Origin of the sequence: Comamonas sp. E6, assembly GCF_001010305.1 — a bacterium.
GTDB classification, from domain to species: Bacteria; Pseudomonadota; Gammaproteobacteria; order Burkholderiales; family Burkholderiaceae_C; genus Comamonas; species Comamonas thiooxydans.
Window position 1 is genome coordinate 57019 of sequence record NZ_BBXH01000005.1, and the last position, 115343, is coordinate 172361.

General features: G+C 64.2%; 94 protein-coding genes and 1 riboswitch (2 of these 95 only partly in view). Of the genes, 64 read left to right on the top strand and 30 right to left on the bottom strand.

The genetic code is table 11. The annotated features are described in order from the left end of the window. The 3 genes from CSE6_RS01330 to CSE6_RS01345 all read right to left on the bottom strand — a co-directional run. On the bottom strand, positions 1–9 hold the start of the coding sequence (locus CSE6_RS01330; RefSeq protein WP_034364127.1) for a TRAP transporter substrate-binding protein. 978 nt of this gene lie to the left of the window's left edge; 9 of the gene's 987 nt are visible here — the first part of the coding sequence; it begins with the start codon at positions 7–9; its stop codon lies beyond the left edge, outside the window. Positions 10–260: 251 nt separating this feature from the next. Further along, the gene (locus tag CSE6_RS01335) at positions 261–1061 is read right to left on the bottom strand and encodes an HAD-IIB family hydrolase (protein ID WP_059439729.1); all 801 of its coding nucleotides are present in this window, start codon (positions 1059–1061) and stop codon (positions 261–263) included. Positions 1062–1214: 153 nt separating this feature from the next. Beyond that, positions 1215–2843, bottom strand: a complete 1629-nt coding sequence (locus tag CSE6_RS01345; protein ID WP_034357174.1) for a peptide chain release factor 3 — start codon at positions 2841–2843, stop codon at positions 1215–1217. A gap of 266 nt (positions 2844–3109) precedes the next feature. Between CSE6_RS01345 and CSE6_RS01350 the strand changes: the two genes are divergently transcribed. The 12 genes from CSE6_RS01350 to CSE6_RS01405 all read left to right on the top strand — a co-directional run bounded on the left by CSE6_RS01350 (position 3110) and on the right by CSE6_RS01405 (position 18542). Beyond that, entirely contained in the window at positions 3110–4384 is a 1275-nt protein-coding gene (locus CSE6_RS01350) for an MFS transporter (RefSeq protein WP_059439730.1), read from the top strand. Positions 4385–4492: 108 nt separating this feature from the next. Continuing rightward, positions 4493–4588, top strand: coding sequence for a K(+)-transporting ATPase subunit F (gene kdpF / locus CSE6_RS01355; protein ID WP_003061706.1), 96 nt, complete (start codon positions 4493–4495; stop codon positions 4586–4588). A 115-nt stretch (positions 4589–4703) separates the two neighbouring features. After that, positions 4704–6410 (top strand): potassium-transporting ATPase subunit KdpA, encoded by a 1707-nt coding sequence (gene kdpA, locus CSE6_RS01360; protein WP_059439731.1) that lies wholly within the window; start codon positions 4704–4706, stop codon positions 6408–6410. A 65-nt stretch (positions 6411–6475) separates the two neighbouring features. Beyond that, on the top strand, positions 6476–7189 hold the full coding sequence (gene kdpC, locus CSE6_RS01365; RefSeq protein ID WP_034405932.1) for a K(+)-transporting ATPase subunit C: 714 nt from the start codon (positions 6476–6478) through the stop codon (positions 7187–7189). Between the two features lie 3 nt (positions 7190–7192). Beyond that, positions 7193–9283 carry a potassium-transporting ATPase subunit KdpB gene (kdpB, locus tag CSE6_RS01370; RefSeq protein WP_059439732.1) on the top strand — a complete coding sequence of 697 codons (2091 nt, stop codon included), beginning with the start codon at positions 7193–7195 and terminating at the stop codon, positions 9281–9283. A gap of 87 nt (positions 9284–9370) precedes the next feature. Then, complete coding sequence (locus tag CSE6_RS01375) at positions 9371–10258, top strand: TorF family putative porin (protein ID WP_083994664.1); 888 nt, start codon at positions 9371–9373, stop codon at positions 10256–10258. A 29-nt stretch (positions 10259–10287) separates the two neighbouring features. Continuing rightward, positions 10288–12981: a sensor histidine kinase KdpD gene (locus tag CSE6_RS01380; RefSeq protein WP_059439734.1), complete on the top strand. Its 2694-nt coding sequence runs from the start codon at positions 10288–10290 to the stop codon at positions 12979–12981. Between the two features lie 35 nt (positions 12982–13016). Next, entirely contained in the window at positions 13017–13724 is a 708-nt protein-coding gene (locus CSE6_RS01385) for a response regulator (protein WP_059439735.1), read from the top strand. A gap of 18 nt (positions 13725–13742) precedes the next feature. Further along, a riboswitch (S-adenosyl-L-homocysteine riboswitch) is annotated at positions 13743–13839 on the top strand. Positions 13840–13914: 75 nt separating this feature from the next. Further along, the gene (ahcY, locus tag CSE6_RS01390) at positions 13915–15345 is read left to right on the top strand and encodes an adenosylhomocysteinase (protein WP_054074378.1); all 1431 of its coding nucleotides are present in this window, start codon (positions 13915–13917) and stop codon (positions 15343–15345) included. Positions 15346–15622: 277 nt separating this feature from the next. After that, positions 15623–16819 (top strand): TlyA family RNA methyltransferase, encoded by a 1197-nt coding sequence (locus CSE6_RS01395; protein WP_059439736.1) that lies wholly within the window; start codon positions 15623–15625, stop codon positions 16817–16819. Between the two features lie 78 nt (positions 16820–16897). Continuing rightward, positions 16898–17725, top strand: a complete 828-nt coding sequence (gene metF / locus CSE6_RS01400; protein WP_059439737.1) for a methylenetetrahydrofolate reductase [NAD(P)H] — start codon at positions 16898–16900, stop codon at positions 17723–17725. A gap of 139 nt (positions 17726–17864) precedes the next feature. Then, positions 17865–18542, top strand: coding sequence for a septal ring lytic transglycosylase RlpA family protein (locus CSE6_RS01405; protein ID WP_045838520.1), 678 nt, complete (start codon positions 17865–17867; stop codon positions 18540–18542). Positions 18543–18631: 89 nt separating this feature from the next. On the opposite strand, the gene CSE6_RS01410 is transcribed toward CSE6_RS01405, so the two are convergent. Further along, on the bottom strand, positions 18632–19498 hold the full coding sequence (locus tag CSE6_RS01410; protein ID WP_012836927.1) for a 23S rRNA (adenine(2030)-N(6))-methyltransferase RlmJ: 867 nt from the start codon (positions 19496–19498) through the stop codon (positions 18632–18634). A 332-nt stretch (positions 19499–19830) separates the two neighbouring features. On the opposite strand from CSE6_RS01410, the gene rplM reads away from it, so the two are divergent. The 11 genes from rplM (at position 19831) to CSE6_RS01465 (ending at position 33033) form a co-directional block, all read left to right on the top strand. Continuing rightward, positions 19831–20259: a 50S ribosomal protein L13 gene (rplM, locus tag CSE6_RS01415; protein ID WP_003059004.1), complete on the top strand. Its 429-nt coding sequence runs from the start codon at positions 19831–19833 to the stop codon at positions 20257–20259. 10 nt (positions 20260–20269) lie between these two features. Further along, entirely contained in the window at positions 20270–20662 is a 393-nt protein-coding gene (gene rpsI / locus CSE6_RS01420) for a 30S ribosomal protein S9 (protein ID WP_003059002.1), read from the top strand. A gap of 212 nt (positions 20663–20874) precedes the next feature. After that, positions 20875–21240, top strand: a complete 366-nt coding sequence (erpA, locus tag CSE6_RS01425; protein WP_003059000.1) for an iron-sulfur cluster insertion protein ErpA — start codon at positions 20875–20877, stop codon at positions 21238–21240. Positions 21241–21319: 79 nt separating this feature from the next. After that, a complete protein-coding gene (gene mdtD, locus CSE6_RS01430) occupies positions 21320–22777 on the top strand; it encodes a multidrug transporter subunit MdtD (RefSeq protein WP_152668535.1) in 1458 nt (485 codons plus the stop codon). 318 nt (positions 22778–23095) lie between these two features. Next, a complete protein-coding gene (xdhA, locus tag CSE6_RS01435) occupies positions 23096–24700 on the top strand; it encodes a xanthine dehydrogenase small subunit (protein ID WP_059439739.1) in 1605 nt (534 codons plus the stop codon). 1 nt (position 24701) lies between these two features. Then, positions 24702–27128 carry a xanthine dehydrogenase molybdopterin binding subunit gene (gene xdhB, locus CSE6_RS01440; protein ID WP_059439740.1) on the top strand — a complete coding sequence of 809 codons (2427 nt, stop codon included), beginning with the start codon at positions 24702–24704 and terminating at the stop codon, positions 27126–27128. A gap of 163 nt (positions 27129–27291) precedes the next feature. After that, the gene (locus CSE6_RS01445; RefSeq protein ID WP_003061737.1) at positions 27292–28593 is read left to right on the top strand and encodes an NCS2 family permease; all 1302 of its coding nucleotides are present in this window, start codon (positions 27292–27294) and stop codon (positions 28591–28593) included. A 492-nt stretch (positions 28594–29085) separates the two neighbouring features. Next, complete coding sequence (locus CSE6_RS01450; protein WP_034379263.1) at positions 29086–30075, top strand: ABC transporter substrate-binding protein; 990 nt, start codon at positions 29086–29088, stop codon at positions 30073–30075. A gap of 12 nt (positions 30076–30087) precedes the next feature. Next, entirely contained in the window at positions 30088–30945 is an 858-nt protein-coding gene (locus CSE6_RS01455) for an ABC transporter permease (protein WP_034405953.1), read from the top strand. Further along, complete coding sequence (locus tag CSE6_RS01460) at positions 30942–31667, top strand: ABC transporter ATP-binding protein (RefSeq protein ID WP_059439741.1); 726 nt, start codon at positions 30942–30944, stop codon at positions 31665–31667. Before CSE6_RS01455 ends, CSE6_RS01460 begins: the two co-directional genes overlap by 4 nt. Before the next feature lie 13 nt (positions 31668–31680). Continuing rightward, positions 31681–33033, top strand: coding sequence for an LLM class flavin-dependent oxidoreductase (locus tag CSE6_RS01465; RefSeq protein ID WP_059439742.1), 1353 nt, complete (start codon positions 31681–31683; stop codon positions 33031–33033). Positions 33034–33060: 27 nt separating this feature from the next. Here the strand turns inward: CSE6_RS01465 and CSE6_RS01470 are convergent, their stop codons facing one another. Both CSE6_RS01470 and CSE6_RS01475 read right to left on the bottom strand, forming a co-directional pair. Further along, positions 33061–34200 carry an anhydro-N-acetylmuramic acid kinase gene (locus CSE6_RS01470; protein ID WP_059439743.1) on the bottom strand — a complete coding sequence of 380 codons (1140 nt, stop codon included), beginning with the start codon at positions 34198–34200 and terminating at the stop codon, positions 33061–33063. Between the two features lie 141 nt (positions 34201–34341). Continuing rightward, entirely contained in the window at positions 34342–35700 is a 1359-nt protein-coding gene (locus CSE6_RS01475; RefSeq protein ID WP_034357214.1) for a M23 family metallopeptidase, read from the bottom strand. Positions 35701–35891: 191 nt separating this feature from the next. Between CSE6_RS01475 and tyrS the strand changes: the two genes are divergently transcribed. Continuing rightward, positions 35892–37124: a tyrosine--tRNA ligase gene (tyrS, locus tag CSE6_RS01480; RefSeq protein WP_003061750.1), complete on the top strand. Its 1233-nt coding sequence runs from the start codon at positions 35892–35894 to the stop codon at positions 37122–37124. 199 nt (positions 37125–37323) lie between these two features. On the opposite strand, the gene CSE6_RS01485 is transcribed toward tyrS, so the two are convergent. Then, on the bottom strand, positions 37324–38304 hold the full coding sequence (locus CSE6_RS01485) for a LysR substrate-binding domain-containing protein (RefSeq protein ID WP_034405962.1): 981 nt from the start codon (positions 38302–38304) through the stop codon (positions 37324–37326). A gap of 104 nt (positions 38305–38408) precedes the next feature. Between CSE6_RS01485 and glmU the strand changes: the two genes are divergently transcribed. Then, positions 38409–39857 (top strand): bifunctional UDP-N-acetylglucosamine diphosphorylase/glucosamine-1-phosphate N-acetyltransferase GlmU, encoded by a 1449-nt coding sequence (glmU, locus tag CSE6_RS01490; protein WP_059439744.1) that lies wholly within the window; start codon positions 38409–38411, stop codon positions 39855–39857. Further along, positions 39857–40654, top strand: coding sequence for a HAMP domain-containing sensor histidine kinase (locus CSE6_RS01495; RefSeq protein ID WP_059439745.1), 798 nt, complete (start codon positions 39857–39859; stop codon positions 40652–40654). Before glmU ends, CSE6_RS01495 begins: the two co-directional genes overlap by 1 nt. Before the next feature lie 4 nt (positions 40655–40658). Here CSE6_RS01495 and CSE6_RS01500 read toward each other — a convergent pair whose 3' ends face one another. Further along, positions 40659–41792 carry a diguanylate cyclase AdrA gene (locus CSE6_RS01500; RefSeq protein ID WP_034357223.1) on the bottom strand — a complete coding sequence of 378 codons (1134 nt, stop codon included), beginning with the start codon at positions 41790–41792 and terminating at the stop codon, positions 40659–40661. 127 nt (positions 41793–41919) lie between these two features. After that, positions 41920–42420, bottom strand: a complete 501-nt coding sequence (locus CSE6_RS01505; protein ID WP_059439746.1) for an Lrp/AsnC family transcriptional regulator — start codon at positions 42418–42420, stop codon at positions 41920–41922. A gap of 136 nt (positions 42421–42556) precedes the next feature. Between CSE6_RS01505 and glmS the strand changes: the two genes are divergently transcribed. Next, positions 42557–44473: a glutamine--fructose-6-phosphate transaminase (isomerizing) gene (glmS, locus tag CSE6_RS01510; RefSeq protein ID WP_034357228.1), complete on the top strand. Its 1917-nt coding sequence runs from the start codon at positions 42557–42559 to the stop codon at positions 44471–44473. An 88-nt stretch (positions 44474–44561) separates the two neighbouring features. Here the strand turns inward: glmS and CSE6_RS26670 are convergent, their stop codons facing one another. The 5 genes from CSE6_RS26670 to CSE6_RS01530 form a co-directional block, all read right to left on the bottom strand. Then, positions 44562–44684, bottom strand: coding sequence for a hypothetical protein (locus CSE6_RS26670; RefSeq protein WP_003058957.1), 123 nt, complete (start codon positions 44682–44684; stop codon positions 44562–44564). 188 nt (positions 44685–44872) lie between these two features. Next, entirely contained in the window at positions 44873–46168 is a 1296-nt protein-coding gene (locus tag CSE6_RS01515; protein WP_012836941.1) for a TRAP transporter large permease, read from the bottom strand. Continuing rightward, entirely contained in the window at positions 46161–46667 is a 507-nt protein-coding gene (locus tag CSE6_RS01520; RefSeq protein WP_034357232.1) for a TRAP transporter small permease, read from the bottom strand. Before CSE6_RS01520 ends, CSE6_RS01515 begins: the two co-directional genes overlap by 8 nt. A gap of 79 nt (positions 46668–46746) precedes the next feature. Beyond that, positions 46747–47730, bottom strand: coding sequence for a TRAP transporter substrate-binding protein (locus tag CSE6_RS01525; RefSeq protein WP_012836943.1), 984 nt, complete (start codon positions 47728–47730; stop codon positions 46747–46749). A 171-nt stretch (positions 47731–47901) separates the two neighbouring features. After that, positions 47902–48579: a GntR family transcriptional regulator gene (locus CSE6_RS01530; protein ID WP_003074324.1), complete on the bottom strand. Its 678-nt coding sequence runs from the start codon at positions 48577–48579 to the stop codon at positions 47902–47904. Between the two features lie 293 nt (positions 48580–48872). Here CSE6_RS01530 and CSE6_RS01535 point away from each other — a divergent pair, with 293 nt between their 5' ends. Genes CSE6_RS01535 through CSE6_RS01560 form a run of 6 tightly spaced genes read left to right on the top strand, consistent with a single transcriptional unit; the run spans position 48873 to position 55372 of the window. Beyond that, the gene (locus tag CSE6_RS01535; protein WP_003061775.1) at positions 48873–49592 is read left to right on the top strand and encodes a DUF969 domain-containing protein; all 720 of its coding nucleotides are present in this window, start codon (positions 48873–48875) and stop codon (positions 49590–49592) included. After that, positions 49589–50542: a DUF979 domain-containing protein gene (locus CSE6_RS01540; protein ID WP_012836946.1), complete on the top strand. Its 954-nt coding sequence runs from the start codon at positions 49589–49591 to the stop codon at positions 50540–50542. The genes CSE6_RS01535 and CSE6_RS01540 overlap by 4 nt, the downstream gene beginning before the upstream one ends. A 12-nt stretch (positions 50543–50554) precedes the next feature. After that, positions 50555–51217, top strand: coding sequence for a pyroglutamyl-peptidase I (gene pcp / locus CSE6_RS01545; protein WP_034381375.1), 663 nt, complete (start codon positions 50555–50557; stop codon positions 51215–51217). A gap of 20 nt (positions 51218–51237) precedes the next feature. Continuing rightward, a complete protein-coding gene (locus CSE6_RS01550) occupies positions 51238–52005 on the top strand; it encodes a LamB/YcsF family protein (protein ID WP_034357668.1) in 768 nt (255 codons plus the stop codon). Between the two features lie 5 nt (positions 52006–52010). Then, positions 52011–53636, top strand: a complete 1626-nt coding sequence (locus tag CSE6_RS01555) for an urea amidolyase family protein (protein WP_059439871.1) — start codon at positions 52011–52013, stop codon at positions 53634–53636. Between the two features lie 11 nt (positions 53637–53647). After that, positions 53648–55372, top strand: a complete 1725-nt coding sequence (locus CSE6_RS01560; protein ID WP_059439747.1) for a biotin carboxylase N-terminal domain-containing protein — start codon at positions 53648–53650, stop codon at positions 55370–55372. A gap of 50 nt (positions 55373–55422) precedes the next feature. On the opposite strand, the gene CSE6_RS01565 is transcribed toward CSE6_RS01560, so the two are convergent. Beyond that, entirely contained in the window at positions 55423–56076 is a 654-nt protein-coding gene (locus tag CSE6_RS01565) for a TetR/AcrR family transcriptional regulator (RefSeq protein WP_059439748.1), read from the bottom strand. Between the two features lie 245 nt (positions 56077–56321). On the opposite strand from CSE6_RS01565, the gene CSE6_RS01570 reads away from it, so the two are divergent. The 4 genes from CSE6_RS01570 (at position 56322) to CSE6_RS01585 (ending at position 61562) form a co-directional block, all read left to right on the top strand. After that, a complete protein-coding gene (locus CSE6_RS01570) occupies positions 56322–57203 on the top strand; it encodes a TauD/TfdA family dioxygenase (protein WP_059439749.1) in 882 nt (293 codons plus the stop codon). After that, positions 57185–57955: a class II aldolase/adducin family protein gene (locus CSE6_RS01575; RefSeq protein WP_059439750.1), complete on the top strand. Its 771-nt coding sequence runs from the start codon at positions 57185–57187 to the stop codon at positions 57953–57955. The genes CSE6_RS01570 and CSE6_RS01575 overlap by 19 nt, the downstream gene beginning before the upstream one ends. A gap of 69 nt (positions 57956–58024) precedes the next feature. Continuing rightward, a complete protein-coding gene (locus tag CSE6_RS01580; RefSeq protein ID WP_059439751.1) occupies positions 58025–58975 on the top strand; it encodes a 2-hydroxyacid dehydrogenase in 951 nt (316 codons plus the stop codon). A gap of 103 nt (positions 58976–59078) precedes the next feature. Further along, positions 59079–61562 (top strand): heavy metal translocating P-type ATPase, encoded by a 2484-nt coding sequence (locus tag CSE6_RS01585; protein WP_059439752.1) that lies wholly within the window; start codon positions 59079–59081, stop codon positions 61560–61562. Positions 61563–61619: 57 nt separating this feature from the next. Here CSE6_RS01585 and CSE6_RS01590 read toward each other — a convergent pair whose 3' ends face one another. From CSE6_RS01590 to CSE6_RS01610, 5 genes are all read right to left on the bottom strand, one after another. After that, a complete protein-coding gene (locus tag CSE6_RS01590; RefSeq protein WP_059439753.1) occupies positions 61620–62327 on the bottom strand; it encodes a riboflavin synthase in 708 nt (235 codons plus the stop codon). 93 nt (positions 62328–62420) lie between these two features. Next, entirely contained in the window at positions 62421–63290 is an 870-nt protein-coding gene (locus CSE6_RS01595; RefSeq protein ID WP_238585626.1) for a FapA family protein, read from the bottom strand. Between the two features lie 143 nt (positions 63291–63433). Next, on the bottom strand, positions 63434–63613 hold the full coding sequence (locus CSE6_RS01600) for a hypothetical protein (RefSeq protein WP_012836954.1): 180 nt from the start codon (positions 63611–63613) through the stop codon (positions 63434–63436). Positions 63614–63792: 179 nt separating this feature from the next. Then, entirely contained in the window at positions 63793–65031 is a 1239-nt protein-coding gene (locus tag CSE6_RS01605; RefSeq protein ID WP_059439755.1) for a PLP-dependent aminotransferase family protein, read from the bottom strand. Then, positions 65028–66446 carry a VOC family protein gene (locus tag CSE6_RS01610; protein ID WP_059439872.1) on the bottom strand — a complete coding sequence of 473 codons (1419 nt, stop codon included), beginning with the start codon at positions 66444–66446 and terminating at the stop codon, positions 65028–65030. Before CSE6_RS01610 ends, CSE6_RS01605 begins: the two co-directional genes overlap by 4 nt. A gap of 170 nt (positions 66447–66616) precedes the next feature. Between CSE6_RS01610 and CSE6_RS01615 the strand changes: the two genes are divergently transcribed. Further along, the gene (locus tag CSE6_RS01615; RefSeq protein ID WP_045838557.1) at positions 66617–67534 is read left to right on the top strand and encodes a LysR family transcriptional regulator; all 918 of its coding nucleotides are present in this window, start codon (positions 66617–66619) and stop codon (positions 67532–67534) included. A 126-nt stretch (positions 67535–67660) separates the two neighbouring features. Here the strand turns inward: CSE6_RS01615 and CSE6_RS01620 are convergent, their stop codons facing one another. Further along, positions 67661–68572: a transporter substrate-binding domain-containing protein gene (locus CSE6_RS01620; protein ID WP_059439756.1), complete on the bottom strand. Its 912-nt coding sequence runs from the start codon at positions 68570–68572 to the stop codon at positions 67661–67663. Positions 68573–69037: 465 nt separating this feature from the next. Between CSE6_RS01620 and CSE6_RS01625 the strand changes: the two genes are divergently transcribed. Together CSE6_RS01625 and CSE6_RS01630 are read left to right on the top strand one after the other, a co-directional pair. Next, entirely contained in the window at positions 69038–69667 is a 630-nt protein-coding gene (locus tag CSE6_RS01625) for a DUF2760 domain-containing protein (protein WP_059439757.1), read from the top strand. Positions 69668–69670: 3 nt separating this feature from the next. Then, positions 69671–71647: an Hsp70 family protein gene (locus CSE6_RS01630; RefSeq protein ID WP_059439758.1), complete on the top strand. Its 1977-nt coding sequence runs from the start codon at positions 69671–69673 to the stop codon at positions 71645–71647. 252 nt (positions 71648–71899) lie between these two features. Here the strand turns inward: CSE6_RS01630 and CSE6_RS01635 are convergent, their stop codons facing one another. Next, positions 71900–72931, bottom strand: a complete 1032-nt coding sequence (locus CSE6_RS01635; protein ID WP_034357265.1) for a porin — start codon at positions 72929–72931, stop codon at positions 71900–71902. Between the two features lie 196 nt (positions 72932–73127). Between CSE6_RS01635 and CSE6_RS01640 the strand changes: the two genes are divergently transcribed. The 20 genes from CSE6_RS01640 (at position 73128) to CSE6_RS01735 (ending at position 97989) form a co-directional block, all read left to right on the top strand. After that, a complete protein-coding gene (locus CSE6_RS01640; protein WP_059439759.1) occupies positions 73128–76001 on the top strand; it encodes an Hsp70 family protein in 2874 nt (957 codons plus the stop codon). A gap of 195 nt (positions 76002–76196) precedes the next feature. Further along, entirely contained in the window at positions 76197–77228 is a 1032-nt protein-coding gene (locus tag CSE6_RS01645; protein WP_059439760.1) for a tripartite tricarboxylate transporter substrate binding protein, read from the top strand. A gap of 64 nt (positions 77229–77292) precedes the next feature. Further along, entirely contained in the window at positions 77293–77667 is a 375-nt protein-coding gene (locus CSE6_RS01650) for a DUF2809 domain-containing protein (protein WP_238585627.1), read from the top strand. Between the two features lie 6 nt (positions 77668–77673). Beyond that, positions 77674–78999: a nitrate- and nitrite sensing domain-containing protein gene (locus tag CSE6_RS01655; protein WP_370545692.1), complete on the top strand. Its 1326-nt coding sequence runs from the start codon at positions 77674–77676 to the stop codon at positions 78997–78999. A gap of 259 nt (positions 79000–79258) precedes the next feature. Further along, entirely contained in the window at positions 79259–80530 is a 1272-nt protein-coding gene (locus CSE6_RS01660) for a CmpA/NrtA family ABC transporter substrate-binding protein (RefSeq protein ID WP_083994665.1), read from the top strand. 26 nt (positions 80531–80556) lie between these two features. Further along, positions 80557–81549: a nitrate ABC transporter permease gene (ntrB, locus tag CSE6_RS01665; protein WP_059439763.1), complete on the top strand. Its 993-nt coding sequence runs from the start codon at positions 80557–80559 to the stop codon at positions 81547–81549. A gap of 110 nt (positions 81550–81659) precedes the next feature. Then, positions 81660–82472, top strand: a complete 813-nt coding sequence (locus tag CSE6_RS01670; protein WP_059439764.1) for an ABC transporter ATP-binding protein — start codon at positions 81660–81662, stop codon at positions 82470–82472. 45 nt (positions 82473–82517) lie between these two features. Further along, on the top strand, positions 82518–82871 hold the full coding sequence (locus CSE6_RS01675) for a hypothetical protein (RefSeq protein ID WP_152668536.1): 354 nt from the start codon (positions 82518–82520) through the stop codon (positions 82869–82871). Further along, a complete protein-coding gene (nirB, locus tag CSE6_RS01680; RefSeq protein ID WP_059439873.1) occupies positions 82840–85302 on the top strand; it encodes a nitrite reductase large subunit NirB in 2463 nt (820 codons plus the stop codon). Before CSE6_RS01675 ends, nirB begins: the two co-directional genes overlap by 32 nt. Positions 85303–85465: 163 nt before the next feature. Further along, complete coding sequence (gene nirD / locus CSE6_RS01685) at positions 85466–85864, top strand: nitrite reductase small subunit NirD (RefSeq protein ID WP_012836971.1); 399 nt, start codon at positions 85466–85468, stop codon at positions 85862–85864. Positions 85865–85942: 78 nt separating this feature from the next. Beyond that, a complete protein-coding gene (locus tag CSE6_RS26775) occupies positions 85943–86056 on the top strand; it encodes a hypothetical protein (RefSeq protein ID WP_083994667.1) in 114 nt (37 codons plus the stop codon). Next, the gene (locus tag CSE6_RS01695; RefSeq protein ID WP_059439765.1) at positions 86053–88914 is read left to right on the top strand and encodes a nitrate reductase; all 2862 of its coding nucleotides are present in this window, start codon (positions 86053–86055) and stop codon (positions 88912–88914) included. The genes CSE6_RS26775 and CSE6_RS01695 overlap by 4 nt, the downstream gene beginning before the upstream one ends. A 36-nt stretch (positions 88915–88950) precedes the next feature. Further along, positions 88951–89775: a uroporphyrinogen-III C-methyltransferase gene (gene cobA / locus CSE6_RS01700; protein ID WP_034357289.1), complete on the top strand. Its 825-nt coding sequence runs from the start codon at positions 88951–88953 to the stop codon at positions 89773–89775. Positions 89776–89920: 145 nt separating this feature from the next. After that, positions 89921–91363 (top strand): NAD-dependent succinate-semialdehyde dehydrogenase, encoded by a 1443-nt coding sequence (locus tag CSE6_RS01705; protein WP_059439766.1) that lies wholly within the window; start codon positions 89921–89923, stop codon positions 91361–91363. A 256-nt stretch (positions 91364–91619) separates the two neighbouring features. After that, positions 91620–93584, top strand: coding sequence for a TonB-dependent siderophore receptor (locus CSE6_RS01710; protein WP_059439874.1), 1965 nt, complete (start codon positions 91620–91622; stop codon positions 93582–93584). A gap of 5 nt (positions 93585–93589) precedes the next feature. Further along, positions 93590–94489 (top strand): substrate-binding domain-containing protein, encoded by a 900-nt coding sequence (locus CSE6_RS01715; protein ID WP_152668537.1) that lies wholly within the window; start codon positions 93590–93592, stop codon positions 94487–94489. A gap of 25 nt (positions 94490–94514) precedes the next feature. After that, complete coding sequence (locus tag CSE6_RS01720) at positions 94515–95051, top strand: DUF2478 domain-containing protein (protein WP_083994669.1); 537 nt, start codon at positions 94515–94517, stop codon at positions 95049–95051. Beyond that, positions 95045–96097: an iron ABC transporter substrate-binding protein gene (locus tag CSE6_RS01725; RefSeq protein ID WP_059439768.1), complete on the top strand. Its 1053-nt coding sequence runs from the start codon at positions 95045–95047 to the stop codon at positions 96095–96097. Before CSE6_RS01720 ends, CSE6_RS01725 begins: the two co-directional genes overlap by 7 nt. Before the next feature lie 135 nt (positions 96098–96232). Beyond that, positions 96233–97234, top strand: coding sequence for an iron ABC transporter permease (locus CSE6_RS01730; protein WP_083994673.1), 1002 nt, complete (start codon positions 96233–96235; stop codon positions 97232–97234). Next, a complete protein-coding gene (locus CSE6_RS01735; protein ID WP_059439769.1) occupies positions 97234–97989 on the top strand; it encodes an ABC transporter ATP-binding protein in 756 nt (251 codons plus the stop codon). Before CSE6_RS01730 ends, CSE6_RS01735 begins: the two co-directional genes overlap by 1 nt. Before the next feature lie 5 nt (positions 97990–97994). On the opposite strand, the gene CSE6_RS01740 is transcribed toward CSE6_RS01735, so the two are convergent. The 3 genes from CSE6_RS01740 to CSE6_RS01750 all read right to left on the bottom strand — a co-directional run bounded on the left by CSE6_RS01740 (position 97995) and on the right by CSE6_RS01750 (position 101741). Continuing rightward, on the bottom strand, positions 97995–99989 hold the full coding sequence (locus CSE6_RS01740; protein ID WP_034381438.1) for an FUSC family protein: 1995 nt from the start codon (positions 99987–99989) through the stop codon (positions 97995–97997). Continuing rightward, the gene (locus CSE6_RS01745; protein ID WP_059439877.1) at positions 99986–100477 is read right to left on the bottom strand and encodes a MarR family winged helix-turn-helix transcriptional regulator; all 492 of its coding nucleotides are present in this window, start codon (positions 100475–100477) and stop codon (positions 99986–99988) included. The genes CSE6_RS01740 and CSE6_RS01745 overlap by 4 nt, the downstream gene beginning before the upstream one ends. A 175-nt stretch (positions 100478–100652) precedes the next feature. Further along, complete coding sequence (locus tag CSE6_RS01750) at positions 100653–101741, bottom strand: YeiH family protein (RefSeq protein WP_034357308.1); 1089 nt, start codon at positions 101739–101741, stop codon at positions 100653–100655. A 265-nt stretch (positions 101742–102006) separates the two neighbouring features. On the opposite strand from CSE6_RS01750, the gene CSE6_RS01755 reads away from it, so the two are divergent. Both CSE6_RS01755 and CSE6_RS01760 read left to right on the top strand, forming a co-directional pair. After that, positions 102007–102951: a LysR family transcriptional regulator gene (locus tag CSE6_RS01755; protein ID WP_034390913.1), complete on the top strand. Its 945-nt coding sequence runs from the start codon at positions 102007–102009 to the stop codon at positions 102949–102951. A 138-nt stretch (positions 102952–103089) separates the two neighbouring features. Beyond that, a complete protein-coding gene (locus CSE6_RS01760; protein ID WP_034357313.1) occupies positions 103090–103311 on the top strand; it encodes a hypothetical protein in 222 nt (73 codons plus the stop codon). 73 nt (positions 103312–103384) lie between these two features. Here the strand turns inward: CSE6_RS01760 and CSE6_RS01765 are convergent, their stop codons facing one another. Then, entirely contained in the window at positions 103385–103885 is a 501-nt protein-coding gene (locus tag CSE6_RS01765; protein WP_034357315.1) for a CreA family protein, read from the bottom strand. A gap of 274 nt (positions 103886–104159) precedes the next feature. On the opposite strand from CSE6_RS01765, the gene CSE6_RS01770 reads away from it, so the two are divergent. Continuing rightward, entirely contained in the window at positions 104160–105359 is a 1200-nt protein-coding gene (locus CSE6_RS01770) for an MFS transporter (protein WP_059439770.1), read from the top strand. 12 nt (positions 105360–105371) lie between these two features. On the opposite strand, the gene CSE6_RS01775 is transcribed toward CSE6_RS01770, so the two are convergent. From CSE6_RS01775 to cphA (CSE6_RS01790), 4 genes are all read right to left on the bottom strand, one after another. Beyond that, on the bottom strand, positions 105372–107678 hold the full coding sequence (locus CSE6_RS01775) for a TonB-dependent receptor (RefSeq protein WP_059439771.1): 2307 nt from the start codon (positions 107676–107678) through the stop codon (positions 105372–105374). Between the two features lie 84 nt (positions 107679–107762). Continuing rightward, a complete protein-coding gene (locus CSE6_RS01780; RefSeq protein WP_059439878.1) occupies positions 107763–108137 on the bottom strand; it encodes a DUF2946 family protein in 375 nt (124 codons plus the stop codon). Between the two features lie 269 nt (positions 108138–108406). After that, complete coding sequence (cphA, locus tag CSE6_RS01785) at positions 108407–110977, bottom strand: cyanophycin synthetase (RefSeq protein ID WP_012836988.1); 2571 nt, start codon at positions 110975–110977, stop codon at positions 108407–108409. Between the two features lie 96 nt (positions 110978–111073). Then, complete coding sequence (gene cphA / locus CSE6_RS01790; RefSeq protein ID WP_059439879.1) at positions 111074–113254, bottom strand: cyanophycin synthetase; 2181 nt, start codon at positions 113252–113254, stop codon at positions 111074–111076. Between the two features lie 225 nt (positions 113255–113479). Here cphA (CSE6_RS01790) and CSE6_RS01795 point away from each other — a divergent pair, with 225 nt between their 5' ends. Then, on the top strand, positions 113480–115343 hold the 5' portion of the coding sequence (locus CSE6_RS01795; RefSeq protein ID WP_034381451.1) for an ABC transporter ATP-binding protein. Its footprint extends 434 nt past the window's final position; the window shows 1864 of its 2298 coding nt (coding positions 1–1864); the start codon lies at positions 113480–113482; the stop codon falls past the right edge of the window.

Below are 115343 nucleotides of genomic sequence, written 5' to 3' on the forward strand. Positions count from 1 at the left end.
CATGCGCATGGTGTTGGTCTCTCAGAAATGTTTTGAAATGAATCAAAAATTGTAGTGAGTGCCAACCGTGGGTTTTTACGCATCCGGGGGTCGTCTTGTACGGGTGGATGCATCGTGTTTGGCGATGGATGGGCGTCGAAAAAGGCCTCCGTGCCGGCAAGCACGGAGGCCTTTGAAAATGAGAGCTGCTTGCGCTTGTTGTCAAACGATTTCAGATTGTTTTGATATTGAAATCATTAAGCAAAGAGCGGTTGAAGCTACTATTTTTGCTGAGCCAGCAGCAGCTCTGCGAGCTGAACAAAGCCGTCGCCGCGCTCGGCCGTGGTCACATGGCGCGGCAGATGCCTGAGCTGGGGCACGAAGCGCGCGATATTGGCCACGCCCACGCTGTGGGGCATGTGCTCGAACATCTGCTGGTCGTTGGTCGAGTCGCCGATATACACCCAGCGCGCCAGCGTGGCGTCCAGATCGATGTCGAACAGCTCGCGTGTGATCCAGCGCGCGCCTTCGAGCTTGTTGTGCTCGCCGAACCAGCCGTTGATGTGGATGGAGCTGACGGTGGCATTCATGCCGGCCGCCTTCATGATGGCCACGCATTCATCGATCTGTGCCTGGGGCATGTTCGTGAATTCGCTGTGGTCCACGGCGATATCGCATTCGCGGCCGGCCGAGTCCGTGGCGCGTCTGGCGCCGGGCACGGTGGCCTCGATCTGCTCGAGCACCTGCTGCATGCGGGCAAAGTTGCGGGCGCGCTCGTCGGCAGATTGCTGGTAGAGCTTGTCCAGGCTGCCCTCGGCATTGCGGCGCAGGGCCACGGCTCCGTTCTCGGCCACGATGGCGTCCACGGGCCAGGCCGATGCAAAGGGCACGCTCCAGCCCACGGGGCGGCCGGTGATGGGTACGACCTTCAGGCCCGCATCCTTGAGGCGCGCAATCGCGGCCACCACATGCTCGGGCACCACGCCGTCGGTGGTCAGCGTGTCGTCGATATCGGTCAGCACGCCCAGCAGCTTGACAGGTGTCCGCAGTTCAGACAAAGGGCGCAGAAATTCTTGGCTCACAGAAAACTCTCAATGCATTGCAAAGGACGCTTGAACCTGGCGCGGCCCATCGGCGTGACGCCGAGCAAGGGCCGCCCCGCAGCGAGGGCGTCGTCCCCCTCCGGCGAAGCCAGAGAGGGGGAAGGCGCGAAGCGCCTCAGGGGGTGACCACGCTCAATTCGCCGAGCCCAGTGCCAGGCCCGCATGCTCGCGCAGCGGGTGGAAGTGGATCTTGGGGAAGCGCTCCTGCGCCAGGCGCACGTCATAGGGGCTGGTGCACAGATAGGCCAGGGTGTCGGCCGCATCATGCGCCAGACGCATGGGGTAGGCGTTCTCGAACTCGCGCAGCTCGGCGGGCGAGTCGGCCGTGATCCAGCGTGCCCCGGTGTACTGGCAGCCTTCCAGGCGCACGTCGCAGTCGTACTCGGTCTTGAGGCGGTGCTGCACCACTTCGAACTGCAGCTGACCCACGGCGCCCAGCAGCATATTGCCGCCGACATCGGGCTTGAAGACCTGGATCGCGCCTTCCTCGCCCAGCTGCATCAGGCCTTGCTGCAGCTGCTTGGTGCGCAGCGGGTTCTTGAGCACCACGGTCATGAACATTTCGGGTGCGAAGAAGGGCAGGCCGGTGAACTGCAGGCTGGGGCCGTCGGTGATGGAGTCGCCCAGCTGCACGCCGCCGTGAATCGTGAAGCCGATGATGTCGCCCGCATAGGCCTCGTCGACGGCCTCGCGGCGCTGGCTCATGAAGGTCACCACGGACGTGGGGCGCAGCTCCTTGCCGGTGCGCTGCACCTTCATCTTCATGCCAGGCGTGTACTTGCCGCTGGCCACGCGCACAAAGGCGATGCGGTCGCGGTGGTTGGCATCCATGTTCGCCTGCACCTTGAACACCACGCCTGCGAAGGTCTTGTCTTCAGGGTTGATGGTGACTTCTTCGCGCTGGCGGTTCACTTCGGTGAAGGCGACGCGCGGGCCGGGTGGGGGCGACATGTCGACCACGGCGTTCAGCACTTCCATCACACCGAAGTTGTTCACGCCGGAGCCGAAGAACACGGGGGTCAGCTTGCCTTCCAGAAACGCCTGGTGATCCCATTCGGCCGATGCGCCCTGGGCCAGTTCCATGCTCTCGATGGCATCGTCGTAGGCTTGGCCGAAGCGGGCACGCAGCCTGTCGACTTCCGTCAGCGGGATGACTTCGAAGTCTTCGGGGCGCTTCTCGCTGCCGGCGGCAAACACCGTCATGCTCTGTGTCTGCAGATTGATGATGCCGCCGAAGCTCTTGCCCTGGCCCACGGGCCAGGTGATGGGGCAGCAGGGCATGCCCAGCTCGCGCTCGACTTCGTCCATGATGTCCAGCGGGTCGCGCACTTCACGGTCGAACTTGTTGACGAAGGAGATGATGGGCGTGTTGCGTTGGCGGCAGACCTCGATCAGGCGGCGAGTCTGCGATTCCACGCCGTTGGCCGCGTCGATCACCATCAGCGCCGAGTCCACGGCCGTCAGCACGCGGTAGGTATCTTCCGAGAAGTCCTTGTGGCCGGGAGTGTCGAGCAGGTTGATCACATGGTCGCGGTAGCTCATCTGCATCACCGACGAGGCCACCGAGATGCCGCGCTGCTTTTCGATTTCCATCCAGTCGGAGGTGGCGTGGCGCGAAGCCTTGCGGCCCTTGACCGCGCCGGCAATCTGGATCGCGCCCGAGAACAGCAGCAGCTTTTCGGTCAGCGTGGTCTTACCCGCGTCCGGGTGGGAGATGATGGCGAACGTACGACGGCGCCGGGTTTCTGGGGCGTATGACACAGTATTGAGAGCTGTAAATACAGCCGGAGAACGCCGGCTGTGACAACAAAAGGTGCGGCGGTCCGTTTGCCGCACCAGGCCCGCACCCATGCAGGGCAGACCTGTGAATAAGTCTTGAGGGCGCTTATTTTAACGGCAGGGCCAATTCATGGAGATGCTCCGGCAAATGCGGGACGGGCGATGCTATTGCCCAAGGCCGCTGGCTCCGGCAACTGGCAGATGCGGAGCACAATAGCGGCCTAGTCTCCGGTCCTTATTTGCCCCTCATGAACAGCGCCCCGCAGGATGTGAACACCTCCTTACCCATCCAGCCTCCAGCCTCTGCCGCCCCGGTATGGATCAAGCGCGGCACGCCCGAGTACCGGCGGGTCAGCGTGGCGCTGTTCCTGGCGGGGTTTGCCACCTTCTCCCTGCTGTACTGCGTGCAGCCGCTGCTGCCCGAGCTGGCCCACAGCTTTGCCGTCAGTCCGGCCCAGAGCGCGCTGGCGCTGTCGGTATCCACGGCCTGCCTGGCCGGCTCCATCGTGCTGGCAGGGGCCTTGTCCGAGGGGCTGGGGCGGCGCAAGCTGATGTTCATCTCCATGGCCCTGGCGGCGCTGTGCAATCTGCTGGCTTCGTTCATGCCGCAGTGGCATGCGCTGCTGGCCGCACGCGCGCTGGAAGGCTTGCTGCTGGGCGGCGTGCCTGCCGTGGCCATGGCCTATCTGTCCGAGGAGATCGACCCGCCCGGCCTGGGCTTTGCCATGGGCCTGTATGTGGGCGGCACGGCGCTGGGCGGCATGCTGGGCCGGGTCGGCATGAGTGCGATGACCGAGTTCTGGGGCTGGCGCCACGCCATGGCTGCACTTTCGGTGCTTGACCTGCTGGCCGCCCTTGGCTTTGTCTGGCTGCTACCCAACTCGCGCAACTTCATCAAGAAGACCGGGCTGGGTGCCCGGTATCACCTGCAGGCCTGGGGCCGGCATCTGCGCCACCCGGGCCTGCCGCTGCTGTTCCTGATCGCCTTCGGCCTGATGGGCGTGTTTGTCAGCATCTACAACTATGCCGGCTTTCTGCTCAGCGCATCGCCCTATGGTCTGAGCCAGTTGCAGATCAGCCATATCTTCTACGCCTATCTGCTGGGCACGGCGGCGTCGCCGATTGCCGGGGGGCTGGCCGACAGGCTGGGCCGCGGCCCGGTGCTGGTCGCTGGCACTTTGCTGATGGCCGCAGGCGTGGTGCTGACCCTGTTGCAGCCGCTGGCCGTCATCGTGGCCGGCATCGTCCTGCTGACGGCAGGGTTCTTCATCGCGCATTCGGTGGCCAGCGGCTGGGTGGGGCGGCTGGCCACGCAGTCCAAGGGGCACGCATCATCGCTATACCTCTGGGGCTATTACATGGGCTCCAGCGTGCTGGGGGCCGGGGCGGGCTGGTTCTGGTCGCGCTGGGGCTGGACGGGCGTCGGCTCCGTGGCCTTGGCTGTGCTGGCGCTGGTTATCGTGCTGGCCTTGCGCGTTCAGTGGCAGGCCGGGGTTGCGGCCGCGAATCGAGCCGCTTCTTGATGCCGTCTTGATATCGGCAAGGCCAATCTCTACCCGTTCTTGACGGGTGAATTCCTACAGTTCCTCCATCGCAATCAAGCCGCGTGAACGGCTTGTGGGAGGAATGAAATGACCATCACCTGGATTGAAGCCCTGGCCGCCCTGACGGCGCTGGGGCTGTTTGCCTATTTGGGCTATGCGCTGCTGCGCCCCGAGAAATTCTGAAGGGGCCGCCATGCAAGTGCTGCAAGACCTGATTTTTGTGAGCCTGACTGTGGTCTGCTTTGTCGGACTGCTGGGCTTTGTGCGCGCCCTGGCGCGTCTCTGAAAGGGGTGGATCATGTGGTTACCCTGGATGGAATTTGCCGCCGTGCTGATTGCGGCAACCTTGCTGACGATTCCCATGGGCCAATGGCTGGCGCGCTGCTTTACCAGCGAGCGTCATGGCTGGCTGGAGCGCCTGAGCTACCGGGCCATGGGCGTGAACCCGCAGGAGCGCATGGGCTGGCAGCGCTATGGCGCCGCTGTGGTGCTGAGCAATGCGCTGATGATGCTGCTGGGTTATCTGCTGCTGCGCCTGCAGGGCGCACTGCCGCTGAATCCGCTGGAGATCGCGGCGCAGGCGCCCGACCTGGCCTTCAACACCGCAGCCTCCTTCATCACCAATACCAACTGGCAGGCCTACGCGGGCGAGAACAGCCTGAGCAATGCGACGCAGATGGTGGTCATCACCTTCCTGATGTTTGCCGGTGCCACCACGGGGGTCGCGGCCGGTGCCGGCTTTGTGCGCGGTCTGGCGCGGTCAAGCGCACAGGATATCGGCAACTTCTGGGTCGACTTCGTGCGCGTGTTCTGGCGCGTGCTGCTGCCGCTTTCCTTCATCATGGCCCTGGTCTATGTCTGGCAGGGCATTCCGCAGACTATGCACACCGACGCGGTGGCGACGACGCTCGAAGGCGCCCGGCAGCAACTGCTGATGGGGCCGGTGGCCAGCCTGGAAAGCATCAAGCATCTGGGCACGAATGGCGGTGGCTTCTTCGGCATGAATGCAGCCCACCCCTTTGAGAACCCGACGCCGCTGACCAACCTGCTGCACATCCTCTCGATGCTGCTGATCCCGGCCGGCATGACCTACGCCTTCGGCTCCATGCTGCTGCGCCGCAAGCAGGGCTGGGTGCTGTTTGCTGCCTGCATGGTGATGTTCGTCGGCTTTCTGAGCCTGGTGTTTGTGGCCGAGCAAAACGGCAGCCAGTTGCTGGCGCGCGCCGGAGCCGATCAGCAATACAGCCTGACCCAGAGCGGCGGCAATATGGAGGGCAAGGAGCTGCGCTTCGGCATTGCCGATACAGCCTTGTTCGTGGCTACCACCACCGCGGCCACCACGGGTTCGGTCAATGCCATGCATGATTCGCTGACCCCGCTGGGCTCCATCACGCCGCTGGCGCAGATGATGCTCAACTGCGTCTTCGGCGGCGACGGCGTGGGACTGATCAACCTGATTCAGTACGCCATCCTCACGGTGTTTCTGGCCGGCATGATGATTGGTCGTACCCCTGAATTCCTGGGCAAGAAGATCGAGGTGCGCGAGATCAAGCTGGTCATGCTTGCGGTACTGGTGCCGCCGGCCTGCATTCTGGGCTTCACGGCGCTGGCCGCGCTCTGGCCGGATGCCGCAGCCAGTCTCAACAACCGCGGCCCGCATGGCTTCTCGGAGATTCTCTACGCCTATGCCTCGGCCACGGCCAACAACGGCTCGGCTTTTGCAGGGCTGAATGCCAACACGCCGTTCTTCAACACCACCACGGGCCTGGCCATGCTGGCGGGGCGCTTTCTGACGCTTGTGCCCATGCTGGCCGTGGCTGGCAGCCTGGCGGCCAAGGCCACCGTGCCTCCGGGTCCGGGCACTTTCCCCACGGCCACGCCGTTGTTCATGGGCCTGCTGGTGTTTGTGGTGCTGGTGGTGGGTGGGTTGACCTTTTTGCCGGCGCTGGCTCTGGGGCCCGTGATCGAGCACCTGCAAATGCTTGTGGCTCAGCTGTACGCCTGACGCCTTCTTCCAATTGATGCCAATGGTCTGCAGTCCATGCACGGCTGCAGACCAGGGAGCAAATCATGAAAACATCGACTCAAACTCTTTGCGCTTCAGTGCTACCAAGCCATGCACAAGCGCAGCCCGAGGCGCAATCCGCCTCCTGGCCACATCTGCTGGGCTCCAGCGTGCGCGCCGCCCTGCTGGTGATGGCGGTCTCCGGCATTGCCTATCCCTTGCTGACCACGGGTGTGGCGCAGGCACTGTTCCCGCATGCAGCCAATGGCAGCCTGATCGAACGCCAGGGCCGGATCGTGGGCTCGGCCCTGATCGGTCAGCAATTCACCGGGCCGCAGTACTTCCATGGCCGTCCCAGCGCCACAGTCGCTCCCGATCCGAGTCAGGAGGGGGCAAATATTGCGGCTCCCTACAACGCCGGCCTGTCCGGTGCCAGCAACCAGGGGGCCACGCACAAGGACTTGTCCGAAGCCGTGGCGCAGCGTGTCGCACAGTACCGCGCCGATAACGGTCTGGCCGCAGACCTGGCGGTGCCGGTGGATGCGGTCACTGCGTCGGCATCGGGCCTGGACCCGCATATCTCTATGGCCAATGCACTGCTGCAACTGCCGCGTGTGGCGAGGGCGCGAGGGCTCTCGCCAGACCAGGTGCAGCCATTGCTGGCGCAGAAAACAGAGCAGCGCACGCTGGGCTTGCTGGGCGAGCCGCGCGTGAATGTGCTGCAGCTCAATCTGGCGCTGGACGCCTTGCAGCCCGCCACCAGCGCAGTGAAGGAGTAAGCCATGAGCACCAAGAAAATGACGGCAGGTCGCAGCCTGCTCGATGCCAAGCTGGCGAAATCGGCTCTGTGGGACGCGGTGCGCAAACTCTCGCCGCGTACGCAGTGGGCCAACCCAGTGATGTTTGTGGTGTATCTGGGTGCGATCCTGAGCAGTCTGTTGTGGTGGCAGAGCCTGATGGAGCCGGGCAGCGAGAACAGCGGCTTTGTCCTGGCGATTGCGCTGTGGCTGTGGTTCACCGTGCTGTTTGCCAACTTTGCCGAAGCATTGGCCGAGGGCCGCAGCCGCGCCCAGGCCGCCAGCCTGCGCGGCATGAAGCGCGATACGGTGGCCAAGCTGCTGCAGCAACCGCATTTCGGCAGCTCATGGATTCCCATGCGCGCCAGCGAACTGCGCAAGGGCGTGGTCATCTTCGTGGAAGCCGGCGACACGATTGCGCTTGACGGCACGGTGATAGAAGGCGTTGCTTCGGTGGACGAAAGCGCGATCACCGGCGAATCAGCACCCGTGATCCGCGAGGCCGGAGGCGACTTCTCGTCGGTGACCGGCGGCACGCGCGTGCTGTCGGACTGGCTGGTGGTGGAAGTCACGGTCAATCCTGGCGAGTCATTTCTGGATCGCATGATCTCCATGGTCGAGTCGGCCAAGCGCCAGAAGACTCCCAACGAGATGGCGTTGACGATCTTGCTCGTGGGGCTGACGCTGGTCTTTTTGCTGGTCATCGTCACGCTGTGGCCCTTCTCGGCCTTTGCGGTGTCACAGGCCGGAACGGGCTCGGTGGTCGGCATTGCCGTGCTGATTGCGCTGCTGGTCTGCCTGATTCCGACCACGATTGGCGGCCTGCTGTCGGCCATCGGTGTGGCCGGCATGAGCCGCATGATGCAGGCCAATGTCATTGCGACTTCGGGCCGGGCCGTTGAGGCTGCCGGCGATGTGGACGTGCTGCTGCTGGACAAGACCGGCACCATCACCCTGGGCAACCGCCAGGCCTGCGAGTTTCTGCCGGCCCCCGGAACGAGCGCCGCGCAGCTGGCCGAAGCCGCACAGCTCTCGTCTCTGGCAGATGAGACACCTGAAGGCCGCAGCGTGGTGGCTCTGGCCAGGGAGCGCCATGGCTTGCCTGATCGCAGCAGTGCGGATTTTCCGGGCGAGTTCGTACCCTTTACCGCTCAGACGCGTATGAGCGGGGTGGATCTGCAGAGCCCGCAAGGCTTGCGCAGCTTGCGCAAGGGCGCCGCCGATGCCGTGCGCCGGCATGTCGAGGCGCTGGGAGGCAGCTTCCCGGCTCAGGTACAACTGTCCGTGGACAACGTCTCGCGCAAGGGCAGCACGCCTTTGGTGGTGGCCGATGGCGCCAAGGTTCTGGGTGTGATCGAACTCAAGGACATCGTCAAGCCCGGCATGCGCGAGCGCTTTGCCGAGCTGCGCCGCATGGGCATAAAGACGGTGATGGTGACGGGCGACAACCCGCTGACGGCTGCCGCCATTGCAGCCGAAGCCGGGGTGGATGATTACCTGGCCGAAGCCAGACCCGAAGACAAGCTGCAGCTGATCCGCTCGCACCAGGCGGCGGGCCGCCTGGTGGCCATGACGGGGGACGGCACCAACGATGCTCCTGCCCTGGCCCAGGCCGATGTGGCCGTGGCCATGAACAGCGGCACCCAGGCTGCCAAAGAGGCCGGCAATATGGTGGACCTGGACTCCAACCCCACCAAGCTGATCGAGGTGGTGGAAACCGGCAAGCAGATGCTGATGACGCGCGGTGCGTTGACCACCTTCAGCATTGCCAATGATGTGGCCAAGTATTTCGCCATCATTCCTGCCGCCTTTGTGGGCACTTATCCGCAACTGGCCTCGCTCAACGTGATGCAGCTGCACAGCGCCGATTCCGCCATCCTCAGTGCCGTGATCTTCAATGCACTGATCATCATCGCCCTGGTGCCGCTGGCCTTGCGTGGTGTGCAGTATCGCGCCGTGGGTGCGGCCTTGCTGCTGCGCCGAAACCTGCTGATCTATGGCCTGGGCGGGCTGATCGTGCCGTTTGTTGGCATCAAGCTCATCGACATGCTGCTGACCGTTCTGGGTCTCGTCTAAGTCATATCCAGGCCTTGCTTTCTCGTTTCTCGGGCTTGTCCGCGTTCCCTGCGGGCGCGGCAAGTCTGATCTGTTTGCTTCACCATCATGCGTCTCTCCCATCTCCAAAAACCATTTCACGCCTCGCGTTCCTGGGTCATCGGCTCTGCGTTGCTGATGATTGCCTTGAGCTGTGCAAAACCCTCTGCTGCCGAGGAAACAAAAGCGCAATCTGCTTCTGAAAGCTCAGCCACTGTGCAGGCTGACAGCAAGTCTTCCCTGACCGGCTCGCTGAGCCTGATCAGTGACTACCGCTTTCGCGGCATCTCGCAGACCTGGCAAGGTGCGGCCGTGCAGGGCGCAGTGGAACTGGCCTTGCCCAAGGGCTTTTATCTGGGCACGTCGCTGTCCAATGTCTCTACCAACAGCTACGGCCGGGGCCAGGGGCTGGAGCACGATATCTATGGTGGCTGGCGCGGCGAGCTCGTGCCTGACTGGTTGCTGGATGCCGGGCTTTTGCAGTACCGCTATCCCGGCGCACGCCTGGGCGCAAGCGATGGCAGCAGCAAACGCTTTGACACCACCGAGCTCTATCTGGGAGCGACTCATGGTGGTCTGAGCATCAAATGGTCCGTGGCACTGACGCCTTATTTCGGCCTGGGCGAGAGTACCGCCGACTCGGCGTTCGCCACTGCGCTGCAGCCGGCAGGCAGCAGCCGCGGCAGCCAGTATCTGGATCTGAACTATCAGCATCCGCTGGGCGATCTCGCCACCTTGGGCCTGCATGGCGGCTATGCCTGGGTGCGCAATTACAGCGATGTTTCCTATGCCGACTGGCGCATCTCGCTATCCAGGGCCTGGGGCCCGTGGACAGCATCGCTTGCGTACGCGGGTACCTCGGCCGATGCTCGCTACTACAGCGCCGTCAACAGCCGTGGCCAATGGCGTGATCTGGCACGCAGCGGCTGGCTGCTGGGCCTGAGTGCCGGGTTCTGACCGGACTTGAGTGATACGCTGATCGCCTGATGCCTTCATCCACACCCTCATCCGCCGCGCAGCGCCCCGACCCCGACGCGCTGGTCGCTCAACTGCAGGCAGATCGGCAGCGCGCCCATCTCGGCAAGCTGCGCATCTACTTTGGCTCCAATGCCGGAGTGGGCAAGACCTATTCCATGCTGGCGGCTGCGCAGCGCGAGCGGCAGGCAGGGCGCAAGGTTCTGGTGGGGTTGGTGGAGACGCATGGCCGCGCCGAGACCGAGCAGCAGCTGCACGACCTGGAGCTGCTGCCGCGGCGCACGCTGATCTACCAGGGCAGGCAGCTGGACGAGTTCGATCTGGATGCAGCTCTGGCACGCCGCCCGGAGGTGCTGCTGCTCGACGAGCTGGCACACAGCAATGTGAGCGGCTCGCGCCATCCCAAGCGCTGGCAGGATGTGCAGGAGCTTCTGGAGGCGGGTATCGAGGTGTGGACCACGCTCAACGTTCAGCATCTGGAAAGCCTGAACGATGTGGTGGGCGGCATTGTGGGCATACAGGTCCATGAGACCGTGCCCGACCATATCTTTGACGATGCCGACGAGGTCATCGTGGTCGACATCCCGCCGGAGGAACTGCTCAAGCGCCTCAAGTCGGGCAAGGTCTATCCGCTGGAGCAGGCAGAGCGGGCCTCGCGCAATTTCTTTCGCCAGGGCAATTTGCTGGCGCTGCGCGAGCTGGCCTTGCGCCGCACGGCCGATCGTGTCGATGAGGACATGCGCGACTACCGCCGCGAGCGCTCCATCGGCGATGTCTGGCCCACGCGCGAGCGCCTGCTGGTGGGCGTGGGCGGCCGTGCCGGTGACGATGCCCTGGTGCGCCAGGTGGCACGCCTGGCGAGAAGGCTGGAGGCCGACTGGGTGGTGGTCTATGTGGATGCGCCGGAGCGCCAGCATAGGCCTCGGGCAGCGCAGGAGGCAGTGCTCAAGACCCTGGCGCTGGCGGCGCGTCTGGGCGCGGACACGGCCACCATCCCCGGCGCCCATGTGGCCCAGGCTCTGGTGGACTTTGCGCGTGAGCGCAATGCCAGTCATCTGGTGCTGGCGCGTGTGCATGAACCTTTGAGCCGCTGGCTGCGCTGGCGTGCCCCCAGCCTGTCCGAACAGATCGCTGCGCTGGATCCAGGCCTGGACGTGCTGCTGCTGTCCGTCAAGCAAAGCAAGAACGAGAGCACCTTGCGATTGCCGGCGGCGCGTGAAAAGAACATTCCGTGGAAGGGCTATGCGGGTGTGACCCTGGCTTGCCTGGCCGCTACAGCGGTGGCGGAGCTGCTGCTGCGAGTGTTCGATCCGGCCAATGTGGTCATGCTTTTCCTGCTGGTGGTGGTGCTGTCCGCCGTACGCTGGGGACGCGGCCCCGGAGCATGGGCGGCCCTGCTGTCGGTGCTGCTGTTCGATTTCTACTTTGTGCCGCCGCGCAACTCCTTCAGCGTCAACGATACGCAATACCTGTTCACCTTCAGCCTGATGCTGGGTGTGGCCCTGGTCTGCGGCCAGCTGACGGCGCGGCTGCGCCACGAGGCGCGCGTGGCAGCAGAGCGCGAAAGGCGGGCCGGCGCGCTGGCCAGGCTGGCGCGTGACCTGTCGGGTGCGCTGACGCAGGAGCAGGTCACGCAGATCGCGCTGACTACGATTTCAGGCGTTTTCGATGCCCAGACCGGGCTGCTGGTGCCCGATGCCGATGAGCGCCTGCAGCTGGCGCCTGGCAGCGAAGCTCAGATCGACACCAGCGTGGGTCGCTGGAGCATGGAGCATGGCCAGATGGCCGGCCATGGAACCGATACCCTGGCAGCTGCGCCGGCACTTTATGTGCCACTGATGGCGCCCGTGCGCTCGCGCGGCGTGCTGGTACTACAGTTGCGTGCGCCGCAACGATTGCGAGTGCCCGAGGAGCGCCGTCTGCTTGAAGCCTGTGCCAGCCAGATTGCCCTGGCATTGGAGCGTGTGCATTTTGTGGAGGTGGCGCAGCAGACCCAGATCGCCATGGAGGGCGAACGCATGCGCAACACCTTGCTCTCGGCCGTCTCGCATGATCTGCGCACGCCGCTGACGGGCATCCTGGGCGCGGCCCAGGCGGCCTTGCCCCATGCGCCGCAGGGGCCGGCGCACCACATGCTGGTGCAGATTCGCAATCAGGCACAGGCGCTGCAGCAACTGGTGGACAACCTGCTGGCCATGGCGCGCCTGCAGCAAGGCGGCGTGCAGCTCAAGCGTGAATGGCTGCCGGTGGACGAACTGGTGGGCAGCGCGCTGGCGCAGATGCGCGAGCGACTGGCCGCTCATGTGCTGCAGACCTCGCTGCCGGCCGATCTGCCCTTGCTGCAGCTCGATGCCGTGCTGATGGAGCGTGTGCTGGTCAATCTGCTGGACAACGCCATCAAGTACACGCCCGAAGGCACGACGATCACCGTGGCAGCCAGCGTGGCCGACGGCGACTGCGTGCTGAGCGTGCAGGACGCAGGGCCGGGTCTGCCCGTGCATCTGTCGGCCGAGCAACTGTTCGAGCCGTTCACGCGTGGGCAGGCGGAGAGTGCCGTGTTCGGCATGGGGCTCGGCCTGGCTCTGGCTCAGCGCATCGTGCAAGCCCATGGCGGCAGATTGCGGGTTGCACAGGCAGATCCCGGTCCGGGCACCATTTTCAGCGTACACCTGCCCGTGCCCGAGCAGCCGGCCATGGACGAATGAGCCGACAATCCCGTGCATCACATGCAAATCCGAACATGACAAGCGCCGCACCCCGCATTTTGCTGATTGAAGACGACGCCAGCATCCGCCGCTTTGTGCGCCTGGCATTGGAGGACGAAGGCTGGCAGGTGTTCGAGTCAGAAACCGCCAGGCGCGGCCTGATCGAGGCCGCCAGCCGCCAGCCCGACGCCGTGGTGCTGGACCTGGGCCTGCCCGATGCCGATGGCAAGACCGTGATTGCCGAGCTGCGCGCCTGGAGCCAGTTGCCGATTCTGATTCTGTCCGCGCGCGAGCGGGAAGAAGAGAAGGTGGCGGCGCTGGACGCCGGTGCCGACGACTACCTGACCAAGCCCTTTGGCGTGCCCGAGCTGCTGGCCAGGCTGCGCGTGATGCTGCGCCGCCGCCAGCAGGCGTCGGCGTCAGACAAGCCCGGCAGCTGTGCGCGTTTCGGTGCGGTGGTGGTGGATCTGGCGGCGCACGATGTCAGGCGCGACGGAGTGGCAGTGCACCTGACGCCCATAGAGTTCCGCCTGCTGGCGGCCCTGATTGCCGGCCATGGAAAGGTGCTGACGCATCGCCAGTTGCTGCTGCAGGTCTGGGGGGCGGAGTATCTGGACCGTCCTCACTATCTGCGCGTGCACATGGCCAATCTGCGCCAGAAGATAGAGAGCGATCCGGCCCAGCCCCGGCATCTGGTAACCGAGTTGCAAGTGGGTTATCGCTTGGTGGGACTGGAAGGCTGATTCCTTTATAATCGCCGTCCATCCGAGGAGCGTTGCAGCGTTCCCCAGCCAGCCATGAGCTGGTCTGCGCGGGGCGTGAGGCTCGGATTTCATCCCGCAACGACGCTCGCCCACGCTTTCTGTGCGGTGAGCCGGTTTATTCCCCCTCTGCTGCAGAACGTGGTTTTTCATTCAAGATTTGGAGAAAACCATGAACGCTGCCGTGCGCTTCAACCCCGCTGATTCGGCCATTACCGATATTTCCCTGGCTGCCTGGGGCCGCAAGGAAATCAGGATCGCCGAAACCGAAATGCCTGGTCTGATGGCCGTGCGCGAGGAGTTCGCCGCTGCCCAGCCCCTGAAGGGTGCGCGCATCACCGGCTCGCTGCACATGACCATCCAGACCGCCGTGCTGATCGAGACGCTGACGGCTCTGGGCGCGCAAGTGCGCTGGGCCTCGTGCAACATCTTCTCGACCCAGGACCACGCTGCTGCCGCCATCGCCGAAACCGGCGTGCCTGTCTACGCCATCAAGGGCGAGTCGCTGGAAGACTACTGGAATTACACCCACTCCATCTTTGAATTCGGCGCTGCCGGCACCGAAGGCGAAGGCCCCAACATGATCCTGGACGACGGCGGCGACGCCACCATGCTCATGCACCTGGGCAAGCGCGCCGAGAAGGACCTGTCCGTGCTGGCCAACCCCGGTTCGGAAGAAGAGCGCATCGTCTTCGCCGCCATCAAGGCCAAGCTGGCCGTGGATCCCACCTGGTACAGCCGCAAGTCGGCCCAGATCATGGGCGTGACCGAAGAGACCACCACCGGCGTGCACCGCCTCAACGAAATGTCGGCCAAGGGCACGCTGCTGTTCCGCGCCATCAACGTCAACGACTCGGTGACCAAGTCCAAGTTCGACAATCTGTACGGCTGCCGCGAATCGCTGGTGGACGGCATCAAGCGCGCCACCGACGTGATGATCGCCGGCAAGGTGGCTTGCGTGGCCGGCTATGGTGACGTGGGCAAGGGCTCGGCCCAGGCGCTGCGCGCACTGTCGGCCCAGGTCTGGGTGACCGAGATCGACCCCATCAACGCCCTGCAGGCCGCCATGGAAGGCTACAAGGTCGTGACCATGGAATATGCTGCCGACAAGGCCGATATCTTCGTGACCACCACCGGCAACAAGGACATCATCCGCCACGAGCACATGGTTGCCATGAAGGATCAGGCCATCGTCTGCAACATCGGTCACTTCGACAACGAAATCGATGTGGCTTCGATCGAGAAGTACAAGTGGGAAGAAGTGAAGCCCCAGGTGGATCAGATCGAGTTCCCCGACGGCAAGAAGATCACCCTGCTGGCCAAGGGCCGTCTGGTGAACCTGGGCTGCGCCACCGGCCACCCCAGCTTCGTGATGTCCAACTCCTTCGCCAACCAGACCCTGGCGCAGATCGAGCTGTTCACCCGCCCCGACGCCTACGAAGTGGGCAAGGTCTATGTGCTGCCCAAGATCCTGGACGAAAAGGTCGCCCGCCTGCACCTGAAGAAGGTCGGCGCCATGCTGACCGAACTGAGCGACGAGCAGGCCGCTTATATCGGCGTGAGCAAGCAAGGCCCTTACAAGCCTGAAACGTATCGCTATTAACTCCCCCTTAGGCGCTTTGCGCCTTCCCCCTCTCTGGCTTCGCCGGAGGGGGACGACAGCCTCGCTGCGAGGCGGCTCTTGCTCGCTGTCCCTTGTTTGGTGTGCGCCAGTATTGGGGCTGTGTTGATTTATTTGATAGCTTCTTGCGCTTGTCGTATCTTGATTTCAGATGAATTTCTGTCTGAAATTAAGACAGGGTAAGCGCAGGCAGCTATAAAAAAACAGATTATCTTGCCTGCAGCGTATGGCTGCGGTTGATTTCAAAGGAAGCGACGCTATGCGCGCAGATGTTTTTTTGGTTGAAGCAGGTCATGCTGCCACCCGTTCCCAGGCCCAGCGCCTGATTGCCTCGGGTGTGGAGTGGCGCCTGACGCCGCTGGCGCCATGGAAGAAAGTGGCCAAGAACGGCGATGACATTCCTGCCGGTGCCGAGCTGCAGCTGCTGGACGCCGCCGAGGCCAAATACATCTCGCGCGGCGGGCTCAAGCTCGAAGGCGCGCTGGCCGCGACCGGCCTGAGCGTCAAGGGCTTGCGCTGTCTGGACGTAGGCCAGAGCACGGGCGGCTTCACCGATTGCCTGCTGCAGGCCGGTGCGACCCAAGTCATCGGCCTCGACGTGGGCCACGGCCAGCTGCACGAGCGCCTGAAGAATGACGAGCGCGTGGTCTGCGTCGAGGGCTTCAACGCCCGCGCGCTGACGCCCGAGCTGCTGGAGAAGGCCTGCGACGAGGCGCTGTGCGAAGTCATCGAGGAAGAAGAGGACAACGACACCCAGCCCGTCGCCCCCTATGCCTGGATGCGCAACGGCGGTCAGGTCGATGAGGACTATGACGACAGCGACGATGCCAAGGAACAGGACGTCGAGAGCTTCAAGGCCGAGCGCGCCGCCAAGGCCAAGGCCCGGGCCGAAGGTCTGGCTCCGGTGGAGCTGCGCCGCAAGCCCGGCACCGAGAATATCGATATCAGCCCGGCATTTGATTTCGTGACCGGCGATCTGTCCTTCATCTCGCTGACCCTGGTGCTGCCTGCCGTGGTGCAGCTGCTCAAGCCCCATGGCCAGCTGCTGATGCTGGTCAAGCCGCAGTTCGAGCTGCAGCCCGGCCAGATCGGCAAGGGCGGCATCGTGCGCGACACGGCCTTGTACGCCGAGGTCGAAAAACGCATTCGCGACTGCCTCGGCGATCTGGGGCTGAGCGTCAAGCAGTGGCTGGACTCGCCCATTGAGGGCGGCGACGGCAATCACGAATTCTTCGTCTGGGCCCAGCAGGGCGCTGAAGTCAAGGCTCCGGCCCCCCTCGTTGCTGACGAAGCGGCTGCGGCCAGGCCGGCCGTCAAGGCGGCCGCCAAGCGCCCTTCGCGTGCCGACATCAAGGCCCAGCGCGCCAAGCAGGAGCTGTATGAAGACCCCGAGGTGGCCAGCTTCGGCCAGCCCGGCCCGGCACGCAGCAAGCAGAAAAAGCGAAACGAGCGCTGAGCAAACAGCGCAAGAGCGTGGCGGGTGCCGAGCCTTCGGAGCCCGCCCATGACCCAGGATTCAGAGACATACACCGCCATGAGCTTTCCCGTCAGCTTCGAGTTTTTCCCCACCAAGACGCCCGAAGGCGCTGCCAAGCATGTGGGCGTGCGCCAGGCCCTGTATGCGCGCAAGCCCGAGTTCTGCTCCGTGACCTATGGCGCGGGCGGCTCCACCCAGGCAGGCACCTTCACCATGGTGCGCGACATCCAGAACGAGGGTGTGGGCGCGGCCTCGCACTTCTCCTGCATCGGCGCCACGCATGAAAAAGTGCGCGCCGAGCTGAACGAACTCAAGGCCATGGGCGTCAAGCGCATCGTCGCCTTGCGCGGTGACCTGCCCAGCGGCTACGGCCTGGGCGGCGAGTTCCAGTACGCCAGCGATCTGGTGGCATTCGTGCGCCAGGAGTTCGGCGACTGGTTTCACATCGAAGTGGCTGCCTATCCCGAAACTCACCCCCAAGCAAAGTCCCCTCGCAGCGATCTGGACGCATTTGTTGCTAAAGTGCGCGCTGGTGCAGATTCCGCCATCACGCAATACTTCTACAATGCCGACGCATACATGCGCTTTGTCGATGAGGTGAGGGCCCTGGGGCTCGACGTGCCGGTCGTGCCAGGAATCATGCCGATTACCAGCTCTACGCAGCTGATGCGCTTCTCGGATGCATGTGGTGCCGAGATTCCGCGCTGGATTCGTCTGCGTCTGCAGGCGTTCGAAGATGACACCGCTTCCATTCGTGCGTTCGGTCTGGATGTCGTGACTCATCTATGCGAGCAGTTGCGCAGCCAGGGTGCTCCCGGGCTGCACTTCTATACGATGAACCAGAGCGTCGCCACTCTGGAGATCTGCGACCGTCTGGGCCTGTAAGCCAAAAGCTTGCCGGCCGCGAGGCGGCCGGTCTTGGGCGGCTCTCACTTGAGCTTTCAAGGAGATTGCGCCCGTGCAACCGAAATTTTGGCGCTTGCGTTGTTGTCAGTGGATAGGTCTTGCCGTCGTCACCGCGACCATGGCCGGCTGTGCTCCGCTGCAGGAAAAGTCCGAGGAACAGCCCCCCGTCGTTCAGAGCCAGCCCCGAAAAAAGGGCGCGCAGCCCACGGTCTCCGGCCCCCTGCTGCCCGACGCCTATGCGCGCAGCAACTATCGCGACAAAGGCCTGGGCGTCAAGGCCAACAAGCCCGCAGATGCCGACAAGGCAGACCTGCCCGAAGACAGCAGCAAGTACGAGCTGAGCCCTCCGCGAGAAAGCGACCAGGAGGGCCTGGCCTCCTGGTATGGCGGGCAGTTCCACGGCCGCAAGACGGCCAGCGGCGAGCGCTTTGACAGCATGGACATGACGGCAGCGCACAAGACCCTGCCTTTCGGAACGCGCGTTTGCGTGCGCAGCTCCGTGACCGGCAAGAGCGTGGTGGTGCGTATCAATGACCGCGGCCCCTTCGCGCCCGGTCGCATCATCGACCTGAGCAAGGCCGCGGCCCAGGAGCTGGGCATGCTGGGCCTGGGCATCAAGCCCGTGGAGCTGTGGCAGCTGGACGCCGATGAGGACGAGTGCCCGGCCACGCTCAATGCTTCGGGCAAGAAGCGCCATCCCAGTGTGGTGCAGGGCGCTTCCGCCTCCAAGACGCGCGCAGCGTCCGCGAATCAGCCCGCGCGCAAGGTCTCCCAGACCGCCAAGCGCAAGCGCTGAACCATTGTTGCTGTTGAAGGGGTGCAGCCGGTGAAGCTGGCGCGCCCGGACTGCAGAGGGCCGGCAAGGGCCGGCCTACAGCCGCGCAGTTAGCCGCCAGACTCCAGCGTAAAGCCTGCATTGCTGTCCTGACCCAGCAGCTTGACCAGCTGCGGCATGGCGGGCTTGAGCTGATCCTTGAGATTAAACGGCGGGTTGATCAGAAACATGCCGCTGGCAGGCAGGCCGCCGCGTTCGGAGGTCTTGTTGCTCTTGACCGTGAGCGTTGCATGCAGCCAGCTCTTGCCGGCCTTGGTTGCCATGGTCTTGAGCCGCTTGGGCAGATCGTGGGCCTCGGGGCGCGGGATGATGGGGTACCAGACGGCGTAAGTGCCTGTGGGAAAGCGCTTGAGACCGTCCGCCGCCATGTCCAGCACGCGGCCGTAGTCGGTCTTCAATTCGTAGCTCGGATCGCAGAGCAGCAAGGCGCGGCGCGATGGCGGAGGCAGGAATTTCTTCACGCCTTCGAAACCATCCTCGTGCAGGATGGCGACCTGGCGCCTGACTTCCAGCTGGGCCATGTTGCCGGTCAGAGAGCGCATGTCCGTGGGGTGCAGTTCAAAGGCCTTGAGACGGTCATGACCGCGCAGCAGCGCCTGGGTGATGAAGGGCGAGCCGGGATAGTTGCGGATGGCATTGCCCTGGTTGAAGCGACGCACCATCTGAAGATAGTCCTGCAGCACAGGGGCCAGCTCGGCCTCCTTGGCGGCAGCCAGGCGCAGCACGCCTTCCTCGGCCTCGCCGCTCTTGCTGGCGTAGTCGCCGTCCAGGCGGTACAGGCCGGCGCCGCCGTGGGTGTCGAGCACCGTCAGCGCAGCCTCTTTTTGCGTGAGGTATTGCACGGTGGCAATCAGAACGGTGTGCTTGAGCACATCGGCGTGATTGCCTGCATGGAAGGCGTGGCGGTAACTGAACATAGAAATGGATGGTAACCAGCAGGGCAAGAGGGGAACAGCACTTTTTACCCTGTGGTCTTTAAAGGCTGTCGGCGCCTGGGTGCAGAGGGAGAAACAGGCACTAGGGGCTGTTTCACAACAGGCTGCTGCACGAAAACACGCAGATTCTGGCGTTTTTGTATAATGGCGGGCTTCGCAGCGATTTTATGGTTCCCGCGGCGAAGGCTTGGTCCAAGTTTAAATTGGTCCGAGTAACCCCGCCTAAGAGGCTTCCTTTAAAAGACCTGTCTTTTTCAAGAAGAAGCACCGACCGCGGAAAAGGGACCGCCAAACCTTCTTGAAAGAGAAAACTCATGTCTACATTCAGCGCAAAGCCCGCTGAGGTGCAACACGAGTGGTTTGTGATTGACGCCACCGATAAGGTGCTCGGACGTGTCGCCAGCGAAGTGGCACTCCGTCTGCGCGGCAAGCACAAGGCCATTTACACACCTCACGTTGACACCGGTGACTACATCGTCATCATCAACGCCTCCAAGCTCAAGGTCACTGGTACCAAGAACCTGGACAAGGTGTACTACCGTCACTCCGGTTTCCCCGGCGGCATCACTGCCACCAACTTCCGCGACCTGCAAGCCAAGTTCCCTGGCCGTGCTCTCGAGAAGGCCGTCAAGGGCATGCTGCCCAAGGGTCCTCTGGGCTACGCCATGATCAAGAAGCTGAAGGTTTACGGCGGTGCTGAGCACCCCCATACCGCACAGCAGCCTAAGGCTCTGGAAATCTAAGGAGACCTAGATGATTGGTGATTGGAACAATGGCACAGGCCGTCGCAAGTCCAGCGTCGCTCGCGTGTTTCTGAAGAAGGGCTCCGGCAAGATTACTGTGAATGGCAAGGACATTCAGCAGTACTTCGGTCGCGAAACCTCCATCATGATCGCAAAGCAACCCCTGGTTCTGACTGAGAACCTGGAGACTTTCGACATTCAAGTGAACGTCCATGGCGGCGGCGAATCCGGTCAAGCCGGTGCAACCCGTCACGGCATCACCCGTGCCCTGATCGACTATGACGCAGCTCTGAAGCCTGCACTGAGCCAAGCCGGCTTCGTGACTCGCGACGCTCGTGAAGTCGAACGTAAGAAGGTCGGTCTGCACTCCGCACGCCGCGCCAAGCAGTTCTCGAAGCGTTAATCCGTTTCCCCTGCAGAAAGGGCTCTTCGGAGTCCTTTCACGAAAAAACCGCCTCGAATGCAAGTTCCTGGCGGTTTTTTCATGGGCGGCTTGCGCCTTGTCCAGCGCTTGCGCAAAGCCCCCACTTGCTCTGGCGACAAAGAGATACGGCCGGTATTCCCGAGCCCCTTGCTGTACCATTTCAAGCAATCAAGAAACTACGGAGTAATGCCATGAGCGCCGTTGCTGAAACCACGACCACCGAAATGCCTTCCCCCATCGTCTTCACCGACAGCGCTGCTGCCAAGGTGGCCGACCTGATTGCCGAAGAAGGCAATCCCGATCTGAAGCTGCGCGTTTTTGTGCAAGGTGGTGGCTGCTCCGGTTTTCAGTACGGTTTCACCTTCGACGAGATCACCAACGACGACGACACCACCATGACCAAGAACGGTGTCTCGCTGCTGATCGACTCCATGAGCTATCAATACCTGGTGGGCGCCGAGATCGACTACAAGGAAGACCTGCAAGGCGCTCAGTTCGTGATCAAGAACCCCAATGCCTCGACCACCTGCGGCTGCGGCTCCAGCTTCTCGGTCTGAGTGAAATGATTGTTCGCGCGCCGGCCGCTGTGGTCTGGCGCCCGCATATTGCTTAAGCCGCTGCTTGTCAGCGGCTTTTTTGTTGCCGTGCCGCCTTGTTCCGGAGCTGCCCATGGGTGAGATGCCCGCTGCGCACCATAGCGCCCCCCATAAAGAAAGACTGCTGTGGCTGGTGGCCATAGGCTTTTTCATGCAGTCGCTGGACGCGACCATTCTCAACACCGCGCTGCCTTCCATGGCTGAGACCCTGGGTGAGAGCCCGATGAAGATGCAGTCCGTCATCGTGGCCTATGCGCTGACCACGGCCATGCTGATCCCGGCCACGGGCTGGGTGGCCGACCGCTTTGGCACGCGGCGCGTCTACGGCTGGGCGATAGGCCTGTTTGTGCTGGGATCGGTGCTGTGCGCGCTCTCGCCCAGCCTGCCGTTTCTGATCGCGGCGCGCGTGGTGCAGGGCGTGGGCGGGGCCATGATGCTGCCCGTGGGGCGGCTGGCCGTGCTGCGCACCTATCCGCGTGGTGAGTTCATTCGCGCCATGAGCTTTATTGCCATTCCCGGCCAGGTCGGCCCGCTGCTGGGGCCTACCCTGGGCGGCTGGATGGTGGAGTACGCCAGTTGGCACTGGATCTTCTGGATCAATGTGCCCGTGGGCCTGATCGGTCTGTGGGCGACCTGGCGCTGGTTCCCGCGCAGCGCGCCGGTGCCCGTGCACCGCTTTGACGGCAAGGGCTATGCCATGCTGGCATTCGGCATGGTGGCCATTTCCATTGCGCTGGACGGCTTGTCCGGCATGGGGCTGGGCATGGCGCTGGTGGTGGTGCTCATGGTGTTCGGCCTGGCCAGTCTGGCCAGCTACTGGATGCATGCGCTGCGCGTGGATGAGCCGCTGTTTGCGCCGGGCCTGTTCAAGGTGCGCTCGCTGCGCGTGGGCCTGCTGGGCAATCTGTTCACCCGCTTTGGCAGCGGTGCCGCTCCGTTTCTGATCCCGCTGATGCTGCAGGTCGGCCTCAAGATGTCGCCCATGAACGCGGGCCTGATGATGCTGGCCACCGTCACCGGCAGCATGCTGGTCAAGCGCATTGCCGTGCGCACGGTGCAGCGCTTTGGCTACAAGCGCGTGCTGCAGGTCAATTCGGTGATGCTGGCGGTGATGCTGGCCTCCTTTGGGCTGGTGGTGCCGGGAACGCCGGTCTGGCTGCTGCTGGTGCAGCTGTTCATCTTCGGCGGCTTCAACTCCATGCAGTTCTCGGCCATGAATTCGGTCACGCTCAAGGACATGGAGGGCGAGTCTGCGAGCAGCGGCAACAGCCTGCTGTCCATGGTGCAGATGCTGGCCATGAGCATGGGCGTGGCACTGGCCGGAGCCCTGCTGACGGGCTTCAGCGATATGTGGCCGACGCACAGCGACGAGCGCATGCAGGCCATTCGCGCCACCTTTGTGACGGTGGCATTGATGACGCTGGCGGCGACGCTGGTGTTCAGCCAGCTCGATGCCGACGAGCCTGTGCGCCCGGCTCCGGATGGTGGCGATGCCTGAAAATTTGATAGCTTATAGCGCTTGTCAATAAAAGATTTCAGATTGTTTTCAATTTGAAGTCGTTTATTGGAGGGTGCTAATAGCTATTGATAGAGGAGCTCTACTCGGCTCTCGCTTCCTGGGATTTACCCGTAGGCTGCCGGGTTTTGTACGGGTTCACCCTTGATTTTGGTCACGGATATATGACGCGCTACATAGCCCCTATGAGCGCGTCTGTATGAGAAGCTGCCCATGCAGGCGTAGCCTTCGATCTTGACGAATGCTGCGTTTGGAATGCATCTTGCATGCAGGCATTCAATCTCACCCTGTCCCACGATCATGAGCACCAGTCAGAACTCTCAACCGATACGCTTCTTCCACCGCGGCGAGGTGGTGGAAGTGCAAGGCCCGCACCCCACACGCTCCGTGCTCCAATGGCTGCGCGAGGATGCCCATTGCACCGGCACCAAGGAAGGCTGCAACGAAGGCGACTGCGGTGCCTGCACGGTAGTCATCGGCGAGCTGGCCGAAGCCGGCGATACCGAGGCCGTCAACGGCCTGCGCCTGCAGACCGTCAATGCCTGCATTCAGTTTCTGCCCAGCCTGCATGGCAAGGCCTTGTTCACGGTGGAGGACCTCAAGAGCCAGTGCGCGGGCAAGTCTGCCTGCACCGGCAAGCCCGCAGGCCCGCAAAGCCTGCATCCGGTACAGCAGGCCATGGTGGAGTGCCATGGTTCGCAATGCGGCTTCTGCACGCCCGGCATCGTGATGACGCTGTGGTCGGCCTATGAGCATCACCAGCAGCAGGGCAGCGAGCCCACGCGTCAGCAACTGGCCGACGAACTCTCGGGCAATCTGTGCCGCTGCACGGGCTACCGCCCGATTCTCGATGCCGGTCAGCGCATGTTCGATCTGCCTGCCGTGCGTCTGGATACGGCGCCCGTGGTGGCTGCGCTGCAAGGCTTGCAGGCTGGCAATGCAGGGCTGAACTATGCGGCGCCCCAGGGCCTGCGCACCGACTTCTTCCATGCTCCGCGCACGCTGGCGGATCTGGCCAGCCTGTGCGAGGCCAAGCCCAAGGCGCGCATCGTGGCAGGCTCCACCGATGTGGGACTCTGGGTCAACAAGCAGTTCCGCGATTTGGGCGACATGATTTACGTCGGCGACGTGGCCGAGATGAAGCGCATTGAAGTGCGGCCCGACGCCGAGGGTGGCGAACTGTACATCGGCGCCGGGGCTTCGCTGGAATCGGCCTGGAGCGCGCTGGTGCAGCGCTGGCCCAGTCTGACCGATGTCTGGCTGCGCTTTGCTTCCACGCCCATCCGCCACGCGGGAACCATGGGCGGCAATGTGGCCAATGGTTCGCCTATCGGCGATTCGCCACCGGTGCTGATGGCGCTGGATGCCCAGATCGAGCTGCGCAAGGGCGAGCGCGTGCGCCGCATGCCGCTGACGGATTTCTATCTGGACTATATGAAGAACCAGCTGGAGCCTGGCGAGTTCGTGCAGGCCCTGGCTGTGCCGCTGGCGGCCATGCAGCGCCAGGTGCGCGGCTACAAGATCAGCAAGCGCTTCGACTGCGATATCTCTGCCCTGTGCGCCGGCTTTGCCATTGAGCTCGATGGCGAGATCGTGCAATCCATCAGGCTGGCTTTTGGCGGCATGGCCGCCACGGTCAAAAGAGCGGCGGCAGCCGAAGCGGCCCTGCTGGGCAAGCCTTGGAGCCTTGAAAACGTGAAGGCCGCGCAGGCCGCGCTGGCCCAGGATTTCAAGCCCATGAGCGATATGCGCGCCAGCGCCGATTACCGCCTCAAGGTGGCGCAGAACCTGATCCAGCGTCTGTGGCTGGAAACGCGCGCCGATCAGCCGCAGGGCACTGATGCGACCAGTGTCTGGAGCGTGATGCCCCACGTCGTTCCCGCCGCCGTGGAGCAAGGAGTCTGAAATGAACAACCCCCTTGAATTGACGAATGAACTGGTGGCGGAAGCCTTTGCCGATTACCGCAAGAATCAGGCCTATCGCATTGACGAAGTGACCGAAGCCAAGGCCCATGATCAGGGCGCACGCGTGGGCGTCAGCCGCAAGCACGAGTCCGCACACCTGCATGTGGCCGGCGAGGCCGCCTATATCGACGACCTGCCCGAGCTGGAAGGCACGCTGCATTGTGCGCTGGGCCTCTCTCCCGTGGCCCACGGCCGTTTGACGGCGCTGGCGCTGGAGGCCGTGCGGGCCATGCCCGAAGTGGTGGACGTGATCACGGCAGCCGACATCCCCGGTGTCAACGACTGCGGCTCCATCATTCATGACGACCCGATTCTGTGCGACGGCGAAATCCGCTACGTAGGCCAGCCCCTGTTCGCCGTGATTGCCCGCTCGCGCGATGCGGCAAGACGTGCGGCCGCCCTGGCCAAGGCTGCGGCCACCATCAGCGAGCTGCCGCCCGTGTTGACACCGCGCAAGGCCCATGAGCTGGGGCAGTATGTGATGCCGCCCATGCACCTGGAGCGCAGCACGCGGGAAGGCGGCGCGCGCGCCGCCATGGATGCCGCGCCGCATCGCCTCAAGGGTTCCTTCGATGTGGGCGGGCAGGAGCAGTTCTATCTGGAAGGGCAGATCAGCTACGCCACGCCCAAGGAAGACGGGGCTGTGCACATTCATTGCTCCACCCAGCATCCCAGCGAGATGCAGCATCTGGTGGCACATGCTCTGGGCGTGGCTTCGCACAGCGTGCATGTGGAATGCCGGCGCATGGGTGGCGGCTTCGGCGGCAAGGAATCGCAGTCGGCGCTGTTCGCCTGCGTGGCGGCCGTGGCGGCAACCAGGCTGCAGAAACCGGTCAAGCTGCGTCTGGACCGCGACGACGACTTCATGATTACCGGTCGCCGTCACTGCTTCTGGTATGAGTACGAAGTGGGCTATGACGATGAAGGCCGCGTGCTGGGAGCCGAGATCTCCATGGTCTCGCGCGCCGGTCACTCTGCCGATCTGTCGGCGCCCGTGATGACGCGTGCGCTCTGCCATTTCGACAATACCTACTGGCTGCCCGATGTGCTCATGCATGGCTATATGGGCAAGACCAATACCCAGAGCAATACGGCTTTCCGTGGCTTTGGCGGACCTCAGGGCGCGATTGCCATCGAGAACATTCTGGATACGGTGGCGCGCAGCCTGGGGCGCGATCCGCTCGATGTGCGGCGCGTCAACTTCTACGGCAAGGGCGAGCGAAACATCACGCCCTATGAACAGGTCGTGACCGATAACGTGATTCACGAGCTGGTGGCCGAGTTGGAGGAGTCCAGCGACTACCGTGCGCGCCGTGCGGCCGTGAATGCCTTCAACGCCGGCAGTGCCGTGCTCAAGCGCGGCCTGGCGCTGACGCCGCTGAAGTTCGGCATCTCCTTCAATGTGGCCCACTTCAACCAGGCCGGCGCATTGGTCCATATCTATACCGATGGCTCGATTCTCGTGAACCATGGCGGCACCGAAATGGGCCAGGGCCTGAACACCAAGGTGGCGCAGGTGGTGGCACATGAGCTGGGCGTGGCCTTCGAGAATGTGCGTGTGACGGCCACCGATACCAGCAAGGTGGCAAACACCTCGGCCACGGCGGCTTCGACGGGAGCCGACCTCAACGGCAAGGCCGCACAGGATGCCGCACGTCAGCTGCGCGAGCGTCTGGCCGAATGCGCCGCACGCCTGCATGGCGGCTATGCCCATGACGTGCGCTTTGCCAACAATGCGGTGCAGGTCAATGGCCAGAATGTGCCGTTTGCCGAGCTGGTGCGCGCAGCCTATCTGCAGCGTGTGCAGCTGTGGTCGGATGGCTTCTATGCCACGCCCGGCCTGCACTGGGACGGCAAGCGCATGAAGGGTCACCCCTTCTTCTACTTTGCCTATGGCGCGGCCGTCAGCGAAGTGGTCATCGATACCTTGACGGGCGAATGGAAGCTGCTGCGCGCCGATGTGCTGCATGACGTGGGCCGCTCGCTGAACCCGGCCGTCGATGTGGGCCAGGTGGAGGGCGCCTTCATCCAGGGCATGGGCTGGCTGACCACCGAGGAGCTGGTCTGGCATCCGCAAACCGGAAAGCTCACGACCCATGCGCCCAGCACCTACAAGATTCCTACGGCTAATGACTGCCCGCCGGTCTTCAATGTGCGCCTGTTCGAGGGCGATAACTATGAAGACTCCATCCACCGCAGCAAGGCCGTGGGCGAGCCCCCGCTGCTGCTGCCGTTCTCGGTGTTCTTCGCGATTCGCGATGCGGTGTCGGCCGCCGGCGAGCACCGCATGAACCCTCCACTGCAGGCGCCTGCCACGTCAGAAGCCATCCTGCGCGCAGTGGAAGCCGTTCAAGGGCACACTGGCTAGTTTTTCCTCACAGGTGTTGTCGCCTTGCGGGGCGGCAGCCATTCTGAGTCATGGCTGTTTGCCGCGGGGCAAGGCCATGTGCTGCGCCGTCCATTTGGCGGCGCAGGACCGGGCGCGTTCCTCGCGTTGCGCCTCGCATGCAAAACAACACGGAGACTATGCAATGAACTGGACAGAGCGGATATTCAAACTCAGGGAGCACAACACCAATGTGCGCACGGAACTGGTCGCAGGGCTGACGACCTTTCTTTCAATGGCCTACATCATGTTCGTCAACCCCTCCATTCTGGGGGATGCGGGCATGCCCAAGGGCTCGGTCTTTGTCGCCACCTGCCTGATCGCAGCGCTGGGCTCGACCATCATGGCGCTGTATGCCAACTACCCGATTGCGCTGGCGCCGGGCATGGGGCTGAACGCCTATTTCGCCTACGTGGTGGTGCTCAAGATGGGCTATACGTGGGAGGCTGCCCTGGGGGCGGTGTTCGTCTCGGGATGTCTGTTCCTGATCTGCACCATGCTGGGCCTGCGTGAGCTCATCATCAAGGGCATACCGCAGTCCATACGCGTTTCCATCACCGTGGGTCTGGGTCTTTTCCTGGCGCTGATCGCGCTCAAGACCGCCGGTGTGGTCGCTGCCGACCAGAACACCTATGTGACGCTGGGCGATCTGCACAAGCCCGAGGTCATCATGGCGCTGCTGGGCTTTTTGCTGATCGTGGTGCTGGACCGCCTCAAGGTGCCGGGCGCCTTGCTGATCGGCATCCTGGCCGTGACGGTGGCCTCGTTCTTCTTCGGCGGCAACACCTTCCACGGCATCTTCTCGGCGCCTCCTTCCATCGAGCCCACCTTCATGAAGCTCGATATCAAGACGGCGCTGACCACGGGCTTCCTCAATGTGGTGCTGGTGTTCTTCCTGGTGGAACTGTTTGATGCCACCGGCACGCTGATGGGCGTGGCGCGTCGCGCCGGCCTGCTGGTGCCTGAGCGCATGGGGCGTTTCAACCGCTCGCTGCTGGCCGATTCGGGCGCGATCTTTGTGGGCTCCATCCTGGGTACTTCCAGCACCACCGCCTATGTGGAGAGCGCTGCCGGTGTGCAGGCTGGCGGCCGTACCGGCCTGACGGCTCTCACGGTTGCCATGCTCTTCCTGGCCTGTTTGTTCATCGCGCCGCTGGCCGGTGTGGTGCCCGGCTATGCCACTGCGCCTGCGCTGCTGTTCGTGGCCTGCCTGATGCTGCGTGACCTGACGGAAGTGCAGTGGGATGAAACCACCGAAGCCATACCGGCAGTCGTCACCGCGCTGATGATGCCTTTCACCTACTCCATCGCCAACGGTCTGGCCTTCGGCTTCATCACCTATGCCGTACTCAAGCTGTGCACGGGCAAGGTCAAGGAGGTGCACTGGATCATGTGGGTGATTGCGGCCCTGTTCCTGTTCAAGTTCATCTACGTCGGCGGTCACTGAGCGCCCATACGCCGATCAAGCCTGGCAGTAATCTGTGCCGGGCCGGGCCGGGCCGGGCCGTGGCAGTCGGAGGAGAGGCCGGCTGACATGGCTCGCTGGAGCCCGCCAGGCATGAAATCACAGATGCAACAAGCAGTCCGGCTTCTGGTGGGGTCGGGCTGTTTTGCATTGTGAGTGGCAAGACATTTGCAAGCATGTCATCCGAGCATGTGTTGACAGCTAGACACCCAGGCCCCAGGTGGCCGGCCATTTCCCCAAGCTTCAACAACATTGATTTCATGAGCGTATTGCTGAATCAAAGCTTGTTGCGCGCTTTGCGGGTGGCGGAATTCAACTCGTGCCGTCTTAAGTGCTTGGCAGCACAGTGAAATTCATGCGAGGCCGGTGAGCTGACTCCGGCGCTCGGATGAGTTGGTTGTTTCCAAATTTGAAATCAATATTTTTTGATCGATCGACTGCTCCCTAGCATCCGTCCCATTGCATACATGGGAGATGGAAGTGGACAAGCGTCGATTCCTGCTGGCAGGGCCTTCATTGCTGGCAGTGACTGCCATGGGCACCACCGGTGTTGCACGTGCTGCGGCAGACGCCAGGACCAGGCTGGTTGTCGCTGATCAGAGCGAGCTGATTCGTCATCTGCTGGATGCCAGCGGTGAGCGCAAGAAGACCGGCTTTCAGCTGGAGCTGCCCAATTTTGCCGGCGGTCCGGCCATTTTCGAGGCCATCCGCGCCGGGGCACTGGACATGGCTTATGTGGGAGATACGCCTCCCATACAGGCGCGGGCCGCAGGCGTGAACCTGCCCATCATCGCGACCTTCACCCGAGCCAGGGCGGAATATCGTTTGCTCCAGCATGCCGGTGCCGGGGTCGAGCGCCTGAGCGATCTGCGCGGCAAGCGCGTGAGCTATGTGGAAGGCTCGGGGCGCCAGGTGTTCCTCATCGAGGCGCTGAACCGGGCGGGCCTGACGCTCAAGGATGTCACGCTGGTGCATCTGCGCGTGGCCGAGCTCAACGATGCCTTGCGCGCCCGTGCCGTCGATGTCGCCACCATTTCCGAGCCGCATGTCACGCGACTGTCCAGGCAGGTTGGAGCGCGCGTGGTGCCCGATCCACTGGAGCGGCAACTGCTGCCGTCCACCTCCTATATCTATGCCCGTCCGGATGTGCTGGCCGATCCTCAGAAGGCAGAAGCCATCCGCGAATTCCTGGCCTCCTTCGTGCGTGCGGGGCGCTGGAGCAATACCCATCGCAAGGAATGGGGGCAGCATTACCTGCGCAACTTCCAGCGCCTCGATGCCGAGAGCGCGGCGGCCATCCAGGCGGCGCAGGCTCCGCTGGAGTTCCAGACGGCGGCACAGGCCCAGTCCCATCATCAGAAACTCATCGACATCCTGCACAGCGCAGGCAGTCTGCCCCAGCGTCTGGATGCCAGGGATTCCTTTGTGGCGAGCTATGACGGCGTGATCGTCGCCAATCGCTGAGGAGTGGCCGTGATGACACCGACTCCTCTGGAAGCGCGCTTGGCCGGCTGGCAGTCTCAGACTGGATCGCCGCTCGCCGCGCCAGACCGCAAAGCCCCGGCGCTGGTGCCGGCCCGCCTGTCGCCGGGCATGCTGCTGGCCGGGCCCGTCCTGCTGCTGCTGTTGTGGGAGGCTGCATCGCGCCTGGGTTATCTCTCGCCAGAGACGCTGACCGCACCGTCGCAGGCTCTGCGTACCGGCTACGAAATGGTGCTCGATGGCAGCCTGCTGCCGCATCTGCTGGCTTCGGCCGGGCGCGCCTACACGGGACTGTTTCTGGGCATTGTGGTGGGAGTGTTGCTGGCGCTGGCCGCCGGACTGAGCCGCAGCGGCGAGGCCCTCATCGATGGCCTGGTGCAAATCAAGCGGGCCGTTCCCACGCTGGCGCTGATCCCGCTGGCCATCATCTGGCTGGGCATAGGCGAGGCGATGAAGGTCTTTCTCATCTTTACCGCAGTGCTGATTCCCATCTACATCAACACCCATGCAGCGCTGCGCAGCATCGACATCGGTCATGTGGAGCTGGCTCAGACGCTGGGACTGTCGCGTGCCGAATTCATTCGCAAGGTGGCGCTGCCGGGTGCCTTGCCGGGCTTTTTTGTCGGCCTGCGCATGGCGGTCTCGCTGTGCTGGACGGCGCTGGTGGTGCTGGAGCTGATCAACACGCAGACCGGTATCGGCTATCTGATGAACCGTGCGCGCGACTGGGGGCAGACCGATGTGATCGTGGTGGGAATCCTGATCTACGCGCTGCTGGGTCTGCTGTCCGACGCCGCAGTGCGGCGCCTGGAGGCACGTGTGCTGTCCTATCGGAGGTCGCTGGGATCATGAGCCATCCATCATTGACCGGTTCCGTGCAACTGCGCTGCTTCAGTCGCAGCTTCCATGGCAAGCAGGTGCTCGACGACCTCCATCTCGATATCACCCCCGGGCAGTTCGTGGCATTGCTGGGGGAGTCGGGCTCGGGCAAGACCACGCTGTTGCGGGCCCTGGCCGGCCTCGATGCCGAGGCCCGGAGTTCGGGGGCGGCGCTGGCCCATGGCAATGTCTCAGTGCTGTTCCAGGACTCGCGCCTGCTGCCCTGGCTGACGGTGCTGGACAACCTGACGCTGGGGCTGGATGCGCAGGTGGCCCGGCCCGCCGCAGTGCAATTACTGCGCGAGGTGGGCCTGGAAGACAAGGCCGCGGTCTGGCCCGCCACCCTGTCCGGTGGGCAAAAGCAAAGAGCGGCACTGGCTCGCTCCTTGCTGCGCGAGCCGCATGTGCTGCTGGCCGACGAGCCTTTTGGTGCCCTGGATGCGCTGACCCGCATGCGCATGCAGGGCCTTTTGCGGCGCATGGTGGAGCGCATACGCCCGACGGTGATTCTGGTGACCCACGATGTGGACGAATCCCTGCTGCTGGCAGACCGGATTCTGGTGCTCAGGGACGGCAAGATCGCCGAAGACCATGCGCTGGATCTGGCCCATCCGCGGCGACCCGATCACCCCGCTTTCATGCAACTGCGCGCGACCTTGCTGCGCAGTCTGGGAGTGGAAGCCGAATTTGCCTGAAAGAAGCCTTGCCATGACACGACAACTACACCTGAACCTGTTTCTGATGACGCGAGGCCACCACGAAGGTGCCTGGCGTCACCCTGGAGCCAATCGCAAGGCGCTGACCGATCTGGAGCTCTATGTGGATGCGGCCCGCATCGCCGAGGCCGCCAAGTTCGATGCCGTGTTTCTGGCCGACGGGCTGGTCGGGCCCGACAACGGGCAGATGGCTTCTTCAGGGCAGCTCGAGCCGCTGCTGCTGCTGGCTGCACTGGCGCAGCATACCGAGCGTATCGGGCTGATCGGTACGGCTTCCACCACCTACAGCCTGCCCTATACGCTGGCGCGGCAGTTCGCCACGCTGGACCATCTCTCCAAGGGGCGGGCAGGCTGGAATATCGTGACCTCCTGGCTGCCCCGGGCCGGAGAAAACTACGGGTTGCAAGAGAACGTGGAGCATGCCGAGCGCTACCGCATCGCCGACGAGTTCGTGGCCGCAGTGGATGCGCTATGGCGCAGCTTTCCGGGCGCTGCGGTGGTGGACGATGCTGCATCGGGTCAGTACCTGGACATCGGCCAGGTGCGCCCCGTCAACTATGCGGGAACACATATCCGTACGCGCGGACCACTGAATGTGCCGGACAGTCCCCAGGGGCGTCCGGTGCTGGTGCAGGCCGGGCAGTCCGATACCGGCCGGGCCTTTGCCGCGCAATGGGCCGAGGCCATATTCACGGCGCATGGCAGCAAGGAGTCGGCGCAAGGCTTTTATGCCGATATCAAGGGACAGGCGAAATCCCTGGGGCGCAGGGCCGAGGACATTGTGATTCTGCCGGGCATCAGTGCCGCGATTGGATCCACGGAGTACGAAGCCCGCCAGGTGTGGGAGGAACTCGACAGCCTGACCAGCATCGACGTGGGGTTGGGGCGCCTGTCGGCCCGCTTTGGCGGCCATGACTTCAGCAGTCTGCCGCTGGACCGTCGGCTCACGCGCGATGATTTTCCCGATCCCGCGCTGGTGGAGGCTTCCAGGAGCCGCGCCATAGGCTATGTGGAGACCACGCTGCGCGACGGGCTTACGCTGCGTCAGCTGCTCAAGCGGCTGGCGGGCGCGCGCGGGCATCTGGCAATTGCCGGCACGCCCGAGCAGGTGGCGGACACGATTGAAGACTGGTTCCGCACGGGTGCCGCCGATGGCTTCAATGTGATGCCACCGGTCATCACGCAGCAGCTGGAGCTGTTTGCCAGCGAGGTCGTGCCCATCTTGCGCAAGCGCGGGCTGTTTCGCAGCGACTACCAGAGCAGCACACTGCGCGGCCATTTCGGCTTGCCTGATCTGCCTGTGGTGCAGCACAAGGCGCAGGCGGATGCAGCAGTAGCGGCCTGAGCCTGCAGCGGGCCGGCGGCCGCGCTGTCAAGCGGGGTGGATGGCGCCCAGAATGCGCGGGCCGCTGGCGCCTGTCACACTGGCCAGATTGCCGGGCAGGCCCAGCAGGCATTGACGTGCCAGCCAGGCAAAGGCGGCTGCTTCCACTTCGAGCGGGGGCAGGCCGCGCTCTGCCGTGGAGGCCACCTTCACGCCCGGCAGCAGGGCGGCAAGACGCTGCATCAGATAGGTGTTCAGTGCGCCGCCGCCGCAGACCAGCAGTTCGGTGCCGCCCCTGCCGAAACGCTGGACAGCATGGGCGCAGCTGGCAGCCGTGAATTCGGTCAGGGTCGCCTGTACATCGATTGCGGCGGCCTGGGCCGCATGCTGCTGCAGATGCCGCTCCAGCCACTCGGCGTGAAACAGATCGCGCCCCGTGCTCTTGGGCGGCTGCTGGGCCAGATAGGGATCGCCCAGCATGGCGGCCAGCAGCTCGGGCAGGACCTTGCCGCTGGCGGCCCACCGGCCGCTCTCGTCATAGCTCCTGCCGGTATGGCGCAGGCACCAGCCGTCCATGAGCGCATTGCCGGTGCCGGTATCGAAGCCGAGCACCGAGCCGTCGGCACCCAGCACGCTGAGATTGGCAATGCCGCCGATATTGAGTACCAGCGCGGTTTCAGCGGGCCTGCCGAACACGCTTTGGTGAAAGGCCGGCACCAGCGGCGCCCCCTGGCCGCCTGCCGCCACATCACGGCTGCGCAGGTCGGCGACGACGGTGATGCCGGTCAGCTCGGCCAGCAGGGCGGGGCTGTTGAGCTGCAGCGTATAGCCCGTGCCATCGAACATCTGCGGACGGTGGCGCACGGTCTGGCCATGGGCGCCTATGGCCGCGATCTGCCAGGCCTCGATACCGGCTGCAGTCAGCAGTTGCCACACCACCTGTGCATAGTGGCGCACCAGTGCATTGGCGGCCAGGGCGGCGCGATGCAGCTCGTCCTGGCCGCCAGCGGTGTTGAGAGCCAGCAGCTCGGCGCGCAATGCCGCATCGAAGCCGCAGCTGGCATGTTGCAGCACTCGCGTGCCCTGGCTGAAGTCCACGAGAACCCCGTCGACGCCGTCCAGCGATGTACCGGACATCAGGCCGATATAGAGGTTGCTTTGAGCGGCTTGTTCAATGGCATTGGGCATGGCAGATCAGAGGGTTGGCGTGCGGTTCACTATCTTAGCTGTAGCGTTTGCGGCTTTCCTGGCGGTCGCTGCAAACGATCCTGATGCGGAAATGAAAAAGGGCTGCAATTTGCAGCCCTCAGGTTGTGTCGCAGCGGTGGATCAGCGCGTGCTGGCCAAGGCGAACGACTGCGTGCCGGCGTTGAGTTCGATGCGCATCTGCGCTGCCTGCTGCTCGAAGGCCGGGCGGGCGGCCTTGGAGATGGGCTGGGCGGCATCGGTGATCTGGGCAATGGTCAGCGGGTCGCGCTGCTCGCCCTTCTCGCGGAATTCGAAGTGCAGATGAGGGCCGGTGGCCCAGCCCGTGGAGCCCACGGCACCGATGATGTCGCCCTGGTCTACGCGCTGACCGTGCTTGACGTCGATGCGGCTCAGGTGGGCGTAGACGGTGGTGTGCTGGTTGGCGTGATCGACGAAGATCACATTGCCGTAACCGTTTTGCACGCCGGCAAAGGACACGACGCCGTCGCCCACGGTACGCACCTTGGTGCCCGTGGGGGCCGCGAAGTCGGTGCCCAGGTGAGCGCGCCAGGTTTTATGAATGGGGTGGACGCGCATGGAAAAACCGCTGCTGATGCGCGAGAACTCCACGGGATAGTTCAGATAGGCCTGGCGCAGGCTCTTGCCGTCCAGCGTGTAGTAGGCGCCCTTCTTGCCTGCTTCCTGGAACCACATGGCCTGGTGCGACTTGCCATTGTTGTAGAACTCGGTGCTCAGCACGCGGCCGGCGCGCAGTGGCTCGCCATCGGCTTCCAGCGATTCATAGACCACGGCAAAGCGGTCGCCCTTGCGCAGGCCGCGGCGGAAGTCCAGCTCGCCCTGGAAGATGTCGGCCATCTGCATGGAGATGCTGTCGGGAATGTCGGAGGCATCCGTGGCGGCAAAGAAGGAGGAGCGAATCACGCCGCCGGCCAGACGCGGGCTGGCCGTGAGTTTGCCGGTCTCGATCTTGGATTGCAGCTTGCCATCCACGCGCTCCACAGTCAGGCGCTGAAAGCTGCCGTCTTCGCTGGGAGCCCAGCGCACGGTCAGCTGGCTCAGTTGCTGGTCGGGCGTGGTCTCTGCTGACACCAGGCGGCCGGCGCGGCCCAGCACGTTCTGGCGCACGGCTTCGTTGCTGCGCATGAAGGCTGCGGCCTGCGGGTCGGCAATGCCAAGGCGCTGCAGCAGCGACTCGGTGGTGTCGTTGCTGCGGGTGTATTCGGAGCGATAGAGGGAGAAGGACTGCAGATCCGTCAGATCGGCCAGATCCTGGCCGGCGGCCAGGGAGGTGACGGGTTCGGTCAGTGTACGTACGGGAAGGTCGGCGGGGTCGGGACCCAGGCTGGCCACTGCGAAGGCGCCGCTGCCACCGGTCAGCAAAACAGTCGCCAGCGCCGCCGTGGCGCGCTTGGGGTGTTTTTGCAGAGCCGATGTCAGCCGCGCAAGCAGAGCACCGCCGGCATTTTTCAAGCCAGTCATCAAAACATCAAATCCTTGGGAAAGCGTGTCGGTGGAGTTGGTATTTGTTACGACTGACACGTCTCCAGTAGCTCTACCGTGCCATAAGTCCATCCAAAGAGGTCTTTATGAGGGAGCAGTCTAGAATTGACCGTAACACCAAACCTCCAAGTATATCGGCCGCGTCCTACTTCGCCTGCCGAAAAACCCTTATGAATCAATCTGCTGTTACAAGTTTTCCCGTGACCGACAGAGTGAACCAGGCGCTGGAAGTCACTCTGCGTGGAGTCGATGAGCTGCTGCCCAAGGACGAGTGGGTCCAGAAGCTGGCCAGGTCCGAAGCCACCGGCGTGCCCCTGCGCATCAAGCTGGGTCTGGACCCGACAGCCCCCGACATTCACCTGGGCCATACCGTGGTGCTCAACAAGATGCGCCAGCTGCAGGATTTGGGCCATCAGGTGATCTTCCTGATCGGCGACTTCACGACGCTGATCGGCGACCCTTCGGGCCGCAACTCCACACGCCCGCCGCTGACGGCCGAGCAGATCAAGGTCAATGCCGAGACCTATTACACCCAGGCCGCCAAGGTGCTGGACCCGGCCAGGACCGAGGTGCGCTACAACAGTGAGTGGTGTGACCAGCTGGGCGCGCGCGGCATGATCCAGCTGTCGGCCAAGTACACGGTGGCGCGCATGATGGAGCGCAACGACTTCCATACGCGCTTCACCGACGGCAGCTCCATCAGCCTGCACGAGTTTCTCTACCCGCTGCTGCAGGGCTATGACTCGGTGGCGCTCAAGTCCGATCTGGAGCTGGGCGGCACCGATCAGAAGTTCAATCTGATGATGGGCAGGCATCTGCAGGCCGAGTATGGTCAGGAGCAGCAGTGTGTGCTCACAATGCCGCTGCTGGTGGGCCTGGACGGCGTGCACAAGATGTCCAAGTCCAAGAACAACTACATCGGTATCACCGAGGACGCCAACACCATGTTCGCCAAGGTGCTGTCGATCTCGGACGAGCTGATGTGGGACTGGTACACCCTGCTGTCCTTCAAGAGCCTGGCCGAGATTGCAGCGCTCAAGGCCGAGATCGAGGCCGGAGGCAACCCCAAGCATGCCAAGGTGGCTCTGGCCAAGGAAATCACCGCGCGCTTCCACAGCGCCGAAGCCGCCGATGCGGCCGAGCAGGATTTCATCAACCGCTCCAAGGGCGGCATTCCCGATGACATCCCTGAAATCAGCCTGTCCGGCGCTCCGCTGGGCATTGGTGCGCTGGTCAAGCAGGCCAATCTGGCTGCATCGACCGGCGAAGCCAACCGCCTGATCGATGGCGGCGGCGTGCGCGTCGACGGCAACGTCATTAGCGACCGTGCACTGAAGCTGGACGCCGGCACCTTTGTGCTGCAGGTGGGCAAGCGCAAGTTTGCGCGCGTCACGCTGAGCTGAGCGCCTTGGGGCGCCTCGCCTCGTTCGCCTCTTTTGCGTTGAGTGCCACAGGGCAAGGACTTTGCCGCTGTGGCGCGGCCTAAAGAGGCGACAGTAGAGGTGACAGTAAAAATGAGAGCTGTTTACGCTTGATACATATACGTTTCAAATCAATTTGTATTTGAAACCGTTACAGGTCATGCGTAAGTAGCTCTCTTTTTTATTGAGTGGGCTCGCTCGCGCCTTGCATGGCGTCGCGCGTCTGGCGGGCTTGTTCCATCAGCCACTGACAGAAGGCCTGGACTTCGGGCCGCTCGCTGCTGCGTGGGCCTTGCAGCAGCCAGTACGACAGAGGCGAGGCCAGGCGACGCTCGGGCAATACCTCGATCAGGGTGCCGGCCGCCAGCGCATCGGCCACCAGCGGCAGGCGCGCGATGGCCAGACCCTGGCCCGCCAGTGCGGCCTGCACGATCTGGTGGGCGTAGTTGAAGTACAGCCAGCGCGGCGGCTGCAGCTGGTCGCAGCCGTTGGCGGCAAACCAGCGCTGCCAGCTCAGCCACTCCAGCTGGGGCATGCGGTGCACGTCGCCGGTTTCAATCAAGGTGTAGCGGGCCGCATCGGCGGGGCTGTGCACGGCGGGGCCGCTCCTGAGCAGGGCTGGGCTTGCGACCAGCACCAGTTCTTCGCCAAACAGGGCCTTTGCCGAGGCATCGGAGACGCCGGCGCTGTAGCGTATGGCCAGGTCCACATCGGTGGTCTCCAGATCCACCACGGCGTCGCCCGTGTCTATGCGAATGTCGATATCGGGATAGGCGCGCTGGAACGCCTCCAGGCGCGGAATCAGCCACATGGCGGCAAAGCTGGCCCAGGTGGTGATGGCCACGCTCTTGCGGCCCACGGTCTGGCGGATCTGGCGCACGGTGGCGTCGATCGACTCCAATGCAGGCTGCACGGCATGCAGCAGCTGGGCGCCGGCACCCGTCAATTCCACGGCGCGCGAATGGCGCAGAAACAGCGGGATGCCCACCTCGTCTTCCAGCGACTGGATCTGGCGGCTGACGGCAGACTGGGTCAGTGCCAGCTCGTCCGCCGCGGCACGAAAGTTCAGGTGTCGGGCCACGGCCAGAAAGGCGCGCAGATGGCCGGCACCGATGGCGCGGGTGCGAAGCAGCGGAGTGGGGCTGGTGGTGGCATGAGGCATGGCAGGGCAAGCATAAGGTGTTTGCGGCGACTGTTGCCTGCGCTTGCAGTTGCCGACCGCGGCTATGGGTCGATAATCAGGCGGTTTTCATCCTATAAATCAATATGACTGCACCTCTGGACATCGTCGTCATGGCTGCCGGCAAAGGCACCCGCATGAAAAGCCGCCATCCCAAGGTGCTGCAAAAGCTGGCCGGTCGTGCCCTGTTGCAGCATGTGCTGGATACCGCTGCGCAACTCAAGGCGCGCTCGGCCGTGGTGGTGACGGGTCATGGCGCAGCGGAAGTGGAAGCGGCCATCGCCGCTGCCAATGGCGTGGATCGCGCGGACGGCGCCCATGGTGCAATGGACCTGAAGTTTGTGCGCCAGGAGCCCCAGCTGGGAACCGGCCATGCCGTGCAGCAGGCCGTGCCTGCGCTCAAGGAAGATGGTCTGGTCGTGGTGCTGTCGGGTGATGTGCCGCTGACCAGGGCCGACACGCTGCAAGGTCTGCTCGATGCCGCAGGCAGCGACAAGATGGCGCTGCTCACCGTGACCATGCCCGATCCCACGGGCTATGGCCGCATCGTGCGAAACGATGCAGGCACGGTGCAGCGCATCGTCGAGCAGAAAGATGCCAGCGAGGCCGAGCGCGCCATCACCGAGATCTACAGCGGCATCATGGCCGTGCCAGCCAGGCATCTGACGGCCTGGCTTGCCAAGCTCGACAACAACAATGCCCAGGGCGAGTATTACCTGACCGATATCGTCGCCATGGCCGTGGCCGACGGAGTGCCCGTGGTGGGCCACCGCATTGCCGATGTCCTGCAGGTGGCGGGCGTCAACAGCCCGCTGCAACTGGCAGAGCTGGAGCGCGCTCACCAGTTGCGCCAGGCGCGCGAGCTGATGGAGCAGGGCGTGCGCATGGCCGATCCTGCGCGCTTCGACCTGCGTGACGATGCGCGCGGCACCAAGGCCAGCCTGAGCTGCGGCCAGGATGTGGAAATCGACGTGAACTGCATCTTTGCCGGCAAGGTGACGATTGGCGCCGGCGCCAGGATCGGGGCCAACTGCCATCTCAGCAATGTGAGCATTGCCGAAGATGCCGTGATCCACCCCTTCACGCACATCGATGGCGAGAAGGCCGGCGTGGAAGTGGGCCAGGGCGCGCTGGTCGGCCCGTTTGCCCGCCTGCGCCCCGGCGCCAAGCTGGGCCGCGAAGTGCATATCGGCAACTTCGTGGAAGTGAAGAACTCCGTCCTGGCCGATGGCGCCAAGGCCAATCACCTGGCCTATCTGGGCGATGCCACGGTGGGTGAGCGCGTGAACTATGGTGCAGGCAGCATCACTGCCAACTATGACGGCGTGAACAAGCACCGTACCGTGATCGAGGCCGATGTGCATATCGGCAGCAACTGCGTGCTGGTGGCTCCGGTGACGATTGCCGCCGGCGGCACCGTGGGCGGTGGCTCCACCGTGACCAAGAATACGGAGGCTGGTGCCTTGACGGTAGGTCGTGGCAGGCAGGTCAGCATCAGCAACTGGAAGCGCCCTGAAAAGCTGCCAAAAGCCTGATGGAACAAGCGCAGCAAGCTTTGGAGAGCATGGCGCCTCAGTCCCTGGGCGAAGCGCTGGCGCTGCTGGCCAGGCGCGAGGCCGAACTGTCCGCCTTGCGCACGGCCCAGCAGGAATGGATGCATGCCGTCTCGCATGATTTGCGGGCGCCGCTGCGCCATCTGCTGGCTTTCAATCCGCTGGTTGCCGAGCTGCTGCAGTCCGCCAGTCCCGGTGCCGAAGACCTGGAGGAAGCGCGCAGCTTCCTCCAGACCATGGAGCAGTCCGCCCAGCGCATGGCGGCCATGTTCGACGGCTTGCTGAAGCTGAATCGGGCCCAGAGCCATGTGCTGAAGCCGCAGCCCGTGGACTTGCTGGCCTTGCTGGGAAGTCTGAGCCAGCGTCTGCAGGCAGGCGCGCAAGGCCGACGCATAGAGTGGTGTCTGCCTGCCGCAGCCCCCATGCTGCAGGCGGATCCGCATCTGCTGGAGCAGGCTTTGGATGCAGCTCTCGCCAATGCCGTCAAGTTCACGCGGGCCGTGCGGCTGGCGCGCATCCAGGTCGATGTGCAGCGTGACGGGCAGGGGGGCTGCTTCATCACCGTGGCCGACAACGGCGCCGGCTTCGAGCAGGCGCGGTCAGGCAAGCTGTTTGGCGTCTTTCAGCGCATGCATCGCGAGGCCGAGTTCGAGGGCCTAGGTATTGGCCTGGCGCTGGTGCGCGATATCTGCCGCCGCCATGGCGGCGAGGCGGAAATCCAGGCTCAGCTCAATGCAGGATGCCAGTTGCAGATGCATTGGCCCACCTGCCTGCCCTGAGTGGTCAGACCACGTTGCGGTCCAGGCTTTCCTGCTCGGCACTCGCCGGGCTGATTCGCGTGGATTCCGGTCGCATGGGCATGGTCGATGGACTGTGCTGTCGCTCGGGTTGCTGCGTGGCATCCATCACCTGGTCGCGCCCGCCGCTCTTGGCGCTGTAAAGCGCACTGTCGGCCGCTTTTATCCATTCGGACACCGAGCCAAAACCTTCATCGGCTGCAGCAACGCCGATACTCGCACTGATGTGCAGCTGTGGATATTCGCGAATGCGTATCTGAGCAATCTTTTCGCAAATACGCATGGCGACCGAATATGCCTCCTTGGCCGTGGTGTGCTTGCAAAGCACGGTGAATTCATCGCCGCCGTAGCGCCCAGCAATATCGTTGCTGCGCAGGCTGTTTCTAATCGCCAGCCCGATCATTTTCAAAACATCGTCGCCCACAATATGGCCGTACAGATCATTCACGCTTTTGAAACGGTCAATGTCAATCACCAGCAGGCAGGTCTGCTCCTTGACGGTGCGGTGCTGATGCAGCGCGGCACGGGCTTTTTTCCACCAGTAATCGCGGCTGTATACCGTGGTCAGAGGATCAATGCGTCCCAGTAACTTGAGCTGCAGGTTCTGCCTGGCCAGAGTCTTGAGCATTCGGCTGTTGGACCAGCTTGCATAGGCGCTGTGCAGGATGATCAGCGGCAGCAGGCTGAGCTGTACCGCCAGTGGCGCGCCCCATTGCGGGGTGGGCGTTATGGCGATGCTCATGAAAAGCATGCCGCACAGCAGCGCGATCAGGGAGGGCAGCCAGCGGCGCTTCAAACCGGTATAGAAGCGGTCGGCCACGCCGATGGCCAGAATGCAGATGCTGGGTAGCAGGCTCCAGTGCATCAGAGAAATCCAGCAGCCGACGATCAGCGCATCTATCAGAGAATTGAAATACTCCGCATGGAACTGATCCTGTTGCCGGCTTGAATGCAAAAAAGCAATATGCGGCCATACCAGTGCACTGACCGTCGTGAATGCCCACCAGGCGAGATTGGTCGGGAGATATGACAGGCTCGCAGCCACCACCGCTCCGCCCAGTGCCATATAAGAGGCGCGCAGAGGGTAGGTCCGGCGGTGAATATCTCGATGCAAGGGCATCTGGTGGAGTTGGCTTAAGTCAAGGTTGCGAGAATAATCTAATTAATACAATTTGTATCAAATATTGAGGGGCTTGCGCGGCATCCGCACCACACATGGCGGTTCAAAAATAAAGGCGTGCAAGTCCTTAATGATTGGGGGCTGGCAAGGGCAGTTCGGTACTGAATTTGGCGCGCTTGATGCTGAAGAAGGCTTTGACATTGCGCACATTGGCATCCTGCGTGAACAGCTTCTGGCTCAATGCCAGGTAGGCAGGCATATCGATGGTGGCAATGATGAGGATGAAGTCGGGGCCGGGAGAGACGCGCCAGCATTGCTGCACGCCGGGTTCGGCCACGGCTTTGTGCTCGAATTGCAGCAGTGAGCTGCTGTCCTGCCGGTCCAGCGAGACTTCCACAATGGCCTGCAGGCCATGGCCTGTGAGGCGGGCGATGTGTTCGCTGCTCAGGATGGCGACTTGTTTCTCGATCAGACCCAGCTCCTGCAGGCGCTTGACACGACGCAGGCAGGTAGGGGCAGATAGCTCGAGATGCCGGGCCAGGGCCTGGTTGCTCAGGCTGGCATCCAGCTGCAATTGCTGCAGCAGTTGCAAGTCGGTGTCATCCAGATTGATGGAATTTTCATTCATTTATATGAATTTTATTGAATAAATAATCAATATTCCGATTTGATGAAATTTTCAATCATTTATTTGTCTTTATTGATTGAAAATTTTTTATTTCAACCGTTAGCATGCTCGCTCAAACAACCTAAGGTGTACCTCTATGTGTGGCATTGTTGCTGCGGTGTCTCATCGCAATATCGTTCCGGTTCTGGTCCAGGGTCTGCAGCGACTGGAGTATCGCGGCTATGACTCCTGTGGTGTGGCTGTACAGGCAGCGGATGCCAGCGGCTTGAGCCTGGGATTGCAGCGTGCGCGCTCTACAGCCCGCGTGGCCGAGCTGATGGAGCAGGTCAAGACCGAGCATGTGGAAGGTTTCACCGGCATTGCCCATACTCGCTGGGCCACTCACGGCGAGCCTGCCGTACGCAATGCCCATCCCCACTTCAGCCATGGTCCCGGCATCTCGCCCGTGGCCGATGCCGATGCGCCGGCCCGCGTGGCCCTGGTGCACAACGGCATCATCGAGAACTACGAAGCCCTGCGTGCCGAGCTGCAGGCCAAGGGCTATGTATTTGCCAGTCAGACCGACACCGAGGTCATTGCTCACCTGGTGGACAGTCTCTACAACGGCGATCTTTTCGAGGCCGTGCAAGCCGCGACGGCTCGCCTGCATGGCGCCTACGCGATTGGCGTGATGCACCGGGATGAACCTCGCCGTGTGGTGGGCGCTCGTGCCGGCTCGCCGCTGATTCTGGGTGTGGGCAAGGACGGCGCGGAACATTTCCTGGCCAGCGATGCAATGGCGCTGGCGGGTGTGACCGACCAGATCGTGTACCTGGAAGAGGGCGATCTGATCGATCTGCAGCCGGGACGCTACTGGGTCATCAGCAAGAGCGGCGAGCGCCTGACAGAGCAGCAGCGCCCGGTCAAAACCGTGATGGCGCACAGCGGCGCAGCCGAACTGGGCCCTTATCGCCACTACATGCAAAAGGAAATCTTCGAGCAGCCGCGCGCTTTGGGCGATACGCTGGAAGGCCTGAAGAACATTGCCCCCGAGCTGTTTGACGGGGTCACTTCGGAAGGCAAGACCGGCGCGGCGGCCTGGCGAGTATTCAAGGAGATCGACCGGGTCCTGATCCTGGCCTGCGGCACCAGCTATTACAGCGGCTGCACGGCCAAGTACTGGATAGAGGCGATTGCCGGCATCCCCTGCAATGTGGAGGTGGCCAGCGAGTACCGCTATCGCACCAGCGTGCCCGATCCCAAGACACTGATCGTGACCATCAGCCAGTCGGGCGAGACGGCCGATACATTGGCGGCCCTGCGCCATGCCCAGAGCTTGGGCATGAAGCACAGCCTGACCATCTGCAATGTGGCCACCAGCGCCATGGTGCGCGAGTGCGAGCTGGCCTATATCACGCGCGCCGGCGTGGAAATCGGCGTGGCATCGACCAAGGCCTTCACGACGCAGCTTGCGGGTCTGTTCCTGCTGACGCTGGCGCTGGCTCAGTCCAAGGGACGCCTGACGGAAGAGAAGGAGCAGCAGTATCTGACGGCCATGCGCCACCTTCCCGTGGCCCTGCAATCCGTGCTGGCGCTGGAGCCGCAGATCATCAGCTGGGCCGAAGACTTTGCGAAGAAGGAAAACGCGCTGTTCCTGGGTCGCGGCATTCACTATCCCATCGCACTGGAAGGTGCACTCAAGCTCAAGGAAATCAGCTACATCCACGCAGAGGCCTATCCCGCCGGCGAGCTCAAGCATGGCCCGCTGGCACTGGTGGACAGCCAGATGCCTGTGGTCACCGTGGCGCCCAACGACGAACTGCTGGAAAAGCTCAAGAGCAATATGCAGGAAGTGCGTGCCCGCGGCGGCGTCCTTTATGTGCTGGCCGATGCCAAGACCAATATCGAAAGCAGCGAAGGCATGCATGTGATTCGCATGCCCGAGAACTATGGTGCCCTGAGCCCCATCCTGCACGTGGTGCCGCTGCAGCTGCTGGCCTATCACACGGCGGTGGCACGCGGCACCGATGTGGACAAGCCGCGCAACCTGGCCAAGTCGGTCACGGTGGAATAAGCCGGTTGCTTCGTGCCACGAAAAAGCGCTCCATGGGAGCGCTTTTTCGTTTTTGGCATGGCAGGTGGATGGCTGGCTTCAGCGCTGGCTAGACTCCTGCCGCTTTGAAGACCCGGCGCAGTACCTGCATGGGCAGAAACTTCACGCGGCGGCGTTTGAGTTCATGTCGGTAGAGGCGCTCCCTCTCAATGAAGTTGATTTTTTCTTTCATTGCGATGTGTCTGGATGGCTAACCCGACTAATCTAACAGTGTAGTGAGCATTTTTCGTAACACCCTGTCAGATGGATGCGGCATCAACATCCCGGCGTTGAAGCCCGCATGTCCTGGCATGTATGCAGCCATCTTGGCTTGCCTATGAAAAACGCCCCTTGCGGGGCGTTCATGTAGAGCGATTTTGCTTACATATTATTGGGCAGCACGGTCACGATCTGCGGGAAGAACCACAGTATGACCAGTGCCAGCACCATCAGCAGGAAGTAGGGTGCGCAGACGCGGGCCAGATAGGTGATCTGCTTGCCCGTCATGCCCTGCAGCACGAACAGGTTGAAGCCCACCGGTGGCGTGATCTGAGCGGTCTCCACCGTGATCACGAGGAAGATGCCGAACCACAGGGGGTCTATGCCTGCGGCCTGGATGATGGGCAGAACCACGCCGGAGGTCAGCACAATGGTGGAGATGCCGTCCAGAAAGCAGCCGATGAGAATGTAGAACAGGCCCAGTACCGCAATCAGCATGGCGGGCGACAGGTTCAGGCTGCCCACGTATTCAGCCAGCTGGCGTGGCAGTCCGATATAGCCCATGGACAAGGTCATGAAGGCTGCACCGGCGAGGATCAGCGCAATCATGCAGTAAAGCCGGGTGGCTCCGAACAGCGATTCCTTGAAGTTCTTCCAGCTCAGTGCACCTTGCAGGGCCGACAGAATCAGCGCTCCCATCACGCCTATGCCGGCAGCTTCGGTCGCCGTGGCAATGCCGCTGTAGATGCTGGCAATCACGCCCGAGATCAGCAGCACGACGGGGATCAGGTGGCGCGACTCGTAGACTTTCTGCTTGAAGCTCATGGTGCTGTCGGCCTTGGGCACCTTGTCCGGGTTCATCAGGGCCCAGACCACGATCCAGCCGCTGAACATCAGTGCCAGCATGATGCCTGGCAGCACGCCTGCCATGAAGAGCTTGGAGATCGACAGCTCGGCAGATACGCCGTAGACGATCAAGATGATGGAGGGCGGGATCAGGAGGCCCAGTGTGGCGGGGCCGCCCAGCGAGCCGATCACCATGTTCTCGGGATAGCCGCGTTTGCGCAGCTCGGGCACATTCATCTTGCCCACGGTGGCGCAGGTGGCGGCCGAGGAGCCGGACACTGCCGCAAAAATCGTGCAGCCAATGACATTGGTGTGCAGCAGGCGGCCCGGCAGTGCATTGACCCAGGGCGCCAGACCACGAAACATGCTCTCGGACAGATTGGTGCGGTAGAGAATCTCGCCCATCCAGACAAACAGGGGCAAGGCCGTCAAGGTCCAGCTGCTGGCAGAGCCCCAGATGGTCATGGCCATGGCATCGCCTGCTGCGCGCGCGGTGAAGAATTCCATGCCGAACCAGGCAACGCCTGCCAGCGTCAGACCGACCCAGACGCCGCCGCCAAGCAGGGCCAGCAGCACCACGATCAGTGCAATGCTTGCGGTGATTTCATTCATGAGGGGTTCCCTCCTTCTCTACCGCCTTGCGTTTGCCCAGCAGCTCCAGCACCAGCTCGTCGCAGAACGCGATGAAGAAAACAATCGTGCCCAGAGCCATGAAGATCTGAGGAATCCACAGCGGTGTGGCGTCTATGCCCACGGAGATGTCTTCGATCTCCCAGGACTGCCAGACCAGGCGCGTGGAATAGAAAGCCAGAAAGGCCGAAAGAATGGTGGCGATGCCCAGGGCGGTCAGTTCCAGGGCCTTGTAGGCCTTGCCCTTGAGCGCACCCAGCAGCAGGGTGACGCGGATATGTTCACCTTTCTTCAAGGTGCTGGCCAGGGCCATGAAGCCGGCGCCCGCCATGGCGTAGCCTGCGTAGGCATCGGTGCCCGGGGCGCTGAAGCCAAAGAGTCTGCTGGTGATGGTCAGCAGCACCATCGCCAGCACGCCGATCATGGCGATGCCGGCAAGCCAGGCACTGCCGTCATAGAGGCCGTTGAGTAACTTGCGCATGCTTGTCTTCCTGAGAGGATGAGGTCATCGGCCACCCGCCCCGAATGACGGGGTCGGGCGAGTCGATGCAATCTGCGCCTTACTTGCCAGCCTTGTAGCCGTCGAGAATGGCCTGGCCGTCAGCGCCGGCCTTGTCCGTCCATTCCTTGATCACGGTCGCGCCGATCTTGCCCAGGTCTGCCTTGAGCTGAGCGGAGGGCTGCTCGACCTGCATGCCGCCTTGCTTGAGGGCGGCAATCGAGCGTGCATCCACTTCCCTGGACTCTTTCCAGCCGCGCTGCTCGGCAGCGGCGGCGGCCTTGAGCACGGCCTCCTGCGTGCTCTTGTCCAGCGCGCCAAAGGCCTTCTTGCTCACGGTCACGGCATTCTTGGGAATCCAGGCCTGCACGTTGTAGTAGTACTTCAGGCTTTCAAACAGCTTGTTGTCGGCACCGGTTGCGCTGGAGGTGATCAGGCCATCCACCACGCCGGTCGCCAGAGCCTGGGACAGCTCGGCCTCTTGCACGGTCACGGGCTGGGCGCCGATCAGTTCGCCAATGCGGGCCGTGGTCGGGGAGTACACGCGCCACTTCATGCCCTTGAGATCGGCCGCAGAATTGACGGGCTTTTTGGTGTAGATCCCCTGTGGAGGCCAGGCCACGGAATACAGCAGCACCTGTCCCTGCTTGTCCAGCAGCTTTTGCAGCGCGGGTTTCTGAGCCTGATAGAGCTTGTAGGCCTCGTCATAGTTGCTCACGAGGAACGGGAGTCCGTCGGCGCCGAAGATCTGCGACTCATTCTGAAAGCTCACCAGAAAGAACTCACCCATCTGTGCATTGCCGGTCTGCACGGCACGCTTGATTTCGGGCATCTTGAACAGCGACGCACCAAAGTGCGGCGTGATCTTGAGCTTGCCGCCCGTGGCAGCATCCACATCCTTTACAAACAGTTCGTTGTTCTTGGAGTGAAAGTTTCCAGGCCCGTATGCGGTGGCGAAATCCCACTTGGTTTGTGCCATGGCATGACCGGCAATGCCGATGCCGGCGAGCAAGGTTGCTGTGGCGCAGAAAATGCGACGCTTCATGAGAACTCCTCGGATAAGAGATGCAGACGAATGAACTCAGGCAAGAGTTGTGCCAAAAGTAGCATTTGTCTCAACAAGCATCCATGAGGGATTTCAACGAGTTTCAAAGAAGCGTAGGGTGTTTTATTGCTTTGTTTCTATTGAAAATGGCATTTTGTTGAACAAGATACCTCAAGGGGCCTTAATCCCTGCCTCTGCCAGACGCCGGGCATAGGCGGCCAGAATGATGCGCTCGGAATGCACCAGGTAGGCACTGAGCTCCTGTGCCGCCTCTGCAGGCCTGCCGGCTTCGAAGATCTGCAGAATCTTCAGGTTCATGCCCACATAGGGTGCATGCAGAAAATGCGGGTCGCGCAGCAGGCCGAAGGCCAGACGCAGCTCCGCCAGCAGATGCGAGAACATCTCGTTGAGGCGTTCGCTGTCGGCCAGGGCCACGATGGCTTTGTGAAACGCCATATTGGCTGTGCCCACCTCGGACCAGTCTTCGGCCTCGCTGTGTCGCTGGCCGCTTTCCACGGCCTCGCGCATCCGCGTCAGTGCAGGGTGCATGGGGTAAGCCTGTGCAAGGGCCTGGCACTCGATCATGCGCCGCACGCGATAGATGTCGATGATGGACGCCATGCTGGGCACGGCCACCGATACGCCCTTGTTGGGCTCGTGTACCAGCAGACCTTCCTTGGTCAGCATGCGGAACACCTCGCGCAAGGTGTTGCGCGAAATATCCAGCGCTTCGCTGAGTGCCGCTTCGGACAGTCGCTGGCCCGGGCTCAGCACGCCCTTGACCAGCTGGCTGCGTATTTCCTCGGCGATGCGTTCGGTCAGGTTCTGGACCTCTGCTGCGACTTTCATGGCGTTCCCTTTTGGCTGTCGCCAGAGTGTAGCCATCGTTCTGTTGACTCAGAGAAGTCCAAAAGAGTGGTGCGACCTAGGGTTTGCTCTATTACAAAGTCTATTTGTTCTGCAAACAATTTCATTTGTGGAATTAATCTAAATAGATTGTTCAACAATTTGAGGAATGAAGCAGATCTGAAACAGAGCTGATCAGCCTTCTTCAAAAGAGCTGGGCGGGGTTGCCGATAGCGTTCCCGTCTTTGGTAGAGCCCGCCGCGCAGCGGATCAGGGCGTGATTTCCGGAGGCTTCCATGCCTGTAGACGTAAACCTGTGGCCGCTGATCGGCGTGCTCATCATCATTGCCGGCTTCGCGCTGCGCTTTAATCCCATGCTGGTGGTCATCGTGACCGCCATCGGCACAGCCTTTGCGGCGGGCTTTCCGCTGGACAAGGTTCTGGCCGCCATCGGGACCGGTTTTATCAAGACCCGCAACCTGCCGCTCATCATCTTGCTGCCGCTGGCCGTGATCGGCCTGCTGGAGCGCCATGGCCTGCGTCAGCACGCTCAGAACTGGATCAGCTCCATCAAGTCGGCCACAGCCGGCCGCCTGCTGATCGTCTACCTGGCCGCGCGTCAGCTCACGGCAGCCATCGGCCTGACCAGCCTCGGTGGGCATCCCCAGATGGTGCGTCCGCTGCTGGCTCCCATGGCCGAAGGCGCGACGGAAAACCGCTACGGCAAGCTGTCGGGCAAGGTGCGCGAGAAGCTGCGCGCCATGTCGGCTGCCACGGACAACGTGGGCCTGTTCTTTGGTGAAGACATCTTCGTGGCCTTCGGTGCGATCGTGCTGATGACCACCTTCCTGAAGGAGGCGGGTATCGAGGTCGAGCCGATTCATGTCGCGCTGTGGGGCATTCCTACGGCCATCTCGGCCTTTGCCATCCATGCCTTCCGCCTGCATCGCCTGGACAAGCAACTGGCGCGTGAAATTGCTGCGGAAAAGAAATCTGCCCAGGGAGAACAGGCATGACCATCACCATTCAATACCTGTACTACCTCGTCGGCCTGGTGCTGGCGGTGACGGCAGTGATGACGCTGCGCGACGGCAGCAACCCGCGCCGTTTCTCGGCGGGCCTGTTCTGGGCGCTGTATGCGCTGGTGTTCCTCGTCGGTGATCTGCTGCCGCCCGTATGGGTGGGAGCGGTCGCGGTCGTCATGGCCCTGATTGCGGGCTTCGGCGGCGTGATGGGCGGCAAGCATCAGCCGCGCACCGATGCGCAATACCTGGAAAGCGCCAAGCGCCTGGGCAACAAGCTGTTCGTGCCGGCGCTGGCCATTCCGCTGATCACCATGGTGGGCACGCTGTCGGCCAAGCATCTGGTCTTTGGCGGCACTCCCCTGATCGACCCCAAGAACAGCACGCTGGTCAGCCTGGGCATAGGCTGCGTGATTGCGCTGGTGCTGGCCTGCAAGATGACACGCGAGACTCCCGTGCAGGGCCTGCGCGAGTCGCACCGCCTGATCGACGCACTGGGCTGGGCCCTGGTGCTGCCCCAGATGCTGGGCATGCTGGGCCTGGTGTTCTCGGATGCCGGCGTGGGCAAGGCAGTGGCCTATGTGACCACCACCTACATCAACATGGATGTGCGCTTTGTGGCCGTGGCCGTGTACGTGATCGGCATGGCGCTGTTCACGGTCATCATGGGCAATGGCTTTGCAGCCTTTCCGGTGATGACGGGCGGTGTGGGCGTGCCCGTGCTGGTTGGCGTCTACCATGGTGACCCGGCCGTGATGGCGGCGGTCGGCATGCTGTCGGGCTACTGCGGCACCTTGCTGACGCCCATGGCGGCCAACTTCAACCTGGTGCCCGCAGCACTGCTGGAAATTGACAAAAATGCCGTCATCCGTGCGCAGGTTCCCACGGCGATCACCTTGCTGATCGTGAATGTGTTCCTGCTCAACTTCCTGATGTTCCGTTAAGAGAGAGTTGCCATGACTGAGGCTGCCCACCGAATCCTGCTGACCGGCTTCGAGCCCTTCGACAAAGACAGCGTCAACCCTTCGTGGGAAGTGGCGCGCGCGCTGGACGGCGAGCTGATTGCGGACGGTGTGGTGCATGCCGTGCAACTGCCTTGCGTGTTCGGCGCGGCCATGGTGGTGCTCGACGAGGCGCTGGCCCGGCTGCAGCCCTCGCTCATCATCAGCCTGGGGCTGGCTGGCGGGCGCAGCGAAATCACGCCGGAGCGCGTGGCCATCAATATCGACGATGCCCGTATTCCCGACAACGCGGGCCATCAGCCCGTCGATCAGTCCGTGGTGCGCGATGCGCCCGCGGCCTACTTCTCGACCCTGCCCATCAAGGCCATGGTGCGCCATCTGCGCGATGCGGGCATTCCGGCTTCGGTATCGAACACGGCGGGTACTTTTGTCTGCAACCATGTGTTCTATGCCCTGATGCACAGGCTGTCTCGCCGTGCGGGCCCCGGCGTGCGCGGCGGCTTTATTCACATACCCGCGCTGCCGCAGCAGGCGGCACGCCAGCCCGGCATGGCCAGCATGGCGCTGGAAACGCAGATTCAGGGCATACGCACAGCCATTCATACGGCCATGACGGTGCAGCAGGATTTGCAGGAACACGCAGGTCAGCTGCATTGAGGCTGACCGGGAGACGAATGATGAAAATGGATTTGAACAGCGATCTGGGCGAGAGCTTCGGCGCCTGGCGCATGGGCGACGATGCAGCCATGCTGGACATCGTCAGCAGCGCCAATGTGGCTTGCGGCTTTCATGCCGGCGACCCGGCCGGGATGCTGGCCACGCTCAGGGCTGCCAAGGCGCGCGGCGTGGTCGTCGGCGCACATGTGGCCTACCGCGACCTGTCGGGTTTCGGGCGTCGCAACATGGATGTGGCCAGCGGCGATCTGGTGGCCGACGTGATCTACCAGATCGGCGCCCTGCAAGGTCTGGCGCAGGCGGCCGGCACCAGCGTCCAGTATGTCAAGCCGCACGGCGCGCTCTACAACACCATTGCCCAGGACAAGCGCCAGGCCATGGATGTGATCAATGCCATCAAGGCCATCAATCCCAAGCTGGTGCTGATGGCTCTGGCAGGTGCGCCCCTGATAGCCTGGGCCCGCGATGCGGGCCTCTGCGTGGTGGCCGAGGCCTTTGCCGATCGCGGCTATACGCCCGACGGCGCCCTGGTCTCGCGCCGCGAACCCGGTGCCGTGCTGCACGACGAAAACCTGATCGCCCAGCGCATGCTGACCCTGGTGCGCGAGGGCGTGATTGAGGCCGTGGACGGCAGCCTGGTGCGCGTGGAGGCAGACTCCATCTGTGTGCACGGCGACAGTCCCGGTGCCGTGGCCATTGCGCGCAACATCCGCCAGCGTTTCGAGCAGGAGGGTGTGCAGATCGCTTCCTTTGTGGAAACAGCACCATGAGTTCCATGCGCTTTTTGCCCGTCAACCGCCAGGCCATTCTGGTGGAGCTGGCCGACCTGCAGCAGACGCTGGTGCTGCTGGGTGCCTTGCAGGCCCAGCCCATAGAAGGCGTGCAGGAGCTGGTGCCTGCCGCGCGCACCATTCTTGTGCAGTTTGCGCCCCATATCATCGGCGCGGCGCAACTGGTGAGGCGCATTGCCGATTGCGATCTCAGCGGCAGCGTGCAGCGCTCGGATGTGCTGGTGCAGATTCCCGTGCGCTATGACGGCGAAGATCTGGCCGAAGTCGCGCAGATACTGGGCATCACGGCCGAGGAAGTGGTGCGCCGCCACACCGGCAGCGAATGGTCGGTGGCCTTTACCGGCTTCGCGCCGGGCTTTGCCTATCTGAGCGGCGGGGATCCCATCTTCAACGTGCCACGCCGTGCCACGCCGCGAACCAAGGTTCCGGCCGGTGCAGTGGCGCTGGCCGGCAGCTTCAGCGCAGTCTATCCACAGGCCAGCCCGGGCGGCTGGCAGATCATTGGCGTCACCGATGCCGCGATGTGGGATCTGGCGCGCGATCTGCCGGCTTTGCTGCAGCCCGGCTACCGCGTGCAGTTTGTCGATGCTGCTACTCAAAAAGTAGCTGCTGGCGATTTCTCTGGTTCGATTTCAGATGGAAAAGTATCTGAGATCAAGAGCGAGCAGGCGCAAGCAGCTACGAGTTTCAATGGCTGCGCCTTGCGTGTGCGCGCCACGGGTCTGCTCACGCTGTTCCAGGACATGGGTCGCCACGGCCAGGCCGGGCAGGGCGTTTCTGCCTCCGGTGCCATGGATCAGGCCGCGTTCAAGATGGCCAACCGGCTTGTCGGCAATACCAGCCAGCTGCCGGTGCTGGAGACAGTAGGTGGCGGCCTGTCGCTGCAAAGCGTGGGCGAGAACGTCGTTGCAGTGACGGGCGCGGATGCGCCCATCAGCATCACCACGGCCGACGGACGCCGCTGGTCTGCGCCACGCCATGCCGCGATTGCACTGGCCGATGGCGACACGCTGAGCCTTGCCCAACCCGTCGCCGGTGCCCGCTGCTATGTGGCGGTGCGCGGCGGCTATGAGGTGGCGCCCGTGCTGGGCAGCGCTTCGACGGACACCCTGGCCCATGTCGGCCCGCCTGCTCTGCACAGCGGCCAGTTGCTGGCGGTGCAGCCGGCACGCCATGCCGTGGTGGCCGAGCTGGCCCTGCCTGCGCAGGATCTGCCTGCCCCGGACGGTGAGGTGGTGCTGGATGTCGAACTGGGCCCGCGCACCGACTGGTTCACGCCCGAAGCCGTGGCCTTGCTGGCGGCCCAGCGCTGGCAGGTCACGCCCCAGTCCAATCGCGTGGGCTTGCGCCTTGCCGGCGAGCAGGCGCTGACGCGCGCCGTGACCAGCGAGCTGCCCAGCGAAGGCACGCCGCTGGGGGCCATCCAGGTTCCCGCCAGTGGCCAGCCCGTGCTGTTTCTGGCCGACCACCCCTTGACCGGCGGCTATCCCGTCATCGGTTGCGTGGCACCCCATCATCTGGATCTTGCGGGGCAGATTCCCGTAGGTGCCTGGATTCGTTTTAACCCCATCCGCGCCTTTGCAGAGCTGGTGCTTGCAAGCGCGCAATGAGGAGTGAGTTGATGAAAAAAGTTCTGATTGCCAACCGTGGAGAGATCGCCGTGCGCATCGCGCGAGCCTGCGCGGATTACGGAGTGAAGTCCGTCGCCGTCTATGCCGATGCCGATATCGATGCCCTGCATGTGCGCCGCGCCGATGAAGCCTACGGCCTCGATGGCGACAAGCCCGCCGACACCTATCTGAACATCGCCAAGCTGATTGCGATCGCCAGGCGTTCGGGCGCCGACGCCGTCCATCCCGGCTATGGCTTTCTGTCCGAGAGCGAAGCCTTTGCACAGGCCGTGCTGGATGCGGGTCTGATCTGGATCGGCCCGCGCCCCGACACCATTGCCAAGCTGGGCGACAAGGTCGAGGCGCGCAAGATTGCGCTGCAGGTCGGAGCGCCGCTGGTGGCTGGCACGCCGGATCCCGTCAAGGATGCCGACGAAGTGCTGGCCTTTGCCCAGCAGCATGGCCTGCCCATCATCATCAAGGCTGCTTTTGGTGGCGGTGGCCGTGGCATGAAGATCGCCTGGCGCATGGACGAAGTGGCCGAGCTGTATGCCTCTGCCGTGCGCGAGGCCGTGACGGCTTTCGGCCGTGGTGAATGCTTTGTGGAGCAGTTCCTCGACAAGCCGCGCCATATCGAGGCGCAGGTGATTGCCGACACGCATGGCAATGTGGTGGTGCTGGGTACGCGCGACTGTTCGCTGCAGCGCCGCAACCAGAAGCTGGTGGAAGAAGCGCCCGCACCCTTCATCACCGAGGCGCAGCGTGAACGCATTCACAGTGCAGCCAAGGCCATCTGTGCGCAGGCTGGCTATATCAGCGCCGGAACCGTGGAATTTCTGCTCAGCGGCAATGGCGCCATCTCCTTCCTCGAGGTCAATACCCGTTTGCAGGTCGAGCACACCGTGACCGAGGAAACTACGGGCATCGATCTGGTGCAGGAACAGCTGCGTGTGGCCGACGGCTTGCCGCTGTCTTTCACGCAGACTCCGGCACCACGGGCCCATTCCATCGAGTTCCGCATCAATGCCGAAGATGTGGGGCGCGGCTTTCTGCCCACACCGGGTCTGATCACGCGCTTTGCCCCTCCTTCGGGGCCGGGCGTGCGACTCGATTCGGGCGTCGAAACCGGCTCGGTGATCCCCGGCACGTTCGACTCCATGATGGCCAAGCTCATCGTCACCGGGGCCACGCGTGAGCAGGCCCTGGCCCGTGCTCGACGTGCGCTGGCCGAGTTCCGCATCGAGGGCGTGGCTTCGGTGCTGCCTTTCCACAAGGCCGTGCTGAATCAGGCCGACTTTGTGGGGACTGCTGGTTTCAATGTCCACACCCGCTGGATCGAGACCGAGTTTGCCGAGCCGCTGGCAGCGGCTGCTCGCGCCGAACCTGTGGCCGATACCAGCCTGCTGCGCACAGCCATCGAAATCGACGGCCGCCGCGTGCAGCTGGGCCTGCCCGCCATGCTGCTGCAAGGTCTGTCCGCGCCGACGACTGGCGTGTCTCAGGCAGCCGCGCAGCAAAGCGTGGACCCTGAGGCGGTCATCTCGCCGATTGCCGGCAATCTGCATGCCTGGAAGGTCGCCGATGGCGACGAGGTCAAGGAAGGCGATGTGATCGCCGTGATGGAAGCCATGAAAATGGAAATGCAGGTCTCGGCCCACAAGAGCGGTCGTGTCACATTGGCCGCGCAGGCAGGCTCTGCACAGACCTTGGGCGCCGTGATCGCGCATATCCGATAGGCATAGCCAGCCCCGCTCGAAGCGCGACCTCTGTGTCGCGCTTTGTTTTTTTAGCCTCGCTTCACGCAGCTCATGGCCATGGCCACCAGTGCGTCGAGAAACTCGGGTGAGCGGGCCTGCTGCGGCACATCGTGCACGGCACTGTGAATGATCTCGCGCAGGCCCTGGCCCAGCAGATAGGCAGCCAGTGGCAGGTTGTCGGTCTGTACCTGCGAGCCATGCATCTGCAGCAGTGGCAGCCAGGTGGTGTTGATGAATTCCTCCCGGCTGGCCTGCGGTGCATGCCACAGGCCCAGATGCAAGGCCGTGCGATAGCGTGTGTGGAAAGCATGGCTGAGCTGATGCAGGCGCTGCTCGACCCGAATCATGTTCGCAAAGATCTGGCGCAATATGGCTTCGAGCGACAGGCCCTGCAACTGCTCGCGCATCTGGAAAAGCTGCTCGGATTCCTGATCGAGCAGGCGTTCATACACTGCCGCAATCATGGATTCCTTGTTGGGAAAATATTGGTAGATGGAGCCCACGGCAGCACCCGATACTTCTGCAATGCGATTGACCGTGAGAGCGTCCTCGCCCTCTTTTTCGAGAAGACGCAAACAGGCTTCGGCAATGGCATCGACCAGCGCTCTGGAGCGTGCCTGCACAGGCTGTTTGCGCGGTTGCGGCAACTGGTCCTTGGGGCGTGGGGTGGCGGGCGCTTCCATGAAATGCAAGTCCTGTCTTTGGTTTATCTGTTGGCGCTGATTTTTTCTTTTTCCATCAATGACTTGCGACGTCTTTGAGGGGGGCTGGAATGCGAGTGGAAAAACGCACTCCCTCTGCCTAGACTTTGTACCAGGCAGCTCACCATCCTAGCGCTAAGGAGCGGCCCGACAGAGCCTGAGGCAGACGCGGTGGAGGAGACAGAAGCGCTGCACTCGGGCAAGACATTGCATAGAGGAGAAAGCCCATGTCATCCCCCATCTCGGTTCAGATTCTCGGCCCGCGCATCGGTGCCGAAGTGCTGAAGCTGGACCTGGCAGACCCGTTGTCTGCGCAAACCTTGCAGGAGTTGGAAGCCGCCCTGCTCAGACATGAAGCACTGGTGCTGCATGTGCCCGATATGACGCCCGACCAGCATCTGGCGATTGCCCGGTATTTTGGCGAGGCCGAAGTTCATACCTTCTATCCCAATCTGGGCCAGGGCTATGAGCAGATCACAGTCATAGACTCCAAGCTCGGCGACCGCGCCGATATGTGGCACCACGACGAAAGCTTTCTGCCCAGTCCGCCCATCGTCACCATGACCCATGCGCGCATCCTGCCGCCCACGGGTGGAGATACCTGCTGGATCAGCATGACCAGTGCCTACGATGCGCTGTCGCCGCAGATGAAGCAGTACCTCGATGGTCTGAGTGCCTGGCATGACATGAACAGCCCCATGACGGCGGCGCTGCAGCATGGAATCTGCACGCATGAGCGCTATGTGGAAGTGGTCGCGCAAAACCGTCGCCAGTTGCACCCCATGGTGCGAGTGCATCCGCTCACGGGGCGCAAGGCGCTCTACGTCAGCCCCACCTATGTCACGCATATAGATGGTCTGCCACAGGCTGAAAGCCGTGCCATCCTGGCCTATCTGCATGCGCACTGCATGCAGGTGGAGTTCCTGTTCAAGCACCGCTGGGCGCTGGGCGATATGGTGATCTGGGACAACCGCAGCGTGGTGCACAACGCCATCATGGACTATGCGCCGCACCAGCGTCGCATGCACCGTGCATCGGTGTTTGCACGCCAGGGCGCTGCCGCCCAGAAGCACAACGGACAGGAGGCAGCATGCGCCACGACGGACTGAACCGGGAACTGCTGTCCAGATACGCGCCGCGCCCGGGCCGCAAGCCGCTGCTGCCCTCGCTCGGTGATCGCCAGCAGCTTGCGCTGCTGTGCCGCGTGCTCTCGCGCGAAGGCTATAACGACCATATCGCGGGCCACATCACGCTGCGCCTGGATGACGGCAGCTATCTGGCCAATCCCTGGGAGCTGACCTGGAGCGAGTTGACGGCATCGGACATCCTGCGGCTGGATGCACAAGGCCAGGTGATCGAGGGCGACTGGAACATCACTCCGGCCATCCGGCTGCACATGGACGTGCATGAAAAGCGCCACGATGTGCGCGTGGTCATCCACAACCATCCCGAATGGAGCTCGGTCTGGTCGGCCACGGGCAAGGTGCCGCCGGTGTATGACCAGACCTCGGCCCTGGTCGATACCGACCCCGTGGTCTATGACGAATACCGGGGCACGGTGGAGCAGCGTGAGCTGGGCAATGCCGTGGCCAGCGCACTGGGCCAGAGTAAATGGGCGCTGCTGGCCAATCATGGTGCGCTGGTGGTGGGCGAGAGCATTCGACAGGCGCATCTGCGTGCCATCACGCTGGAGTGGCGCTGCCGCCTGGCCTGGCGGGTGCAGGCGCTCGGTGGCGGCACCCCCTTGAGCGATGCCGTGATCCAGGCGACCGGAGCGCGCACCGACCTCAACGGCTTTCCCTTCCTCTGGGAAGCCATGTGCCGCGAGGAAATCCGCCGAGACCCCCGCGTGCTGGACTAAGCCCGCTCTGGCTTCCCGCTCGCTGAGAGTGGGAAGCCAGGACTGCATCGATCTGCCGAAAGCTCTCTTATGTCCATTCATGAATCACCGCTCCCGCAGCGTCCCCGGCTGCTGCTGCACACGGCGCTGACGCCAGCCATGCGCGAGAGACTGCAGCTGCAGTTCGAGCTGCTTGACGCGGCTGCGCTTGATAGCTCCCGCAGCAGCTCGCTGTCTGGCCAGGTGCGCGCAATGCTGTGCAATGCGCAGTCCGTCATCGGCAGCGAGCAGTTGCTGCAGTGGCCTGCACTGGAGCTGATCGTGGTCATTGGCGTGGGCATGGACGGCATCGATCTCGACGCCGCAGAGCAGATGGGCATCCAGGTGCGCAACACGCCAGCTATCTCTGCCGAAGATATCGCCGATCACACGCTGGCTTTGCTGCTGGCTGCCACGCGCGAGATTGTGCAGGCCAATGAGTTTGTGCGGCACGGTCGCTGGTTGCGGGGACGGTATCCACCCACCTTGCGTTTTTCGGGGCAGCGCATGGGCATCGTTGGCCTGGGGCGCATCGGCCGTGCTGTGGCCAGGCGGTCGCAGGCCTTTGATATGTCGATTGCCTATACGGGGCGTGCTCCCAAGAACGATGTGCCGTACCGCTGGTGCGGCAGTGTGCTGGAGCTGGCAGCAGATGTGGATTTTCTCGTGCTCTGCGCCAGCGGCGGGCCTGCAACCCGGGGGCTGATCGATGCCGAAGTGCTGCAGGCCCTGGGCCCGCAGGGCGTGCTGGTGAATGTGGGGCGTGGCTCCATCGTGGATGAAAAGGCGCTTCGGCAGGCGTTGCAGGAGCGCACGATTGCGGCTGCGGCGCTCGATGTGTTCGTGCATGAGCCGCAAGTGCCCGAAGCCTTGATGGATCTGCCCAATACGGTGCTGACGCCGCACATGGCAAGTTCCACACGGCATGGCCTGAAGGCCATGCTTGCGCAGGCTGAATCGTACCTGCTCAAGCACTTCGGTCTGCCCGAAATCACAGATTGAACCGCCGCATGTTTGCACCCTTGCTGCAGAGGTTTTTGCCGGGGGGTTGACCTTTACATGATGTCAATCTCTACAGTGGCCTTCAACGTGAATGGAGAACGCGATGAATGCACTGACCAAAAGCGGAGCCTTTGAGCTGTCTGTCGAGGGAATGACCTGCGCATCCTGCGTGGGCCGGGTGGAGCGGGCGCTCAAGAAAGTGCCCGGTGTGCAGGAGGCCGTGGTCAATCTGGCCACGGAAAAAGCCAGCCTCACCGTGGCTGATCCGGCGCAGGCTGCGACCATCCTGCCGCAGGCCGTGGCGGCGATTGAAAAAGCAGGTTATGCAGTACCCGCGCAAAGCGTGGACTTGCAGGTGGGAGGCATGACCTGCGCATCCTGTGTGGGCCGCGTGGAGCGGGCGCTCAAGAAAGTGCCCGGAGTGCAGGATGCGGTGGTGAATCTTGCGACCGAGCGTGCCAGCGTGCAGCTGCAGGGCAGCGTGGATGTGAGCAGCTTGATTGCAGCGATAGAAAAGGCCGGCTATGAAGCCCAACCCGTGCTGCACAACGTTGCCGCAACCGGGGAGGACGCCGCAGCCCAGCGCCAGGCGCAGGAGCGCGAGTCGCTCAAGCGCTCGCTGATCTTTGCGACCGTGTTCGCACTGCCCGTGTTTCTGCTGGAAATGGGCGGTCACATGGTGCCCGCATTTCACCACTGGATTGCGGGCAGCATCGGCACGCAGAACAGCTGGTACATCCAGTTTGCGCTGACGGCCGTGGTGCTGTTCGGGCCGGGCCGGCGCTTTTTCGAGAAAGGCGTGCCCGCCCTGCTGCGCGCTGCGCCCGATATGAATTCGCTGGTCGCGGTGGGCACCTCGGCGGCATTTTCCTATTCGGTAGTCGCGACCTTTGTGCCGCAATGGCTGCCCGCAGGCACGGTGAATGTGTACTTCGAAGCCGCGGCCGTCATCGTCGCGCTGATCCTGCTGGGCCGCTTTCTGGAGGCGCGTGCCAAGGGCAATACCTCGGAGGCCATTCGCCGCCTGGTGCAGTTGCAGGCCAAGACGGCGCGCGTGCGCAAGGGCGGCCTGGTCCAGGAAATCGACATTGCCCAGGTGCGTGCCGGCGATGTGATCGAAGTGCGCCCCGGCGAGCGCATTCCTGTCGATGGCGAGGTCATCGAGGGCCGCAGCTTTGTCGACGAATCCATGATCAGCGGCGAGCCCGTGCCGGTCGAGAAGGTCGAGGGCGCCGAAGTGGTGGGCGGCACGGTCAATCAGAATGGCGCATTGACTTTCAGAGCCACCAAGGTGGGCGCCGATACGCTGCTGGCGCAGATCATCCGCATGGTGGAGCAGGCCCAGGGCAGCAAGCTGCCGATTCAGGCGCTGGTGGACAAGATCACCATGTGGTTTGTGCCGGCCGTCATGGCCGCGGCCCTGCTGACTTTTGTGATCTGGCTGGTCTGGGGTCCCGATCCCGCGCTGAGCTTTGCCCTGGTCAATGCCGTGGCCGTGCTCATCATTGCCTGCCCCTGTGCCATGGGGCTGGCCACGCCGACTTCCATCATGGTGGGAACCGGGCGTGCCGCGCAAATGGGAGTGTTGCTGCGCAAGGGCGAGGCACTGCAGCAGCTCAAGGATGCCAGGGTGGTGGCGGTGGACAAGACCGGCACGCTAACCCGTGGCCGTCCCGAGCTGACCGATCTGGTGCTGGCCGATGGCTTTGAACGTGCCGCCGTTCTGGCGCGGGTGGCTGCCGTGGAAGATCGCAGCGAGCATCCGATTGCGCGCGCCATTGTCGATGCAGCCAAGGCCGAGGGGCTGGAGGTTCCGGCCATCAGCGACTTCGCATCGGTGACCGGTTTCGGCGTGCGTGCCGTGGTGCTGGGCGATCAGGTGGAGATCGGTGCCGACCGCTTCATGCGCGAGCTCGGTCTGAGCGTTGACGGTTTTGCAGCCGAGGCCCAGCGCCTGGGCAGCGAAGGCAAGACGCCGCTGTATGCGGCCATAGGCGGCAAGGTGGCCGCCATGATTGCCGTGGCCGATCCGATCAAGCCCAGCACCAAGCCCGCGATCGATGCCCTGCACGCACTGGGCCTGAAGGTGGCCATGATTACCGGCGACAACCGCCACACGGCCGAGGCGATTGCCCGGCAGCTGGGCATTGACGAGGTGGTGGCCGAGGTCTTGCCAGGCGGCAAGGTCGAGAGCGTGAAGCGCCTCAAGGCCGAGCATGGCACGCTGGCCTATGTGGGCGACGGCATCAACGATGCACCGGCCCTGGCCGAGGCCGATGTGGGCATCGCCATAGGCACGGGCACCGATATTGCGATCGAGGCGGCCGATGTGGTGCTGATGTCGGGCGATCTTTCGGGCGTGCCGAATGCGATTGCGCTGTCCAAGGCCACCATGAAGAACATCGGCGAGAACCTGTTCTGGGCCTTTGCCTACAACGTGGCGCTGATACCGGTGGCGGCAGGTCTGCTCTATCCGTTCAACGGCATGTTGCTGTCGCCCGTGTTTGCGGCCGGAGCCATGGCACTTTCGAGCGTATTCGTGCTCTCCAACGCGCTGCGGCTCAAGCGCTTCAAACCGGCTCTCTGAAAAGAGGACATGGGGTGGGCGCCGGAAGATGTTCTGACGCTTGCCCCTGACCCGGGGCTATTGCTTGGGCAGTTGCGGCACATCCACGAAATCGTCGAGGCTCAGGCCTTTTTCCTGCAGCAGGGCTTCGAGCACGGGCTTGAGCCGGCCCAGGCTGGCTTCCACGGTTTCGCGCACGGTATCGACCACCACCTGGGTGCTGCGCTCGATCTCGATATTGACCAGATCGCCGACCTTCTTGTCGCCGAACACCGTCATGCGCAGGGTTTCCGGAATCAGCCAGACCTCGAACCAGCCCTCCTTGCGGTTCACCTCGGCCACCGTCAGGCTGGCGCCGTTGACGGCGATATAGCCCTTGGCAAACACATAGGGGCGAAAGGCCTCGGGAATGCCGAAGCGGATCTTGTGATTGGTCTCGGTCTGCATCACCTCCAGCAGCGGCGCCGTGAAGTCCACATGGCCCGACAGCGGGTGGCCGCCAATCTCGGCGCCATCCCTGGCAGCGCGCTCCACATTGAGCGTGTCGCCGGCCTTGTAGCTGCCCAGCGTGGTGATCTTCAGGCTTTGCAGCATCACATCAAAGCTGGCGCTGGTGGGCGAGAGGTTTTCGGTGACCGTCAGGCAGACGCCGTCGTGCGAGACGCTGGCGCCAATGGCCAGATCCTGGCAGAAGCCTTCGGGGAACTCCATGATGAAGGTGCGCAGGCCGTCCTGGTCGCGCAGCGCGGCAATCTTTGCCACGGCCTGAATGATGCCGGTAAACACGGGGCAGACTCTCTTATCAACAGGCGGGCGCCGGGCGCCAGCCTTGGGTCAAAACGGCTATTTTGCCTGTTTGCCCGGTAACCCAGCCAGCGTCTAGGCGAAGGTCGGCCGGCCTTCCCAGAAGCCGCTGATCAGCGCCTCGGGCTTTTTGAGCGCACGCACCCAGGCGCAGTCGGGCCAGGCCTGCATCTGTACGTTCATGCCGGCAAACACGCCATAGCCCGGGCCGGCCGCGATCTCGCCATCGGCCTGCAGGGTCTCGCCGCTGCGGATGCTGCAGGTCGCGCGGATATCGCCCTGAGCCTTGATGCCCCAGCCGGCCTGAATATGGTTGCCGCACAGAATGCCGTCGTTGCCGGCAATGCCATGGCCTACATCGAGCAGGCCCTGCACCTCGATGGCGCCGCCTGCTTTCAGGCCCTTGCCGCAGTGCATATCGCCTTGCACCTGCACTTCCTGGCCGATATGGGCATTGCCTTTGAGCTTCACATGGCTGCCGCCGCGCAGCTCCCAGCCGCAGCGCAGGTCTTCGGCGCGCAGCTCGCCCTCGACTTCCACGCTCCAGGCCGCCTTGATGCTGCCGCTGGCCTGGAGCAATTCACCGGCAAAGATGGCGCCGCCGCATTGAATTTCCTCGCCCGCTTCCAGCTTGCCCGCGCGTATGCCGCCGCCCGCCTCCAGGCTGCGGCCCACCAGCAACTGGCCGGGGACGCGCACATCGCCATGCACGATCAGGGTGCCGGCATAGACAAAGTTGTCGGCCTCCAGGTGCTCGAGCTCCAGCACGCTGTTGGTGGAGCCGAAGTTCTCCAGCAGCCAGCGTGCATCTTCCACGCGGCCTGCGGCCACCTGGGTGTCCATGGCCGCCTGGTAGTCGCCACCGGCCAGGTTGTTGCGCACAAACCAGCGGTAGCCCATGGCACATGGGTTTTTGCCGCGCAAGAAATTTTGAGTGAGTTCCATGTCCATGGCTGACCTCCGGATCGTCCTTTGAGCAAGATGCGGTGCGCGTGACAGTACGGACGCCGAAGACGTGGACGTACCTCTCCCATGCACCAGGGAAATGCTGTTTGGGAAGGCCGTGCGGAGGAGGTGAGCTGTGTGCTTCAAGCCATCCGCACGGCGGCGGAAAGCATGGCCGTGACACCGCTCAGGCTCACGAATGCGGTGGGAATGCCATGGCGGCGTGTGTGCAGCGCACGCAGCACGCAGGCACGCGCGGGCAGCTCTGCGGCAAGGGCAGAGCGGCGCAGGCGGGCGGCGGTGGACAGGTGCAGGCAGGCCATGGGTAAGAAGATATCTGAGCCCCGATTATGCCGCGCGGCCCTGGCCGGTGCAGCTGGGCTCCCGTATCTCCGTGATTTCATGGCGCTGTGCATGGCCGGGCGCTGCGCAAGGGCCGCCCCGCAGCGTCGGTGCCGTCGCCAGAGAGGGGAAGACACGAAGCGGCACAGGGGGCTCTATCTCAGCGGCTTTGCGCGGCGGCCTGGCACAGACGCTCCACGGCCTGCGCGATCTGCGGCACTTCGGGCGCGGCAAACGACATGCGCAGCGTGTGCAGGTCGGGGTCGGCCGGATAGAAGGCCTTGCCTGGGACATAAATCACGCCCAGGGCCACGGCGGCGTCGAAGAGCTTTTGCGGATCGATGTAGTGGTCCAGCTCGGCCCAGACGAACATGCCGCCTGCGGGGCGCGAGCAGCGTATGCCGCTGTCCGGTGACGCGTTCAAGCCCTGGACCAGGGCCTGCATGCGTCGCTGGTATTCCTGGCGCGCGCGCTGCACGATGGCCGGGTAGCGCCCGCTGGCCAGATAGCAGGCGGCGACCGACTGCGTCAGCGGCGAGGTGCACAGATCGGCCGTCTGCTTGGCCACCGTGCAGCGGCGCAGCAGCGGCGCGTCGGCCAGCATCCAGCCCACGCGCAGCGCGGGGGCCACGGTCTTGGACAGGCTGGACAGATAGATGACGGGGTTGGAGCCGGGCTCGGCCAACCGCTCGCCCGCGGCGCGCACGGTGCCCGGCATGGCTTGGTGGATGCCGCCGGGCTCGTCGAAGCGCAGCTCGCCATAGGGATCGTCCTCGACCACCCAGAAGCCATGTTGCCGGGCCAGTTGCACCAGGGCCTCGCGGCGCTCCTGCGCCAGCAGCGTGCCGCGCGGGTTGGAGAAGTTCGGCACGGTGTAGAGCAGCTTGGGGCGCTGGCCGGCCGGCAGTGCGGCCAGCAGATCGGCCAGGGCTTCTGTCTGCAGGCCTTGCTCGTCCATGGGAACGGGCAGGATGCGCGCCTGGGCCAGACGCAGGGCCTGCAGCGTGGCGGGATAGGCCGGCACCTCGACCAGCACCGTGTCGCCGGGCTCGACGAGCACGCGCACCAGCAGGTCAAAGGCCTGCTGCGATCCGGTGGTCACGAGTATGTCGGCGGCCGTCGCATGCATGCCGCGCTCGCGCGCCTGCTGCGCCAGGGCCTCGCGCAGCTCGCTCAGGCCTTCGGTGGCGCCATACTGCAGCGCGCCCGGACCCTGTGTCATGGCCTGTGCGGCGGCCTGGGCCAGGCCCTCGGCATCGAAGAGGCTGGGCGATGGATAGCCGCCGGCCAGCGAGATCATGCCGGGGCGCGAGAGATAGGGAAACAGCTCGCGTATCGGAGACCCCGCAGGCTCGGCAAACACCGCGGCAAAGGGCGCCAGTGCGCTGTCCCGACTCATGCTGCCGCTCCCGACAGCATTGCGAGAACCAGGGCCCTGGATTGCTGCTCGGAGGCCTCGTACAGGGCGATTTCGTCATGCACGCGCGCGCCCAGCGCGCTTTCGAAGACCTGCTGCGCGGCATGGGCCTGGTATTGCTTTTGCTCCTCGCCGCCGAGGTTGGACTGGAAGATTCCGGCCGCGCTCACGGGCAGAAAATCTTCATAGGTAATCGGCTCGGCCTGCACCAGACCCCGGTCGATCAGTGCTTCCAGGTCTGCACCGGCAGGGCCTTGGGCAAGCGAGGCCTGAGCCTGCTCGGTCAGGCGGTAGCGGTAGAAGGCCAGACCCTGGCGGCGCAATTGTTCGTGCGTGTCGGGAAACTGCGTGAAGACCTGCTGCAGGCGGTGTGCATAGTCGGGCGCGGCGCTGCCCGCGCTGTCTATGCCGCGCACCAGGCCCAGCAGCTCGTCGTACAGGGCGCGGCCCTTGCGTGTCAGCGCGACACCTCGCTGCTCGATCTCGCCAAAGCGCGCGGTATGGGCGCCGGCACTGTCCGCGTTGGCGTCGGCATCGGTAAAGCGCACGGCCTCCTTGAGTGCCTTGAAGCTGGTCTGGCGCAGCAGGATGGGGCAGGCGCGCTGCGGCGGGCCTTCGACCACGTCCTTGGCATCCATGCCGCGCGTGGGCATATCGGCCTGGGCCATGTCTATGTCCAGCGTGCGTGGCGTCAGATGGTTGATGTGCGGGCCCTTGAAGCACACCACATCGGCCACCAGGCGGTGGGCTTGCTGCAGGGCCTTGTAGGTGGCGGCATCCACGGTGGCGTCGCTGTGCCAGCGGAAGGTCTCCAGGGCCTGCTGCACAAAGGCATCGGCGTCGCTGCTGTCCAGGCCTCCGTCACGCTCGGCCTGGGCAATGAGCTCCAGTGCGCGTGGCGTGAAGATGCTGCGGCGCTCGAGGATCTCGGCGGCCTGCGCGCGCAGCGCTGCATCGGCAATCAGCTCCAGGCGCAGCAGCGAGGTGAAGACGCGAAACGGGTTGGCCAGCAGCGCCTCGTCATGCACGGGGCGAAAGGCCGTGGAGTGCACGGGAACGCCGGCCACCGAGAGGTCGTAATAGCCTACGGGCTCCATGCCCATCACGGCGAACAGGCGGCGCAGCGTGGCCAGTTCCTCGGCCGTGCCCACGCGGATGGCGCCATGGCGCTCCACATCCAGGCGCTCGAGCTCGCCGCTGCTGTTCATGCGATGGCGCAGTTCGGGGTCGGCCTGCAGCGCCACGGCGTTGACATCGGCCACCAGGTCGATCAGGGTGCCGTACTGCGGCACTTCCTTGCGGTACATCTCGGACATGGCACGCGAGAAGCGCGTGCGGATCTCGTCGACGCTGACAAAGCGGGCTGCGGTGGAAGAGGCGTGGGGCGTGGCGCTCATGACAAAACAGAAGGGCTGGGGTTCGTGGGATGGCCGCGCCGCTGGCGGGGCCGCAGGAATATGCAGCATGTTCTGCGCCGTCATGACTTTGGTCAAACGATAATCCGGCCTGCAGGTCATACCCGAATGGAATGAACCTGCGCCCGAATCCCTCCCACATCCTTGCCGCCATGCAGTTATCCCGTCGCTTTCTGCCCCCCATGTCCCTGCTCTGCGCCTTCGAGGCCTCGGCGCGGCACCAGAGCTTTACCGCGGCGGCTGCCGAGCTGCATCTGACGCAAAGCGCCGTCAGCCGCCAGATCCGCGCGCTGGAGGAGCGCCTGGGCACCGAGCTGTTCGTGCGCGAGCGCCAGACCGTGCGCCTGAGCGCTGCGGGCCAGGCCTATGCGCAGGAGATACGCGCTGCCCTGGCGCGCATCTCCAATGCCACGTTGGGCTTTCGCACCAATCCGCAGGGCGGCAGCCTGAACCTGGCCATCCTGCCGACCTTCGGCACGCGCTGGCTGGCGCCACGGCTGCCGCAGTTCTTCAGCGCTCATCCGGGCATCACCATCAATCTGACAACGCGGCTGTCGCAGTTCGATTTCCAGCTCGAGGCCGTCGATGCGGCCATTCATTTCGGCTTGCCGAACTGGCCGGGCGCGGAGCTGGAGTTCCTCATGAGTGAGACCGTGGTGCCGGCCTGCAGCCCCGATGTGGCGGCCCGCCATGGTTTTGCCCGGCCCCAGGACCTGCTGCGCGCGCCGCTGCTGCATCTGGCTTCGCGCCCCGACGCCTGGCAGCGCTGGTTCGGCAGCCAGGGCTGCCAGGGCGGCGATATGCAGGGCATGCTGTTCGATCAGTTCGCCACGGCGGCCCAGGCCGCGATCGCCGGCGTGGGTGTGGCGCTGCTGCCCAAGTTTCTGATCCTGCGCGAGCTGCAGGCCGGCGATCTGGTTCAGGCTCTGCCGCAACTGCCCGAGGTGGAAAGTGCCGAGCGCTACTACCTGGCCTGGCCGACCAGCCGCTCGGCCTATCCGCCGTTGCAGGCCTTCCAGGGCTGGCTCAAGCAGGTCGCGCAGGAGTTTGCTTCTTCTGCGCCGCTGTAATGAAAAAAGGAGCTGCCAGCGCAGCTCCTTCAATGAGTTCAGCAATGAATATGCCTGAAATGATTGCTCAAAAAGCGCAACCAGCTATCAATAAAGCATGACTCCAGGCGCAGGCTTGCGGTCGTTTCAGCTGTTGTAGGCTTCCAGCGGCTTGTCATTGGGCGCTTGCAGCAGCTGCTTGAGCGTCTCGCTCATGGGCAGGTTCAGCGGCATTTCCTTGGGCGGAATGGGCTGCATAAACCACTTGTCGTAGATCTTCGCCACCTCGCCGGACTTCATCATGCGCACCAGGGCATCGTCCACGGCCTTCTTGAAGCCGGGATCGTCCTTGCGCATCAGCAGCGCGATGGGCTCCGACCCCAGCGCCTCGCCCACGATCTTGTAGCCCCTGGGGTCCTTGGAGTTGGCGATCACGCCAGCCAGCAGATTGTCGTCAAGCACAAAAGCATCCGCGCGGCCGGACTCCAGCATCAGAAAACTCTCGAAATGGTCCTTGCCCAGCTGGGTCGGCAGCTTCACATTGTTGTCATGGCTGTATTTGCGCAGCAGCTGCACGGCAGTGGTCCCCGCCGAAGCTGCCACGGTCTTGCCGTCCAGCTGCTTGAACGAGGTCACGGGCGAGTCTGCGCGCACGGCCATGCGCACCTGGCTGACATAGGTGGTGACGGTAAACGAGACCTGCTTCTGGCGGCTGAGGTTGTTGGTCGTGGGGCCGCAGCCCAGATCCACCGTGCCGTTCTGCACCAGAGGCATGGTGTTCTGCGCGGTGATGGCCATGTATTCGATCTTGGCGCTGGGCGCGATCTGGGCCAGCACCTTTTCGCACAACTCCACGTGGTAGCCGGTGAAGCGGTGGTTGGCGCCTATGGCATAGGCCATGGGGGCCGAGCTTTCGCGCACGCCTATGACCACCTTGCCGGTCTTTTGCAGCTTTTCCAGCGTGCTGCCGGAGGCGGTCTGGGCCTGGGCGCCGGAGGCGGCCATGGCGGCTACAAGGGCGGTACATGCCAGCGTTATGTTCGCGGTCATCAGGCGCATGGGGGAAGTCTCCTCGGGAAGTGGGCGTATCGAAAACGCAATGCAATTGTTGTGCGCTCGTCCATGGTGCCGCGCATTGCCTGCAGCCCATGAATCGGCAAGACCCGTTGCCGGGGCGGCCTGTTTGTCAAGATCCTGCATCAACTATCCGGCAAATGGCAGCGGTTTCATAACGATGAAACGGAAGAAGGTCATGCTTGCGGCGTATGACCCGGCAGCGCGTGTCCAGGTGCGGCAGCCGGCGCGGCAAAGCCATAGCGGGACGGCTGACCGGGCTTTTTGGGTAATATCTGCGCCTGTTGCACAGGCCCGCGCGCATCGTTTGCGGCGCGTCCAGCCTTGTGCCGCCAGGGCCGGCCGTGTCGCTGCCGCCTGGTCCGGCTCCGTTTTCGGTTCGCGCAGCGCAGCCCGCAAGGGCGCCACAGAATGACTCTGCATGCGTGAACCTGTTTTGAGACAGACTCCATGACTGCCAATACCCCCCCCTCATTCCTGAGCCGCATCGCCATCGCGATCGGCAGTTTCTTTGCCATTCTCGGTAACGGTCGCCTGGCCGCCGACGTGAGTCGTGTGCGCGCCGGTGAGGCTTTTGCCGCCGACGTCGCCCCCAGGGAAGTACGCGTGGAAGTGCCGGTCGAGAAGATCGTCGAGGTTCGCGTCGAGGTTCCGGTCGAGAAGCTGATCGAAAAAACCGTCGAAGTGGAAAAGCTCGTCGCCACCGACAGCGCCGCCCTGCAACTGTTGGGCCTGATGCAGCGCGAGGCCCGTTTTGTGGACTTCATCCAGGAAGACGTCGCGCCCTATACCGATGCCGAGATCGGCGCGGCCGCGCGCGTGGTGCATGAAGGCTGCCGCAAGGTGCTGCGCGAGCATTTCACGCTCTCCCCCGTTTGCAGCGAAGCCGAAGGCTCGCGCATCACTTTGCAGGCCGGTTTTGACGCTGCTGCCGTGCGACTGACGGGCAATGTGGTCGGCCAGCCGCCGTTTACCGGCACGCTGTCCCATCGCGGCTGGCTGGTGACTCAGGTCAAGCTGCCCCAGCTCACCGACATTCAGGCCGCCAAGGTCATCGCCCAAGCCGAAGTGGAGCTGTGATCCATGAATATGTTTGCCTCCATCGCCGCATCGGGTGCGGCCAGTCAAGCTGCGAGCACTCCTGATTCCGTGGCTGCCGCTGCTCAGCCACAAAGCCCTGCAGGCCAGGCCGACGCCCCGTCTGCCGGCGCTAGCTACAGCATCGGCATCGATCTGGGCACCACCCACTGCGCGCTGTCCTATGTGAACAAGACCGCCAGCGATGGCGAGAAGGTGGTGCAGGGCGTGCTGGACATTCCCCAGCTCACGGCTCCCGGCAGTGTCGAGGCCAGGCCACTGCTGCCGTCCTTTCTCTATCTGCCGCACGAAAGCGAGCTGACCGAAGCCGAGCGCAGCTTGCCCGGTGCACCCGGCGACTTCATCACCGGCGAATTCGCCCGCAGCCGCGGCGCAGCCACGCCCATCCGTCTGGTCAGCAGCGCCAAGAGCTGGCTCTGCCACCCCGGCGTCGATCGCCGCGCAGGCATTCTCCCCGCCGATGCACCCGAGGAAGTCAGCCGCATTTCGCCGCTGACCGCTTCAACCCGCTATCTCGAGCATTTGCGCCGCGCCTGGGAGCAGGCCCACCCCGAGGCCCCGTTTGCCCAGCAGGACATCACCGTCACCATCCCCGCATCGTTCGACCCCGCCGCGCGCGAGTTGACGGCCGAGGCCTGCAGGGCTGCTGGCTTTGCCAGGCTGACACTGCTCGAAGAACCTCAGGCCGCGCTTTACAGCTGGATCCAGGCCAGTGGCGGCCAGTGGCGCAAGCAGGTCAAGCATGGCGACATCATCCTCGTCGTGGACGTGGGCGGTGGCACCACCGACCTCTCGCTGATCGCCGTGCTGGAGCGCGATGGCAATCTGGAGCTGCAGCGCATTGCCGTGGGCGAACACATTTTGCTGGGCGGCGACAACATGGACCTGGCCCTGGCCTATGGCGTTGCACGCAAGCTGGCGGCCGAAGGCAAGCAGCTCGATGCCTGGCAAACCCGTGCGCTGGCCCATGGCTGCCGCGCAGCCAAGGAGCAATTGCTGGCTGACGCAAGCCTGCAAGCCGTGCCCGTGGTCGTACCCAGCCGGGGCAGCAAGCTCATCGGCGGCAGCATCCGCACCGAAGTGACACGCGACGAAGTGCTGGCCATGCTGGTCGAGGGCTTTTTCCCCAAGGTGGCCGTCAGCGACAAGCCCAAGACCCGTGCGCGCGGCGCGCTCACGCAACTGGGCCTGCCCTATGCGCAGGACGCCGCCGTCACGCGCCACCTGGCGGCCTTTCTGAGCCGCCAGGTTCATGCGCTGGCCGAGATCGAGGGCCTGAACGGCGATCAGATCGACGGCTCCACCTTTTTGCATCCCACGGCCATCCTGTTCAACGGCGGCGTGCTCAAGGCGCCCCAGATCGAGCAGCGCATCCTGGAAGTCATCAACGGCTGGCTGGACGACGAGGCCTGCGAGCCTGCGCGTCTGCTGGACGGCGCCAACCTCGATCTGGCCGTGGCCCGCGGTGCGGCCTATTACGGCCATATCGCCACCAGCGGCCGCGGCGTGCGCATTCGCGGCGGCACGGCTCAGTCCTATTACGTGGGTGTGGAGAGCAATATGCCCGCCATCCCCGGCATGGAGCCGCCCCAGTCCGCCCTGTGCCTGGCACCGTTCGGCATGGAGGAGGGCACGGAAGTCGCTCTGCCTGACGAGGAGTTCGGCCTGGTCGTGGGCGAGCCCGTGCGTCTGCGCTTCTTTGGCTCGTCCGTGCGCCGCACCGACCAGGTCGGCACCATGCTGGACTTCTGGTCGCCCGAAGAGCTGGTGGAGCTGCAGGAGATCGAGCTGAATCTGCCCGCCGCCGGCCGCGCTGCCGGCGAGGTGGTGCCCGTGACCCTGGCGGCGCGTGTGACCGATATCGGCACGCTGGAGCTCAATGCCGTGCCCGTGGGTGGAAGCGAGCGCTGGAAGGTGGAGTTCGATGTGCGCGCGGAAACCTCTGCGGAGGCTGCCGAATAAGGCCGCTGAGTTGCTTGACAGTGAAAGCCCGCTGGCCGATTGGTTGGCGGGCTTTTTTGTTCTCTCTTTTGTTCTCTTGTTTGCGGCTGCACTTCCGGCCGAGACCCGCCCTCTGTCCGTGACAAAGGCATGCCACAAGAAAGGTTCAGGCCCAATCACGCCAGGCGCAAGATCATGAAGCCCTTCTTTTGAGAAGCAGGGCGCGCACCATGCCCACCAGCAACATGGCTCGCGCCCCACTCAAGCAGAGGTCTAGAACGCGTGGCGCAGACCCACGCTCAGGCTGCTGGCATCCTGCCCATAGCCCACGCCACCCTTGAAGTTGTAGCCATAGGCCACGCCGGATCCGTTGTCGATGCGTGTGTAGGCAGCGTAGAGCTTGGTGCGTTTGCTCAGATGGTGGTTGTAGCCAAGAATCCACTGGCGCGCGCTGCTGCCGGGCACATGGCTCCACCGGCTCGCCCAGCCGTAGCCCAGGGCAAGCTCCGAAGCGCCAACCCGGTAGGCCGCAGTCACGCGCGCAGCGTCACGCGTGCCGCAGCCGGCACCGCCATTGCTGCACAGCGAGCCCGAGCCGTTGTCCGAGCGCTGGTAGTAGGCACCGATCTGCAGCGCATTCCAGATGTAGTGGCCGCGCAGGGCAAACTGCCTGTCGTCGCCCAGCTGGGTAAAGCCCGCGCCCAGGGCCAAGGGGCCGCGTTCCCAGTTGGCATAGAGGTCGTAGCCGTTCTTCTGCACGGCACCTGTCGTCTTTTCGTGTAGCGATGCCTGAGCCTCCAATGTCAGCCCGGCCATCACAGGGCTGCGATAGGCGATCTTGTTGGTGTTGCGCATCACGTAGTCGTAGAGCGCATCGGCGATGGAGCCGGTATCGTGGTTGGGCTCATCCAGTGCACCATAGTCGGCAATGCCGAAATAGGTGGCAGCACCAAAACGGCCCAGACGCAGCTTGCCCAGACTGCCCGAGAGGTTGACTTCGCTCTGGCGCTGAAAGGCCAGGGCGCCGGTGCTGCCGGTACCGGCGCCGGTATCGGATTCGAAGCCGGATTCGAGCTGGAAGCCGGCCTTGAGGCCGCCGCCCAGGTCTTCGCTGCCTACAAAGCCAAAGCGCGAGTTGTTGTTGAAGAGCCCGGTCAGGCTGCTGCCTCCGACCTTCTGATGCTCGACCGAGGTATTGAGGCGGCCATAGATCTGCACGCTGCTTTGTGCGAGCGCGACGGAAGCTCCGGCGGTGGCCAGAGCGGCGAGGAGGACACGAGACACAGTTGTTGTTTTGACTGGCATGTAGCGACTAGCCTTCGATCTTTGCTATGAAACTTGCGCGAATCTGCGCGCTTGTTACAAGGCAAGTCCCGTGCCAGCCACCGTGCACTGCTTTGGACAGTTGTCGTCGCAGCAGCCGCTCATCCCGGCAGGCGGTTCGGGCATCCGGCTCTTGTTACGATCGGCGACAGAGTTTTACGTGTTTCCGCCTCAGCCCATGCATTCATCTCGCCCCACCTACGCCGTCGGCATCGACCTGGGCACCAGTCACACGGTCGTGGCAAGCGTTGCGCTGGACGCTGCGACAAGCGATATCGCGCTGCTCGATATTGCCCAGCGCAGCACGGCAGGCGAGGTCGTGGCCCAGCCGCTGCTGCCTTCGGTGCGTTACCAGGCCGCCCAGGGCGAGCTGGGCGAGGCCTGGCGCCAGCCCTGGCCGCCGCAGGGCGCGGATGAAGCGGTGCCTGCCGTCATCGGCCGCTGGGCGCGAGATCTGGGCGCTGCCGTGCCGGGGCGGCTGGTGGCCAGTGCCAAAAGCTGGCTCTCGCATACCGGCGTGGATCGCACAGCCGCCATCTTGCCATGGGGGGCTGGCGAGGACGTGGCCAAGGTATCGCCGCTGGCGGCCTCAAGCTCCTATCTGGCCCATGTGAAAGTGGCATGGGACCAGGCCCGTCCCGAAGCGCCACTGCACCAGCAAAGCGTGGTGCTGACGGTACCAGCCTCGTTCGACGAAGGTGCACGTGCATTGACGCTGGAGGCTGCGCAGATGGCGGGTCTGCCGCGCGTGCAACTGCTGGAGGAGCCCAAGGCCGCGTTTCACGACTGGCTGGTGCTGCAGGGCGATGAGCTGGCTGCGCAACTGGCGGACAGCCGACTGGTGCTGGTGGTGGATGTGGGCGGAGGGACTACCGATCTGACGCTGATTCGCGTGGATGCATCGGCCGATGGCAGCCTGCCCACGCTGACGCGCACGGCCGTCGGCGAGCACCTGATGCTGGGCGGCGACAACATGGACCTGGCGCTGGCCCATCAGCTTGAGCCGGCTTTTGCGCACAAGGCGCCAGACCAGGGGCAGAGGCTGTCCGCACAGCGCTTTGCCCAGCTAGTGCAGCGCTGCCGCATGGCCAAGGAGCAGTTGCTGGTGCAGAACGCGCCCGAGCAGATCGGCATCACCTTGCTCGGGGGCGGCAGCAAGCTGATGGCGGCGACTCAAAGCGTCACGCTGACTCGTGAGCAGGTGCTGCAGTCGGTGGTCGAGGGCTTTTTGCCGGTCGCGCAGATCAGCGATATGCCCGCCAGGCGGCAAGGCGCGCTGCGCGGCTTTGGCCTGCCCTATCCGGCCGATGCGGCCATCAGTCGTCATCTGGCACATTTTCTCGCCCAGCATGCGAGTGGGGGCCTGCCCGATACCGTGCTGCTCAACGGCGGCGTGTTCCATGCCCATGCCATGGTTCAGCGTCTGACGCAATTGCTTGGCCGCTGGCGCGGCAGCCCGGTGCGCGTGCTGCACAACCCGCACCCGGACTGGGCCGTGGCGCGCGGTGCGGCAGCCTACGGGCTGGCACGCCATCAGGCCGAGCTGGCGGTGGCACAGATTGCTACGCCCAACCTGCCCGAAGCACAGGCCGGGCAGGCGTCGGCAGCGATCAAGACCATGGTGCCGCGCATTGGTGGCGGTTCGGCACGCAGCTACTGGCTGCTGCTGCCGGGCAAGAAGGGCGAGGCGCCCCAAGGCCTGTGCCTGCTGCCGCGTGGCACGGAGGAGGGCGTGCGCATGGTGCTCTCTGGCCGGCGCTTTGCGCTCAAGCTGGGCCAGGCCGTGCGCTTCAATGTATTGGCCAACAGCCTGAGCCATGTGCCAGCTCAGGCCGGCCAGATTGCACCTTTGATCGGCGAGGGCTGGGTGGAGCTACCGCCCCTGGCCACGGTGCTGCCCGCGCCCGAAGGCCGGGCCGCAGCCCAGGTCGAGGTGCAGCTGCAAGCCTGCATGAGCGAGGTCGGCACGCTGGAAGTGCGCTGCGTGGCAGTGCAGGATGCGGGCCAGTCCTGGCTGCTGCCCTTTGCTGTACGCGGTGCCTCGGCTTCGGAACCCATAGCTGACAGCGCCGGTGAACAAAGCGCTGAAGGCCCAAAACAGTCTAATTCTTTGGCAGCCAGGCTGCCCGAAGCCGTGGCCCTGGTGGAGCGCATCTTCGGCACGCAGGCGCAGGAAGTGACGGCCCGGGAAGTGCGCCAGCTGCGCCAGTCGCTCGAAAGAATCCTCGGCCCGCGCGAGGACTGGGAGCTGGGCCTGCTGCGAGCCCTGTTCGATGCGCTGCTGGCCCGCTCCAGGCGCCGCCGCCGCACGGCCGACCATGAGCGCGTCTGGCTCAATCTCGCAGGCTGGTGTCTGCGCCCCGGCGTAGGGGCGCAGCTCGATGGCTGGCGCATAGACCAGGTCTGGGTCTTGTATGGCCAGGGTCTGGGTCATGCCAAAGAGGCCGCCAACTGGACGGAGTGGTGGGTGTTCTGGCGTCGCGTGGCTGCGGGTCTGAACGAGGCCCGGCAGATGGAGCTGCTCGAAGACGTGGCCGGCCATATGCACAAGGCCGTGCAGCAGAACGCGCGCGGCAAATCCAGTCATGGCAGCTATGACGACATGCTGCGCCTGTTCGCGGCCATGGAGGCCGTGCCCTGGCAGTACCGCCAGGAAATGGGGCAGTGGATGCTGCAGCGCCTCAGGCGCGAGGATGAAACCGTGCAGACCTGGTGGGCCATAGGTCGCCTGGCGGCACGCCAATCGCTGGCCGCCAACGCCCATCTGGTGATGCCGCCCGACGCGGCGCTGGAGTTCCTGAACGCCACGTTGGCCCAGGACTGGCGCAAGAACGAAACCGCGATGTTTGCCGCCGTGCAGATGGCCCGCATGACGGGCGACCGCGCGCGCGATCTGCCCGATGCCGTCAGGGCGCAGGTGCTGGAGAAGATGCGCAGCAGCGGTGCGCCACAGCGCTGGATGGCCATGGTCGAGCAGGTGGTGCAGATGGAGGCAGAGGATCACAGGCGCAGTCTGGGCGACAGTCTGCCGCCGGGGCTGGTGCTGCTGTGAAGAGGCTGTGCGGCTGCGGCCAGGCTTTTGGTCACGGCATTTGCAGGAGGCAGCCCCTGCCAAAGACGATGGCCGAACAGTGAGTGTTGTTCAGGCCGCTCTGCGAGCGATGCAAGAATGACCTGTTGCATGGTGCGACAGGCCGGCATGGAGGGCTGGCAGCATCCATGTTCACCACCACAGGAAGTTATTGCCATGAAGTTTGAAGAAGCTGCGCGCACCGAGATGGCGCGAAACGCTGTTTTTATCTCTGCAAACCAACGCCGCTCGCTGCTGTTGGCAGCGGTGGCTGCCGTGGTGATGGCGGCTCCTCTGACGCAAGCACTGGCGCAGGGCGGCAACTGGCCTGCCAAGCCGATTACCTTTGTCGTGCCCCAGGCACCGGGCGGTGCCAACGATGTGATTGCGCGTGCCGTGGCGCAGGGGCTGGAGAATTCGCTGGGCCAGCCCGTCATCGTGGAAAACCGCGCCGGCGCCAACGGCAATCTGGGCACGGGCCAGGTGGCGCGCAGCGCGGCCGACGGCTACACCTTTCTCGTGACGGCGCAAAGCGCCTACACCATCAATCCGGCGCTGTATTCCAGGGTGCCGTTCGATCCCATCAAGGACTTCACTGCCGTGATGCAGCTGGCCGTCGCGCCTTATCTGCTGGTGGTGAATCCGAACTTCCCCGCCAGGAATCTGGACGAACTGGTGGCCTATGCCAAGGCGCATCCGGGCAAGGTTGAATACGCTTCTGCCGGCAACGGCACGCTCAACCATCTGCTGGGCGAGATGCTGAAAAAGCAGAAGAACCTGAGCCTGCTGCATGTGCCTTACAAGGGGGCATCGGCCGCCGCCACCGATGTGGTGGCCGGCCAGCTACCGGTGACCTTTGGCAGCTTTCCCGGCGTGATGCCTTTTGTCAGCAGCGGCAAGCTGCGCGTGCTGGGTGTGGCCTCCGACAGGCCCACATCACTGGCGCCCGAGATCCCCGTGCTGGGCAAGGGCCTGGCCGTGACCAGCTGGTACGGCTTGTTTGCACCGGCCGGTACGCCGCAGCCGGTGGTGGACAAGCTTTATCAGGCCGTCAAGACCGTGCTGGCCAGGCCCGAGATGGTCGAGCGCCTCAAGACTCTGGGCGCAGAGCGCGTGGAGTCCACGCCGCAAAGCTTCAAGGCCATGCTGCCGGCCGAGCTGGCGTACTGGAAGCAGGTGGTCAAGGACTCCGGCGCGCATATCGACTGAAGGGGACGACAGCTTGTTGATACATCCGGCCGCTGCCGGGCCCTTGCGTCGCTCACGGGCGGGCTTGACCCTGCTCATTGCGGCGGTCATTGCCATCGGGCTGGCCTCACGCCGGGGCTATGTGCCCTTTCCCGCCGTGCTGGGCAATTATCCGGGCGATGCGCTCTGGGCCTGGGTGGTGCTGTTGTGCGTGGCCTGGCTGCGGCCGGCCATCACGCGCGGCAAGCTCATGGCCTGTTCCCTGGTCATCGCCTTTGCCATCGAGTTCCTGCAGCTCTATCAGGCCCCCTGGATGCAGGCCCTGCGCGCCAACAAGCTGGCCTATCTGGTTCTGGGCAATGGCTTCGATCCCCTGGATTTGCTGGCCTACGTCGTGGGCATCGGTGTGGGCACCATGATGGACTGGCTCTGGCAGAGGCGGCAGCGTCGCCTTGCCTGAGATGGCATGAATCGTGCTCGTCGTTCATGGCATCAACATGACGACAAGCACTACCCCATGAAAACGCCTCTGCACTATCTGGTGGCTGCAAGGCAAAGCGAGATTGCCGAGCTGGAGCAGATCAGCCGCGCCAGCAGCCTGGTGGCGAGCGTGTCCGAGCTCGTTCATGCGCTGCAGAAAGAGCGCGGTCTCTCGAATATCTTTCTGGTCAGCGGTGGAGCACAGGCGCAGCAGAGCCTGCTCGATCATGGCCGGCATGTGGACCGGGTCATGGAGCGAGTCTGCCTGGCGCTTGAAGAGCTGGGTGCGCGGGCGCCGGGTGCGCATGGCGCTCGCCTGTTCAACGCGATCGCCAATGCGCTGCAAGGCTTTGAAGCCCTGCCGCTGCTGCGCCGCCGGCGCGATGCGCTGCAGCTGAGTGCCGAGGATTGCACGCAGGCGCTGATCCGCATGATTGCGGCCTGCCTGACCGTGGTGTTCGAGGCGGCGGACAGCGCTTGCGATCCCGATATTGCGAAATTGCTGGTGGCGCTGTTTCATTTCATGCAGGGCAAGGAGCTGGCGGGTCAGGAGCGCGCCACGGGGGTTGCGGCGTTTACCGTAGGGGGCGGCAAGTCGGAGCGTCAGCGCCATTGGCTGCATCTGATCGAGTCTCAGGAGCGCTGCTTTCAGGTGTTTGCAGACTTCGCCAGTCCCTCGGGGATGGAGCGCTGGCAGCAGCAATGCGGGGCCTGCCCCGATATGACGGTGATCGAGAGGCTGCGTCGAATGGGCTGCACGGCGGGGGACGGCGTGCTGCTGGACCGTAGCCTGAGCTCGCCGTGGTTCGAGGCCTGTTCCAGCCGGCTCGATGCCATGCACCAGATTGAGGCATTTCTGGCCCATGAGCTGCAGGAGCAATGCCTGTGCAAGCTTGAGCAGGCCCGTACAGCGCTCTGCCAGCAACTGGCGCTGCTGGAGATGCAGCCGCAGCCTGGGACTCGTGCCGAAGCGGCTGCGGCCTTTCTGGGGGCCACGCAGTCAGCCGCCTCCTTGCCTGCGGAGGGTGCGTACGGGTTGCAGCTCGAGAAAAGCATCGTCTTGCTGATGCAGGAGCAATCCATGCGCCTGCAGGACATGCAGACCGAAATCGACAAGGCTCGTGCCACGCTCAAGGAGCGCAAGACCATAGAGCGGGCCAAGGGCGTGCTCATGAACTACCGCCAGCTCAGCGAAGGCGATGCCTACAAACTGATCCGCCAGACGGCCATGAACCAGAACCGGCGCATGCTGGATGTGGCCGAGGCGATTCTGGCCACGGTGGACTTGCTGCCCGGCAGCACCAATTCATAGCCTTGGCAGCGCGGTGTTTGTTGCACTGCACCAAATATGGGCCAAAACCGGGGAAGCAAAGCCTGCTCCACCTCTGATCAAGGTCTGGCATGGTTTGTGCATGACTGTTGATGTCAAGCAGACCAAAGGCGGTCGCGCTTAAAGCGTTATTACGAGTGACCTGGGACAACGGCGTCCTTTTCTCCTCACACCCGAGGAGGGAAGGGCGCCTTTTTGTTTTCCGGATCGCCTTCACCACGATTCTTGATGGAGTTTTCTCATGAGCCAGCGCCTTTCTTCGACTACTGTTCCCGTACCGGAGCCCGTATCTGCCGGTGGCCGGCGTGAGTTTTTGCGCGTGGCCGGTGTTGCCGCCCTCTATGGCACGCTCGGACACCATGGCGCCTGGGCCGCAGGCTCCGACGCACCGGAGAAGAAAGAGGTCAAGATAGGCTTCATCCCGCTGACCGATTGCGCCAGCGTGGTCATGGCCTCGGTGCTGGGCTTCGATCAGAAATACGGCGTGAAGATCGTCCCCAGCAAGGAGGCGAGCTGGGCCGGCGTGCGCGACAAGCTGGTCAACGGCGAGCTGGACTTCGCCCATGTGCTCTACGGCCTGGTCTACGGCCTGCATCTGGGGGTGGGCGGCCCAAAGAAGGACATGGCCGTGCTCATGAGCCTGAACAACAATGGCCAGGCGATCACGCTGTCCAAGGCCCTTGCCGACAAGGGCGCGGTCGACGGAGCCAGCCTGGCCAAGGTTATGGCCAGGGAAAAGCGCGAATACACGTTTGCCGGCACTTTCCCCACCGGCACGCACGCCATGTGGATGCATTACTGGCTGGCGGCAGCAGGCATCAACCCTTTGTCCGAGGCAAAGCTGATCACCGTGCCGCCGCCCCAGATGGTGGCCAATATGCGTGTGGGCAATATGGATGGCTTCTGCGTGGGTGAACCCTGGAACCATCGCGCCATCATGGACGGCATCGGTATTACGGCCAACACCACGCAGGACATCTGGAAGGATCATCCCGAGAAGGTGCTGGGCATCACGGGCGAGTTCGCGCAGAAGAATCCCAACACCTGCCGCGCCGTGATGATGGCGATTCTGGAGGCCAGCCGCTGGATCGACGCCAGCTTGCAGAACAAGACGAAGATGGCCGAGATCGTGGCCCAGAAGTCATACATCAACACCAGCGTGGACGCCATCAACCAGCGCATTCTGGGCCGCTACCAGAACGGCCTGGGCAAGACCTGGGACGACCCCAACCACATGAAGTTCTTCAACGACGGGGCCGTGAACTTCCCGTATCTGTCGGACGGCATGTGGTTTCTCACCCAGCACAAGCGCTGGGGTCTGCTCAAGGCCCATCCAGACTATCTGGCCGTGGCCAAGCAGATCAACCGCATCGACCTCTACCAGCAGGCGGCAAGCCAGCTCAAGGTCAGCGTGCCCAAGGATGTGCTGCGCACCAGCAAGCTGATCGACGGCGTGGTCTGGGACGGCAAGAACCCTGCCCAGTACGCCGACAGCTTCAAGATCAAGGCCTGAGGCCGCCATCCGACAGGAGAACCATCATGGTCAGTGCCGTACTTCACGCGCCGCTCGAACTCGATCCACCGCACGATCCGCAACTGGCAGCCCAGGCGGCCAATGATGCGCTGCTCGAAACCTCAAAAGAGATAGCTGCTGGCGCAGAACTTGTAAAGGCTGAAGTGCAAAAAGATATCAAACCCAAAGCGATAGTCACGGCTCCGGTTGCGGTGGCACCCAGCCGCTTGCGCCAATGGGCTGAACAGCTATTTGCTCAGGTCCTGCCGCCGCTGCTGGGGCTGGCGCTGCTGGTCGGGCTGTGGTCGCTGGTATCGAGCAGCACCGGCAAGAGCATTCCGACTCCGGCCGAGACCTGGGAGCAGGCCCTGCAGGTGTTCAGTGATCCCTTCTACCGCAACGGGCCCAACGACCAGGGCGTGGGCTGGAATGTGCTGTCCTCGCTGCAGCGTGTGGCCCTGGGCTTCGGTCTGGCGGCACTGGTCGGCATCCCTTTGGGCTTTGTGATCGGGCGCTTCGGCTTTCTGTCGCGCATGTTCAATCCCTTGATCAGTCTGCTGCGCCCGGTCTCGCCGCTGGCCTGGCTGCCGATCGGCCTGCTGGTGTTCAAGGGCGCCAATCCGGCAGCCATCTGGACCATCTTCATCTGCTCGATCTGGCCCATGGTCATCAATACCGCCGTGGGCGTGCAGCGTGTGCCCCAGGACTATATGAATGTGGCGCGCGTGCTCAATCTGTCGGAGTGGAAGATCGTCACCACCATTCTGTTTCCAGCCGTGCTTCCCTATATGTTGACGGGCGTGCGCCTGGCCGTGGGCACGGCCTGGCTGGTGATCGTGGCCGCCGAGATGCTGACGGGCGGAGTAGGCATAGGTTTCTGGGTCTGGGACGAGTGGAACAACCTCAACGTCAAGAACATCATCATCGCCATCTTCGTGATCGGCATCGTGGGCCTGGTGCTGGAGTGGGCCCTAGTCAAGCTGGCTTCGGCCTTTACGTTTGAAGAGGTCAAGACTTAACCCACCCCTGAGCCGCGCCTTCGGGCGCGTCACCCCCTCAAGGGGGGCACCACCGGTGGCCCGGCAAAGCCGGCGCCACGGTGGCCTCGGAAAAAAGCAAGGAGTACCTCATGCATACATCTCTCAGCACCAAGTACATCGAGATCCACGGGGTGGAGCAGACCTTCAAGACCGCCAAGGGCCTGTTTCCCGCGCTGCGTAACATCAATCTGAACATTGCCAAGGGCGAGTTCGTCAGTCTCATCGGGCATTCGGGCTGCGGCAAGTCGACGCTGCTCAATCTGATTGCCGGCCTGACCATTCCCACCGGCGGTGCACTCCTGTGCGCCAACAAGGAAATCAAAGGCCCTGGCCCCGAGCGTGCGGTGGTCTTTCAGAACCATTCGCTGCTGCCCTGGCTGAGCTGCTGGGGCAATGTGCACCTGGCCGTGGAGCGTGTCTTCGGCAAGCGCGAAAGCAAGGCACAGCTGGCGCAGCGCACCGATGCGGCGCTGGCCATGGTGGGCCTCAGCCATGCGGCGCAAAAGCGCCCCGGCGAAATCTCGGGCGGCATGAAGCAGCGCGTGGGCATTGCGCGTGCCCTGTCCATGGAGCCCCAGGTGCTGCTCATGGACGAGCCCTTCGGTGCCCTCGACGCCCTGACGCGTGCCAAGCTGCAGGACGAGTTGCTGGAGATCGTGGCACGCACCCAGAGCACGGTGGTCATGGTCACGCATGATGTGGACGAGGCCGTACTGCTGTCCGACAAGATCGTGATGATGACCAACGGTCCCGCTGCCACGATTGGCGAGGTGCTGCATGTGGCACTGCCACGCCCGCGCAGCCGGGTGGAGCTGGCCGAGGATGCCCAGTATCAAAGCTACCGCAAGGCGGTGATCGACTTCCTCTACACGCGCCAGGGCCACGTGGAGAAGGCGGCCTAAGTCCTGGCCTCGATGTCTGCTGCATGGCGCCTTGGGGCACCATGTTTGTTTGGTGCACAGCAAAGCGGCAAACAGGCACAAAGATGGTGCATCTCTTTCTTGCCTGCCGCATTCCGCGAGACGACAGAGCTGGCACGGCAATTGCATGTTCTCAATCGTGGCCAAGGTCGGCCACAGGGGGATGGTGCAAGGCTGGACCACAACCCAAAAGACAAAGACGTCTACATGCTCATGCAAGTCATGAAGCATGCAGACGTCTTTTTTGTTGCCGGGCCGTTTCAGGACACAAGCGCCTTTTTGGAGGTGCTGCTGCCAAATGCAGCGGTTCTGCGCGGAAGGCCTTTTTCGCAAGCCCACGGGGACTCAGATGAAAAAATCCAAACTGGTCATGATTGGTAACGGAATGGCGGGCGTGCGCGCGCTGGAAGAGCTGCTGGCCATTGCCCCCGATCTGTACGACATCACGGTCTTCGGCGCCGAGCCGCATCCCAACTACAACCGCATTCTGCTGTCGCCCGTGCTCGCCGGCGAGCAGACGCTCGGCGATATCGTGCTCAACGACTGGTCCTGGTACCAGGACCACCATATCCTGCTGCACGCCGGCTATACCGTGACGGCCGTGGACCGAGCCCGGCGCATGGTACATGCGGTCAATGCCCTGGGTGAGACCGCCAGCGCCGAGTACGACCGCCTGATCATGGCGACAGGCTCCAAGCCCTTCATCCTGCCCATTCCCGGCAAGGACCTGGAGGGCGTGCTGGCCTACCGCGACATCGCCGATACCGAGGCCATGATCGAGGCGGCCAAGACGCTCAAGCATGCGGTGGTGATCGGCGGTGGCCTGCTAGGACTGGAAGCGGCCAACGGCCTCATGAAGCGCGGCATGCAGGTCACCGTGGTGCATGTCGGCGACTGGCTGATGGAGCGCCAGCTCGACGATCAGGCGGGCCGCATGCTGCAGAAATCGCTGGCCGAGCGCGGCATGCAGTTCTGCATGCAGGCGCAGACCCAGGAGCTGCTGGGTGATGCAGACGGCCGCGTGCGTGCCGTGCGTTTCAAGGACGGCAGCGAGATCCCGGCCGAACTGGTGGTGATGGCCGTGGGCATTCGCCCCAGCACCGAACTGGCCGAGTCCATGCATCTGCATGTGAACCGCGGCATCGTGGTCAGCGATACGCTGCAGACCGTGACCGATCCTCGCATCTATGCCGTGGGCGAATGCGCGGCACACCGAGGCATTGCCTACGGGCTGGTGGCGCCCTTGTTCGAGCAGGGCAAGGTGCTGGCCAACCATCTGGCGGAGTTCGGTATCGGCCGCTACCTGGGTTCGCTGACCTCGACCAAGCTCAAGGTCACGGGCATCGATCTGTTCTCTGCAGGCGACTTCCAGGGCGGCGGCGATACCGAGGAAATTCTCATGAGCGACCCCTATGCGGGGGTCTACAAAAAGCTGGTCATCAAGGACGACAAGCTGGTCGGTGCCTGCCTGTACGGCGACACGGTGGACGGCAGCTGGTACTTCAAGCTGCTGCGCGAGGGCCGCAGCGTGGCCGATATCCGCGACAAGCTGATGTTTGGCGAATCCAATCTCGGCGACACCGGCCACCAGGGGCAGAGCAAAGCTGCGGCCATGGCCGACGGCGACGAGGTCTGCGGCTGCAACGGCGTGACCAAGGGCGCGATCTGCAAGGCCATCAAGGACAAGGGCCTGTTCACGCTCGACGATGTGCGAAAGCACACCAAGGCCAGTGCCAGTTGCGGCTCCTGCACGGGACTGGTGGAGCAGATCATCATGTTCACGGCCGGCGGCGACTACTCGGCGGCCCCCAAGACCAAGGCCATGTGCGGCTGCACCGACCACGGGCACCAGGCCGTGCGCGACGCGATCGCTGAGCACAAGCTGCTGAGCACCGATGCGGTGTTCCGCTTCATGGAGTGGCGCACGCCCAATGGCTGTGCCTCCTGCCGCCCGGCCGTCAACTACTATCTTGTAAGCACCTGGCCCAAGGAAGCCAGGGACGACCCGCAAAGCCGCTTCATCAACGAACGCAGCCACGCCAACATCCAGAAAGATGGAACCTACAGCGTGATTCCGCGCATGTGGGGCGGCGAGACCACGGCCTCCGAGCTGCGCCGCATTGCCGATGTGGTGGACAAATACCAGATCCCTACCGTGAAGGTCACGGGCGGTCAGCGCATCGATCTGCTGGGCGTGAAGAAGGAGGATCTGCAGGCCGTCTGGAACGATATAGGCATGCCCTGCGGCCATGCCTATGCCAAGGCGCTGCGCACGGTCAAGACCTGCGTGGGCAGCGAATGGTGCCGCATGGGCACGCAGGACAGCACCCAGATGGGCAAGGACCTGGAGCGCGCCATGTGGCGCATGTACGCCCCGCACAAGGTGAAGTTCGCCGTCAGCGGCTGCCCGCGCAACTGCGCGGAGTCCGGCATCAAGGATGTGGGAATCATCGGTGTGGACTCTGGCTGGGAGATGTATGTGGGCGGCAACGGCGGCATCAAGACCGAGGTGGCGCATTTCTTCACCAAGCTCAAGACCGCCGAAGAGGTGATGGAGTACACGGGCGCCTTCATGCAGCTGTACCGGCTGGAAGGCTGGTATCTGGAGCGCACGGTGCACTACATCAATCGCGTGGGTCTGGACTATGTCAAGCGCCGCATCCTTGACGATGCCGAGGGCCGCAGGGCGCTGTGGGAGCAGCTGCAGTTTGCACTGGACGGCGAGCCCGATCCCTGGTTCGAAACCGACAAGGCGTCCGTGGATACGCGCCAGTTTCAGGCTCTGCCTGCTGATGTGTCAGTTGTTGCCTGAAACCGAGAACCTCTTTCAATTTTTCAGCAATTTACGAACCTGGCGCGGCATAGCCAAGGGACGGCGAGCAAGGGCCGCCCCGTAGTGAGGCCGTCGTCCCCCTCCCGCGAAGCGAGAGAGGGGGAAGCCGCAAAGCGGCTCAGGGGGAGCTTAGGAGATGTAAATGAGCGAATGGATTTCTATCTGCACGATGGACGACATCCCCGTGCTGGGGGCCCGCCGCGTGGCGCGGGCCAAAGGTCTGGATGTGGCAGTGTTCCGCAATGCCGACGACGAGGTTTTTGCGCTGCTGGACCGCTGCCCGCACAAGGGCGGCCCGCTGTCGCAAGGCATTGTGTTCGGTCGCAGCGTGGCCTGCCCGCTGCACAACTGGACGATTGCGCTCAGCAGCGGCGAGGCGGCGGCGCCCGACGAGGGCTGCACGCCTTATTTCAGCGTGCGCGTGGAGAACGGCGAGGTGCAGCTGCGCGCCGACGAACTGGCCAGCCGCGCCCTGGAGCAGACCCGCCCGCATGCCGGTCCCGCACATTGCGCAGCCAGGTCCGGCTGTGCTGCGGCCTAGCGTCTGATAGTTATGAATCGAGTAGCAGCATGCGCTTGATAGCCGGGCGCTGCGGCGCAATTTCACTGAAAGTCTGCCATGCGTGAGACCCGATCCACCTGTCCCTATTGCGGCGTCGGCTGCGGACTCGCCTTCGGCGGTCCGCGTAGGAGTGAACATGAACGCCGCCGCCTCTCTCTGGTGACGCCATGAAAGAAACCAAGTCCACATGTCCCTATTGCGGTGTCGGCTGCGGCGTGGTCATCGAGTCCGATGGCCTGCAGATTACCGGCGTGCGCGGCGACCCCGAGCATCCTGCCAACTTGGGCCGTCTGTGCACCAAGGGCAGCACCCTGCATCTGACGGCCGCGCCCGCCTATGCCCAGCAGGCCCGTCTGCTGCAGCCCATGCGCAGGCTGCAGCGGACATCCGCGCCGCAGGTCGCGAGCTGGGATCAGGCCCTGGATGAACTGGCGGCGCGTATCGCCGGCATTCGCGCCGAACATGGGCCAGATGCACTGGGTTTCTATCTCAGTGGCCAGTTGCTGACCGAGGACTACTACGTCTTCAACAAACTGGTCAAAGGCCTGCTGGGCACCAACAATCTCGACACCAATTCGCGCCTGTGCATGAGCAGCGCCGTGGCCGGCTATAAGGCCACATTGGGCGCCGATGCACCGCCGGCCTGCTATGAGGACATAGATCTGGCCGGCTGCCTGTTCATCACGGGCAGTAATATGGCCTGGGCGCATCCCATTCTGTTCCGGCGTGTGGAGGAGGCCAGGGCGCGCAATCCGCAGCTCAGGATCATCGTGGCCGATCCGCGCCGTACCGAGACCGCCGAACTGGCCGATCTTTATCTGCCGTTGCAGCCGGGCAGCGATGTGATGCTGTTTCACGGTCTGCTGCACATCATGTTGTGGGAGGGCTGGACGGACAGCGCCTTCATCGCGCAGCACACCAGCGGCTTTGCGCAGCTCAAGGAACTGGTGCGTGAAGCCACGCCAGAGAAGGTCGCCGCCGTCTGCGGCCTGCCCGTGGCGGACCTGTACCGGGCGGCGCGCTGGATGGCGCTGGGCGGTGCCGAGGAGCCGACGGACGTGCGTCGTCCCACGCTCAGTCTGTACTGCCAGGGTCTGAACCAAAGCCGCAGCGGCACGGCCAACAACGCCGCGCTGATCAATCTGCATCTGGCAACGGGTCAGATCGGCAGGTCTGGCGCCGGGCCACTGTCGCTGACGGGTCAGCCCAATGCCATGGGCGGGCGCGAGGTGGGCGGGCTGTCCAATCTGCTGAGCGCGCATCGTGATCTTTCCAACGCCGCGCACAGGGCCGAAGTGGCGCGGCTATGGGGTGTGGAGTCGATTCCGCAGCGGCCAGGAAAGTCTGCGCTGGAGATGTTCGAGGCTGCTGCCGACGGGCAGATCAAGGCCTTGTGGATTGCCTGCACCAATCCCGCGCAGAGCATGCCCGAACAGGCCATGGTGCGCAGGGCGCTGGAGCGCGCCGAGCTGGTGGTGGTGCAGGAGGCTTTTGCAGCGACCGAGACCACGGCCTATGCCGACTGGCTGCTGCCGGCCTCCACCTGGGGCGAGAAGCTGGGCACGGTCACGAACAGCGAGCGGCGCATCTCGCGGGTGCGCGCTGCCGTGGTCGCGCCGGGGGCGGCACGCCATGACTGGCAGATAGGCGTGGAGCTGGCGTGGCGCCTGGAGCAGCATCTGCGGCCCTCGCTGCCAACCCTGTTTCCCTATGACACTGCGAATGCCGACGCGGGTGCCGAAGCCATCTGGAACGAGCATCGCGAGTCCACACGCGGGCGCGATCTGGATATCACGGGTCTGAGCTGGCCGTTGCTGGAGGTCAAGGGACCCCAGCAATGGCCCATGCCCCAAGGCGCCAGCCAGGGCCGTCAGCGTCTGTATGGCGACGCAGTCTTTGCAACCGATAACGGGCGCGCACGCTTTGATGCCCAGCCCTGGCAGGCGCCGGCCGTGCCGCGCGATGCGCGACATCCGTTCAGCCTCAACACCGGCCGCCTGCGCGATCAATGGCATGGCATGACGCGCACAGGCCAGCTGGGGCGCCTGTTTGCCCATGTCAGCGAACCGCAGCTGCAGGTCGGCCCTCAGGACATGCAGCGCCTGCAGCTGCAGGATGGCGATCTGGTCCATGTCTCCAACCGCTATGGCGCCATCGTGCTGCCCGTGCAGGCAGATCCGGGGCTGCAGCCCGCACAGCTCTATCTGCCCATGCACTGGGGCAGCATGTACCTGAGCGGCATGGGCTCCAAGGGGCAGCGGCTTGCGGGCGTCAACGCCCTGACCACGCCCGAGCGCTGCCCGCGCTCCAAGCAGCCCGAGCTCAAGCATGTGGCCGTCAAGCTGCTCAAGGCCGAGCTGCCCTGGACTTGTCTGGGCATGGCATGGCTGGATGAACAGCAGGTGCAGTCGGTTCGCCAGGCTTTGACCGAATTGATGGCCGAGTTCGACTTCGCCAGCTGCGTGCTGTTCGGGCGCGCCGTGCCGCTGGAAAAAGCGGATCAGGGCCGCACCGGCGTGCAGTTCCGCGCGGCGGCCTATGCGCAGCCCAGCGCCGAGGTGCTGGCGCGGCTGCATGGTCTGCTGCAGCTCGATGGCCCGCAGGCCATGCGCTATGCCGACGCGCGTCGCCAATGCAGCCGGGCCATGGCGATAGGCCGGCAGACCGAGGAGCCCAGGCTCGATGCCTTTTTGCTCTGTGGTGACGCCAGCGCCGGCCGCTGGCTGGGGCCGGTACTGCGCGACGAACAATCGGTGCAAAGCTATGGGCGCCTGCTGCTGTCCTCGGGTGCCAGGCCACCAGCGGCCATGCCGGCCCGGTCGCCGCAGATCTGTGCCTGCATGAATGTGGATGAGGCCAGCATCAGCTCGGCGCTGGCCATCTGCGAGGGCTCCGCCGACGAGCGGCTCGCGCAGCTCAAGTCTTCTCTGGGTTGCGGCACGCGCTGCGGCTCCTGTATTCCCAAAATCAAACAACTGGTACATGCGACGTCTGCACCGCAGTCGGCAGCCCTGCCGGTTGCCTCCTAGATTTTGATGTCCGGCAATGCATATGAAAGGCCAGCCATGACAAACAGCCATGCCACTTCCCTGCCGCCCGTGGGCCGCTGCTATCTGGTCGGTGCCGGCCCCGGTGATCCGGAGCTGCTCACGCTCAAGGCGCTGAGACTGATCCAGTCCGCCACGCTGCTGCTGGCGGACGACCTGGTGTCTGCCGACATCGTGAAGCTTGCCAGCGCAAGCGCCCGCGTCGTCCATGTGGGCAAGCGCGGCGGGCGCGAAAGCACCTCGCAGGAGTTCATCGAAAAGCTCATGATCATGGCGGCCCGCCAGGGCGAGCTGGTGGTGCGCCTCAAGGGCGGCGATCCCTTCATCTTTGGCCGTGGTGGTGAGGAGGTCGAGCATCTGCGCCGGGCCGGAATCGCCGTGGAAGTGGTCAACGGGATCACCGCAGGGCTGGCCGCTGCCACCAGCCTCGGCGTTGCGCTGACCCATCGTGACCATGCCCATGGCGTGGTGTTCATCACCGGTCACGCCAAGCCAGGCAGTGCCGGCCATGACTGGCAGTTGCTGGCCGGCACGGCACGGATGCTGGGGCTGACGCTGGTGATCTACATGGGCGTTGCCACTGCCGCCCTCATCCAGCAGCAGCTGCTGGCCGGCGGACTGCCGGCATCTACTCCGGTGGCCCTGGTCCAGAACGCCAGCCTGCCCGCACAGCAACAGATACTGACCGATCTGGGGCAGATGACGCAGGCGCTGGCTGCCAGCGGATTGGGCAGTCCCTGCGTGTTCGTGGTGGGCGAGGTTGTCAGGCTGGCCGCGTCGTCCGCCGAGGGCCTGGGCGGGCTGCTGGAGCAGGCGCAGCTGCGCCGGGCCGTGGGCGCATGAGGCCGATTGCTGACAGCTGTCTCCCTTTTGTCTGAGTGCCGAGCCCGCATGACTAGAATTTGTCCGGTAACCCCTGAACATTTGTCACACCCGGCCTCGTCAGTCTGCAGGGGGATAGTGGCGGCCGACACCTATGAGTCATGCGATGAGCACTGCATATCCTGATACCCAGCTTTTGATCGACGGTCAGTGGCAGGACGCTGCCAGCGGCAAGAAAATTGATGTGCGCAACCCGGCAAGCGGCGAAGTGATTGGCCGCGTGGCCCATGCGGATATCGCCGATCTGGACCGCGCCCTGGCGGCGGCAGACAAGGGCTTTCAGGTCTGGCGCAAGGTATCTGCCCACGAACGCGGCGCCATCATGCGCCGTGCCGCGGCCCTGCTGAAGGAGCGTGCCGACGAGATCGCCGCGCTGCTGACGCAGGAGCAGGGCAAGCCGCTGGCTGAGGCCAAGGTGGAAATCATTGCCGGCGCCGGCATCATCGAATGGTTTGCCGACGAGGCTCTGCGTGTCTATGGCCGCATCGTGCCTTCGCGTCGCCCCGAGCAGCAGCAGCTGGTGATCAAGGAGCCCGTGGGGCCCGTGGCTGCCTTCACGCCCTGGAACTTCCCCGTCAACCAGATCGTGCGCAAGATCGGCGCGGCCCTGGCTTCGGGCTGCTCCTTCCTGGTCAAGGCGCCCGAGGAAACCCCGGCCTCGCCCGCAGCCCTGCTCAAGTGCTTCGTCGATGCCGGCATTCCTGCCGGTGTCGTGGGCCTGGTCTATGGAAACCCCGCACAGATTTCCGAATATCTGATTGCCCACCCCGTAATCCGCAAGGTGACCTTCACGGGCTCCACGGCCGTGGGCAAGCAGCTGGCGGCGCTGGCCGGCCAGCACATGAAGCGCTCCACCATGGAGCTCGGCGGCCATGCCCCCGTGATCGTGGCCGAGGATGCCGATGTGCAACTGGCCGTCAAGGCCGCGGGTGCGGCCAAGTTCCGCAACGCGGGCCAGGTCTGCATCTCGCCCACGCGCTTTCTGGTGCACAACAGCGCGCGCGAGGAGTTCACGCGTGCCATGGTGGCCCATGCCGAGGCATTGAAGGTCGGCAACGGCCTGGAGCAGGGCACGCAGATGGGCCCGCTGGCCAATCCGCGCCGCGTGACGGCGCTGACCCAGCTGATCCAGAACGCCGAGCAAAGCGGTGCCAAGCTGATGACGGGCGGCGCATCCTTTGGCTCTGCCGGCAACTTCTTTGCGCCCACGGTGCTGGCCGACGTGCCTTTGACGGCCGATATCTTCAACCAGGAGCCCTTCGGCCCCGTGGCGGCGATTCGCGGCTTCGACAGGATCGAAGACGCCATTCAGGAGGCCAATCGCCTGTCCTATGGCCTGGCGGCCTATGCCTTCACGCGCTCGCTCAAAACGACCCACCAGCTGTCGCAGGATGTGGAAGCCGGCATGCTGTGGATCAACCAGCCGGCACTGCCGTCTGCCGAGCTGCCCTTTGGCGGCATCAAGGATTCGGGCTATGGCTCCGAAGGCGGCCCGGAGGCGCTGGAGGCCTACCTGGTGGCCAAGGCCGTGGCGATCAGCTGCGTTTGAATCTGCAAGGCATCTGATGCAAGGCCACCCTCGGGTGGCCTTTTTTCATGGGAGGTGTATGCCGTGGGGCTTATGGAGACTGTTAGTCGATCGTTATTCCATAAATGAATAGCGGTGGCTAGAATCGACGGTTTTTTACATTCGACAACAAATTCCAGCCCGCGCCATGCCATTGCACTCCACGGTTTCCCAGATCCATCCTCCAAGTTTTGTTCTTCGCCGCAGCTGGTTGTGGGGCGCGCTGGCCATCGTGCCCATGGGCACGGCCTGGGCCCAGGTGGCAGCTGCGGGCGCAGCCGAAGCCGCCAGCCAGACTTTCACGCTGGGGACGGTGGAAGTCAGCGCGCGGCGCGAGGCCGAGGAGCTCGGGGCCGGCGATATGCAGCGCGTGGGCAGTGCCGAGATGGAGCGCAGCAACGCCAGCACCGTGGCCGATGCCGTGCGCAATCTCCCTGGCGTGAGCCTGTCGCGCAACAACCGCAACGAGGAAATGATCAGCCTGCGCGGCTTCGACTCGCGCCAGGTGCCGATTTTTGTGGATGGCGTGCCGCTGTATGTGCCCTATGACGGCTATGTGGACCTGGGCCGCTTCACCACCTTCGACCTGGCCGAGATCAATGTGGCCAAAGCCGGCGCCTCGCTGCTGTACGGCCCCAATACGCTGGGCGGTGCCGTGAATCTGGTCACGCGCAAACCGGTCAAGCCCTTCGAGGGCGATGTGCGCCTGGGTGTGGGCAGCGGCGGCGAGCGCAGGGCGAGCTTCAACCTGGGCGGTAACCAGGGCAGTTGGTACTACCAGCTGGGTGCCTCCTACCTGGATGCTGACAGCTTTCCTCTGCCCCGGGGCTTCAGGGATTACAAGAAGCAGCCCACCGATACCGGCAGCAAGCGCGAGAGCGCGGACCGCACCGACAAGCGCCTGTCCTTCAAGCTGGGACTCACGCCCAATGCCACGGACGAATACGCCATCGGCTATGTGCGCCAGGAAGGCGAGAAGGGCAATCCCGTCTACACCGGCCAGTCCACGCAGAAGAACGCCGTGCGCTACTGGCGCTGGCCCTACTGGGACAAGGACAGCCTGTATTTCCTGAGCACCACCCGTCTGAACGGCAGCAATGTGCTCAAGACGCGCCTCTACCACGACACCTACAAAAACGGTCTCGACATGTACAAGGACGCCAGCTACACGGCCCACGATCCGACCAGCAGCTACAAGGATGTGAGCAAGGGGGCCAGCGTGGAGTGGGTCAACTACGCCTTCTCCGGCCACGAGCTGCATGCGGCCTTCCACTACAAGCAGGACGAGCACACCGACGCGGCCTCGGGCAAGGACCCGCAGAAGCACTACCGCGATGTGACCACCTCGCTGGTGCTCGAGGATCACATCGCCCTGGCCGAGCGCTGGCGCCTGACGCTGGGCCTGAGTCATGACCAGCGCGACGCCAAGCAGGTCTACCAGTGGCCCACGGGCTCGACCAGCGCCACCAACGGCCTGGCACGCCTGAGCTATGCGCTCACGGCCCAGGGCGACGAGGTCTATCTGATTGCCTCGCACAAGACCCGCTTTGCGACCATCAAGGACCGCTATTCGGCACGCATGGGCACGGCCCTGGCCAACCCCGACCTCAAGCCCGAGGTGGCCAACCATCTGGAGTTGGGCCTGAGCGGCAAGCCCTGGCAGGGCGGCAAGGGCCAGGCGGCGCTGTTCTACAGCCGGGTGCGCGACCAGATCCAGACCATGGTCGTTGACTCCACGGCCTGCGGCGGCAAGACCTGCAACCAGGCGCAGAACGTGGGACGCACGCGCAATGCCGGTTTTGAGGTGTCGCTGGCGCAGCAACTGTCGGCCCAATGGGCTCTGCATGCGGGCTACACCTATCTGAGCCGCACCAATCTCAGCGACCGCAGCATCACGCTGACGGACACGCCGCGTCAGCGTCTGACGGCGGCCCTGCAATGGAATCCGCAGGCCCAGTGGCAGCTGCGCGCCGAGCTGGAGGCAGAACAGGGCCGCAAGGTGCCGCTGTCGGCCAGCGGCCAGGCCCAGGTCTATCAGATGGCCGGCTACGGCGTGGCCAATCTGCGCGCGCGCTATCTGCCGCGTCCGGACACCACGCTGGACTTCGGCGTGGCCAATCTGGGCGACAAGTGGTATCAGCTGGCCGACGGCTTGCCCATGCCGGGGCGCAGCTGGTATGTGAATCTGGGCTACCGGTTCTGACGGTCATGCAAAACCTGCTTCTGACATCGCTGGCAAGGCGTGACTGGCTGCGCGGTCTGGCTGCCCTGGGCATGGGGGCCGGTGGCCCGGCCCTGGCTGCTGGGGCACAACCCGCTTCGGGCACCGGCGTACAGGTGGCGGCCGTGGGCGGACTCGTGCTGTGCGGCGTGTGGCCACGCGTGGCCGAGCAGGCCAGCCACGCCCTGACCATGCCGGTCACCACCGTGGCGGCTGCGCCCAAGGAGGGCTTGGTGCCCGCCTTCGCGCGCGGCGAGGCGCAGATGCTGCTGATCCACGCCAGCGACGAAGCCATGGCACTGGAGGCCAGCGGCATGGCAGGCTCTGCGCGCGTCTGGGGCTGGAACGAGCATGTCATTGCCGGCCCCGCTCATGACCCTGCCGGCGTGCGTTTGGCCGCTGACGGCACGCAGGCGCTGCGGCGCATTGCCGAAACCGGCTCGCCCTTCATCGCGCTGCGCGACCCCGGCAGCTATACCGTGGTGCAGCGTCTGTGGCGGCGCGGCGGCATACGACCCGATGCGCGCTGGCTGCGCGCCGACACCGGCCCGAGATCACAGGCGGTGCTGGAGCTGGCGGCGCGCGAGCAGGCCTATGCCGTGGTCGGCCATATTCCCCTGGCCTTCGGCAAGATGGGCGCCCCTGGCATAGAACTTCTGCTGCATGGCGATCCGCTGATGCGCAGGCCCTATGTGCTGCTCACGCCCGGCCCGCGCCATCCGGCCACGCCGGAGCAGCGCCGGGCGGCGGGCCTGTTGGCCGAGTATCTGCTGTCTGCGGCCGGCCAGCAGGTGCTGGAAGAGGCCAGCGGCGCGGGCGGCCCTTGGGTGTTTGGGCGCGACAGCGTGCCCGCCGGCATGAGCGCCGGTGCCGATGGACAGACTTGAGCGAAGGAGCTGCATGAGCACCGCTATGACGCCGCCGCCGGCGGCATTGATTTACCCCGATGAGCGGCACGATATCGAGGACTTGCTCGAAGGCGTGGCGCGGCGGCTGCAACAGTCGGGCCGGCAGGTGGGCGGGCTGGTGCATCGCCAGAGCCGCTATGCGAATGGCAACAAGTGCATGCGCCTCGTGGATTTGCGCAGCGGCCAGCAGTTCGAGATGACCGAGGACCTGGGCGCGGCCTCGCAGGCCTGCAGCCTCAATCCGCAGGCCCTGGCCCGGGCCAGCGTGGTGCTGCGTCAGGCACTGGCCGATGGCGTGGAGCTGGCCGTCGTCAACTGCTTCGGCCAGCTCGAAGCCGCCGGCGGCGGGTTTGTCCAGGAGATCGCTGCCTTTGTCGAGGCTGGCATTCCCGTGGTCACGGCCGTGGCGGCCCGCCACGAGGCCGGCTGGCAGAGCTTTACCGGCGGCGCCTTCGTGCGCCTGCCGGTCGACGAGCAGGCACTGCTGCACTGGTGCCGGCAGCAGCTGGCACGCGAAGACAGGGAAGACCTTGCATGCTGACGCGGCGCCAGTGGCTGCAGGCCGGAGCTGCGACGCTGGCCTCGGGCCTGTATCAGGGCTGGGCCTGGGCGCAGGATGGCGGCTCGGTCATCGCAGCCCGCTTTGGCTCGCTGCCGGCACGACCGGGTCGCGTTTTCGCTTCGGGTCCGCCGGCCGGCGTGCTGCTGGCCGCGCTGGCGCCGCAGCAACTGCTGGGCTGGCCCATGCAGCTCGGCGATGCGGCGCGGGCCCATCTGGGGTCGCCGCTGCAGGCCTTGCCCTATCTGGGGCGCCTGTCGGGGCGCGGCAGCACGCTGCCGCTTGAAAAGCTGCTGGCGCTGCAACCCGATCTGGTGCTGGACTCCGGGACCTCCGACGCCACCCATGTCTCTGCCATCGAACGTCTGGCGCGCCAGACGGGCCTGGCATGCGTGCTGGTGCAGGGCAGCCTGAGCGACCATGCGCGCCAGCTGCGCGAGGTCGGTAGCTTGCTGGGTGCAGCCGAGCGTGGCGAGACCCTGGCCCGACATGCCGACGAAGCGGCCAGGCTGATGCGCGCCGTGACTGCCGGCCTTGGTGAGCAGGCCCGGCCGCGTGTCTATCTGGGGCGCGGCGCCAACGGCCTGGAAACCGGGCTGGCCGGCTCCATCAATGTCGAGGTGATCGAGTATGCGGGCGGCCGCAATGTGGCGGCCCAGGCCGGCAGGGGCGGACTCACGCGCGTCTCCATGGAGCAGATCCTGGCCTGGGACCCCGAAGTCATACTGACCCAGGAGGCGGGTTTTGCAGAGCGTGTGCGCCAGGACCCCTTGTGGCGCGGCATCAGCGCCGTGCGCAGCGGCAGAGTGCACTGTGCGCCCGTGCTGCCTTTCGGTTGGCTGGACGGCCCGCCCAGCGTGAACCGGCTGATCGGCGTGCGCTGGCTGCTTGAGAAGTTGCATCCTGGCCGGCCCGCGCGGCATGGCGCCAAGCCCCTGGAGCAGGCGGTACGCGAGTTCTATGCACTGTTCTATGGCATCCAGCTGTCGCCGGCGCAGTTGCAAGCACTGCTGCAGGCGGCGCGCTGAATGCATGGGGCTGGCATGAAGTCATTCGATATCAGCGAAGGCGCTCAAAGCCCGAAAGAAGCGGGAAGCTTGGAAAGCGCGGCATCAAGCAATGCCTCCGGGCATAGTCGCCAGCGCAGTCATCTGCGTGTGGGCATGGGCTGGTGGCTGGCCCTGGCCCTGCTGGCTCTGGTGTTGCTCTGGGCGCTGGGTTCGGGCCAGTTTGCGCTGGCACCGGCACAGCTGGCCGAAGCGCTATGGGCACGGGCCACGGGGGCGGCTTCGCCGCTGCCGCCAGCGGCCGAAACCGTGCTCTGGAACATCAGGCTGCCGCGCATCGCAGCCGGCGTGGCGGTCGGCGCGATGCTGGCTGCAGCCGGTGCGGCCTACCAGGGCATGTTTCGCAACCCGCTGGTCTCGCCTGACATCCTGGGCGTTTCGGCCGGTGCCGGCCTGGGTGCCGTCATCGCCATCTATCTGGGCCTGTCGATGTTTGCCGTGCAATGGCTGGCCTTTGGCGGCGGACTGGTCGCAGTGACCGTCGTGGTGGCTATCAGCGCCTGCGTGCGCAGGCACGATCCGGTGCTAGTGTTGGTACTGGCCGGTATTGCACTGGGCGCCCTGCTGGGGGCCGGCATTGCCCTGATCAAGACCCTGGCCGACCCGAACACCCAGCTGCCGTCCATCACCTTCTGGCTCATGGGCGGCCTGTCGGCCGTGACGCTGCAGGAAGTAGCCGCCACGGCGCCCGTGATGCTGGCGGCCCTGCTGCCTTTGCTGCTGCTGCGCTGGCGCATCAATCTGCTGGCCCTGCCCGATGAGGAGGCACGGGCTCTGGGCGTGCCGGTCGGGCGGCTGCGCCTGGTGCTGGTGGTCTGCGCCACGCTGGGCACGGCGGCGGCCGTGTCGCTGGCCGGCATCATCGGCTGGGTCGGACTGGTGGTGCCGCATGTGGCGCGCCTGCTGGTCGGCCCCGATTTCGTGCGCCTGCTGCCGGCCTCGGCCCTGCTGGGCGCGGGCTTTGTGGTGGCGGCCGATACGCTGGCCCGCAGCATGGCGCGCATCGAGCTGCCGCTGGGCATTCTGACGGCCCTGGTCGGTGCACCGTTTTTTCTCTATCTGCTGGCCCGCACGGGCCGCCGCGAAGGAGATGTCTGATGACGGTGCTGGACTTGCAGGGCCTGAGCACCGGCCATGGCCGCCGCGTGGTCAGCGAAGCGGTGGATCTGTCGATTGACGCGGGCGAGGTGCTGTGTCTGCTCGGCCCCAACGGCTGTGGCAAGACCACGCTGTTTCGCACGGTTCTGGGCCTGCTGCCGCCGCTGGCGGGCCGGGTGCTGGTAGAGGGCCAGTCGGTACAGCACTGGCCGCGCGCGGAGTTCGCGCGCCGCGTCGGCTATGTGCCCCAGGCCCAGACCGGGGTGTTTGCCTTCGAGGCGCTTGACATGGTGCTCATGGGACGCGCCGCGCGCCTGCCCCTGCTGGCCAGGCCGTCCGGAGCGGACCGGGCCATGGCACTGGCCTGCATGGAGCGGCTGCAGATCTCCCATCTGGCCGCACGCCGCTACACCGAGCTCAGTGGCGGCGAGCGGCAACTGGTGCTGATTGCACGCGCGCTGGCGCAGGAGCCGGCGCTGCTGGTCATGGACGAGCCCACGGCCAGCCTGGACTTCGGCAACCAGATCCGCGTGCTGGAACAGATCGAGGCGCTGAGCGCACAGGGCATGGCCATGCTGTTGTCCACCCACCAGCCAGAGCACGGCTTGCGCGTGGCCAGCCGGATCGCTCTGTTGGGCCATGGTCGGCTGCTGGGCGCGGGCGAGCCGCGCGCCGTGGCCACGCCCACAGCGCTGGCTGAGCTCTATGACGTCAGCGAGGCGGCGATTGCCGCCCATCTATCGGGCGGCCGCTGAAGCGCTCAGCGCAACGCGGCGCTGGAGGCAAAGAAGGCAGGATGCTCGCGGATGTCCTGGGCAGCCAGCCGCAGTTGCAGTGCCTGCTCGGGCTGGCGCTGCTGTATGCGCCGGGCCAGGCCTTGCAGCAGCGGCACGGCCCTGGCGGGAGCGCTGGGCAGTTGCTGCAGTCTCTGCAGCGCGCTGCGCACACCGCGCAAGGTGCTTTCGGACAGGAGTACATCCGCCTGCAACTGGTGCAGGATCAGCACGGCCTTGCCCACCCGCAGCGCGGCCAGACCGCAGTCGGCCGCGTCCTGCACGGCGGGGGCGCTGACTTTTTCGGAGGCGCGCACCAGGCGCAGCAGGCGGTGATAGAGGCGGGCGCGCCACACGCGCACGTCTCGGGCGTGCACCGGGGCGCAGGCCATGTCCTGCAGCTCATGAACCATCATGGCGCGCAGGCCATTGAGCCTGCCTTGCGCGGTGACGGGCAGGATGAAGCGATAGGCCGCCCAGCCGGCCAGCGGGCCGGTGACGATGGCAAAGGCCATGGACAGCGAGTGGCCCACATCGAGCTGGTAGGGGAAATGCGGCGACAGCGCCAGCAGGATCACCATATTGCAGTCAAAGCCGTACAGCGTGGTGCGGCGGTGGCTGAGCAGCAGGGCGCCAAGGAAGATGAAGGGCAGCATCATCAGCACCATCTGCAGCTGGCTGTTGGCGAACGGCCAGGCAAACCACTGGCAGACCAGCGCCACGCCCGCGCCCATGGCCTGGCCCAGAATCACAAAGCGCATGGTGAAGGCCGGGTTCTCGAACGAGGAGAACACGGTGATCATCACCGAAAGGCCCAGCAACATATAGGCGCCGCCATGCCAGCCCGTGACCACCCAGATCAGGCCAACCAGAAAAATGGAGCTGAAGGCCCGCAGCATGGCCCGGCGCGCGCCCACCCAGTCGCTGTGCAAGACCACGGGCAACTGGCGTGCGCGATGGTGGGCTGGCAGAGTCAGGTCGCTGGCAGCCACAAAGTGAGCCTGCAGGGCCAGGCCGATATTGCCCAGAATCTCCTCGGCATGACCCCAGCCGGCGGCGGCGCTGCGGGCCGTGGCGATGGCGTCGATGGCGGCCAGCGGTGCGGGCTGGGTTTCGAGCAGCATGGCGGCCTGCTCCAGCGCGGCCGTCATGGCCTGGGCCTGCGCGGGCGTGAATGCCGGGGTGATGGTCTTGCCCGTGCTGTCGCGCAGCCAGAGCAGGGCCGAAATCTGGGTGTTGATCAGGCGGCGCAGCGCCCGCACGGCGCGGCGCGAACGCTGCGAGCCCGCAGCATGCGGATCCAGCCCCTCTTCGATGGCGGCCATCACGGCCAGTCGCTCAGCCAGGTCCCTGGGGCTGAGGGCGCTATGCCCGCTGGCCGTGGCCTGTGCGGCGTCCGCGATGTCGCGCAGCAGGCGGGCGCAGAGTCGCCGTACCCTGCCGTCGCCGGGGATTTCAGCGCCCACGGGCGTGAACAGCCAGCCCACGACGAGGGCGGCAGCCACGCCGGTCAGCGCGGTAAACAAACGATCCCAGCCCAGCGCGTAGACATGGGCGGGGTTGCCGTTGTCCAGCAGGGCCACCATGGAGGCCGAATAGCCAGCCAGCATGGTGCCGTAGGAGGCAAAGCTGCGCTGCAGATTGCCCAGGCCCGCGCATATGCCTATCCACACCGCCAGCCCCGTGACCAGCCAGAGCAGATCGCCATTGGCCACCAGCACCAGCACCACGCCGGCGGCCGTGCCGACCAGCGTGCCCGTGGTACGGAAAAAGCTTTTCTCCAGCAACTGGCCGCGCAGCGGCTGGGAGGCGGCCCAGACCGTCATGCCCGCCCATTGCGGATGTTCCAGCCCCAGGGCCCAGGCAGCGAACACGGCAATACAGGCTGCAAAAGCCGTGCGCAGATGCTGGCGCAGGCGGGCGCTGTCAAAGCCCCATAACGTGGCGCGCTCCAGCAGGCGGTCGTAGGCAGCCACGCTCATGCGCGCTCCTCGGTACCGGGATGGACTTGGGCTGAGCGCTGCTCGTGCATCTGCTCGATGCGGGCGCGAATCTTGTTGACGCCGTCCAGCATGGCTTCGACCTCGGAGTCCTCAAGGTCCTGCAGTAGGCTGAGCTCGGCCTCGAGCATGGTGGCTCGGACATGGTCCACGGCGCCATGGCCTTCGGCAGTGAGAAAGATGCGCTTGCTGCGGCGGTCGGCCACATCGGCTCGGCGCTCCACCCAGCCCTTGCCCTCGAGAATGTCCAGCAGGCGCACCAGGCTGGAGCCATCGAGGCCCACGCGCTCGGCCAGCTCCTTTTGCGTCACGCCGTCGCCCCAGGCGCGCAGATGCAGAAGCGGCGTCCAGGTGGCGTCGGTCAGGCCGCTGGCCGCCAGCTGTTCTTCGACAAAACGCCGCCATTGGCGGGTCAGGGTGACCATGAGAAAGCCCAGGCGGTCGCGGGAGGGAGCATCGGCAAAAGACATGGCCGAATTTTGATGCTTGCTCAATTAATTTGCAATTCAAACTAATTGAGTCTGCATTTATAGCAAGGGTATTCCCTTGTATTCATGCAAAAAAAGAGAGCGACAAGCGCTCTCTTTCAAAGGGTTTCAGACCTGTAGATGTTCTAGTTCTAATCCAGTCAGGCGCAAGCCGCTATCAAAACAGTGTTGGAATCCAGAGGTTCAATGCCAGGCCGGCGACCAGCAACCAGGCAAAAAGAGCCAGGGCCAGAATCAGCGGCCGGGTGCCGGCAGCACGCACGGCGCGGATATGGGTGGTCAGGCCCAGAGCGGCCATGGCCAGGGCCAGCAGCGCGTTGTCGAGTTGAATGCCGACGCTGACCACTTCCTTGGGCAGCACGCCCAGGGAGTTGACGCCGGCCATGGCCACAAAGCCCACGGCAAACCAGGGAATGGTGATCCGGTTGCCGGGCTGGCCATTGTTCACGCCCAGGGTCCGTTCGCTGCGTGTCAGCCACATGGACAGCACCAGCAGGAAGGGAGCCAGCATCATCACGCGCACCATCTTGGCGATCACCGCCGTATCGGCGGCCTGGCTGCCGATGGCTTCGCCGGCGGCCACGACCTGGGCCACCTCATGCACGGTGGAGCCGACGAAAACGCCGTACTGCTGCATGCTGGTGTCTATCCAGCCGTACTCGGCATTCCAGTGGAACAGCGCCGGGTAGAGAAAGGTGCCGATGGTGCCGAACACCACCACTGTGGCCACGGCCACGGCCACGTCCTCGGCACGGCCCTTGACCACGGGTTCGGTGGCCAGCACGGCGGCAGCGCCGCAGATGGAGGCGCCAGCCCCCACCAGCATGGTGGTGCGCTTGTCCATTCCCAGCAGCTTCTGGCCTATCCACTGCGCCAGCAAAAAGGTGCTGGACAGCACCAGCGCATCGATCACCACACCGGCCATGCCGACCTGGCCGATGTCCTGGAAGGTCAGGCGCAGACCGTAGAGCACGATGCCGGTGCGCAGCAGACGGGCCTTGGTGAAGGCGATGCCGCTGGCACACTGGCTGGCGATGGCCGGATAGACGGTGTTGCCGATCAACAGGCCGATGATGATGGCCAGCGTCAGCGCGCTCAGGCCGTTGTTCCTGATGGCCGGAAACTGCGCGGCCCAGGTGGCCACGGCAGCGATGGCGCCCGCCAGCAGCAGGCCGGGAATCATCCCGCCGGTTTTGTGCATCCAGCCTTGCGAGGGTGCGGAGTTTTTCAGTGTTGTAGTGTTCATCGTGACCTTTCGCAGCAGGCAAGACAACAGGTCTGATTGCCGGCATGGAGATCACTTTAGATTTCCTAGTTATATTTGTATAACTAATAGTTTTTGTAAGATCAACCTATAAAACAGGTAGATTGAGCTCTCTGCATCCTGCGATTCGACTCAATCATTGACTGGATGAGCCGGTACCGTAGGGGCCGGGCCGCCCATTTTTTGCTGGTAGGCCAGGGCTCCTGGCGAGCCTGCTGTCATCGATACGAATATACGAATCATCGTCATGCTGCACCTCACCTTGCGTCAGTTCGAGATCTTCTGCGCCGTGGCTCAAAGCGGGACCACGGTGGCTGCCGCAGAGGCCGTGGCGCTTTCGCAGTCGGCCACCAGTGCCGCGCTGCAGCAACTGGAGCAAGGCCTGGGCGTGCAACTGTTCGAGCGCGTGGGCAAGCGCCTGGTGCTCAACGATGCGGGTCGTGCGCTATTGCCTCAGGCCCTTAGCGTGCTGGAGCAGGCAAGAGGCATAGAGCAGACGTTTTCCGCGCGTGCAGCCAATATGCCGGTGCGCCTGCGCGTGGCGGCCAGCACCACCATCGGCACCTATGCGCTGCCCGAAGTGCTGGCGCGGCTGGCACGCTCGCATCCGCTGGTGCGCGTGGACCTGCAGATTGCCAACACCCAGGAAGTGGGCGAAGCCGTGCTGGCCATGGAGGTCGACATGGGCCTGATCGAGGGCAGCAGCCACTGGCAGGGGCTGGAGGTCGAGCCCTGGCTGCGCGACGAACTGGTCATCGTGGCATCGCCGCAGGACCCGCTGGCCGAGCAGGCGCGCAGCAAGCCGCTGGGCGTGGCAGCGCTGCGCAGGGCGGCATGGCTGCTGCGCGAGGCGGGTTCTGGCACGCGCGAGATGGTCGAGCATGCGCTGCTGCCGCATCTGCACCAGTTGCCTGCAAGCGCCACGCTGGGCAGCTCCGAGGCGATTGCACGCTGTGTCGAGCAGGGGCTGGGCATCAGCTGTCTGTCGCGCGTGCTGGTGCAGTCACAGCTGCAGGCTCGTGCGCTGGAGATTCTGCCCACCACCTTGCCGCGCATGTGGCGCAACTTCTCTCTGGTGCAGCGCGCCGGAAAGCGCCGCTCGCCTGCGCTGCAGGCCTTTGTCGATGCCTGCAAGGCCGGCGAGCAGCCGTCGCTCGAGCCGTCCGCAGCCCAAGCTCCAAATATGCTGTAGCGCTTGAATGACAGTCGCAGGTAGCTATGTTTTCTTGACAATGATTTTGCTTGCGGCAGCGGTTTTTGCCCCTATATTGGGTAGACAAGTCAGGCGCGGGTTGCACGGCGCCGGCTTTCTCAAGCAGGGAGGAACACCATGAAAACCATCGATGAAATGCTGCACCTGGACCTGCTCACTCATGAACAGCATCTGCAGATCAGCCACTGGATCGACGATGCGCAGTCCCCCGAGGCCATTTTGCAGATGCCTGCCGGACTCTGGCAGGCCGTGGAGCGCGCCAGCCAGGCCATGGGCGTGAACGAGGATTTGCTGCGCCCGCCGGCGCTGGACGCAGGCGGCCTGATCTTCAGTCAGTAGCTCGCGCGGCCTGGGTCTTGAGTTAAAACTGCCTAAAACACGCAGGCCGCACAAGCGCAGCCTGCCCTGATTTTCATTTCAGCGGGATAGCCGTGCCCTGGGGCACGGCCACGGCGGTGACGCTGTTCTGCGGAGAGCCCTCGATCACCCGGTCCGAGTAGGTCATATAGATCAGGGCGTTGCGCTTGGCATCCACCATGCGCACCACACGCAGGCGCTTGAACAGCAGCGAGGTGCGCTCGGTAAACACTTCTTCCTGCTGCCTGAGCGGCGCGGGGAACTGGATATTGCCCGTGGCCTGGCAGGCGATAGACGCTTCCGAGCGATCCTCGGCCAGGCCCAGGCCGCCCTTGATGCCGCCGGTCTTGGCACGCGAGACATAGCAGGTCACGCCCGGCACCTTGGGGTCGTCATAGGCATCGACCACGATCTTGTGATCCGGGCCAATCCACTTGAAGACGGTATCCACGGCGCCGATCTGCTCGGCATGGCTCATGCCGACAAAGGCCATGGTTCCTACGGTGGCGGCTGCAACGGCCAGAGCGGCGGAGAGCAATTTCATGGTGGTGCGCATACAGTGAGTTAAGGGTTAACCCTTGTCTTTTGACAGGGCATTGTGTCCCGAACAAGGGATTGGCAGCCGGGCTGAAGACAATACCGGCTGCTGCAGAGCTTTCTGTATTGCATCACGGTTTGCCCCGGCCTGCTGGCGGGCGCCGGCAGCTGAGACGCTGCCACAGGCATGACACAGCGCATGCCGGACTTGCTAACTCCCTCTTTGATCTGCGACGGCCCCTCGGGCGGTGGCTCCATGCAAGCGCCGCATCCACCGGATGTGGCTGTTATCTATGTCGGTGAACGTTTCCGCGCCCGGTCTGAGCGCTTCCTCCCTGTTGTTGATGGCACTGGCCTGCGGCCTTTGCGCGGGCGGCAACTATTTCAACCAGCCGCTGCTGCACTCGATTGCCGGTCATTTCTCGGTCAGCGAGTCGGCGGCCGCGACCAGCGTGACGCTGGCCCAGGTGGCCTATGCCGCAGGTCTTTTGCTGCTGGCGCCGCTGGGCGACAAGCTGCAGCGGCGCGGCCTGGCCGTGAGCCTGATGCTGCTGGCTGCCCTGGGGCAGGCGCTGTGCGGCCTGGCGGGTCAGTTCGATCTGTTTTTGCTGGGCACGCTGATGGCCGGTCTGTTCTCGGTTGCGGCCCAGGTGCTGGTGCCCATGGCGGCGGCGCTGGCCCAGCCTGGGCAAAGCGGGCGGGCCGTCGGTTGGGTGATGAGCGGTCTGCTGCTGGGCATTCTGCTGGCGCGCAGCGTGGCCGGCATGGTCTCGGAGGCCTGGGGCTGGCAAGCCGTCTACCAGGGCGCGGCGCTGGTGATGGCCGTGGTGGCGCTGTGGCTGTGGAGGGCGTTGCCGGCATCGCGCAACCCCAGCCCTGTCAGTTATCCACAGGTGCTGAGAAGCATGTGGCATCTGCTGCGCAGCCAGCCGGGCCTGCGCCAGCGCACCCTGGTCAGCGCGCTGGCGTTCGCCTCGGTCAGCGTGCTGTTCTCGACCATGGCGCTGCAGTTGTCCAGCGGTCCCCTGGGTCTGGATGACGGCCAGATCGGCTTGATCGGTCTGGCTGGCGCAGCGGGTGCCCTGGTGGCCACGCAGGCGGGGCGGCTGGTGGACAAGGGCCTGGGCCGCGTGAGCTGTGCCATCGGGGCGCTGGCCCTGCTGCTGTCCTGGCCGCTGCTGTGGGTGGGCGGAGCGCATCTGGGCTGGTTCGTGCTGGGCATGGTGGTGATCGATCTGGGTCTGCAATGCCTGAACATCACCAACCAGGCCACGGTGGCCCAGTTGCTGCCCGCAGCGCGCGGCCGCATGAATGCCGTCTATATGACGGGCTATTTCACGGGCGCGGCGGCGGGCTCGGCGCTGGGGACTCTCGCCTGGCGCATTGACGGCTGGCAGGGTGCCTGCGTGCTGGGCCTGGCCCTGGCGCTGCTGGCCTGCCTGGGCACTTTCAGGATGCGCAAGACCCATGGCCTGGTGGCCAGGTTGGCCTAGAACCGCCTGCGCCTAAAGATCCCAGCGCAGGGAGGCGCTAAAGCTTCTTTGCGGATAGGGATGGAAGTTCCAGTACCTGGCATTGTTGGCGTTGTCTATGCCAAAGGCGGCCGACAACTGCTTGTCGATCTGATAGCGTGCCCGCAGATCGACGCTGAAGTACTGGCTGGCACCCATATAGGTGTCGGCATGGACATCGCTGTTGTCCAGATTCGAGTACCGGCGCCCGCTGTAGCGCGCCGCCACCGTGAAGGCCCAGCGTTCATCGGGCTTGTAGGTGGCCCAGGCCGTGGCACGCCAGCGCGGCACGCGCGGCTGCCATTTGCCGACGCTGGCCGGGTTGGCGGCATTGGCCGTGATGCGCGAGTTGGCCCAGGTCAGGCTGCCGCCCAGGTCCAGCCCGCGAATCCACACCGACTGCGCCGAGTAAGCCAGCTCCAGCCCCGAGGTACGGACCTGATCCACGTTCTGCACCGCAGAGATGGTGGTGCCGGCAATCAGCTGGCTGTAGAGCGCATCGCGCGTGCGCTCGTGGAACCAGGTGGCGCGAAGCAAACCATTGCCCAGATCCTGCTCGGCCGTCAGCTCGCCCGTCCAGGATTTTTCAGGTTTCAGATTCGGGTCGTTGATGAAGGACAGCGCACCGCCCGAAGTCGCGCCATACAGCTCGCCCACGGTGGGAAAGCGCACGGCGCGGCCTAGCGAGGCCTTGAGCGTGGTGTGGCGGGCCAACTGGTAGGCCAGCGCGGCCTTGGGCGAGAAATGCGATTCGCTGCGCTGGGCGTAACTCAGCTGGCTGCTGGCCGTGGCGGTATGGCCCTGGCTGGCCGTCCAGTCCTCCCAGCGAAGACCCAGCACGGCCTTCCAGTCCCTGGCCAGCTGCCAGCTGTCCTGTGCCCAGGCATAGCGGGTCTCGGCTCTGCCGCCGACCTGGCTGACGACAGCCTGCTCGTTGGCCGGGCCGGACTGCCAGTCGCCCAGCACGTTGTATTTGCTGATGTTCAGCCGGTAGGAGTCGCGGCCCAGGCCGAAGTCCACGATATGTGCGCCTTTCATTCCCTGCGGCCGCCATGTGCCCTTGGCGGCCAGCGTGTTCCAGCCCGTGCCGTCCTGATCCTGCAGCGTGCCCTTGCCGCCCAGATTGGCAGCCGGCTGGGCCACGGTGGGAACACGCTGCTGATCCTTGCCGTAGTCGTACAGGCTGGCGCTGAGCTCCCAGTCAAACTCGCCCTGGGCATGACTCTTGAGCGAGACGCCATGCATGGTGTGGGTCTGCTGGTCCTGGCTCAGGCCGAAGGCGGTGTCGGCCAGCTTGTAGGTCTTGCCGTCGATATTGATGTTGCCGCTGTACACCGGCTGGCCGTCCGGCCCGCGCAGATAGGTCTCGGAGCTGCCTCTGGCGCTGTTCTGCCACCAGCCCAGGGTGTAGCTGGCGCGCAGCGTGGGCGTGATGTCGTAGGCCAGCTTGATCTTGGCGTGATCCTGCCGGGTGCGGTACTGCGTGCCCGCGCCCAGGATGTACCAGGGCTGGTTGGTGGTGTTGAGCCCGGCAATCGCCCCGGTCACGGGCGTGCCGGCACCGCCCGCCACGCCGGCGGACTGCAGCACGGTGGGGAAGGTCATGGGCTGGCCCTGGCTGTCGCTGCGACTCAGGTTGATCCAGTACGACCAGTCGCCGCTTCTGCTGCCGATGGAAGCGCTGGTGTTCCAGCTGCGGTAATGGCCGTTGCTGCCCAGCACGTCGGCGCTCTGGTGGGCATAGCCGGTGGCCACATGGGCTTCGAGCTTGTCGGGCATGCGCGTCACATAGTCCACCACGGCACCGGCGGAGTTGCCCGGGTAGGCGGCGGAGAACGGGCCGTACATGACATCGACGCGTTCGATCTCCTCGGGCGTCACCAGGCCCCAGCGCGGCGCATAGTTGCTGCCGTTGGCAATGCCATTGCCCAGATAGTTGGACAGCAGAATGCCGTCGGCATAGACGGCCGAGCGCGCGCTATTGCCCGTGCCCGAGGCCCGCGTGGAGAGGATGGCGTGGTTGTAGTCACCGATATAGCGCTTGCGCACCAGCAGGCTGGGCAGATATTTGAGGGCATCCTCGCTGTCGGTGGCATTGATGCGGGTCTCTATCTCCTCGCGCGTGATGCCTTCGATGGTGGTCGGAATCTGCGTGGGCAGCGAGCTGGGTTGGCCGCCGTTGACGGTGACCACGCCCAGGGTCTTGGAGCGCTCAGGCAGGTCGGCGGAATCGGTCGAGGTCTGGGCCAGGCACGGCCATGCAATACCACTGACCACCAGCGGCAGAAAAATCTGTTTCATGAATGCTTACCTTGGGACGTGGTTGTCCCTATGAATCTGATTGCGGCCAGCGCAGATCGGAACTGCGCTAGAGCCCGAAATGGTTCAGAGGTAAGCGGGGGGCGGCCCGCGCGCAGGCAGGGGGGCTGCAGTGAGTGAGGCGATGCGCGCCCGCTGCACGGGCTGCAGCGCATGCCACAGCGGCGACTCGGTAGGCGGCGGCAGCTGCAGCGCGGGCGGAGGCGGTGCTGCATGGGGCAGGCACATGGGGCAATCGAGGTGGCCCGCACCCAGGGCACTGCCGCCGTCTTCGCCCTTGACGATCAGCTTGACCGCGCCGGTGCTGGTGCAGATCAGCTCAAACCCCTGAGACTGGATCAGCGGCGCGGCTGCCGCCACCCCCATGGACAGTGCCATCCATGCCAGCACGCACCGGCCCAGCAGGCAGGTGGCAATGCGGCGAAGCTGTTGCAAGGTCATGGGTGTGCGGTGCTGATATGCGTCCGCATCATACGTCGTCTGCCGCCTCAGACCATGCGTGAAAACCGCCGCGCAAGCCATGCCGCAGGTGCAAAGTGCTGTGACTTCAAATACAAAACCCGGCGCAAGGCCGGGTCGGTATGGAGGTGCCGAGGGTTCATGCACGGCTCCTGGGCTGGAATATAGGCACTCGCTCAAGCGAGAGATGGCAAGCAAGAGCCTGGCCGGCCGCGCCGCCTCGCGGCGAGGCCGTCGTCCCCCTCAGGGGGTCACTGTCCATTCACATGCTTGCGCAGATGTTCCAGAGCCTCTTCCACCTGATCCACCAGCACCAGGCACAGGTCGCCGGGTTGCAGGCGGGCCAGGGCATGGTCGATGGCGAGGAACTCGCCATGGATCTCTGTGCTGTAGCTGGTGCGCGGCGCGCCTTCCAGGCCCTTTTTCAGCAGGGCCAGCACTTCACCATCCACGCGGCCACGTTGGCAGGCGTCCTGATAGAGCACCACATCATCGAACACCTTGCCCAGGATCTGGGTCTGTTCGGTGATGTCCTGGTCGCGGCGATCGCCGGCGCCCGAGATCACCACGCTGCGGCGCTTGGCGGGCATGGCTTCCACGGCCTGCGACAGCGCGCGGATGGCGTCGGGGTTGTGGCCGTAATCGGCAATGATGGTGGCGCCCTTGTAGTCCATCACATTGAAGCGGGCAGGGGCGTTGTCGCTGTCGTTGAGGAAGCCGGCCAGACCACGGCGAATGGTCTGCCAGGGCAGGCCTGCGGCCCATGCGGCGCCGATGGAGGCCATGACGTTTTCTACCTGGAAGGTGATGGTGCCGTTACGGGTCAGCGGAATGTCGCGCAGCGCGATGCTCTCGCGCCAGGAACCTTCTGCGGCCACGATGGCGTCGCCATCGACATAGACCACGCGGCTGCCCTGGGCACGGTGCGTGGCCATGACGGGGTGGTGGCGGTCGGCGGCAAAGAAGATGACCTTGCCGGGGCAGACATGGGCCATGGCCGCGACCAGTGGATCGGCGGCATTGAGCACGGCATAGCCCGTGGAAGCCACGTTCTGCACGATGACGCGCTTGAGAACGCTGACATCTTCCTTGGTGGTGATGAAGTTCAGGCCCAGGTGGTCGCCTTCGCCCACATTGGTGACCACGGCGACCTGGCAGCGGTCAAAGCCCAGGCCTTCACGCAAGATGCCGCCGCGTGCGCATTCCAGCACAGCCGCATCGGTCTCGGGGTGGGCCAGGGCGTTGCGCGCACTCTTGGGGCCCGAGCAGTCGCCGCTGTCGATCTGGCGACCGTTGACGTACACGCCATCGGTGTTGGTCATGGCAGTGCGCCAGCCATGCGAGGTGAACAGATGGGCGATCACGCGCGTGGTCGTGGTCTTGCCGTTGGTGCCGGTGACGGCGACCAGGGGGATGCGGCCGTCGTCGCCGGGCGCGAACAGCTCGTCCACCATGGGCACGCCCACATTGCGGGGACGGCCGAAGGAGGGCGCCAGGTGCATGCGCAGGCCGGGAGCGGCGTTGACTTCCACGATGCCGCCACTTTGCTCTTCCAGAGGCTTGAGCATGGTTTCGCAGACCACGTCCACGCCGCAGATATGCAGGCCTATGGTCTGTGCGGCCTCGATGGCGCGGGCGGCGATTTCGGGATGCACGTCATCGGTCACATCGGTGGCGCTGCCGCCGGTGGACAGATTGGCGTTGTTGCGCAGCACCACGCGCTGGCCCTGGGCGGGCACGCTGTCAGGCGTCAGGCCTTCACTGGCGATGCGGGCGATGGCGATATCGTCCAGCCGCACCTTGGTCAGTGCCGTGCCGTGCCCCGAGCCGCGGCGCGGGTCCTGGTTGACGATGTTCACCAGCTCGCGGATGGTGTGCTGGCCGTCGCCCAGCACCTGGGGCGGCTCGCGGCGGGCGGCAGCGACCAACTGGCCGCCGACGACCAGCATGCGGAAGTCATGGCCGGGCAAAAAGCGCTCGACGAGGATTTCATCGCCAAATTCGCTGGCGGTCTTGTAAGCGGCCTCCAGGCCTTCGCGGGTGGTGATGTTCACCACCACGCCCTTGCCCTGGTTGCCGTCCTGGGGTTTGACCACCACGGGCAGACCCACTTCCTGGGCCACGGCCCAGGCGTCTTCCACGTCGGTGACGGGGCGACCCATGGGCACGGGCACGCCGGCTGCATGCAGCAGGCGCTTGGTCAGATCCTTGTCCTGCGCAATGGATTCGGCCACGGCGCTGGTGGAGTCGATCTCGGCGGCCTGGAAGCGGCGCGCACGCGAACCCCAGCCCAGCTGCACCAGCGAGCCGGTGGTCAGGCGACGGAAGGGAATGCCGCGTGCCACGGCGGCATCGACGATGGCGCCGGTCGAGGGGCCGATACGGTCGTCCTCGTCCAGCTCGCGCAGTTCGGCAATCGTGGCGTCGGCGTCGAAGGGCGTGTCGTTCAATGTCGCCTGAATCAGGGCTTCGGCACGCTCCATGGCCAGCTTGCCCACGGATTCTTCGGTGTACTCGACCACCACCTGGAAGGTGCCTTGCTCCACGGTCTCGTGGGTGCGGCTGAAGGTGACGGGGCAGCCCGCCTGGGCCTGCAGCGACAGGGCAGCAACTTCCAGCACATGGGCCAGCGACAGGCGCTGGTCTGCGCCATGCGGCTGCAGCGTACCGATGGTGGGGAAACGCGCGCGCAGCTTTTCTTCAAAGCCGGGCATGGCGGTGTACAGCAGCTCGCTGTCTTCGCAGTGCACGATGGCTTCGATGGCTGTGCTGCGGGTCCAGAGGTTGGGGCCGCGCAAGGCTCGGTTGCGAGTGATCTGCATAGTGTTTCTTTCAGCTGGATTTCAAGCTTTTTCTTGGTCTGACGCTTGTGAGGAAAGCGTCAGCAGCTATATCTGTTGAAGCGTTTTATGGGGCAATCAAGCCTGGTATTCAAAGGTCTTGATGCCGGCGCCGATCAGCTCGGGCGTGATGTCCAGCGCCCAGGCGGAGGCAATCGCAGCCAGCAGCGCGCTGGTGTCGGGGCGCTTGCTGCCTGCCAGGGACAGCGCTTCCAGCGTGCCCAGCACACGCTCCTGCGTGCCTGTGGCCAGCACCACGTTATTGCCCTTGAGGAAGACGGCGCGGCCACCTTCATGACGGGCTTCGGTGTTGGCGCGGTGGGCGGCGACAAATTCATTGTCGGCACCGGTGGCGTACAGAATGACTTCGCCGTCGCAGAGCTCGGCCAGATCGGCCACTTCGGGCAGGTCGGCGTTGAGCACGCCCGCGCCTTCGTCCAGCACCACGTCGATCTGGGTGCGCATCACGCGGCGCATCTGGCCGGGCTCCAGCACATCGTGATCGGCCAGTTGCTCGTAGCCGTCCATGTCGGTGACCACGCCGACCAGGCAGCGGTCATAGGCCAGGCCTTCTTCCAGAATGGAACGGGCCGTGGTCTGGATGACGGCGGCTTCGGCCAGACGGTTGGTCAGCAGACGATGGGCTCCGGCCCAGTTGGCGGTATTGGTCTTTTGCGTATGGCGATTGGCGAGGAACATGCCTTCGCTGCTGGCCACGCCGGTCAGCTTGCCCGACAGCTGCAGCAGCCAGCCGACCAGGCGCGAAATGAAGGCGTTGTTGCGTGTGCCCACAATGCCGACCACGGGGATGCGACCCGCGCCGGCACCGTCTTCGCGGGGGAAGAGATGGTCGGCAATCGCCATGCCCACGGGGCGCGGTGCGCCGCTGGTGGGCTTGAGGTGCATCAACAGGCCTGGGCCGGCGTTGACTTCCAGAATTGCTCCCTGGCCCTGCATGGGCTTGGAGACATCTTTGAGGATCATGTCCATGCCGGCAATGTCCAGGCCAACGATCTTGGCGGCCAGCACGGCGTAGTAAGCCACGTCGGGGTGTACATCGTCCAGGCAGTCGATGGCCATATTGCCGTTGCGCTGCAGCAGCACGCCCTGACCCTGGGGAATCACGCTGTCGGGCGTCACATGCTGGCGATTGAGTTCCAGCTTGACGGCGCCGGCTTCCAGATTGATCCAGTCCAGCGGGTATTCCTGCTCGGGGCCGCGGCGCGGGTCCTGGTTCAGCACTTCCACCAGCTCGCGCAGCGTGGCATTGCCATTGCCGTAGACGGAAACCGTCTCGCCCTTGGTCGCTGCCACCACCTTGCCGCCCACGACCAGCAGGCGGTGCTCCACGCCGTCGATGAATTTTTCGACGATCACGTCCGAGCCTTCGGGCTGGGCCAGTGCAAACGCGGCCTTGATGTCCGCTTCCTTGGACAGCTCCAGGGTCACGCCACGGGCATGGTTGCCGTCCGAGGGCTTGACGGTCACGGGAAAGCCGATGTCCTGCGCCACTTCCCAGGCTTCTTCGGGCGATGCCACGATCTGGCCTTCTGGCACGGGCACGCCGCAGGCGGCCAGCAGGCGCTTGGTGAAGTCCTTGTCCTGGGCAATGCCTTCGGCGATGGCGCTGGTCTGGTCGGACTCTGCGGTCCAGATGCGGCGCTGTGCCGCGCCATAACCCAGCTGCACCAGGTTGCCGTCGTTGAGGCGGATATGGGGGATGCGGCGCTCGCTGGCGGCATCGACGATGCAGCCTGTCGAGGGGCCCAGGTAGCGGTCGTTGATGGCCGTCTTGATGGCATGCACGGCGGGCTTGAGGTCGAACGGCTCGTCATTGATGGCCGCCATCAGCAGCTTGTGCCCATATTCCAGTGCTACGCGGGCCACGGCCTCTTCGGGGCAGCGGAACACCATGCGGTACACGCCGCGCCTGGAAATTTCGCGGGTCTGACCGAACTCGGCGGGCATGCCGGCCAGGTTCAGCAGCTCGATGATGACATGCTCCATCACATGACCCATCCAGGTGCCGCCTTCCAGGCGCTGGATGAAGCCACCGCGCTCGCCGACGCCGCAGGTGTGCTCGATCAGGTCGGGCAGCCAACTGGTCAGGCGCTCGTTGAGGCCGGGAATCTTGTTGGACGGATAGTCTTCCAGCTCTCCCAGATCCAGCCAGACCTCCAGTACCGGGCGGTAGGTCCAGACACTGGGGCCACGCAGGAAAGTTGTGCGCAAGAGTTGGATGTCGTTGAATTTCGCCATGTTGATCAGCGGATAGGAATGAGGAGAGCAGGTTTTCTTAAACTCCTGCCCCTGATAGGTTGGCATTGTGCGCCCAGAATCTGCATTGTGAAGCTTGTCAGCCTAAATGCAGGTTCGCGCGTTAACCAGGATATATCGGACGTCAGGCGCAGCCATATTCACCATGCCGATGCGGTTGCCCGCATGACTCTTGGAGCCGCCATCGGCGGAGAAAAATAACTCAACATGCAACATCACCATACTGTGGACGCCTCGGCAGTCTTCGCCAGCCCCCTGGGGGGCGAGCTGCGAGCAAGACTCGCTGAACATGAAAACGTATTAGCCGTCGTCCCGGTTGACCTGAGTGCGGATTTGCAGTTCGGCAGCGGCCTGCTGGCCCTGACCCAGGAGCGTCTGCTGGCCTGCGATCCCAAGACACAGCAGTGGCGTGAATGGGCCCTGGCGGTAGATCAAAGCCTGCGCCTGCAGGATCATGGCGGTGTGGGCAACCTGGAACTGCATGACAGGAGCGCGCGTCTTGCACAGTGGCTGATCACGCTGAAGCATCAGACCTCCATGCTGCAGCTGATGCAGCAGTTCGACCGCCAGCGCGAGCGCATCGCCCGTCAGGAGGCCTATAGCGCGGTCAGCGATGAGGATGTCCCGCATTGCCCGGTCTGCCACTCGGTGCTGCCGCCCGATACCGAGGAATGCCCGGCCTGCGCACGCCAGCAGGCGCCCCAGACCTCCACCTGGGTGCTGCTGCGCCTGTGGCGTTTTGCCAAACCCTATCAGGGCCAGCTGCTGCTGGGCTTCTTGCTGACCCTGGCCACCACGGCGGCCCAGTTGGTGGCGCCTTATCTGACCATCCCGCTGATGGACAAGATACTGATTCCGTTCCAGAACGGTGAAAAAATCGACCGGGATCTGGTTTTCTTCTATCTGGGCATGCTGCTGCTGTCGGCGCTGCTGGCCTGGGCATTGGGCTGGGCACGTACTTTCGTGCTGGCCAAGGTGTCCGAGCGCATAGGTTCCAATCTGCGCACCACCACCTACAACCACTTGCTGAACCTGTCTGTGGATTACTACGGCAGCAAGCGCACGGGGGATCTGATGGCGCGTATCGGTGCCGAAACCGATCGCATCAATCTGTTTCTGTCGCTCAACGCACTTGATTTTGCAACCGATGTGCTGATGATCGTGATGACATCGGCCATCCTGTTCTCCATCAACCCCTGGCTGGCGCTGGTCACGCTGGTGCCGCTGCCCTTCATCGCCTGGATGATCCATACAGTGCGCGATCGTCTGCGCACGGGCTTCGAGAAAATAGACCGCGTCTGGTCCGAGGTGACCAATGTGCTGGCCGACACCATTCCCGGTATCCGCGTGGTCAAGGCCTTTGCCCAGGAAAAGCGTGAAGCCGACCGCTTTGCCGACGCCAATCTGATCAATCTGCAGGCCAACGACAAGGTCAACAAGACCTGGTCGCTGTTCACCCCCACGGTGACGCTGCTGACCGAGGTCGGCATTCTGGTGGTCTGGGGCTTCGGCATCTATCTGGTGGCCGGCGGCTCCATCACGGTCGGTGTGCTGACCGCCTTCATCGCCTATATCGGCCGTTTCTATACCCGCCTGGATTCGATGAGCCGCATTGTCTCGGTCACGCAGAAGGCTGCAGCCGGTGCCAAGCGCATCTTCGACATCCTCGACCATGTCAGCAATGTGCCCGAGCCCAGCAACCCCGTGAAGCTGCCCGGCAAGGCCAAGGGTGCCATCACCATGGAGGATGTGGGCTTTCGCTACGGCAGCCGTGCCGTCATCAAGCATCTGAACCTGGAGATCAAGCCCGGCGAGATGATCGGACTGGTCGGCCACAGCGGCTCGGGCAAGAGCACCCTGGTCAACCTGATCTGCCGTTTCTACGACGTCTCCGAGGGCTCCATCCAGCTCGACGGCGTGGACGTGCGCCGCATGTCCGTGTCCGACTACCGCAGCAATATCGGCCTGGTGCTGCAGGAGCCCTTCCTGTTCTTCGGCACGATCGCCGAGAACATCGCCTACGGCAAGCCCGATGCCACGCGCGAGGAAATCGTGGCCGCGGCGCGTGCCG

Bases quoted from the DNA above. Each gene is read 5' to 3' on its own strand.
- CSE6_RS01450 (WP_034379263.1), top strand. From the start codon at position 29,086: ATGGAAGTGGACAAGCGTCGATTCCTGCTGGCAGGGCCTTCATTGCTG.
- CSE6_RS01615 (WP_045838557.1), top strand. From the start codon at position 66,617: ATGCAGTTATCCCGTCGCTTTCTGCCCCCCATGTCCCTGCTCTGCGCC.
- nirD (WP_012836971.1), top strand. From the start codon at position 85,466: ATGAGCGAATGGATTTCTATCTGCACGATGGACGACATCCCCGTGCTG.
- CSE6_RS01640 (WP_059439759.1), top strand. From the start codon at position 73,128: ATGCATTCATCTCGCCCCACCTACGCCGTCGGCATCGACCTGGGCACC.
- CSE6_RS01460 (WP_059439741.1), top strand. From the start codon at position 30,942: ATGAGCCATCCATCATTGACCGGTTCCGTGCAACTGCGCTGCTTCAGT.
- cphA (WP_059439879.1), bottom strand. From the start codon at position 113,254: ATGGCGAAATTCAACGACATCCAACTCTTGCGCACAACTTTCCTGCGT.
- CSE6_RS01505 (WP_059439746.1), bottom strand. From the start codon at position 42,420: ATGAATGAAAATTCCATCAATCTGGATGACACCGACTTGCAACTGCTG.
- CSE6_RS01375 (WP_083994664.1), top strand. From the start codon at position 9,371: ATGCGTCTCTCCCATCTCCAAAAACCATTTCACGCCTCGCGTTCCTGG.
- CSE6_RS01560 (WP_059439747.1), top strand. From the start codon at position 53,648: ATGAAAAAAGTTCTGATTGCCAACCGTGGAGAGATCGCCGTGCGCATC.
- CSE6_RS01765 (WP_034357315.1), bottom strand. From the start codon at position 103,885: ATGCGCACCACCATGAAATTGCTCTCCGCCGCTCTGGCCGTTGCAGCC.
- tyrS (WP_003061750.1), top strand. From the start codon at position 35,892: ATGAATCAATCTGCTGTTACAAGTTTTCCCGTGACCGACAGAGTGAAC.
- CSE6_RS01740 (WP_034381438.1), bottom strand. From the start codon at position 99,989: ATGAGCGTGGCTGCCTACGACCGCCTGCTGGAGCGCGCCACGTTATGG.
- erpA (WP_003059000.1), top strand. From the start codon at position 20,875: ATGAGCGCCGTTGCTGAAACCACGACCACCGAAATGCCTTCCCCCATC.
- kdpC (WP_034405932.1), top strand. From the start codon at position 6,476: ATGAAAACATCGACTCAAACTCTTTGCGCTTCAGTGCTACCAAGCCAT.
- ahcY (WP_054074378.1), top strand. From the start codon at position 13,915: ATGAACGCTGCCGTGCGCTTCAACCCCGCTGATTCGGCCATTACCGAT.
- CSE6_RS01655 (WP_370545692.1), top strand. From the start codon at position 77,674: ATGAATCGTGCTCGTCGTTCATGGCATCAACATGACGACAAGCACTAC.
- CSE6_RS01485 (WP_034405962.1), bottom strand. From the start codon at position 38,304: ATGCCTCATGCCACCACCAGCCCCACTCCGCTGCTTCGCACCCGCGCC.
- CSE6_RS01570 (WP_059439749.1), top strand. From the start codon at position 56,322: ATGTCATCCCCCATCTCGGTTCAGATTCTCGGCCCGCGCATCGGTGCC.
- kdpF (WP_003061706.1), top strand. From the start codon at position 4,493: ATGACCATCACCTGGATTGAAGCCCTGGCCGCCCTGACGGCGCTGGGG.
- CSE6_RS01620 (WP_059439756.1), bottom strand. From the start codon at position 68,572: ATGCGCCTGATGACCGCGAACATAACGCTGGCATGTACCGCCCTTGTA.
- CSE6_RS01745 (WP_059439877.1), bottom strand. From the start codon at position 100,477: ATGTCTTTTGCCGATGCTCCCTCCCGCGACCGCCTGGGCTTTCTCATG.
- CSE6_RS01610 (WP_059439872.1), bottom strand. From the start codon at position 66,446: ATGAGCGCCACGCCCCACGCCTCTTCCACCGCAGCCCGCTTTGTCAGC.
- CSE6_RS01670 (WP_059439764.1), top strand. From the start codon at position 81,660: ATGCATACATCTCTCAGCACCAAGTACATCGAGATCCACGGGGTGGAG.
- CSE6_RS01495 (WP_059439745.1), top strand. From the start codon at position 39,857: ATGGAACAAGCGCAGCAAGCTTTGGAGAGCATGGCGCCTCAGTCCCTG.
- nirB (WP_059439873.1), top strand. From the start codon at position 82,840: ATGAAAAAATCCAAACTGGTCATGATTGGTAACGGAATGGCGGGCGTG.
- CSE6_RS26775 (WP_083994667.1), top strand. From the start codon at position 85,943: ATGCGTGAGACCCGATCCACCTGTCCCTATTGCGGCGTCGGCTGCGGA.
- xdhA (WP_059439739.1), top strand. From the start codon at position 23,096: ATGAGCACCAGTCAGAACTCTCAACCGATACGCTTCTTCCACCGCGGC.
- rplM (WP_003059004.1), top strand. From the start codon at position 19,831: ATGTCTACATTCAGCGCAAAGCCCGCTGAGGTGCAACACGAGTGGTTT.
- CSE6_RS01625 (WP_059439757.1), top strand. From the start codon at position 69,038: ATGACTGCCAATACCCCCCCCTCATTCCTGAGCCGCATCGCCATCGCG.
- metF (WP_059439737.1), top strand. From the start codon at position 16,898: ATGAGCTTTCCCGTCAGCTTCGAGTTTTTCCCCACCAAGACGCCCGAA.
- CSE6_RS01465 (WP_059439742.1), top strand. From the start codon at position 31,681: ATGACACGACAACTACACCTGAACCTGTTTCTGATGACGCGAGGCCAC.
- CSE6_RS01575 (WP_059439750.1), top strand. From the start codon at position 57,185: ATGCGCCACGACGGACTGAACCGGGAACTGCTGTCCAGATACGCGCCG.
- CSE6_RS01780 (WP_059439878.1), bottom strand. From the start codon at position 108,137: ATGACCTTGCAACAGCTTCGCCGCATTGCCACCTGCCTGCTGGGCCGG.
- CSE6_RS01695 (WP_059439765.1), top strand. From the start codon at position 86,053: ATGAAAGAAACCAAGTCCACATGTCCCTATTGCGGTGTCGGCTGCGGC.
- CSE6_RS01535 (WP_003061775.1), top strand. From the start codon at position 48,873: ATGCCTGTAGACGTAAACCTGTGGCCGCTGATCGGCGTGCTCATCATC.
- CSE6_RS01410 (WP_012836927.1), bottom strand. From the start codon at position 19,498: ATGTTCAGTTACCGCCACGCCTTCCATGCAGGCAATCACGCCGATGTG.
- CSE6_RS01660 (WP_083994665.1), top strand. From the start codon at position 79,259: ATGAGCCAGCGCCTTTCTTCGACTACTGTTCCCGTACCGGAGCCCGTA.
- CSE6_RS01645 (WP_059439760.1), top strand. From the start codon at position 76,197: ATGAAGTTTGAAGAAGCTGCGCGCACCGAGATGGCGCGAAACGCTGTT.
- CSE6_RS01350 (WP_059439730.1), top strand. From the start codon at position 3,110: ATGAACAGCGCCCCGCAGGATGTGAACACCTCCTTACCCATCCAGCCT.
- cphA (WP_012836988.1), bottom strand. From the start codon at position 110,977: ATGCAGATCACTCGCAACCGAGCCTTGCGCGGCCCCAACCTCTGGACC.
- CSE6_RS01755 (WP_034390913.1), top strand. From the start codon at position 102,007: ATGCTGCACCTCACCTTGCGTCAGTTCGAGATCTTCTGCGCCGTGGCT.
- ntrB (WP_059439763.1), top strand. From the start codon at position 80,557: ATGGTCAGTGCCGTACTTCACGCGCCGCTCGAACTCGATCCACCGCAC.
- glmS (WP_034357228.1), top strand. From the start codon at position 42,557: ATGTGTGGCATTGTTGCTGCGGTGTCTCATCGCAATATCGTTCCGGTT.
- CSE6_RS01515 (WP_012836941.1), bottom strand. From the start codon at position 46,168: ATGAATGAAATCACCGCAAGCATTGCACTGATCGTGGTGCTGCTGGCC.
- CSE6_RS01635 (WP_034357265.1), bottom strand. From the start codon at position 72,931: ATGCCAGTCAAAACAACAACTGTGTCTCGTGTCCTCCTCGCCGCTCTG.
- CSE6_RS01530 (WP_003074324.1), bottom strand. From the start codon at position 48,579: ATGAAAGTCGCAGCAGAGGTCCAGAACCTGACCGAACGCATCGCCGAG.
- CSE6_RS01760 (WP_034357313.1), top strand. From the start codon at position 103,090: ATGAAAACCATCGATGAAATGCTGCACCTGGACCTGCTCACTCATGAA.
- CSE6_RS01595 (WP_238585626.1), bottom strand. From the start codon at position 63,290: ATGGAACTCACTCAAAATTTCTTGCGCGGCAAAAACCCATGTGCCATG.
- CSE6_RS01525 (WP_012836943.1), bottom strand. From the start codon at position 47,730: ATGAAGCGTCGCATTTTCTGCGCCACAGCAACCTTGCTCGCCGGCATC.
- CSE6_RS01580 (WP_059439751.1), top strand. From the start codon at position 58,025: ATGTCCATTCATGAATCACCGCTCCCGCAGCGTCCCCGGCTGCTGCTG.
- CSE6_RS26670 (WP_003058957.1), bottom strand. From the start codon at position 44,684: ATGAAAGAAAAAATCAACTTCATTGAGAGGGAGCGCCTCTACCGACAT.
- CSE6_RS01395 (WP_059439736.1), top strand. From the start codon at position 15,623: ATGCGCGCAGATGTTTTTTTGGTTGAAGCAGGTCATGCTGCCACCCGT.
- CSE6_RS01470 (WP_059439743.1), bottom strand. From the start codon at position 34,200: ATGCCCAATGCCATTGAACAAGCCGCTCAAAGCAACCTCTATATCGGC.
- CSE6_RS01385 (WP_059439735.1), top strand. From the start codon at position 13,017: ATGACAAGCGCCGCACCCCGCATTTTGCTGATTGAAGACGACGCCAGC.
- kdpA (WP_059439731.1), top strand. From the start codon at position 4,704: ATGTGGTTACCCTGGATGGAATTTGCCGCCGTGCTGATTGCGGCAACC.
- pcp (WP_034381375.1), top strand. From the start codon at position 50,555: ATGACTGAGGCTGCCCACCGAATCCTGCTGACCGGCTTCGAGCCCTTC.
- kdpB (WP_059439732.1), top strand. From the start codon at position 7,193: ATGAGCACCAAGAAAATGACGGCAGGTCGCAGCCTGCTCGATGCCAAG.
- CSE6_RS01630 (WP_059439758.1), top strand. From the start codon at position 69,671: ATGAATATGTTTGCCTCCATCGCCGCATCGGGTGCGGCCAGTCAAGCT.
- CSE6_RS01710 (WP_059439874.1), top strand. From the start codon at position 91,620: ATGGGCACGGCCTGGGCCCAGGTGGCAGCTGCGGGCGCAGCCGAAGCC.
- glmU (WP_059439744.1), top strand. From the start codon at position 38,409: ATGACTGCACCTCTGGACATCGTCGTCATGGCTGCCGGCAAAGGCACC.
- xdhB (WP_059439740.1), top strand. From the start codon at position 24,702: ATGAACAACCCCCTTGAATTGACGAATGAACTGGTGGCGGAAGCCTTT.
- rpsI (WP_003059002.1), top strand. From the start codon at position 20,270: ATGATTGGTGATTGGAACAATGGCACAGGCCGTCGCAAGTCCAGCGTC.
- CSE6_RS01445 (WP_003061737.1), top strand. From the start codon at position 27,292: ATGAACTGGACAGAGCGGATATTCAAACTCAGGGAGCACAACACCAAT.
- CSE6_RS01500 (WP_034357223.1), bottom strand. From the start codon at position 41,792: ATGCCCTTGCATCGAGATATTCACCGCCGGACCTACCCTCTGCGCGCC.
- CSE6_RS01775 (WP_059439771.1), bottom strand. From the start codon at position 107,678: ATGAAACAGATTTTTCTGCCGCTGGTGGTCAGTGGTATTGCATGGCCG.
- CSE6_RS01540 (WP_012836946.1), top strand. From the start codon at position 49,589: ATGACCATCACCATTCAATACCTGTACTACCTCGTCGGCCTGGTGCTG.
- CSE6_RS01520 (WP_034357232.1), bottom strand. From the start codon at position 46,667: ATGCGCAAGTTACTCAACGGCCTCTATGACGGCAGTGCCTGGCTTGCC.
- CSE6_RS01555 (WP_059439871.1), top strand. From the start codon at position 52,011: ATGCGCTTTTTGCCCGTCAACCGCCAGGCCATTCTGGTGGAGCTGGCC.
- CSE6_RS01550 (WP_034357668.1), top strand. From the start codon at position 51,238: ATGAAAATGGATTTGAACAGCGATCTGGGCGAGAGCTTCGGCGCCTGG.
- CSE6_RS01770 (WP_059439770.1), top strand. From the start codon at position 104,160: ATGTCGGTGAACGTTTCCGCGCCCGGTCTGAGCGCTTCCTCCCTGTTG.
- CSE6_RS01725 (WP_059439768.1), top strand. From the start codon at position 95,045: ATGCTGACGCGGCGCCAGTGGCTGCAGGCCGGAGCTGCGACGCTGGCC.
- CSE6_RS01475 (WP_034357214.1), bottom strand. From the start codon at position 35,700: ATGACTGGCTTGAAAAATGCCGGCGGTGCTCTGCTTGCGCGGCTGACA.
- CSE6_RS01585 (WP_059439752.1), top strand. From the start codon at position 59,079: ATGAATGCACTGACCAAAAGCGGAGCCTTTGAGCTGTCTGTCGAGGGA.
- CSE6_RS01730 (WP_083994673.1), top strand. From the start codon at position 96,233: ATGGGCTGGTGGCTGGCCCTGGCCCTGCTGGCTCTGGTGTTGCTCTGG.
- CSE6_RS01720 (WP_083994669.1), top strand. From the start codon at position 94,515: ATGACGCCGCCGCCGGCGGCATTGATTTACCCCGATGAGCGGCACGAT.
- CSE6_RS01455 (WP_034405953.1), top strand. From the start codon at position 30,088: ATGACACCGACTCCTCTGGAAGCGCGCTTGGCCGGCTGGCAGTCTCAG.
- CSE6_RS01600 (WP_012836954.1), bottom strand. From the start codon at position 63,613: ATGGCCTGCCTGCACCTGTCCACCGCCGCCCGCCTGCGCCGCTCTGCC.
- CSE6_RS01705 (WP_059439766.1), top strand. From the start codon at position 89,921: ATGAGCACTGCATATCCTGATACCCAGCTTTTGATCGACGGTCAGTGG.
- CSE6_RS01715 (WP_152668537.1), top strand. From the start codon at position 93,590: ATGCAAAACCTGCTTCTGACATCGCTGGCAAGGCGTGACTGGCTGCGC.
- CSE6_RS01605 (WP_059439755.1), bottom strand. From the start codon at position 65,031: ATGAGTCGGGACAGCGCACTGGCGCCCTTTGCCGCGGTGTTTGCCGAG.
- CSE6_RS01565 (WP_059439748.1), bottom strand. From the start codon at position 56,076: ATGGAAGCGCCCGCCACCCCACGCCCCAAGGACCAGTTGCCGCAACCG.
- CSE6_RS01750 (WP_034357308.1), bottom strand. From the start codon at position 101,741: ATGAACACTACAACACTGAAAAACTCCGCACCCTCGCAAGGCTGGATG.
- cobA (WP_034357289.1), top strand. From the start codon at position 88,951: ATGACAAACAGCCATGCCACTTCCCTGCCGCCCGTGGGCCGCTGCTAT.
- CSE6_RS01735 (WP_059439769.1), top strand. From the start codon at position 97,234: ATGACGGTGCTGGACTTGCAGGGCCTGAGCACCGGCCATGGCCGCCGC.
- CSE6_RS01405 (WP_045838520.1), top strand. From the start codon at position 17,865: ATGGCCGGCTGTGCTCCGCTGCAGGAAAAGTCCGAGGAACAGCCCCCC.
- CSE6_RS01380 (WP_059439734.1), top strand. From the start codon at position 10,288: ATGCCTTCATCCACACCCTCATCCGCCGCGCAGCGCCCCGACCCCGAC.